The organism is Spiroplasma citri, from assembly GCF_001886855.1.
Taxonomy (GTDB): domain Bacteria; phylum Bacillota_I; class Bacilli_A; order Mycoplasmatales; family Mycoplasmataceae; genus Spiroplasma; species Spiroplasma citri.
Window position 1 is genome coordinate 634387 of record NZ_CP013197.1, and the last position, 115343, is coordinate 749729.

The following is a 115343-nucleotide window of genomic DNA, read 5'->3' on the forward strand; positions in this document are numbered from 1 at the left end:
TAGGGGTTTGTTGAGATACTTGTCATATGCATGATGCTGGTTATCGCTTGACAGAAGCGTTAGATGATATTATTATAGAGTTTGAGCAATTAATTGGTTTAAACCGGTTATTATGTTTACATATTAATGACAGTAAAAATCCTTTAAATGCCCATAAGGATCGCCACGAAAATATTGGCTATGGTTACTTGGGGTTTGAAACCCTTTTAAAAATAATTTATCATCCTAAATTAGATGGGATGATTAAGATTTTAGAAACACCATATGTTGGAGAAAAGAAGCATGCGGTTGCTCCTTATAAGGATGAAATTGCAATGATTAAGGCAAAAAATTTTACTGATCCATTTCAACAAAAGGGTAAAATAAAAATAGATTTAGGAGAATAAAAATGTCCGCAAAGAAAATTATCGATAATTTGTATCTTGGTGACCGTCATAGTGTTCCACAAGATGCTGCATTAGTAATTAGTTGTGCTGAAGAAATTTATCGTGAACAAATTCAAAAATATAATATTAAAAATGATAATCAAGAATATCTTTGAATTGATGACAAACATGTTTATTTTAATTTTAAGGATTATCCAACATTACAAGAATTAGATACTAATGTTGTGATTCAAGCATTAAAGATTATTGATAATAATATTAAAAATAAAAAAATTTATGTCCATTGTATTTGAGGAATTAACCGCAGTGCATCAATTGTTTTTATGTATTTAGTAGCAAAAGGGTACATTAATGATGATGACTTTGATAGTGCTTTAGAACAATTTGAACGAATTTATCCTTATATAAATCCAAATCCAGGTTGATTTGATTTTTTACTAAATGAATTTCCATATAATCAATTAATTTCAAATTAAAAAAAATAGGTAATTACCTAGGTTTTTAACGTTTATTTTTACAATACTCACATTTTTTATTAACACAATCTGTACAAGAAATACAAATTAAGCAAGAACGACAACCAACCTTTGGCTTACTACAAGTACGACATGAAAAACAATCATGGTTTTTTGCGGGACAACACATATTCATATCATTCACCTCTATTTTCTTTCCACTTTTTATTTTATCATAAAAGGTTTTATTATTGCTGAATGTTTTTTGTTGTCATTCTTGATAATACTCATCAATTAATAGTTTTAATTCTGGAACAAGTTCTTCTTGTTTACATGATTTATAAATTTTACCTTTTTTAAAAATAATTCCACCATTTTTACCACCAGCAATTCCTAAATCAGCTTGTTTAGCTTCTCCAGGACCATTAACAACACAACCTAAAATAGCAATTTTTAATGGAATTTTTAAAGCTTTTGTATATTCTTCTAGTTCTTTTACAACAGGGAAAAGGTCATATTCTAAACGACCACATGTTGGACAAGCAATCACATCAACAATGTTATCATAAAGCCCTAGTGAATTTAACATTCGTTTAGCAACTTCAACTTCGGCTATTGGATCAGTTGATAAACTAATCCGAATCGTATCACCAATGCCATTAAAAAGGAGCGGTGATAAACCACTACATGATTTAATTGTTCCTGTATGATGGCTGCCAGCTTCAGTAATTCCTAAATGAAGGGGATAATTTCATTCTTGGCTAGCTAAGGTATAAGCTTCAATTGCCATTAATGGTTCAGTTGCTTTTAAAGATAAAATAATATCATAAAAACCAAGGTGCTCTAAAATTTCAATATGACGGCGAGCACTTTCAATCATTGCTTTAGGAGTTCAACCATATTTATTAACAAGATCTAATGGTAAACTACCAGAATTAACCCCAATTCGAATTGGAATCTTTTTTTCAAGACATTTTTCAACAACTTTTTTTGTATTTTCTATACTTCCAATGTTACCTGGATTAATTCTAATTTTACTAATACCAGAATCAGCAGCGATTAAAGCAAATTCATAATTAAAATGGATGTCCGCAACTAATGGGCAAGGAGAACGTTCAACAATTGTTTTTAAGACAGCAGCATCATCTTTTCCTAATACAGCAATTCGAATAATTTCACAACCTTCTTGATATAGTTGATTGATTTGTGTTAAAGTAGATTCAACATCGTGTGTTTTCGTATTAGTCATTGATTGAATAACAACTTTATTTTGGCCGCCAATTTGAACATTACCAACCATTACTTTTCGAGTATTATTTCGTTTATTCATTTTTTTGCACGTCCTTATCTTTTTAATATTTTTGTTATGTTACAGTAAATAATGGTGGGGGAAATTCTAAACACCAGGAGGGTAGTTAAAATTTCACTATAAATAATCAATACTTTATTTATTACAAAATTGTTACATGGAGTCCTTAAAATAATTTCAAGATAATCATACGACTAAATACAAAGAAATACAAGACTAAAATTGCTTTTTCATAATTTGTATTGTTTTGTTCTAATTTCATTTCAATTTTGTTTTAAATTGTAAATTGTGTGAATATAAATCCTTAAATTAATGGTTTTAGGGAATCAATCGCTTAAATAACGATTAATTTCTTCAATAGGTTTTTGCGGATGCTTACCTTTATTACAAAAATAAACCTTTAGGATCAATATATGCTTTATTTTGTTTTCATTCTAAAATTTTTTTTACCTTGCTCAGTAGTTATTTCTTTATTATAAAGGAAATTGCAAAAAATTTGTTTAACTTAATAATAATTTATCTTTTTATGCTATAACATTGTGGAATTAACTATTTACTAATAAAAAGATGAAAGGAAAAAAAGAATGAGAAGAATTTTAAACTTATTAATTAGTACAACTATAATTTTTGGAACTATTCCAAATTTATTGGCAAATAGTTCTTATAATGATGACATAAATAACAAAATAAGAAATAAAGCAAATAAACAAATATTTGAAGATAAGGCAAGAAATTTATATGAGGATGGATTAATAACATTTCAATTAGATGGCAATCAAAAATTAGATTATACAAAACCACTTAATGAATCAATAGAACTCGGTGAAATTAAAGAAAATAAACGAGAAGCAATTTTGCAAGCAATAAAACAAAAATATCCAAGAACAGAAATATCTGAAATGTTTCAAACAATACTTTTTGAGCACATCTTAAGGGTAAAAAAACTTCTATAGTTTATCCACAAAATTTATTAAATAAAAAAGTAATTTTTAAAATAAAAGATCATAACATTAAGAAAAGAACTGCTCCTAAGTCATTGTTAGAATTAGCATCAACAGTTAATATTGGTAATATTGAATGTTTTGATATTGATGAAGAACATATTCGGAATCGTTTAGTGACATTAAATCACTCAATTTTTTCTCGCTCAGATTTTCTTAATGCCTTTGTTTTTTATAACATTGGTCAAACTAGTGCGCGAGGACATTTACGAGATAATATCAGAGTTGGAGAAAGGATAACCGATGTTATCCCTGATAATCTTGATTTTATAATTAATTATAATCCCGTTGTTACTTTATCTAGGGTTATTCCAAATCAAAATTTAGGAACTCTTGAAAATAATTTTTCACATACAATTTTAAGCCAATTACAAGAAGATAATCCTTTAATAAAACAATTGCAATTACATTTAAGGATATCAGATATAAATCAAATCACTGCAAGAATTTATATTGTTAATTCTACAGCCCTATATAATGGAAGGGAGTTTAATATTGACAATGCTGAATCACCCATTGAAGTAAATTTCAGGACAGATCAGATAATTTTACTTTATCTTCTTTAACAACAAATACTAATTTAGGAAAATTACCTAATAATAATGCTGAAACAATTAAACTGGCTTTTCTTCGTCATAATTTGCATATCAAAGAAAGTGATATTAATTTTATTGACCAAATTACTGATATTAGTGCTGTTATTGTTGGAAACTTAGATAAAGTTTATCATGCTCCGACGATACATTTTTCTGATGATACATGGCTTCCGATTGCATCAGATGATGCTAGGATTTTAACTGGTGGAACTATTCTTTATAATTTATTTTCTGATAGAATTATTGTTTCTTTTACATTAAAAAAGACATCCCTTCTTAATAAATTTAAAAAATGATTAACAAGAAACGAAAAACCAACTGCTAATGGCAAATGAACAAGTTTAATAAATAATTTACCTAACGATTATAGTAATAATGATTTAGATAATATTTTGGGATATACTGCACTATCAAAAGAGAAAAAACAAGAAATATGAAATAAAATAAATCAACAGTTTGGTTTAACGACAGTTCACATTGGGAATATTGAAATAAATGATAAGGAGCACATTCTTAATAGCGCATATCTTTTAAACCATTCAATTTTTTCTGATCCAAATTTTAAACAAAATTTTATTTTTGATAAAATTACAAAAGATACTGCAACAGGTCATTTATTAAATAATATTTTTGCAAAAGAAGAATTCTTAAATGATTTTATTACTAATAAGACTACTTTTACATTTAAATTCAATACAAATCAAAGAATAATAAATAATATAAATTTAAATTGAAAAGTAATTGGACCAATAACTGATGATACAAAAGTATAAAGAAACACAATAAATTTAATTAAATGATCAGATTATGCTAATACCTGACAGGAATTTAGAAAAAAATATAAACATATTAAAATTAATAATATTAATTCTTCTGCAGGTGGCCAAGAAACAACAATATCTAATACTAGAACAAATATTAAATTTAATACCGAAAACATTAACCAATATTTAAATTCTGATAAAAATAATTTATCTCTATTAGAATATTCCTATTGTATTTTTATGCCTCTTTTTTATGTAGAACAAAAAGCAATGTTATATATTAAAAATTTATGATTTGAAGGAGAATATTTAAAGATACAAATAGTATCATATACTTTTTCTTTCTTAGTTTTGTATCATGTTTGAACAAATTTGAAAATTGATAAAGTTGAAGTGTATTAAAAATAGTATTTAATATGACTATTAAATGTCGCAATTAAAGTAAAGACGATAATTTAATAGTATTAATAACATTATTTTTTCATTAATTTGTTGCCCTTTATATTACAATTTGCAAATTTAACAAAAATTAAAAATTTATTTAAATATTATTGAATTTTTTTTTTTTGAACTATATAATAATAAATGTCTAGGCAAGTATAAGAATTGTACTTTTATTAAATTAATAATAAACAGCACAAGTTTAGCCCTATCAATATGACCATACTTTGTATTATATTATCTTATACTTCATGGATACCCTAAAAAACAATCTCACCCGGGTTGTTTTTTTTTATTTTAATTGCTTTTTGGTAAAAAAGAAGTTATGATATAAGTATAAAAATAAATTATATATCTGTATATACTAGTAATATGGTCTAGTGTTTCTACGTCTTACCATTGGAAGAAGACGCTATAGGTTAATGCTTTTGCTTTTTAAACATTAACCATTCATTTTAATAAAAGAATCAGGTTAATCTTTTTGTTTTTACAAACATTAAGTAAAAAGGAGCAAAAAATATGAAAAGAATTTTACAAAGTTTAATGATGGTAAGTATCATTGGCACTTCAGTGAGCAGTGTTTTTGCTTGCATAAAAAAATATAATTTTGATAATAGTATTTGGGTTATTACTGACGGGGGAACTATAAATGATCTTGCTTTTAATCAAGCAGCATGAGAAGGAGCAAGTAAATATGTTTTTGCACAAAAAAAACAGACAACTCCGCCACAAGATTGAAAAAATTCAAACTGACGAGCAAGTTACTTTGAATCAGTTAGTCAAACTCCTGGTGATTATAAAAATGCTTATATTACATCTTCAATTGCCGGAGCAAAAACGTTAGTTTTGCCTGGTTTCAACCACGGCAATACTCTTGGTTGAGCAGCGGGACTAGTTGATAATATTATTTATATTGATGGAAGTAGTCAAAATGTCCATCTTAATATGGGCCAGAAGGCACCATTAGCAAAAAATATTATTGGAATTACTTATCAAGCTGAAGCTTCAGGTTTTTATGCGAGTTTAGCAACAAGTATTTATTTAAATGCGCACCAAAACGAATATAATGTGCAATTAAAAGTAGGAAGTTATGGCGGGATGGATAATCCAGTTGCTGTTTCAAATTATATGTGAGGTTTTTTAGTTGGAATTGATTTGTTTAATACCATTATTAATTCTTCAATAAATAGTAAATGAAATAATTTAAAACACAATATATTAAAACAAGTACAAAATATTAATCCAAAAATAACAACTTTGCAATCAATTGTTAAAGTTCAAAATGTTTTAAAGCAAAATGAATCATGATTTTCCCAATCATTTCAAGCTGGAGATGGCAAAATTATTAGTGATGAATTATTAGCACGTGGGGCTCGAATTATTTTTCCAGTTGCTGGCGCACAAGTTCAAGATACAATTAATCAAATTAAAGTTAACAAAGCGAATGCTAAAATAGTCGGTGTTGATACCGAACAATCGAAAATTTATGGCGAAGATTATGTTGTAACTAGTGCTTTAAAACAAATTGCTACTTCAACTTTTGATGCGTTAAAAAATATTTATTCATCAGAATGTGGTTATGATGCACAAAATAATATATGAGATAATACGAAACAGACAAATAATTGTTGAATTAATACTGACCAAACTTCCCTTGACCATCCATCATGAACGGGAATTGAAACAACAAAATGAGTTACACAAGATTTAGTTGATTTTTTACATAATACGACTGATAATCATAGTAAGGATACTTTGTTTGATAAGATGGTAAAAATATTACAGTACGCTTATAAAAGTGGAATTAATAATTATCCCCCAATTTCTGCACAAAATTTTACAAATACTTTACAAAATACATATGAAACACAAACAAAATTAAAAGCATATTTATTAGCAGCAATTGAAAAGGTGTTATAATTTTCTTAAGGTTTATTTATCAACTAATAAATTATTGGTAGTATATATTATTTTGAGGTTTTTAATAAAATTAAGTAATTAGAAACAAATTATGTCTCGCTTATGAATAAATGATAACAAAATTTATAAAAAATTCAACTTTTTTAAAAATTATATTTTTAATTAAATAAAATAATTTTATAAAATTATGAATTTTGACACACTAAAAAGTACTTTTTAAAGTTATTACCAATTTTAAAAAGTTTTTTATTTATAAAGATAAAAATTGATTTTGAGATTGATTTATTTTAAAAATATTAAATTCAACTTTTTCTTTATTTTTATTAATTTTAACTTCATTAATTCTGCTATTAAGTCTTAACATTGAAGCAATTAACATATTATTAAATGTTTCTTTACAATATATTTTTGCACCTCGCCCCTTAACAGCCTTAATATAATGTGAAACATCACCTTCAACATTACAACCAATATTATATTCTAATGCTTGATTTTCAATACCATCTTTATTATTTTTAATTAATTCAATAGTTTCTAATAAAAATTTCTTTTTGCTGTCAATAACATAGGGTAAATGACAAATTAAAAAATCTAATAATGTTTCATAATTTCCAGTAAAAAAATATATACTTGCTAATTTATAATTTAATCTATTAATTTTGTTTCTATTTCTATATGAAAATAAGTCTTTAAATCTTTTTACTAAATGAAATTTATCCAAACTATATGATACAGTGTTATTTTTATAGTTTGTTTTTATAGCTTTGTAAATTTTTTTAATTTGTTTTTCGCCATCACTTAATACTAATATTATAGTATTTTCATTAATATCATAAGTATCCATTAGTTTAAAAATTTTGTCAATAAAATTATTAAAACTAGATTTTTTATTTTTAGTAACATTTTTATCCATTATTTGAAAAACACCTTTTTTCTTTTTAATTACTTTTCTTGTTTTAGTTGATTTTTCTTCATCAATACCAATATGCATAGTTGAAAAAAATATTTTCTTTTCAATTCTTTTTTATTTTCTCGCATAGGAACAAAAGCACCATCAATTTGAAGCACCATCAATTTGAATATATAAAACATTATTGGGAATTTTAATTTTATTGTTATTTTTGTTGCTAATATAGTCAACTTTTTCTAAATCAGCTTTTTTAAAAATATTAGATATTATTTTTTCACTGATATTAGCATTTTCTGTTGTGTGCATAATATCTTTATATCGTTTTCCATCACCCATAAAAGAAATAAATTTATCTTTTAAATTTTTTTCAATTCTTTCATATTTTTTTAATCCTAATTCTTCATCTAAAGGATAACAATTTATATATTTTTTATTTTTTTCATTATATTTAACATATCTTCGTCTTTTTATAGGAATATTTCCATATTCTGTTTTGAATGTTTTTGGTAATTTTGATACTACCTAATACCCACGAAGATACTACTTTTGGAGATACAATTAACGTATGTAACTACTTATATGATAAATATGGTATTGATTTAGGACCCGACAATGAAAATGGCATTGTTTGACCTAAAAATGTTAAAGAAGGTGGAGAAATTGTTTTTCCTAGTGGTGTTCGTATTGCTTTTGCTGGTTATGCAAATGGTAATAAAATTATGGGTAAAGTTGGTAAAGGTAGTGGTATTATAACAGCGTGAACTGATGAAATGATACATGCCGAAGAAAAAGAAATCTTAACTGATAAAGAATTAGATAAAAGATATAATAATTTAAGAGTTTCAATGTTTCGTTCTAAAAGTTTAAAAGTATTTTATGAAAAATACACCGATGAAAATAATAATGAACAATATAATTTAGACAATCCTATTCCTATAAAAGAATTATCTTGGACATTTAAAGAATGAGATAATATAACAAAACAATATACAACAATAACAACATATTTTCATAAAACATATTCTAATCAATTTACTTTTAATCCTTTTAATAAATACCACGTATTTTATGAAAAATTTGTAACCCCATATTTACCTTTAAATGAAAGAATTAAAAATATTTTAAAAGAACATAACCAAATATACTCAGAAAATAAACAAGCATTTAACGGTTTAGGTGTTTTTAATTTACGATTAACAATGGGGGCTGTTTGAAGTAAAATACCTAATATCACTAAAAAACTTGTTTTAACCAACAAAGAAGAACGACCAGACTTATTTGAACTTGAATATTACGGATTTGAATATAACGACAATGACCCCAGTATTTATGTTTTACGAAATTATCGTAAATATATTAAAGAATATAATTTAAAAGATTTTTATAATTCTAATACAAAACAGTATCAATTTGATAGTTATTCAATTGGTGTTGATTATGCTAATGGAAGCGAAGACCATACCGTATTTTTATTTAGTGGATATAAAATTAATGAAAATAACGAGTATGATAAATATTTAATTGAAGAAAATGTTATTACACCAAAAAATGCAATGAATTTAAATGAATTAGTAGAGCATTACGGACAATGAATAATTAATACATTTGATAAATTTGATGGTTTTGAATATGCCACATTTCATTATGATATTAATACCCACGACTTTATGCAAAAATTACAAGAAGATATTTACCCTTATTTAGGTTACAAAATTAAAATGTTTAAAGCCAAAAAACATCAAACATCACTTAATAAAGAAGCGGGAATAATTAATCGTGTGACATGAATACGAAAAATGTTTGTTCAAGGCAAGATATATGGCGTATTAGATAATTTCCCATTTTTAGATAAATGTATTAGTGAATTAAGATTTAGCCATACCAAAACAAATATACCAGATAGTAAAATGTACCACGACCCATATGATGCTTTGTTTTATAGTTCTTATCCATATCGCTTTAAAATGGGATTATAGGTAATAGATTTTTGGCCGAGCGGTTGACTTTCTTAAATTATTGTGATAAAATGACCTACAAGTTAAAAAATTTTTGAAGTTCTTTCAAACAAATTTGGGAACCTTTATAAAATTCTTCGCTTAACGCTTAGAATTTTTCCCAAGTACTTTGAAAAGCGCGGCAAAAGTTTTTTAAACTTTAAGTTATTTTTCACAAAATTCTAGAAAGTCTCCGCGAGGCCAGATTGACCCTCTGCATATAATAAATTAAATAACTTCCTTTCAAAAAAATTAAATAACGCTTTGTATATATACAAGTATGTTAAAACAATTATATAAAAAAGTTTAACGAAAGGAATTATTATAATGAAAAAGATATTAAGTATTTTAGGAACAATGACTCTAATTGGAACAAGTGCAACAAGTTTACCTGCTTGTAATACACCACAATATAACGAAGATGAATTACAACAACTAAAACAAGAAAACCAAATAAATACTGCTAACCAAGAAATTAAAAACAATTTAGAATGAATAGCACCCCAAGAAAAACCATTTAATAAGGTTGATAATAAATATTATTTTGTAATATGGTATGATGATATAAATAATAGTTGAAAAATTATTAAATTTTTAAATAATAATATATATAAAAAAATATATGAAGATAATAATTTTGTAATTCGTAAATCTTCAAAAGGTGATATTGGTGCTGGTATTGTTCTTAATAAAATAAAAGGCGGGCAAGAAACAGGATATAAAATTTGACCGGATAATGATTATTTTAAGGGAGTTTATCTTTGAAATAATGATAGTAAACCAAATACACGGTTTATATCACCTAAAACAGGACAAATTACAGATTGAAATTTAAAACAACAAAATAATATTAAAATCATTGATAAAATTAAAGTAACTGCTAAAAACAAAGATATTTCAGAAAATAAAATTTATCAATTAGAAGCAAATTATTTTAATTGATTATCAATAACAAACGAAATAGAAACAAACAATATTCCTTCTTTAATTCCTGCTGAAATTAAATTGTCCGATGGAGAATATGGTAAGTATTTAACTAATTTAATTGTTTCTAATAACAAAATAGAAGATTATTTAAATTATTTTTCGCAATGATATAGATTATTTTATTCTAAGGAGGTTTGAATGAGTATTGTTAAAAAATTAGTTGTAGATAAGATAATATTAAAGTAACTTTTTATAGCCATCAAAAACTATTTAATTTAAATCAAATTGAAATATCTGGTATTTGAGGATATGGAAACTATGATATTACAATTTATACAGAAAAAGAACAAATTAATATTAATAATTTTTAATTATTCATTAACTTTTACATTACCATCAGTATCAATAATTAAATCAGGTTCTTTTGTATCTAAATTTCAACGATAAACTGATTTAAAATAATCATTATCCGGTCAAATTTTATATCCTGTTTCTTGCCCGCCTTTTATTTTATTAAGAACAATACCAGCACCAATATCACCTTTTGAAGATTTACGAATTACAAAATTATTATCTTCATATATTTTTTTATATATATTATTATTTAAAAATTTAATAATTTTTCAACTATTATTTATATCATCATACCATATTACAAAATAATATTTATTATCAACCTTATTAAATGGTTTTTCTTGGGGTGCTATTCATTCTAAATTGTTTTTAATTTCTTGGTTAGCAGTATTTATTTTGTTTTCTTCTTTTATTTTTGTTAATTCTTCTTCGCTATATTGTGGTGTATTACAAGCAGCTAAACTTGTTGCACTTGTTCCAATTAGAGTCATTGTTCCTAAAATACTTAATATCTTTTTCATTATAATAATTCCTTTCGTTAAACTTTTTTATATAATTGTTTTAACATACTTGTATATATATACAAAGCGTTATTTAATTTTTTTGAAAGGAAGTTATTTAATTTATTATATGCAGAGGGTCAATCTGGCCTCGCGGAGACTTTCTAGAATTTTGTGAAAAATAACTTAAAGTTTAAAAAACTTTTGCCGCGCTTTTCAAAGTACTTGGGAAAAATTCTAAGCGTTAAGCGAAGAATTTTATAAAGGTTCCCAAATTTGTTTGAAAGAACTTCAAAAATTTTTTAACTTGTAGGTCATTTTATCACAATAATTTAAGAAAGTCAACCGCTCGGCCAAAAATCTATTACCTATAATCCCATTTTAAAGCGATATGGATAAGAACTATAAAACAAAGCATCATATGGGTCGTGGTACATTTTACTATCTGGTATATTTGTTTTGGTATGGCTAAATCTTAATTCACTAATACATTTATCTAAAAATGGGAAATTATCTAATACGCCATATATCTTGCCTTGAACAAACATTTTTCGTATTCATGTCACACGATTAATTATTCCCGCTTCTTTATTAAGTGATGTTTGATTTTTTTTGGCTTTAAACATTTTAATTTTGTAACCTAAATAAGGGTAAATATCTTCTTGTAATTTTTGCATAAAGTCGTGGGTATTAATATCATAATGAAATGTGGCATATTCAAAACCATCAAATTTATCAAATGTATTAATTATTCATTGTCCGTAATGCTCTACTAATTCATTTAAATTCATTGCATTTTTTGGTGTAATAACATTTTCTTCAATTAAATATTTATCATACTCGTTATTTTCATTAATTTTATATCCACTAAATAAAAATACGGTATGGTCTTCGCTTCCATTAGCATAATCAACACCAATTGAATAACTATCAAATTGATACTGTTTTGTATTAGAATTATAAAAATCTTTTAAATTATATTCTTTAATATATTTACGATAATTTCGTAAAACATAAATACTGGGGTCATTGTCGTTATATTCAAATCCGTAGTATTCAAGTTCAAATAAATCTGGTCGTTCTTCTTTGTTGGTTAAAACAAGTTTTTTATTAATATTAGGTATTTTATTTCAAACAGCCCCCATTGTTAATTGTAAATTAAAAACACCTAAACCATTAAATGCTTGTTTATTTTCTGAGTATATTTGGTTATGTTATTTTAAAATAGTTTTAATTCTTTCATTTAAGGGTAAATACGGTGTTACAAATTTTTCATAAAATACGTGGTATTTATCAAAAGGATTAAAAGTAAATTGATTAGAATATGTTTTATGAAAATATGTTGTTATTGTTGTGTATTGTTTTGTTATACTATTTCATTCTTTAAATGCCCAAGATAATTCTTTTATAGGAATAGGATTGTCTAAATTATATTGTTCATTATTATTTTCATCGGTGTATTTTTCGTAAGACACTTTTAAACTTTTAGAACGAAACATTGAAACTCTTAAATTATTATATCTTTTATCTAATATAATGCCGCTAACTTTACCAACTTTACCCATAATTTTATTACCATTAGCATAACCAGCAAAAGCAATACGAACACCACTAGGAAAAACAATTTCTCCACCTTCTTTAACACTTTTAGGCCAAACAATACCATTATCATTATCTGGTCCTAAATCAATGTTATATTTATCATATAAATAATTACATACGTTAATTGTATCTCCAAAAGTAGTATCTTCGTGGGTATTAGCATATCTTCGTAAAATATTAGATGAAGCATCAGTAAAATTACAAGCATAAAATAATTTTTCTGCCATATGATTTCATGTTTTATTAGTACCACGACCAGCAGAAACAAACTTAAAAAAACTTGGTGAAGTAAAATAACGGGCATAACTATCCCCGACAAAGTCTTTAAATACTTCTCAGTCAAAACCAAAATTATAGTCACTAAAATTTAAGTCATATTTTTTATTTAAATGTTCATAACTAGTAATTCGTTTTTTATTATTAATTTTAGTAAAGTCTTGCATTTTTTAGATATCCTCGCTTTCAAATTATGATAAAATAATAAAACTTATCAAATATCAAATTAAGTATTATTAATATCATATTAAAAATATTTTTTAAAGATAGGGAAATAATAAGATGGAGTTAAAACAAAATTTGTTAGGAAATTATAAAGAAAATAAAACAATCGAGACACAAAATGAAGTTAAAAATTTATTAATTAATAGAGATAATGAGATATTTGAATTATATCAACAAGGACAAATATTACAAGGATATAAGGTAGTATCAAAATTACCAAAAACAATTAAAACAGAATATGGAAATATTCCTATAAAAAGACGAAGATATGTTAAATATGATGAAAAAAATAAAAAATATATAAATCGTTATCCTTTAGATGAAGAATTAGGATTAAAAAAATATGAAAGAATTGAAAAAAATTTAAAAGATAAATATATTTCTTTTATGGGTGATGGAAAGCGATATAAAGATATTATGCACACAACAGAAAATGCTAATATCAGTGAAAAAATAATATCTAATATTTTTAAAAAAGCTGATTTAGAAAAAGTTGACTATATTAGCAACAAAAATAACAATAAAATTAAAATTCCCAATAATGTTTTATATATTCAAATTGATGGTGCTTTTGTTCCTATGCGAGAAAATAAAAAAAGAATTGAAAAGAAAATATTTTTTTTCAACTATGCATATTGGTATTGATGGCGAAAAATCAACTGAAACAAGAAAAGTAATTAAAAAGAAAAAAGGTGTTTTTCAAATAATGGATAAAAATACTAATAAAAATGAAAAATCTAGTTTTAATAATTTTATTGACAAAATTTTTAAACTAATGGATACTTATGATATTAATTAAAATAGTATAATATTAGTATTAAGTGATGGCGAAAAACAAATTAAAAAAATTTACAAAGCTATAAAAACAAAATATAAAAATAATACTGTATCATATAGTTTGGATAAATTTCATTTAGTAAAAAGATTTAAAGGCTTATTTTCATATAGAAATAGAAACAAAATTCATAGATTAAAATATAAATTAGCAAAAATATATTTTTTTACTGGAAATTATGAAGCATTATTAGATTTTTTAATTTGTCATTTACCCTATGTTATTGACAGCAAAAAGAAATTTTTATTAGAAACTATTGAATTAATTAAAAATAATAAAGATGGGATTGAAAACCAAGCATTAGAATATAATATTGGCTGTCATGTTGAAGGTGATGTATCGCATTATATTAAGGCTGTCAAGGGGCGAGGTGCAAAAATATATTGTAAAGAAACATTTAATAATATGTTAATTGCTTCAATGTTAAGACTTAATAGCAGAATTAATGAAGTTAAAATTAATAAAAATAAAGAAAAAATTGAATTTAATATTTTTAAATTAAATCAATCTCAAAAGCAATTTTTATCTTTATAAATAAAAAACTTTTTAAAATTAGTAATAACTTTAAAAAGTACTTTTTAGTGTGTCAAAATTCATAATTTTATAAAATTATTTATTCAATTAAAAATATAATTTTTAAAAAAGTTGAATTTTTTATAAATTTTGTTATCATTTATTCATAAGCGAGACATAATTTGTTTCTAATTACTTAATTTTATTAAAAACCTCAAAATAATATATACTACCTAATAATGTAATAAATGATAAACTCCGACAGTGTTTAAATTGAATAAGTTCAAAAGAAATGTTTTTGCAGAATATATAAACAATAAATATTTAAAAATGTATATTAAATTATAAAATATGTCATTAAAATAATAAAATATGTATTTATTAATTAAAATTAATAAATTATTTTTTAGTTTGTTTAAATATTGATAAAATAATTAATTTTTTTAAATTTATGGTTGATTTTTGTAATTTTTATTATATTATTTAATTAACAAAGATTTGTTGCACTTCATTTTACATAATTCATTTTTATAAAATATGTTATTATTTAATTAATAGATTTGTTGCATTTGCATTTACAATTTACAAAATAATATATTATTATTTGTAATTACACAATACCAAACGTGAAATTCTTGGTAAAGGAGATAAATAGGAATGAAAAAATTGTTCAGTGTCTTTGCTGCAATTAGCATCTTAGCTGCTCCGGTAACATACATAATTGGATGTAATCCAATCCCTGATTTACCTTATATTTCAGATAATCAAATTTCAGAAAATACTAAAAAAACTATTAATAAGCTTGTTTTGGGTGAAAATAGTAAGGTTGCTACATTATTCGATTATAATCTTGATACATGAGTAAAACCAACCTTTTTTCCAAAAGAAAATATTATGAATATTAATATTGAGAACAAAGATATTTTAAAACAAATGCAACGAACTATGTCGCAATTACAAAAAATTCATAGCGAAGAAAATTTATCAAAAGATAGTTTAGAATATATGAAAAAAAGTTTACTATCATCAAAAGATTTAAGAAGTCAGCCTTGACCAACCGTTGTTGAGAAATATAATTGATATTTAGATCAAAAAAGTAAAAATAAAACAGTAACGGATTTAGAAACTTTAGTATCTTATTATGATAATCCAATTTCAGAAAAATCAGATTTATATAACAAAAAACGTTGATTATATGTTGACCAACTTCGCAGCGAAAATGTAAAAGATTGATTTAAAGATGCGCATTCATGAACCTTAAATCCTAATAGTAAGAATTATGATGAGGAGACAAAATTTGATCAAGGAATTTTTTATCATGTTTTACTTAATGCTTACTTACAAAAAGTGCAAACAAATTATGATGTTCAATTAAAAAATATTTGAAAGGAATATAGCACTGAAGATGATAAGGAAAATATTCAAAATATTATTAGTCCTGATATTGCAGGAATTACTTTAACTTTTACGGTCTGAGATCCTGAAAAATGAACTAAACATTTTGTTGATGCACATCCTGTTGTTAATAGTAATGAGAATCTTTTTGAAAATTTACCAATTTTACCAATTGAACAAAAAATTGGAGTTAAATTAGTTGTTGCAAATATTTATGGAACAGTTTCTAGTTATTTAATTGGAAGTTTTGTAATTTCTAATTTATTAGGAATTGAATAAACTAGATTTGTTATTTTTGCTAAAAAGAAATAAAATGTGATAAAATGTAATCGTCCGCAAGGACATTTTTCTATGTTTATTATAACGTTAAGGTGTGTTTGGGGTTATTAACCGCTATATAAATCAGTAACTCTATACCCAAGCACTTAAAGCGGTTCAGGGTTATCTTAAAAATAAATGAAAGGCTAACAGTTGAATGTTAGTTTTTTAATTTGAAAAAAATAAATTATCCGATAAAATTTATAAAGAGATGAGTGAGGTTTTGATGGTAGCGAAAAAAAGTTATTTTAATTGTTGTACCAACAGGAAGTGGTAAAACTGCTTTATCAATTAAAATCGCTCAGCGTTTTAATGGCGAATGTATTAATGCTGATGCAACCTAAATTTTTAATGGGTTAAATCTTGCAACAAATAAAGTAACACCATCTGAACAAGCTGGAATTCCATACCATTTATTATCAACAATTGATTTAAATGATAATTATTCCATTAAGATGTACCAACAGCAGGGACGAAAAATATTAGCCCAATTATGAAGTAAAAATAAAATTCCAATTGTTGTTGTTGGTAGTGGGTTATATATTAATGCACTATTAAAGAATTACCAATTTTCTGATCAGGGTTGTGATTTATTAAAAACAAAGGAATATGAACATGTCTCAAATTATGCTTTATGAGAAAAATTAGCAACAAATTGATTCACAAGAGAGTACTAAAATTCATCCTAATAACCGAAAACGAGTTTGGCGGGCATTAGAATATTATTTACAAACAGGAATATTAAAATCAAGTAATGATCATCACCGAAATGAATGATATATTGAACCATATATTATTGGGTTATTACCAGATAAAGCAGAACTGCATCAATATTTATTTGATCGGGTGTTACGGTTAACAGAGCAAGGTTTATTTGCTGAAGTTGAAGCAGCATATAAATATTGTAATTATGATTTAACAAAGCAAAGTATGAAAATTATTGGTTGTTCAGAAATTATTCGTTATTTAAAAGGTGAGCTTTCATATGAAGCAACATTAGCAGCAATGGTTCAAGCTAATAAAGTTTATGCTAAAAAACAAATCACATGGTTTAAACACCAATTAACAAATGTGCATTGATATTCATTTTCCTATTCACAGTTTGATAATCTTTGCCAGAAAATTATTGTTGAATTAAAAAATAGTAACTATTTAAAATTATAATTTATTTTTAAAAACATTCCTTAAAAAACAATATTAATTGTTTTTTTCTTTTTTAAGGATTAAATAACTCCTAAAATATTTAAATTTTGTTATAATGTAATGTGTCCAAATATAAAAACTATTTAAGAATTAAAGAAAAAAATTTAAAGTAAGTTTCTTTACTTATCAAAATAAATTTATATAACTTAATTAATAAATTTTTTAAATATAAGGAGGATTAGTGCAAAAAATTATTATAAGATACTAAAAGTATCTTCTACTACTAATTTTGAAAAAATAAAAAATACAGAAACTAAATTTTATGAAATTCCATTAGCATATAACATTTTATCAAATCCAACCAAAAGAAAAGAATATGATAAAAATAACTTTTTATCTCCTGTTGATGCTTCACCATTTACTGATTTTACAATTTTTAATAATAAGTTATAAAAAATTAGAGATTATTAAGTTAAGAAACGCAAAGATAACATTTTAGGTTTAAATTATTTTGTTCAAAATGTTAATGAGTTCAGATGGTATGAAATTTCAAAAACAATTGTTCTGTTGGTTTTAACAGTGTTGAACAGGGGAGGGTGTCAAATTAATTCTTAAATAGTTTATTAAGTGCACTGAATGATGATGATACAACGAGAAAAGGGTATATAATGAAATTTATTGATGTCGCAACAATTAAATTATTTGCAGGAAAAGGCGGTGATGGTGCCGTTGCTTTTCATCGTGAGTTATATGTTCCAAAAGGAGGCCCTTCGGGCGGTGATGGTGGTAATGGTGGAAGCATTATTTTTGTTGGCGATGAAGGGATGAATACATTACTTGATTTAAAATATCAAAGAGAAATTAAAGCAGTTGATGGTGAAAATGGAAGCATTAAAAATATGCATGGTAAAAATGCTGCTAATAAGTATATTAAAGTTCCGTTAGGTACTTTAATTTATAATAATAAAACAAATGAAATTATTGGCGATATTACTACTCATCAGCAAGAAATTGTCTTAGTAAAAGGTGGCCAAGGTGGTCGTGGCAACGCTCGTTTTGCTAATTCTAAAAATAAAGCGCCAACTATCTTTGAAGCTGGTGATTTAGGCGAAACATTAGAGATTCGTTGTGAATTAAAAGTTTTAGCTGATGTTGGTTTAGTCGGTTTACCTAATGCTGGTAAATCAACTTTATTAGCAAAAATTTCAAAAGCTAAACCGCAAATAGCTGATTATCCATTTACAACATTAACCCCGCAATTAGGAGTTGTACAAGATCAAAACCATCATAGTTTTGTTGTTGCGGATTTACCAGGATTAATTGCTGGCGCAGCAGCAGGTAAGGGGCTAGGCCATGATTTCTTACGGCATATTGAACGTTGTAAATTGATTGTTCATGTCTTAGATATGTCAGGAAATTATGGAACAGAAGATGTTTATCAAAATTATTTAAATGTTAAAACAGAATTAAAAAAATACAATTATAAATTGGAACTACGACCAGAAATTATTGTAGCAAATAAAATGGATCTTGATATTGCAGCAAAAAATTTAATTAAATTTAAAACCCAAATTCCAACTGCCGAAATTATTGAAGTTAGTGGTTTAATGAATCAAAATTTATCATTGTTAATAAATCACATTGGAACAGTTCTGACAAAAATTAAGGATAATAAAGCATTATGGCAATTAGACGAACCAGTATCAACGGAAGAAGATTATAAAGTATATAAATATACCACGCCAATTGAAGAAGAGGTGGAAGTTGTTAATCTTGGCAATGGTGTTTGAAAAGTATCGGGAGCAGCGATTTATCAAGCTTATCATAAAACACCAATTAAAACTTATGATAATTTATTATTATTTAATAAAAAATTACAAGATTTAAAAGTTTTTGAAAAGTTACGAGCAAAAGGAGCAAAAGCAGGAGATATTGTTCGCATTTTTGATTACGAATTAGAATGGGATGGATAATAATGAAAGAATTAAACCAATATTTAAGTTATTTAGTAAAATGAATTAAATCAGAAGTGACAAAAGTCCACTGCCAAGGGGTTATTGTCGGTTTATCAGGTGGAATTGATTCGGCTGTTGTTAGTTTATTAGCAAAACAAGCTTTTCCTGAGCAACATTTAACAGTTATAATGCCTTGTCATTCTGACTATTTTGATCAAGAATGTGCACAGTTGTTAGTTAATAATCATCAATTAAAAAATAATCTTGTTGATTTAACAGGAACATATGATAATTTAATTGCAACATTAGCTTTGCCACCTCATCAATTAGCATTCGCTAATATAAAGCCACGGTTACGAATGACAACCTTATATGCTTTAGCACAAAGTCACAATTATATGGTTTTAGGAACGGATAATGCTGATGAATGACATGTCGGATATTTTACTAAATATGGTGATGGTGCTGCTGATTTAGTCCCTATTATTCATTTACTAAAATCGGAAGTTCAGCAAGCAGCACAATTATTAGGTGTGCCAACAGCAATTATTTCACGCCCACCAACAGCGGGATTATGAGCTAGTCAAACTGATGAAAAAGAATTAGGGTTTACTTATCAACAATTAGATTATTATTTACAAGGAAAATCAGTTCCAACAGAGATTGCACAACGAATTAAACAATTAAATCAAAGTTCTGAACATAAACGACATTTACCTAAAGCACCACCAAATATTTTTAGTTCGTTAATTTCTGTTAGTAAAGATTAAAATTGTTTTGCAATTAGTTTTGTAAAACTTTTTTAACTAGCATTAATGTGTTTATATTTTTGATATGTGATAAGATCAATTATATATAAAAAAATAAAAAGGAGCAATCTATATGAAAAAATGACTTAGCATAATAATAGTAACAATCGGATTAACCGCAACAAGCACAACAACATTAATCAGTTGTAAAAAAACTTAAAATTAAAACTTAAATCATCATTATTAATATTATTTAACTCTAAACTACCAGAAATAATTAAATTTGCTTCATCAACAGTTAAAATCATCCGATAAATTGCTTTTTTAATATTTTTAACATCCAATTCATCAACCATCTCAAAATCAAAAATTATCCGCTTTGCACCAACCTTATTCGGATTTTCATAATCCGCACTACCACCTTGCTGAACTCTAATATTTTCTTGCAAAACAGAATATAAAGATAAATCAATAAATTCTTTTACGCGAGTTTGTTGATAACTATTTCAGTCAGTAATTTCACCAGTGTTTTTGTCAATAGTTGGTAATTGTGGTTCACCAACGCCATCTCAACGATATAGTGAATTAATATAAACATATCAACGATTATTAATTCTATGTCCTCTATGTTCTCCAACTTTTCAAATTAGCTCATTTGAAAAATTAAATTTTATAATAGAAAAATTATCACTTTGCATTTGTTTAGCAATTAAAATATATCATTTATTATTTTTTTCATTATTTTCTTTTACAAAATTATCTCTATCAATTAATTTTCAATTATCTACTTTTAACTTAACTCTTGGATAATGATTTTCTTTATAGCGGTCAACATTTTCCACAATTTCTTTCGATACATTAAACATCTTATATTTTACAGCAAAGGCATAAATAAAATCAGTTAAATCATCCAAAAAATCCTCCCTTTTAACATCATAAAATTTTTCAACCATATACCTATTTTTTAAACTATGTCATTGTTGATAATAACCCAAAAATACTTCATCTGGTTTATCATAAACAACTCCGGTGGAATAACTATCTTGTAAAAAATCTAAATACCATTTATCATTAAACGATAATTTTTTTGATGTTTTTAAAGTTGGATTAATAAAATAATTTGTTTCCGACCAATTTTCAAAAAAACTACTGCGTAAAAACATAGTATTAATAAAATCAATTTCATTAATACCTTTATTATTACTATATATTCTCTTGTTTAAGCGTATAATTCTCCTCATTTAAGGGTCTAAACGCCGTTAAAGTAATAAATGGAATAACCAAACCCAAAAAAAGTTAAAATAAATATGGCAAATAAAGATAACGATTTTTTCATAAACTCAACTCCTAACTATAAAATGTTTTTGAAACAATAAACCCAATAATATATAAACTTGATATTGTTAACATTAACGGATGACTAAATAAAATTGCCATTCTACCAAATAATCAAATCAACCAATTATCAGAATTATATAAATCCATAATAATATTTTTTGCCGATGTAAATTGATTAATAATAACAGTAATAAAACCAGTTCCAAATATCGCAATCGCCGCCACCAATAAAACTAATTTAATCATTACTTTTTATCTCCTTTAAATTTAGTAATTCTAATATTTTTTGTTTGATATCTAATACTTTGTCGTTTAAGTTCTTTTTTAACTTGCTGCTTATTACTATTCTGATAAACATTTTTACCAACATTAATACCTTTTCGTACAGTTGACGAATATACTTGCGAAACACCATTATTAACTGTCGAACCTAAATTATTATATTGTATTGCTGTCCCGTGAATTGCATAAATAGATAATTTAATAACCATAAAAAAGATTAAAAAATAAGCAATCGATGTATTTGCCATAGGTAATTTTGTATTTCAAATTACATCAAAAACAAAACTAAAAATCTTATCTCAATTACTATTATTATTTTCAACTAATAAATTAATCATCATTACCATTTCCTTTCTCTTTTTTAGGTTTTAAATTTTTTTTCAAAATATCAATATCAAACAATTCTAATCGTTCTTTAACACTTAACTTTGTAATTTCTGACCAATAATATTCTTTTTTATTAACAATTTCGTCATTCTTTAAATCACGCACAAACTTTAACCATTGACTATCATACTTATTAGCGAATTCAAGGGGAATAATTATTTTAAAAAACCAAATTCCTAACCCAACATCTGACTTATGTTTTGCTCTTTTACCTTCTGCTGTTCGTTCTACTGATTTTGTTTTTCAAATTTAATAATTCGTTATATCTTGGAAAATCTCAATTCGCATAATAAAGAAACGATTAAAAAAATTAAATCCTTTTTTATCAACGGGTTTTTTCAATGAAATTGGAATAATAACCCCACTTGCTAACTGGCGAATATTATTTCAAATTATACCCTCACGCTGAGCAGTAAACAATGCACGATTACCAAAATGTCTCGCTAAAACAATTCACGGTATTTTACCACTATGAACTTTTTTCTCATCATGAGGACTAGTTCCATCAATATACAAATAACTTTCATCAAATAAAATAACACTATCATCTGGGGGACCGGTTTTGTTCTATCGGTAAAATCTAAATTTTTAAATGTTAAAACTTTAACTTTATCATCTTCTAACGGATAATTACTATAAATTTCATCTGTCAATAATTTCATAGTTTGCGACAAATAAGTTAAAAGTAATGTTTTACCAGTTCCTAACTTACCAATAATTACCGATAACGGATTATCTCAAACAAAATTTACTAACCGAAAAGCATTTAACTGATAAAAAATATTTTTTCACAATCATCACACAAAATATACACATTGCAAAGCAAATAATATTCAAAATACTAAACCAACACAATGCAAAGAAATTATTCAAAGTAATAAATCAATTAAACTAAACAAAAACATTGAACCAATAATATAACAATAGTTTTTAAAGAAAAATATAAACTTTTTCATTATTTAAAATACCCAACTATTTTAAAAACCATTCACAAGAAAAACCAAGTTAAAAACAAAATCACAATTCAAACACCAACCATCAAAGTTAAATATTCATTTTACGTTAAATTTCACATTGTAATACTTTAAACATTCGTTTTATCTATAAACAAAGATATATGAATAAAAAACTCTTTTAATTTAATTCAATCATTTTGCATTTTTAAAAACTCCACATTTTTTGAATAAGTTTAAAAAACATTCCAAAAAACAAAACAATAAATAACACAAAGGATATAACATATAAAAAATCAGGGGCATTTGAACCAATAATATAACTAACAAATTAAACTAAATAATCATATAAACTCATTTAATTTAAGTCTTTCAAATCATTAATTAATTCTTGTTCTTTTTCAGCACTTCAATTTGTTAAATTATTATTGTTATTATTTGTTTTTACTTTTTTAGTTTCACTTGAAAATAATGCTTCTTTCATTTTAGTAAAATAATTTTGTTTATATTGATTATATAAATTGATTAATTCTGTTCCAGTTAAACTCTTTCAAATATTACGCTTTAAATTTTCATCATATTTTACAATAGGGTAAGAATTATCATAAATCAAACCGATTGCTACTTGTTCCGAATGTTTTTCACTCGGATAAATAAACTTATTACTCAATCAAAAACCAATATGACGATTATGATTAGGTAAATTAATAAAACTTGCTTTATCTGTTGTAAAAGGGATAAATTCCTTACTAATAAAATAATTTTCTATATTCTGATTTTTCTTAACAAAATTACTCAATTTTATCATCTACACTTCTTAGCATTTTACCTTCTCCTAATTTTCCAACTATATTTTCTAACGGTAATAATTGTTTCTTAAATACTGTAACTTTAAATTCCTTAACTTCTGATATATGCTCCATAATTACAAATGGTAAAAGTACAACAAAAAGCATTAAACAGAAAAAATACCCTAAAATACCAATAATATCTCCTACATTTAAAGACCAAATTATAAAAACACTACAAAAACCAAAAAAAATTAATATATCAAAATAAATAGAACCAAAAACAAAGTTTGTAATAATAAAATCTCTCTTTAATTCTTTATATTCCTTAGTTGTTTTAAATTTCATATCCATAATATAGTCTCCTAACTAAATATTTGTTTAATAAACAATGTTATAAATAATTCTAATATATTGTTTATTTAATGTTTAATAAACATTGTTAAATATAAAAATAATAAAAATTGGCACACTGAAAAATACTATTTAATTTTTAACAATAGTTATTAAAATATAAAATCATAAGTTTATAATTAAGTTGATATTATTATGGTTTTCTGTCTGTATAAATTATTTTAAATAGAAAGAAGAAATAAAATATCGAAGAAATAATAAATTCATTTTTCTATTTAATAAATTCATTTTTTACAAATGTGATACCATCTATTTTTTGATTATCATGAATGGTATCACCAATTAAAACAATTATTTCACTAATAATAATTTTAATAATTAATAATTTTAATAATAACTTTTAAATTTATTATTTGAATTTTTAATAAATTAATAAATTTATAAATATTTTTATACAGAGAGAAAACCATAATAATACCTTAAATATAATTAAGTTGATATTTTTACACTACATACTGCCTACAAGTTTTTAAAAAATAAGTGTATTTATAAAAAATATTTATAGAAATTTATTTCCCAAATCTATTACTAGTATGACCCTTAATAGAAATATTCTTATTTTTATTAAATCCTACTAAAAAAATATTTTTCATAACAGACTCAATATTATTAATAATAAACAATATAGATTTATCATTTATATGTATAATAGGGTTTTTCATCTTGTTAACATTATCAATAATAACCAAAATAATTAAATTTATTTAAAAATAAATTTGTAGACAGTGTATAGTGCAAAAATAAACAACAAAATTATTTATTCAATTCACATAAAAACTAGTGTGCCTTAGCTAAGATATATAATCGATTATAATAAATATTTAAGAAAACCATTATCTCAGGTAAAATATTTGTTATACCTTCTTTAATTTTTCATAATGCACTAGATAAACCAGTTCAAATACCAGTTATACCCTCAGTCATAGTTTTAGGTGTAGGTGTTGTTAAAAAATTAAACGCTGTTGTTAAATACATACATAACATTATTTATTACTCTCCTTTCTTTCAATTTCTTTTTTATCTTTTTTCTTTCCTCTAATTTGACGAATTTTTTGGTAAATTAATAAACCAAAATAAAGAAAAATTGCTAATACAATAACAACACTAAATATTGTCGTTAATCAAGTTCGCATATTACATCTCATCTCTAAAAACTAAAAAATTGAAATTTGCAAACTCGCTCCGCTCGTTGTCGCTCCGCTCCATTAAAAACACTATTGAATAAATTATCCGCTAATAAATTACGCGGATAATTTATTCTTTTACTTTGTAATTTCAATATCTTTTGCAATCTTATTAACAGTATTAATAACAATATCTTTCCCATACTTTTTCACTAGGGACCGCAAAATAAAATATTGCTTTGTTTGCATAATTTTAACTCCTCAATTAAAAATATTAAAAAAATTTACTTTCCAAAACTGTAAAAACCAAAAATACAAAATGTATGTGGTTTCTACATTTTTTATTTTAGCCTATCCTAATTAAAGACCCAAAATGTTATAATATATACAAGTAAAAATTAGGGCAAGTATGAGGGGCATATAAATATGAATATTATTAATAAACTTGGTAGTATCAACCCATATCAATTTTTTTCTGACATTAATGAGCAATTAATTAAAGATGGACTTATTGAAATTAAAAATCATCTATTAAAACGTGATGAGGAAATTTTTCTTAGTGATGAAACTAGAAAATTAGGTTTTAAGCCAAAAGGTTTTAAAAAAAAGATGTTTTATTACGTTACTTGGAGATATTCAGATTAAAATTAGGCGTTATAAATTTTGAGATGCAAATGCATATAATATAAAACAAAAAATTATGGAAAATGACGATTTAAATGTCTTTTACTAGAGGATTTAAAATTTGAAAAATATCAAAAAATTACACATGATTTAAAAGAATTAATATTAACTAATGTAGCTGATGGGAAAAGAATTAAAGATATTAATGATATGATTCCAGTTAAAAGTCTTTCATATTCTTCAATAGCTAGATTAATTAATAAATTGAATCTTAATTTAGAAAATGCAAGTAATAATTTTAGCAATAAAACATCATCAAAATATATTTATATTGTTCTAGATGATACTTTTTTATCTTTGAAAGAAAAAAAATAAGAAGAAGAAATTTCGAATTCGAACAGCATTTTTTCATCAAGGTCATATATCAGAAGATGAAAGAGTCGGAAAATCAATTTTATTGAATAAAAAAGCTTATTGTAAATTATTAAGAACTGCTACAAATATTAATACATTAGAATATAGTGAAGAACTTTTCAAAGAAATGTCAAAATATTATAATATTACACCTGATACTCAATTTATTGTATGTGGAGATGGTGCTGATTGGATAAAAAATACTTCTCATTTTTTTAAATGCAAAATATGTTTTAAATAAGTTTCATGCAATTAGAAAAATTGGAACAGTATTTAATTTAAAAAGTAAATATGACAAATTGCAGTTTAAGATTTGTAAAGGTCTTTTTAAAAATGGAGAATATACAAAATTAGTCACTCATTTAGAATACTTTAAAAATAAGTCTAATTTAATTAATAAACAAAATAATTTATTAAATGTAATTAAATACTTGAAAAAACGCAAAGATGGTGTCATTGCGTATAAATATGATTGATGTTTAAGTGCATGTGCGGAAGCATTAATATCGCATACAATAAAAGCACAATTAGGCCATGGGAATAAGATATATTCGTATGATTCATTTAGGAACATTTTAGCTTTACGTGTAGCAAAAATTAATGGATTAAACTTAGTTAAAGAAATGTTTAATGAAGAGCTTGAAAATAAAGATATTTCATTGAAAAATATAAAAATGGCTAAGTGAAATAATAATGCTAATAATTCATTATATGAACCTAAAAAGGGAGGGATTCCTGTAATGAATTATCGTACTACTGGTATTAGTAAAGTATTAAAAGAAATAACAGCAGTAAGATAGTAGTTAAAAAATCAGTAATTTTATTAAAAAAAGAATATTTTTAAAATATTCTCATTTTAGTATTCCCTTTTTTAAAGAAATATGTTTTAATAAATGTGTAAATAAGATACTTTTAAATTAAGCGGTTTAATGATTAACTATTTTTAAAAATAGTCTAAAATTATTGTTGAACTGGTACCTAAAATAATATTCGAACACTAGATTTGTTATTTTTGCTAAAAAGAAATAAAATGTGATAAAATGTAATTGTCCGCAAGGACAGTTTTCTACGTTTATTATAACGTTAAGGTGTGTTTGGGGTTATTAACCGCTATATAAATCAGTAACTCTACACCCAAGCACTTAAAGCGGTTCAGGGTTATCTTAAAAATAAATGAAAGGCTAACAGTTGAATGTTAGTTTTTTAATTTGAAAAAAATAAATTATCCGATAAAATTTATAAAGAGATGAGTGAGGTTTTGATGGTGGCGAAAAAAGTTATTTTAATTGTTGGACCAACAGGAAGTGGTAAAACTGCTTTATCAATTAAAATCGCTCAGCGTTTTAATGGCGAATGTATTAATGCTGATGCAACCCAAATTTTTAATGGGTTAAATCTTGCAACAAATAAAGTAACACCATCTGAACAAGTTGGAATTCCACACCATTTATTATCAACAATTGATTTAAATGATAATTATTCCATTAAGATGTACCAACAGCAGGGACGAAAAATATTAGCCCAATTATGAAATAAAAATAAAATTCCAATTGTTGTTGGTGGTAGTGGGTTATATATTAATGCACTATTAAAGAATTACCAATTTTCTGATCAGGGTCGTGATTTATTAAAAACAAAAGAATATGAACATGTTTCAAATTATGCTTTATGAGAAAAATTAGCAACAATTGATCCACAAGAGAGTACTAAAATTCATCCTAATAACCGAAAACGAGTTTGGCGGGCATTAGAATATTATTTACAAACAGGAATATTAAAATCAAGTAATGATCATCACCGAAATGAATGATATATTGAACCATATATTATTGGGTTATTACCAGATAAAGCAGAACTGCATCAATATTTATTTGATCGGGTGTTACGGTTAACAGAGCAAGGTTTATTTGCTGAAATTGAAGCAGCATATAAATATTGTAATTATGATTTAACAAAGCAAAGTATGAAAATTATTGGTTGTTCAGAAATTATTCGTTATTTAAAAGGTGAGCTTTCATATGAAGCAACATTAGCAGCAATGGTTCAAGCTAATAAATTTTATGCTAAAAAACAAATCACATGGTTTAAACACCAATTAACAAATGTGCATTGATATTCATTTTCCTATTCACAGTTTGATAATCTTTGCCAGAAAATTATTGTTGAATTAAAAAATAGTAACTATTTAAAATTATAATTTATTTTTAAAAACATTCCTTAAAAAACAATATTAATTGTTTTTTTCTTTTTTAAGGATTAGATAACTCCTAAAATATTGGTATCGTACACGATGCCTTAATTTAATATTATTACTAATAAATTGCATTATTTTTAAAAATGATGTTTCTTTTCATATAATATTTCTAAACCATTAATATTTGGAATTTCATTATTATTTTCTTTAATTGCTTTTTTAATTGCTTCTTCATCAATAGTTTTAATAATAAATTTTTCTGGCACTTTTTCAATATCAATAATATTTATTTTTAAATCTCATCTTGTTTTTAAACCTTTAACTTTTATGTCTTCTTTATTCAAAATTTCAGAAATTAAATTATTTTCTTTATTATTATTTAATTCTTTTAATTGATTTTCAGCCGCATTCATTCAATTAATTTGTTTAGTCAATATTTCAATTTGAATAACATCTGTTTCTAATTTTTCAAAAGATTTAATAATATATCTTCATAAACTATCAATTGTTTTAAATTCTGATCGATTATTAACAATTGGAGTTATTATTTTTTTAATTGTAGATTTTAATAATATTTTTAATTCAGTACCATAATCTGCATCACTTTTGTTATTAACTTGAAAATTGTTAATATTTTTAATTAAATTATTCAAATTTTTTAAATCATTATCAATATTTTTTAAAAATAGTAAATTATTTGCCACACACTTTTTTAATGTTGAGATAATAAATTCATCTTTATTTTTAAAATCATCTAAATCTTTATTTGTTTTAATAATTTGATTTATTTGATTTTCGCTTTTTATTACATCCATTATTTTTCCTCCTTACTAGGTAATTTGTCATATTTTGAATTATCTTTTAAAACATATCTTAAAGGTCTTGGAAAACACCCAATTGGAACTGGATCAATAAATCTTTTTTCAAAATCTCCTTTAAACAATTGTGATTGTTGTACTTCTAGAGAATTAAGACAAAATTTTAAAGCTAAATTGCATTATGTATGTGCTAATTGCCTTATTTCATATTGCTAGTGAGGAGGAAAAATAATGAATATAACAGAATAAATTAAAGTTTAACAAACTACAAGAAGAAAATGAAAAACTTAAAAAAGAACTTGCTGAAAAAGATAAAGAAATTAATAAAATATTAATGATTTGTAATAACTATGGTGAAGAATTTGAGCCAAAATGTGAAAATATCGATGAAATTATTAAAAGTCACATTGAGAACTTAGAAGAAATAATTGATTGTCTAAATAACATTATTAATAAAAAAAATAACCAATTACATTCGCTAACAATAAAATTAATTTCTTTTTGTGTATATCTTTCATCTGAAAAAGACCAATAATAACCATCATAAGGAATATTTAATCCGTCTTCTTGACAATCTTTACAATACTTTCTTTTTCCCATTATTTATCCTCCCCAATAACAGTTAATTGGTCTAATTGTTGTCGTGTTATTTTAATATTTTTTAAACCAGCATAACGTAAATCAACATCTTGTAATTTAGAATAACATAAATCAGCACAACCTAAATTAACACATCGTAAATCTAATTTTTCACTTTCTAAATATTTACTGATTTTATTTTGTTCAACATCAATTCCTGTTAAATCTTTAAACATATCTTGTAATGTTTTCATTTTCTAATTCCTCCTTATTTTTAATATTTTTAATTCCTTGATAACTATTAAAGTAATATTTATGATTTCTAATTTTAAATTTATTAATTGTTTCTAATGGTTTATTTTTGATATCATAATCTGAGAAATCAAAATAACCAGCACAATAATTACAATGTGAAATAAACTTACTCATTATTAAATTTCCTCCAAATTCTTTTCTGCAATTAAAGTATCAATATAGTCGTAAGCACTTTCTTCTGAATGACATTCTTCTAATGCTTCATTTAATAAATATTCTTCTGTGTAAACTTTGCCATCTTCATCTTTTCACATATTATTTATTCTCCTTTATTTGTAATTCTTTGTATATTTCGCATTTTAAAAAACTTTCTTTATTAATTTGATTAAAAATTTTTTCTAATTCAGCATAAATCATTTGCTTCATAGTATTTTGCCCATATCCATCAAATTCACCATCATTTATTGAAATTAATAATTTAGCAATGTTTCTTTTTATTTTTTCTATATTATTTACCTTTTTCATTCAATATCTTTTAAATCAATAATTGCCGTTGATAAGCCATAATTATTATTTTCAATTTTTTCTCGTACTTTTGCTTCTTCTAATGTATAAAACGCATGTGTAGTATAATATTCATTTTTAATAATTAATAAGTATTTTTTAGTCATAATTTAATTCCTCCTAATTTTGTTTACCTAATGCTCAATGTTCATCAATAATTTCATCTTGTGAAACCGGATAACTTCTAAGCATTAATTCATTTATTTTGTTGATAATTTTTTTATTTAACTTTTTCATCTTTACCTCCTTAAAAATTTCCTTGGTTAATTTTTTTTATTATTTTGATACTTAATAAATAAAAAGTTGGTAAGCATATTGTGTTTACAATTAAAACTCCGATTATTATTTGTTCTATATTTAAAATTCCAAGATTTAATCAAAAAAGTATAAAATCAATTGGAAAATAAATTATTAAATTTATTAATAATTTATTAATAATAGTAGGATAATTTTTCAGAAATTATGACATTTTATTAAATAAATAATCCTTAATAAAATTGCTAATAAACCAGTTCCTAAATTTCAACATAATGATCCTAGCGTAAAACCCCATAATGATAAATCAACTAATAAATGACCAACAAAACCAATAAATAAACATCAATATCAATTTAAAATAAAAGTACTAATAAAAACTGGAATTAAAAATAATGGAATTGATAATCAATTAAAATAATTTGTATTCTCATTACTTGGGATAATACAACCATCATCGCAATTAAAACTGCTATATAATTTATGTTTTTAATTAATAAAAAATAATTATTGTTTTTTCATTTTTTTATATTTAGCATAACTAAGTCCTATTTTTTTAGCTTGCCGTTTATCTTTTTGTTTTTGTTTATATTCTTCATCAATTAAATTAATGTTGTTTAATAATTCTGTTTTTTGTAAGTCAGACAAACCACAATTAGATAATGCAATTAAATAAAATTTTTGTTTTTCTTGTTCTAATTCTATTTTTTCTAACTTAGCCAAAATTGAAGCAATATTCATTTTTTCTTTCCTTTCTCTTAAAATTCAAATTTAAACTGAATATCTTTTAATCTTTTTTTAATTATTTTGTAATATTCATTATTTATTTCAGAACCCAATCACTTTCGTTTTAATTGTTCACAAGCATAGGCGGTTGTACCACTTCCCATAAAACAATCTAAAATTAAATCATTTTCTTTACTATATTTACTAATTAATCGATTAAATATATATAATGGTTTTTCTGTTGGGTGTCCCGTTATTTTTTTCCGATTGAATAATTAAAAATTGTTTTTTTTACTTTCATAATCATTTTTATAATTCGGAATTCGATGTTTTTTAGAATAAATTATCATACAATATTCTTTATCTTGATAAATATGATTATTAGTTGGCATTGGATTTGTTTTGTTTCAAAGGATAAAATCATAAAGCATATCTTTTTTACGAACTCAATCTAAATAATCTATAATAATTTGTTGTCTATTCATTCAAATTAACATAAATTTAGTTTTTGAAATTCGATAAAACTCATCTAAATAAGTATTTATATAAAATGAATTATGCAAATTATTATCATAAAGAGCATTAATATACTTATTTATACTTTTTGATATTCTATTTTCATTTATTTGTTCGTTTTCTCTTTTTGATAAATTATATAAATAGGGCGGATCAGTTAATATTAAATCAACGCTATCGTTTTCTAATGTCTTTATAAATTCCAAAGCATCTCCATTTATTAATTTTCCTAAATTTGTTTTAAACATTTTTTCACCCTTTTCTCTTTCGCTTCACTTTAAGAGTGATCGCAGGCACTATACTATTGTGTTTTAAAATATACAGTGAGCTTTATATGTTATGTCTATTTAATATATAATCTTAAAACTTTGTATATTATTTAAAACTTTTTTGGGAATATTTTAATTTAAACTTTTTAAGTCTTTAATTAATTGTTCTTTTTTTCAACACTTAAATTTGTGAAATTATTTTTATTTGTTTTTACTTTTTTAGGTTCACTTGAAAATAATGCTTTTTTCATATTAGTAGAGTAATTTTGTTTATATTGATTATATAAATTAATTAATTCCGTTCCAGTTAAACTCTTTCAAATATTACGCTTTAAATTTTCATCATATTTTACAATAGAATAATAATTATCATAAATCAAACCGATTGCTACTTGATTACAATTTTTTTCACTCGGATAAATAAACTTATTACTCAATCAAAAACCAATATGACGATTATGATTAGGTAAATTTATAAATGAAGCTTTATCTGTTCTAAAAACTATAAATTCTCTTCGAATAAAGTGATTTTCTACGTTAATATTCTTCTTATAACTTGGTTTCTGATACATTACTCAAATCAACTCGCTTTCGGTTGCACTGCATTGAACAAACATTTAACTTAAAATACAAACTACCAACAATTTTTTTATTCAAAATAGAATGACAAATTTGACATTTACGTTTAATAAAAAATATTCAAATTCCTAACATAATTAATCACACTCCTTTTTTTAATAAACATTGTTATATTTAATGTTTATATATTGTTTATTTAATGTTTAATAAACATTGTTATTAACATTATTAAAAATATAAAATAGTAAAAATTGGCACACTGAAAAATACTATTAACAAGTTTAATAAAAGAAATATAAAATTAAAATTAATAAATTAAATAACATAACTAGTGTGCCATAGATGATTTATTCATCTTGTTATATTAGAATTATTTAATTTTACTAAAAAAGATTTTTAAATACCCAGTTTTTCAATCAGCATCTATCCTTGAATTTCCCAAATTATTATAAAGTCAAATTTTTTCTTTGTTTATATACTTAATTTGATTTAATAAAACTTTGTGATTTTCACAAGTTCATAAAATTTTATTTGTTTCAAATTCTTCGGTGATAAATGATGATAATTTATAACAATTAATAACATCACATATTTTTTGTTGTTTAATAATTTTCATTTTTATAAATCAAATTTAATATTGACTATAATAAATATCTTCAAATCATTCTGTTTTTCCGCGATGTTTAACTTTATGAACTCGCTTTGGCATTCCGCATTTACTGCATTTAATCATAATATTGATTTTTTCCATTTTTAATTTCTCCAATCTAATATTTAACGATTGATTTATTAATATAACTAAGTGAAACAAAACAAGGACAACACCTTTACTAAGTTAGTATATGAATTATTTATTAATTTCTTAATTTAATATTGTTTTTTTCAGAAAGGAAACAACTTTTTATTATTTTAAAAATTATAAATATATAAAGATGCTGTCCTTGTTTTGAATCAATTAGTTATTTTAGGTTTTTTCAAATAAAAAAACCATTTTAGTAAATGGTTTAATTATTCTTATTTAATTTCTTTATATTTTTATACCCTACTTTTTTTATGCAGTCATTCTGAGCGAATAAAATTTTAATTGCATATAAAAATAATGATTTTGATGAATTATTATTAAAATCAACGTTACCACATAATATTAATTATCAATACAGTAATCATATTTGCAAAAATATTTGTGATTTATATTTTGAATATTGTAATAAGTGTGCTGGTGGTGTTTTATCTTTGTTTTATAATTTAAAAAAAGGAATTCATGGAGAAGAATTAAAAAATAAAGCACCAAAAAATTTAAAAACATTTTTTCGTTGACTTAAAAAAGATGAAAGATGATTAAAAATAAAAAATAAAATTAAAGAAATTAAAAAACAACATCTAAGATATGAAGTTAAAGAAATAGGTTTATTACAGATGGGCGCTAAATATTTTGTACCAAGTAAATTTCCAGTTGATAAAAAGTATTATGTTTATGATTTTATTGATGAAAAAACAAGATTAGCATTAGGATATGTTTATGATAAATTAAGTATTGATAATGCTATTGCTGCTGTTAAAAAAAGCAATTAGTGATTTTAAAAATATATTTGGTGTTAAAATAACACGAATTAGAACTGATAACGGTTCTGAATTTATTAATAATTATCGGAATAATTAATTATCGGAATAATCAAAAAAATACTGTTAAAGAAACTAATTTTACTCAATTTTTAACAGATAAAAATATATAACGAGGATGGCATTAAAAATCAAACATTATGAAATAATATTGGTTGTCATATGGAGGGCGATGTTTCCCGTTATGGTAAGGGGATATTTTCTAAAAAAGGAATTTATAGCGAAAAAACTGTTAAAAATAAATTGAATACTAGTATGCTAAAATTAAGAAATAATATTAAGGATTTTAAACAATCAGAAAAACCACCAGAAAATAATAGTATTTTATATAATAATTTTAATAAAACTAAACAACAAAACTTACATCTTTATTAATTTTATTTTTAAGTTAAATAATTTTAATAAAAATGCATTTTTTGTTGTGATTAAATTTAAAAAATATAAAAATTTGTTGACAATAAAATTAAACATGGTATATTTGAGTTAAGTATGTAGATTATTTATTCCATAATTTCTTAAAATATAGTAAATACCCCAAAATAATTTATACAGACAAAAATGTTATGGTTAAGGAGGTAAAACAATGGCAAAAATGAAATATGCAACAATTAAAATTACTGTGACATTCCAAAAAGTAATGATTTGAATTTCTGGGTTATGATTATTTATCTTAGCAATCTTAAATTCTTTTCCAAGCGTTAATGTTAACATAAAACTTTTTGTTCACAATAATAATGGTGATAATGGTGCAATTATTTTGATTACCGCTTTCTTATTTATTTGTGTTGCAACCTTTATTCGTCATAAAATTGCTAAATTAGTTGCCGGAATTATTTTTATTACTATTGCAATTATTGGAATGATTGGCGCAATTATTACTTCAGCAAAAGAAGTTTCAACATGAGTAATTGTTGTTGGTGAATTAATTGCTCTAATTGGTGCGTTAATATGATTATTAGAAGGAATTAGAGCAATTCGTGTTAATAAAGCAAACGCAGTAAGTACAACAATTAGCAACAAGTAATCATTATAAAAATAAAAAATGTTTAACCAAATTTAGTTAAACATTTTTTATTTATAAGCATTATTCAAGATCAAGGTTTTCCTCTTCTGCATCATTCACTTCACTATAAAATTTCCCTAATGACTGATTTTTATTATGACGGTCTTCTTGTTTTCCTTTAATTTTTCGTAATTGTTCTTCAACTTTATATAAACTTTGATCAACTGCCTTATAAAAATCACTATTGCGAACTTCTGCTTTTAAAAAATTATTTCGCCCTCTAATATCAATTGCAGTATGAATTACAATATTATTTTCTTTCGTAAATTCAATATCAACATGAACAAGGTCATTTTCATTAACTTGTTTATATTTTAATAATTTATTAAAAGTATCAACTAAATGTTGATCCATTGCATCAGTAATAATAATATTTTTACTACGAATTTTGTATTCCATAAATATTCGCCTCATTTCTATATCATTATTATAACAAAACAAAAGATAATTCTATATTTAAACAAAAAAAGAAAAAAAGGTAAAATTAATAAAATTTTTAACCTTTATCATCCAATAAGAAAAAATCAATATACTCATTTGTTACTTCTTCTAATGTTATTTTTTCAATTAAAACTTTGCTAGCATTAATTTGACTAATTTTTTCATTATATTGTTTAACTAGTTCAACTAATGGCGCATTAACTTCTTTTAGTAATTCTTGTAATTCTAACATTTCTTTAGTTGAATAATTTTTTTGTTCTTTAATTGTTAAATATACACTTCGTGCATTTATTTCAACTGGATTAATAATCTTACTATATTTTTCTGATAAATTATATTGTAAAATCATTGTATCAATTCGAAACATAAATCGATTTAAAATTTCATCAATATATTTTTCCAATAAAGCATGTTGAATTAAATTTTTAAAATCATTCCTATTTTTAATTTTACTATAATTATGTTTTGACTTTTCTTGTAAATGCTGTATTGACTGCTTTTTTTGTTTTGCTAATTCATATAAATGACTAATTTCTTGATCAAGCTGAATTTTTAATTTTTTTAAAAGTTCTAAGTTTTCAAGGGTGAACTTTATTAGAAAATCAGTATTATCTTCAATCAGTTTATCATCCATGTTACTTGCTCCTTAAATTATTATTACTATTTCCACTAACTATGATTATACTTTAAAATGCCTTATAAAACAAGTATTACTAAGCTTCACAAAATTAAAAAGATTTAAAGGTGATATTTTAAAATACGACTTTAAATCTTTCCTATAACATTAATAATTAACCTTATAATTGGCTGTATAAATTATTTAAGAGTATTTAATATATTTTAAGAAATTATGGAATAAATAATCCACATACTTAACTTAAATATACCATGTTTAATTTTATTGTCAACAAATTTTTATATTTTTTAAATTTAATCACAACAAAAAATGCATTTTTATTAAAATTATTTAACTTAAAAATAAAATTAATAAAGATGTAAATTTTGTTGTTTAGTTTTATTAAAATTATTATATAAAATACTATTATTTTCTGGTGGTTTTTCTGATTGTTTAAAATCCTTAATATTATTTCTTAGCATAATGGGAAACATCACCCTCCATATGACAACCAATATTGTTTCATAATGTTGTATTTTTAATGCCATCCTCGTTATTTTTAATTAAATTAATTGTTTCTCTTAAAAACTTTTTAGAACTAGGAATAAATAACTTACTTTCTTTTAAACATTGACATTTTTTATATTATAACTTAGTTTTAAAAATATTAATGATAAATTAAATAATTCGTAAAATATCGTTTGGTTTAATATTTAAAAAATTAATCATCCCAGGAGCAAGACAATAGACAAAATAACATTGTGGAAAATAATGACTCATTTTTTGTGGCCCAAAATTTTGAATTGTGTGAATAACTTCAAAGTTTTTATTACAAAAAATGACATCAAGTTGATAAAAAATTCCAAAACTATTAAAACCACGTACTTTACGTAATAAATATCCATTTTTCATTGTAATATCATTTGGTTGAATTAAACTTGTGAATTTTTCCCGAAAAGTTTTAATTACATGAATATTAATGTCTTGTGGAATACTATTAACAATTAATGATTTACGATTTTTTAACAAATAATATTTTTTATTTCGTTTATGTTTTGTTCGATGAAATTTATAAATTACTTTTGAGAAAAATCCCATGCATAACACCTTTTCCTTTTTTTTCTTAACAATTATATAAAATTATATTATAATTACCAAGAGAAAAAGAGGTGTTATTTATGAAATTTGCATTGTTTTTAGCAACAGGCTTTGAAGAAGGTGAAGCAATTATTACAACCGGTGTGTTACGACGAGGAGGCATTAAGTTAGAATTAATTAGTATTACCAAAGCATTAGAAGTTGTCTCATCGCATGATGTTACGATTAAAGCTGATAAATTAATTGAAGATGTTAAATATGAAGATTATGATGGTTTTATTTTACCAGGTGGTCGAATTGGTGTTGATAATCTTGCAAAAAATGAGATGTTAAAAGATTGATTATTAAAAGCTAATAATGCTCAGAAAACAATTGCTGCAGTTTGTGCAGCGCCCCAAATTTTAGGGCATTTAGGAATTTTAGACAATAAAGAAGCAACAAGTTATCCTGGATGTACAGAAGGAATGGACAAGGCAATTTATAATAATGAAATTGCTGCTATTACTGATGGTCATATTATTACTGGTGCTTCAGTTGGTTCAACAATGAATTTTGCTTTAGCAATTGCTGATCGAGTTTTGGGAGCAGAAAAAGTAATGAAGCTTCAAAATGAATTAGTAATTCGTGATTAATTTAGTTCTATTAAACGTTTTCATAATAAATTGTAAAAGAGTAAAATTAATATACCTCAAATGAGCACATTAATTTTGTATAAATTATTTAGCAACTCTTAAAAGTAATTCTGATAAATTTTCTTAATCCTTTGTTCAGATAAAAAAGAGTTTAAAATTTTAGTTGAGGTAGATATGTTCGTTTGTTATATTTAAATAACAATACGGTTTTTTAACTATAATTTAAATGAATATTAAATTTATATTTTATTTTACTCAAAACTGAACTACAATAAGGAGGAAAGAAAATGAAAAAGTTACTAGCCTTTTTAGGAGCTATTTCATTAGTTGGATCAAATGCTGCTTTGATTACAGCATGTACTACTAAAAAAAGAAGATGCAAATCTTGAAAATATTAAGCGAGAGTTGTCACAATATGTTGAAACACCATTTTTTGCTTCATCATCAAATGTAACAAGCGAACAGTTAACAGCAGAGTTAAGTAGTCCTGTTACTTTAGGAAGTTATAAATTAACCGTTACAAATGATACAACATTTGTGCAACCAAAAATTATTGATAATAATCATTCAGATGAAAAAATAGCACAAGTTAATACTTTAAATATTTTACAAGAGCAAGATACTAAAAAAGGTTTAGATGTTGTTAATGGAACTGCTAGTGTTAGTATTTTCAAAAAAAGACAAAGAACAATTCAATGTTAAAATTCAATGAGTTACAAATGAGTTAATTCTTTTAAAAAATACTGTCAATAAAATTGACAATACAAGTGGGAAATTACAAAATATTAATTTACCATTACCACCATTAATACAAGGGGTAAATATAACTTTTGCTGATTTATATACTTTTATTAGTTTGTTACCTTTACCAGAGCATGAAATTATGGACATTGATTTACCTAAAATTAATGAACCAGATTTTCTTAAAAAATTTGATACAGTATTAAATCGTATTGTTGAGAATGTTAAGAATACTCTAAAATTTGATATTAGTGGTTATCTTAATAAAGATATTTCTTTTGACCAAACACTTGTTGGAAAAGGAACAGTTAAAGACCTTTTACATAATATGGCTCCTGATTTAATTGCTTTATTGCAATGATTTATTAGAGAAGGAAAAGAAAAAATTGAATCAACGCATAATACAGTCTTACCATTAATACAATATTTATTCTCACCAGTTAATGAACAATTATAAAGAAAATATTAAAGGTACTTTTGGTGAAACAGAATATTTTTATCAAAATACTAATACAAATTTAGATAGTTTAGCATTTCATGCTTTAACTGGTTATCGAAATCATTACAAAAAAACGGATAGTAAATATCGATTCTCATTAGATGTTCCTTTGTTTGGCGGTGAAATTAACCAAAGCAAAATTAAAACTTTACTTAAGCTAAAACCAACGTTATTAATTGGGAGCATCTTAGATATTTTTGCTTCAAAAGGTGACGAAGGAATTGATGCTGTTAACACAAATCTTGTTCAACCAAGTACATGAGAAAGAATTAATAGTTTACTTGCTGGTTTTCTTCCTAAAATTAATTTTTTCTTAGGTCCACAATTGATGATTTATGCTGGTTCTAATACTTTACGTGATTTTGGAGTAAGTAATACGGAATTAAGAAGTAATGATGTTACAATGAGCGCTGGAATGGTTAAATTACAATTTAAAAAAGATGGTAAGTGAGAAAATTTCAGAGCAATTATTGGGAAAGATAAGACTCCTAACTTAACCCAAATTTTAACTGCTGTAGACTTTAAATTGAGTTTTACTAATGTTAAGTTTAAAGTTACAGCAAAAACTAATGCCAAAATTGTTTATGAAACGAATGGTCAATCTCATTTTGACTTGTGATTCTCAGATGAGCATGAGTAATAATTTGAAAATCTTATAATGAAAAAGTTTTCAATTAAAAATTGAAAACTTTTTTAATTCTTTTTTTTTGTTTATAATTAACTTAGAATAATGTGTAAAAAACAAAAGGAGTTAGATTATTAATGAAAAAAATATTATTAATGTTAACTAGTTTGGGAATTATAATGCCACCTAGTTTTAATTTAATTGCTTGTAATCCGCCACAACAATATGAAAAAAATATTTTACAAACATTTCAAATTAATACTAATCAGACAGGACCTGAAATTCTTAATAATCTTCATACTTTTATGCAAATTCGATATAATCTAAAACAAGATCCAAGCGCAGTTAAAATTGCTAAATATGAAATTTGATATAATAATAAAAATATTAATAATGACAAGACAACAACTGTTACTCGTGATAAAATTATTAATATTATTATTAAATTAGCGCTCCCTGATAAAACAATTCAATTTGATCAACAAAATTTAGTACAAGAAAGTTTTATTTTAGGTGGTACTTACAAAGTTAATATTAAAGTAACCGATGTTAATAAACAGGATATTAAAACAGTAGTTGTTAATGATTTAAAATTAGCAGCACATGAAGAAAAAACATATGCCGCTTTAAACAATGAGGTGGAAATTGTAGAAGCAGTTCGGAATGCTATTAATCAGCGCTTGTCAATTACTGCTTCGAATAATGACTTTATTTTAACAAATGACCAAGTTCCTCAAGATAAACAAGTTCCTAATATGGTTGTTACTTTTACCGTCACTGCTACAGCAAGTAGTAGTTTAATTCAAGGCTCATTTACTTTTAGTAATACTTTATTAGCACGCGAAGATATTTCTAGTGTGGAAATTAACAAAATGTTAATTATTCCAAATCCAAGATTAACATATCAAGCGTTAAACCAAAATCCAGAAATATTAGATGCTATTATTGGCACAATTAATAATAAATTACAAATTACAATTACAACAAACGATTTTGTTGTTACAAATGATCAAGAAGTTGAGAAAAAACAGGCGCCAAGTCAAAAAGTACATTTTACAGTTAAAGCAACAGAAAGTAGTAATTTAATTAAAGGAAGTTCTAATTTTATTGTTGATTTACAAAAATTAGATATAAGTTTAGTTACGATAACAAAAATTGGTTTGATTGCAAATCCGGATGCTAATTATCAAGAATTAAACAAAAATGCTAATTTAATAAGCGAAGTAATAAAAACAATTCAAACAATATTTTCAATTATTGTGAAAAATGATGATTTTAAAATTACTAATAATCATGACAAAAGTACTGATAAACAAAAACCGGGAGAAATTGTTGAATTTACGGTGCTGGCTAATGAAAATAGTCAATTAATTACTAGCAAGTTTACTTTTAAAATAACTTTACTATCAAAAGAAATTTCATATTAAAAATTATTGCAATAGAAGAGGAAACTAAAATGATTGAAAAGTTAAGAAATAATGATTGAAAAATAGTAAGTCGAAAAATTATTAATGATCAATTGCAAGAATATTACCATAATAATATTTCCTTTCAACCTCCAAGGAAACGGTTACAATTAATTATTCGTTGAATGATGTTTTTAGGACCCTTTTTAGTATTATGGGAATTTTTATTGTGATTTTATTTGTAGTAAAAAATATTAAAATAACTTTAATATGAATTCCTATTTTAATGTTCTTAATTGGAATTGTGCTAATTATCATAGTTTGTTATTATATTGTTAAATGAACATGATTATTAAAATTATCCGATAAAATTATGGATAAAATTGATTTAGTAACAATTTATAATTTAGCATTAGGCGAATATTTTACTTCTGAATTAACATTATTAGGGATTACTAAAATATTTAAACCATTACCAACAGACTTAATTAATTTTAATAATAACACTAAAATTGTTTTTTTTAATTTAACTTATTCTAGTGGCAATATTTCTTTTGAAACAATTACTCATAAGGTTCCAACTAAAATTAACAATAAGATTGATAAGGAAGAATTTTATCGTATTCCAATTTTGACAGTCCAGCCACATAACAAATTAACAGCGCAATTTACAATCCAACCGCGAGGGGTAACAACCAAGTTTTTTAATCCATTAAATTATATTAATTTACAAGATAATTTATTTGAAGAAAAATTTTTAGTTGGTGGTACATCTGAACGGGCAATTAAAGCAATTTTAACGCCACAAGTTCGAAAAAATTTATTTATTTTAGCACGAAAAGCACCAACCATTCCAGCAATTGATGCTGATGAAGGGGTTTTAACATTATTATTTCAATCTTATTTAGTTAAAAGTTGAAATGATAAAACAATGGCCTTAACAACAGTAGAATTTTCCGGAAAGTTTGATAATATTATTCAAGATATTCTTTCAAAAATTGAAACTGATATTATTTGATTAAAAGAATGTTTTACATGATTAAATCAATTTGACATTATAACTATTCAGTAAATAATTTTATAATTACTTATTTTGTTAATAATTACCAGAAGAGAGATGAAAATAAATGGGAGAAAAGTTTTTTACAAATCAAAATCAGCAAAAATTATTAGTTGAATTAAATAATGAAATGTGTACTGCTGATGAAGTGTGCTTTGTCTTTCCTTTTATTTCAAAGGCAATCATTAATAAAATTGAAACATCAATTAATCATTGTTGAATGCAAAAAATTCCAATTCGAATTATTACGACAACTTTTGATGATTTAGCAGAATACAATAATTTATTAGAATTGACCCGGTTAGTGACAACTTATGATAATATCCAAATCAAAGTTGAAGATAATCTAGAAAAACGAAGTGAACGAATTCATATTAAAGCTTCGCTTTTTAAGCGATTCCATGGTATTTCAACTGTCATTCTTGGTTCTTCAAATTTAACTTATAAAGGAATGGTTACTGGGCGAGAATGAAACATTAAATTAACAGCAAAAAATAATCCTAATTTAGTTACGGAAATAATTGCTGAATTTGAACATTTATGAAATGAAGTTTTAGTTGATTTTAATGATGAAATAGCACGTAATTATTTATTAGAACGAATTAGTCAAAATCAATCACTGCGAATTACAACAATGTTTAATCATACTGCAAATGAAATTTTAACCATTCGGAAATATTTATATGATTTTCAAAAAGTAATTGTGGCAAAATTACAATATCGTCGGCGCTGTGGCAAGAAAGCACATTTAGTAATTATGGCAACGGGAACTGGAAAAACTGTTGTTGCTGCGTTTGATTATTTACACCAATTACAAGAAAATAATCATCAAACTTTGAAGTTGTTATTTTTGGCTCATCAAAAAGAAATTTTAGACCAAGCATTGCAAACTTTTCGTAATGTCCTAATGGATCAAACTTTTGGGGAAGTAATGTATGAGGGCAAAGTAACACAGAATCAAACGCATGTCTTTGCAACAATTCAAACTATGGCAACTCGCTTGCCACAGTTTGCTGCAGATCATTTTGATGTGGTCATTTTTGATGAAGCACATCATATTGCTGCTGCTACCTTTGACCAAGTTTTTAATTATTTTCAACCACAACAAATACTTGGATTAACAGCAACACCAGAACGAGAAGATGGTAAGTCAATCAAAAAATATTTTCTTGATGAATATGCGGAAGAATTACGACTATGAGATGCAGTTAATCAACGTTTATTATGCCCATTTGATTATTATTGTATTGATGACAATACTGTTGATTTAACTGGGGTTGATTTAAACGCTGATAATGAACTTTTTAAAAAGTTAAATACTAAGGCTCGAAATGAATTATTATTAAAAATGATTGATAAGTATATTGGTTTATATGCAAAACCAGTCGCATTAATTTTTTGTGTTACGACTGAACATGCTAAATTAGTAGCAACATTTTTACGAACAAAACATTTACGTGCAGATTACTTAACTTCTGAAAATCGTGATCACCGAACACGGATTTTACATGAATTTAAAACAGGACGAATTAATTATTTATGTATTGTTAATATGTTTAATGAAGGAATTGATGTTCCTGAAATTAATACTATTATTTTATTACGACCAACAAATTCAAAGACAGTTTATTTACAACAACTTGGGCGAGGTCTTCGTAAAACAGAATTAAAAAGTCGATTAGAAGTTTATGATTTAATTAGTAATATTGATAGTAAATATGATATTACTGTTGGTATTAAAAACTTATATGATCCAAAATTAACGTCAATAAAGGGATTATTAGCTAATGAAGGTTTGCCCTATAATTGTACAATTACTTTAGAACAACGTTCACAAAAAATTATTTTAAATAACTTACGAAAATGATATGATAATCGGGCTCGAATTAAAACCCATATTCGTGAATATTATCAAAAATATCATGAAGCAGGATTAAAACATTTACTATATGATTATGATTTATCCTTATATCAATTTTATAATTATGTTAATGATTTTTATGTTAAAATTGGCCGAAATATCACGCATTATCGTCAAAATGAAAATAATACTAATCGAAATAAAAATATTTTAAAACAATTTTTATTTTTAGATAGTTATCCAATTATTAATTATTTTATTTTACGTTTAAGTCAAACGCTTGCTGCTGATGCTATTAACCTTGAATACGATAATTTATTAATAACATCATTATTATATGAAGTAACAAGTATGAATGTTTTTACGCAATTATTTCCAAATTATTTAACCATTCCTGATTTAGTAACTTATTTTATTGAACAACATCAAGTTATTGTGGCTGAATTATTGTTGCTTTTACAATATAAATTAGAACATGAAACATTAAAAATGTATTCTGCTACCACAACACCATTGTTACAAGGGTCTACTTATACTGTAAAACAAGTCTTATCAGTTATTGGCCGAACTAATTTTTTATTATCACGAGGTGAGTTACGAATTATTGCTTTTCAGGCCGGATATTTAACATTTGATCAAACAAAACAAGTTATTTTAGCGGATGAGGATGGGACTCGTTATGGGAAATTAACAAAATATTTACCTGATCAAGAGATATTTTATTGGTCAATTCCAGGAGTAATGACAATAGCTAGTAAATTAGTGCGAGATCTGCAAAATAGTACAATTACAAAATACTTGTTTTTACAAAATAAAATTAATTTAAAATGACCAAATTTAGGATTAAAATTATATTCCTTTGTTGGTTTTGGGCAGTATAACACAATGCTAACAGACAAATATCTTACTGCAAAATTTTTTGTTCAAGATGAACAAGAATAGGTCTTCATTGAACCCTATTATTATTTATAATTTAATGCTAAAAAATATTAATCCATCTTACTAGTTAGGTAAAAATGTATTATAATTAAAGAATAATATTATTTTTATTAAAGGAGCCTATATAAAATGAAAAGTTTTAGTCTTGAATACATTCGGAGTTTAACGAGGTTAGCAACATTTAATAATGCGGAACAGTTATATCAAACGAAAAAAATAACGTTATTAAAAATTGATGAACAGCAAACTTCCGATGATGAAAAAGAATTAATGATTTATTGTCAAGTAGCAACAAAACATAGTGGGGATTATTATGATGTTAATGTTGTTTTTGCTTTAAGTAATAATTTAACTTTTTTAACACGGCAAAATTGTAGTTGTATTGACTATAATTTTCAACATCAAATTTGTCAGCATATTATTGCTGTTTTGCTTTTTGCTTTTTATGAATCAAACAATAATTTACTTACATGACGATTATTTTTTACAGCAACTGATCAACTATTAACAACATTTATTAATAAAAATAAACAAACCTATGCCTTAAAAGAACGAATTATTACTTGTGAATGTAATTTAATTATTGATTCTACTTTGCAACAACCACCAGCCGTACAACTAAAGTTAGGATATGAAGGTGAGCAATTATTTGTTATTAAAAATATTTATCATTTTTTGATTTTTTTAACAAAACATGCCCTTGACTCAGATTATATAAAAGGTTACAAAATTTCACAAAAATTTATTTTTTATCCCAATAAAAGTACGCTTTCACCATTTGCTGAAAAAGTAATTAAGTTTTTGCAACAAGAGTTTATTAATGTTAGTAGTTTTTTACAAACACAGAAAATGGATTTTTATGGGGTATCAATTACAAAAAGTTTTGGGTTTTCATCATCACAAACTGATCAATTTTTAAGTCACATTAAAGGTGAAACAATTAAGCTAATAATTGATGGTGAAGAATATTCTGATGTTAAAATTAGTGTTGAGCAATATCAACCATCTTTATCTATTCAACAAAAAGATAATATTATTCAAATTATTAATAAAAAAGAAAATCCAATTATTTTAACATCATCTCAACAAAGTCTATTTGATGCTAAGCAAATTTTTTTATTAAATCATAAAGATACTTTTTTATTAGGTCCAATTTATCAAACAATGGTACTAACAAAACACAATAAAATTATATTTACTCCCCAACAAACTAATGATGTTATTAAAGAAATTGTTGCATTATTAGATTATCCAGATAATACGATTCAAATTGACCCTATAATTTTAAACTCATTAGAAAAAACACCATTAGTTATTGAAAGCTATTTTGATTTTAAAAACAAAGAAATTATGTTACGCCCTCTTTTTCGCTATGGAGCAATAACATTTGATTTACTAAATAAATCAAATAATGACAATAAAATTGTTTTACGAAATGTTTATCATGAGCAAGAATATTTAACATTTTGTAAGCAACTTGGTTTTGTTCAAAAAGGGCATTATTTTATACTAAATGAATTAGAACATGTTTTAAAATTATTATCAAAAGATATTTTAACATTAGAAAAACTTTCACAAATTTTTTATACTGATAATTTTAAAAATGTTCGTTTAATTGATTTTAAAGTAACAAGTAGTACAATTAATGTTAATCAAAATAACGACTGGTTAGAATTTGATTTTAAACTTTCAAAACTTGATTATTCGGATTTAGGTGAAATTTTAAATGCGATTAATCATAATCAAAAATATTATCAGTTAACAAATGGTAGCATTATTGATTTGCAAGAACAAACATTGCAAAAATTTGCAACCTTAATTAATCAGTTTAATTTTAAGCAAGAACAATTTGCACAAGGAAAATTGCAAGTTTCAAAATATCATGCATTAACAGTTTACAATAACTTAGATTTATGAGCTGAGTTCAATTGTCATTTTAACCTTGATTTTGATCATTTAATTACAAAAATTAAACATTTAGAACAAAATGAATTTAGTGTTCCAACACCTTTAACATCAATGATGTTCGATTTTCAAAAAAAAGGTTATTTTTGATTAAAAACTTTAGCTTCGTTAGGCTTTGGTGGTATTTTAGCAGATGAAATGGGATTAGGAAAAACATTACAAACAATTAGTTTTATCTTAAAAGAATATGAATTAAATCAGCAAATGGCACCAGTTTTAATTATTGTTCCAGCAGCATTAATTTATAATTGAAAAACGGAAATTGACCGGTTTGCACCTATGTTACAAACACTAGTTATTGCTGGTGAACGAAAAACGCGTGAAATGTTATTTACCAAAATTACGCAAGGGCAAGTGGTGATTACCTCTTATCCATTATTACGACGTGATATTCATTATTATCAACAAATTTTCTTTCAATATTGTTTTTTAGATGAAGCACAACATATTAAAAACCCACATTCAATTAATGCAAAACTAGTTAATACTTTAAAAACAGGAATTCGGTTTGCTTTGACAGGTACACCAATTGAAAATAATCTAACTGAATTATGATCAATTTTTAATTTTATTTTACCTGGTTTTTTATTACAACATCAACAATTCCAAAAGCGATATGAAATTCCAATTATTCGTGAACAAAATGAAGCAGTTAAAAAAGAATTATTACAAAAAATTGCACCGTTTATTTTGCGTCGTTTAAAACAAGGGGTAATGAGTGAATTACCACCAAAGATTGAAAATAAAATTTTAGTGGAAATGACAGTACGGCAAAAGAAAATTTATGCTGCATATGCTAATGCTGCGCGAGAAGAAATTAATAAAATTTTAACGGCAGGGCAATACCAACAAAATCGTTTAAAAATTTTTGCTACCTTAACTAAATTACGTCAAATTTGTTGTGACCCGAGTATTTTAGATAAAAAATATCAAAATGAAAGTGCTAAATTAGATGCATTACGAGATATTTTTGATGATCTTGCTGGTAGTGGTCATAAAATATTAATTTTTTCACAATTTACTACTGTTTTAAAACGAATTAAAGCAATTGTGGAAGAAATAGGTTTACAATACTTTTATTTAGACGGAAAAACTCGCTCGGAAAGTCGAGTGCTAATGACAGAAAAGTTTAATGAAGATAAAATAATTAATGTTTTTTTAATTTCATTAAAAGCTGGTGGAGTTGGTTTAAATTTAACAGCAGCAGATGTTGTTATTCATTTTGATCCATGATGAAATCCTTCGGTAGAGAATCAAGCAACAGACCGTGCTCATCGTTTTGGACAACAAAATACTGTTCAGGTAATAAAGTTGATTGCAAAAGGGACCATTGAAGAAAAAATTTTAACAATTCAAAATAATAAGCAAGAGGTAATCAATGCCGTTTTAAATAATAATTCGGAAAGTGCTAATTTTACAAAATTCTCAGAAGCAGAATTACGAAATATTCTTGAATTATAAAAAACAAAGAGAATGACAAAAAATATAATAATTTTTAAAAATATTTTTATATAGCAAATAATTTGTTAAAGGTACAGAGGTACTTTTTTTAATAAGTATAATTAAAAGTGCCTTACAAAAGGAAGGTGGCAATTAGATGAAACGGTTATTAACACTTTTTAGTGTTTTTGTTTTAGGTTTTGGTAGTAGCTTAGGTGTTGTTAGTTGTACAGTGCGAGCAAAACATGAGCGTGATGACAACGATGAGTTAGATCGCAATCAAGATCTTGAAATTTTAAATCAAATAAAAAAGGAAGCAAAGCAAACTTTGTCATCATGATGGCAAACAAAAACAATGATTGACATTATTAAGGATTATCCAGATCAAATATCATTATTTGAAGAACTAGTCGCACAGTTGAAAACAAAAAATGATGGTTCATTAACTTTAACAAGCACAGCAATTAGTAAATATCGTTTTTTACATCAGTTGCTTGTTGGTTTTAAAGCAGAGTTTAATAATTTGAATCAACATTTACAAAATCGATATTCAAATTATTATCTTGATACAATGCCATTATTTTTAGGAGAAAATGACATTTCATTTGATTTATATAATATTAATTTTAATAAGATAGCAAAGTTAGTACAAGATACTCCCCAAGCAGTATTAGGAATTACAGTCCAGGTTAATATTCCTTATGAAGTGCACTTTAAAGGAATGCCATCGCAGGATATAACATTCAAGTTTTAATAACTACAACAAATGATTCCGAAGTTTTAAATAATATTCAAGATAAAGTTGAAAACTATTTTGTTAATTTTCTTGATACTATTTTTTGACATTATTATTATCAATTAGAAACATATAATAATGGTAATCTTGTTTTTAAGATAGACCAAGACGTATTTAATACCCTATTGTCATATGATAAAAAAGAAAATTACTGATTTAATAATGATATTTGACTTTCTTTTTAATCGTTATCAAAGGTCATTACAAAATCCAATACCTTAATATGTTTATAAGGTTTATGGTTCCATAGGTTACAATGCTAATTGGATTAAAAATCAAAAATCTTTGATATTAGAAATAAAAAATATTAAAGAGTTAAGTACGAATATTTGGAACTTTGGTTATTATGGTTTAGCATATAGTTTCTGAATTACTAGTCCCCAAGTTAATAAAGAGAATAGTCGTTATGACAATAACGGTAGATGATTTTTATTACGAAAAATAGAGTTTAAAGTTATTTAAATATTTAAAGAATTATACATAGTCTAATCATTAGCTTTTTAGGAACTTTAAAATAATGAGACCTTAGTAAAAAAACACTCTCCTTATTTCACTTTTCTAAGATAACAAATAAAGAATGTTTAAAAATGTGATATAATAGATAATTTATAACATAATACAATATGATTGGGCTAAAGGAAGTATAAAGAATGCAAAATGATATGCGTGCTATATATGAAGAAATGTGTGATACTTGTAAAAAAACCTTTAAAAAAATTATTTTAGCAATTCGCAATGACCGCACAAAAGATGTTAATAATTTACTTCTTTTTGTTTGTGAAATTAATCCGATATCTACTCTTAAAGATGATGCAAGAATAATGCCAATTGCATTAATTAATTGTAAGGATAATAAGTATACCTTTTTTTGAAAAACTAATTTTTTAGATGCATCAGGTAATCCAAAAGTTCCTGTTGTTAACCAAACAATTCAATTATCGCAAGAAACAATTGATAAAATCCCAACTCATTGTCGTTCGTTACCAGTTAATAAACCGATCGAAAGAGTTCCAGTGGTTCAGCAAAAAGAAAATGAAGTATTAGAATCAGTTCATGAGTCAACAAGTAAATTGGAATTTGATTTACCAAGTAAAAAAGAAATATCAGTTAATGATGAAAGTAAAGATAATAATGATACTAAAGAAAAACCTATTGATTTACCAAGTGAATTAGTGGCAACATCACCGTTAATTGAAGATGAAACTATTGCTTTAACTCAAAAAATGGAACAAAATTCTATGACGTCAATGCGTAAAGTTTTACATACTATTAACCGCAAAATGCAATTAAAAATTTGAAGTTTAGTTGTTATTTTAGTAGTGTCAATTGTTTGTTTTGGAATTGGTGGTTGACAATTATATCGTTACTTTTCAAACACTGTACATGATGAAAGCGGAGGAGGGGGTGTTAGTGAAGGCACTAACATTACTTTACCAGGTGGAGATTTAGGTAAACAAGTTATTGAAATTGAAGATGCGAATAATTGATTGGATTTATATAGTGCATTATTAACATTAGAAGTTGGTTCCAAAAATGAGGGTAAATTAGAGCCGCAACTATTAGAAACAATTAAAGATCCAGGTACTACTTTAACTTTTAGTAGTGAAAATTTTCACGAAGATAAAATAGCATATATATGCAGCTACAATTATTATTAATGCAGATAAGGCAACTAATTTTTATGGTATTACTAATATTGCAATACAAGCGAAATCAAAACGAATTAATATTATTAATTTGGTAACAAATTTAACAGATAATTCTGTTGATATTAAAAGTGATATCCCAAATGATATTTTAGAAGCTGTTTTAGCAAATTCAGCAATTCAAGGTAAGTTATCACCAAATCAATTAGCCTTGTTAGAAGCGGTTAACACTGATAGAAATTTAATTTTAAGAATCAATGGTAGTGTTAATAAAACACCAGGTGAAACCTCTAATCTACAATTAGTTATTTTAGCGGATAAATCAAGCCTTTATAAAGGAACAACCCAATTTTCTTTAAAAGTAAAATGAACAGTATAACAACACTTAATTTTTAAACTCATTATTATTTATGAGTTTTTTTATTTTTAAAAAGGATTTACTGCAATTTGCAAGTTAATTTAAGATAGGAGGAAGGTAAGATGTATGCTTCAATTTGTGGAACAGTTCAGGATATTAATGCAAATTTAAGCAGATTAAATTATATACTTTTTTAATAGTATAAGATTATTTTAAATAGTTATGGTTTTTTAGATTTAGCAACAAAAAAATTTTTTGTGATTTATTAGCAATACCAACAATTGGAGTTAAAACTGCTGTTAAATTATTACAACAAATTAGTGTAGAAGATTTGTTAACTTTAGTGCAACAAAATAATTTGCATAAAATTGAGCAATTATGGGGATTAAAAGTTCATAGTGGTCGAATTTTATTTAATGCATTACAAAAAATTTATTTCACAAAAAAATATAATAATTTACAAAACAAAGTTATTAATTGTTGCAAAACATTAGGTTATTCTTTAACAACTATTTATCAAACAATTAATGCAATTAAGCAACCACCAACGCAACTTGACCAATATTTAAAAATAGTTTTAACAGCAATAAGGAAAAATGCAGTCACTTAATTTTCGCGCCGATAATTTTGAAAAATATATTGGTCAAGAAAGCATTAAAATAAATTTAAAAATTATGATAGCAGCTAGTCAAAAACAACAATTACCTTTAAAACATATGCTCTTTATTGGCTGCAGTGGAATGGGGAAAACTTGTTTAATGCAAATTAAAACTTTTGATTTAGTTTTTATTGATGAAATTCATGCAATTAGTCAAGAAGTGAGTGAAGCTTTATATCCAGTTCTAGAAGATAATTGTTTAAACTTAATTTTAGGAAAAGTATATATCATCTTTTTCAACAAAAACCATTTAGTTTAGGGACATTAGGTCAAATTTTAAACGAACCTCTTTTAACAATTACTAATAATTTGGGACCATTTTTATTAAAAAAAGGTTATTTATTGAAAACTCCACGAGGGCGGATGTTGACGTCTAAAGCAATTCAATTTTTAAAAAATTTAACATAAATTGCTTAATTTTTTAAATAACTTAGTTATAATAATAGTTAGAACTAAGGTAAGGTGTAAATCTAATGCAAAATTATCAAAAAGAACAACAGCAAATTGCTAATTATGTTTTAAAAATGATTAGTTTAAAAACAGTTGATTTAAAGTTATTAAATCGGAATATTACTGAACAGGATGTTATTAATTATTTATTAAAAATAATTTTAGTTGATAAAAAAATTATTGATGTTAGTGATGCTGCTTATTATATTTTTAATATTAAACTTAACCGGATAATTGAATATATGAATAATCAAAAAATTACTGATCCAGATTTATCATTAGATGATTTTAAAGATATGTTTATTAAATAATAGTAATATTAGATAATAAATAGTGTACAATATATAAAGAAAAGTTGAAAAGTAGAATAGTGGTGTCAAGCGTGGGAAAGAAAGAACAAGTTAAAATAATTAAAGAGCCAAAAAATAAAAAAGCAATAAGTCGGTTAATTATTCGAATAGGAACATTAATTGTTTTGATTATTGCTATGATTGTTGGTGCGTTTTTTTCCGCGGATAGTTTTCGTTATTCATATCGAACAGGAATTGTTTATTCAGGAGGATACCAAGCTCAAATTGATGTTTTTGACAAAAGAGACCCTAATTATTCACCTGATACCCCAAATGGAGATAGCAAAAAAGGTTTAGAATTATTACGAAATAAATTAGATCCTTTATCAAACCAAAATTTATATTTACAAACATTAGGGCGTAATTCGGTTGATGTAATTGTTGGAAAAGATATGTTTAAATCTTATAGTGAATTAAGTAAAACAATTCAACGATTAGGAGCACTTTACTTAACTGATAGTAAGGGAAAAGATTTATTAATTAGTGATAATAATGGCACAAAAGAACGAACACCATTAAGCGATGTTATTTCTGGTTCAGTAACAGGAGTTGACCAAGCACGTCGACCAATTATTACATTAGAAATTAAAAATCAACAAAAGTGAGATAGCATTATTAATAGTCTAAAGCCATCAGAAGGTGGAAGGCAAGCACAACCACTATATATTTGAACTGATATTGGTCAAATGATTGATGATTTACGACATGATACTGATAATCTGCAAGCAATTGCAACTTTGTTTAGTGTTGATATTCGTAGTAAAGTTTCTTCAACTGATTGAACAAATATTTATCATATTTTTGATATGGAATATTATGACAATGGTACAGCACAAATTCAACCTGGGAATTTGTTAGACTTAGCATTAAGGTATCCAATTTCGCAAGTTAAAGAATGAATGGAAGATAGTCGTTTTCGGTTTACAACATTGCCGACAAATCGCTTATTAATTGATCCAAACGATAAAGCTGCAACAACAAATGCGTATATTGATCCATTACGACCATATTTACAAACAATTATTGAATATAATAGTGCTTTGACAGAAGCATATAAAAAATATGTTATTAATTGAAATTCAATTAAAATTGGAACTGGTGCTGTCGAAAATTCAAATCAAATTACAACATCAACAGAGACTGAAGCTCGTCAAATTAGTAACTTGATTAATGGGGGATTAAGTGGTTTAGAATTTACTATTCGTGGTTATCGTGAAATCCCACCTGTTGTTTCAGCAAATGTGTTTAAAATCTCAATGATTATTTTAGGTGTTCTAGTTTTAGCCATTTTTATTGTATTATTAGTTTATTATCGTTTATTTGGTTTAATTGCCATATTAACCTTATTGTTTACAATTATTTCAACCTTGTATTTTTCATCTTTATTAAAGGTTGAAATTTCACCAGAAAGTATTGCAGCATTAATTATTGCTTTTGGATTATCGTTAGAAGGAAACTTGCTTTTCTTTTCACGGTACAAACGTGAGCGGTATGAAAATAATATCCCATTTGAGCCAGCAATGAAGATTGCCAATAAACAAACAATTGCTGTTTTTGTGGATGCTTTAGTTGTTTTAATCATATTAGGGTTATCACTATTTTGAACAGGAACTAATAATATTAAATCATTTGCCACAATTTTATTAGTTGGTTTAATTATTGCAATTATTATGGTTTTTGCCGTAGCGCGGTTAATGTATTGAATTGTCATTAAGTTACATTGACAAGAAAAATATCATTGATTAGATGTTTCACGATTTTCATTATGAACTTGATTGGTTAAAAAACAATCAAGAACCCTAGCTATGGATGTTAAGAAGGTGGATTCTTCAGCGACTGATCCTCCACCTAAGACCGAATTAAACGTTACTGCTAATGGTGAAACAGAATTAGCTGCTTCAACCCAAGCAGAAAATAAAAAACCTAAACAAATAAAACATGGAAAATGAACCTTTTATAATATTACAAAATGAACCCCAATTGTAGGAATAATTTTATTAATAATTGCTTTAGCAATCGGTTTTGCTGGAAAAGCAAATATTGCTAATTCAATTAAACCGGGAATTAATATTACAATTAATGAAGATTTATGAGGAACAGATGGGTCTAAGCAAGTTCCAGATGAAGTTGCAATTGCCAAGTTAAAAAATCAAATTGAAGAGTATCAACAAATAACACATCATAATTTTAGTTTCAATATTTATGTTATTAAACGACAAGATAGTGGAAACAGTAATCGTATTTTAGTTGTTAGTACGAATATTACCAAGGGAACTTTTGAACGTGATTTGTTATCAAGCATTGCTTCATTCTATGGTGCTAGCCCTAGTGATGCATCATTATCATTACAACAAACTGACCCAGTTATGGAAGGCTATATCTTAAAAATTGCGGCCATTAGCCTTGCAATTGCTTTAGCATGTATTTTTGTTTATACATTATTCCGATTAGATTGAGGACAGTTTGTTGGAATGGTGTTAGCTGCGATCTTTACGTTGGTTGTTACTATTGCTATTGCAATTATTACGCAGTTGTTAATTACCTTTGAAATGTCAATTGCTTTCTTAACAATTTTTGGTTTTGCAATTGCCTTTGAAACAATGGTGATGGTGCGAGCAAAACAAAATAAAAAAACAATTAATATCCGTGAGTATGAAACATTCTTTGCCTATATGTCAGAACATCGTGCTCAAATTAAACGTTTACGTCGTGCACATAAGGTTTATTATCAAGAGGAATTAAAAAAATTAGCAATAAAAAATCCAGATTTAAAATTAAAAGCGCTGAAAAAACAATACCGGGAACAATTACATCGGGTACAATTAGCAGCAAAAGATATTAAAAGTAAAAATCATAAAATAATTCGAGAAATTCGAAAAGAGTTTCGAGTTTATAATTATGAACATAACTTTTTACAAAAAGTTGCTAATGTTACGATTAAACAAATGTTACAACATTGTTTAACATTAGGAATTATGTTTACAATTTTATTAATTACTTTGGCAGCTTTTTCAGGAACATGATTTGGCTTTAATGTTGTTATTTTAATTGGTTTAATTATTGGTATGTTTGTGACATTATTTGTTGCAATCCCAATTTGAGTAGCATTAGAAAAATATCGTGCCTTAAATAAAATCCGTGTTAAAAATTACTTAGATTCACAACGTGTTGAAGTTGACGAACAAGTTGTTGTTGGGATTAATGATTAATTAATCAAGAAAGGGATTTTTAAAAATGGATCTAAAAAAATTTATTGTTGATATTCCTAATTATCCAGAGAGAGGTGTTATTTTTCGTGATATTACTCCGTTGTTAAATAATGCCTTAGCTTTTACAACAGTGATTAATCAATTAGCAGCTTATGCTGTTGCCCAAAAAGCAACCGTAATTATTGCTCCTGAAGCACGTGGCTTTTTGTTTGGGCCAGCTGTTAGTTATTCTACCAATTTACGATTTATTCCTGTGCGAAAAGTAGGAAAATTACCACGACCAGTTATTAATGTAAAGTATAGTTACGAATATGCGGAAAATCAATTAGAAATTCATGCTGGAGATTTACAGCCAAGTGATCGTGTGTTAATTGTTGATGATGTTTTAGCATCGGGAGGAACAGCTCGGGCAATGTGTCAATTAGTTAACCAAGAGCAAGCAACAGTTGCTGGATTGGCATTTGTGATTGATTTAACATATTTAAATGGTAAAAAAGATTTAGATTCATATCCAATTAAAACCCTGATTGAATATTAATTCTAAACGCGATATAATTATAATCATTATAAGAAAAAGGGGTTGTTTATAATGGATCGAGATATTAAATACGAAGAAGTCTTAGCCCAAATTAAGTTGTATATTAAAGATGAAGCAACATTAAAAGAAATTCAAAAAGCATACGAGTATGCTGAAGAAAAACACCATGGGCAAGTTCGCAATAGCGGCGCAGCGTATATTATTCATCCATTATGAACAACCTTTTTTTTGGCACAGTGACGAATGGGACCAAAAACTTTAATTGCTGGGTTATTACATGATGTTTTAGAGGATACTCCAGCCACATTTGAAGAATTGCAAGAATTGTTTGGGATTGAAATTGCTAATTTAGTTGAAGGGGTAACCAAAGTTAGTTATTTTGCGAAAGAAAATCGGACACAAATAAAAGCACAATACTTACGAAAGTTATATTTATCAATGGCGAAAGATATTCGGGTAATTATTGTCAAATTAGCTGATCGTTTACATAATTTAAAAACAATTGGTTATTTAAAACCAGAACGTCAACAAATTATTGCGCTAGAAAGTTTAGAAATTTATTCAGCAATTGCTCATCGTTTAGGAATGAAAGCTGTTAAACAAGAAATTGAAGATATTAGTTTTAAAATTATTAACCCCGTGCAATATAATAAAATTGTTTCATTATTAGAATCAAGTAATAAAGAACGAGAAAATACTATTAATCAAAAAATTGAAGAATTAAAAAAAATTTTAATTACTGAAAAAAAGATGTCAGTAAAAGTGTATGGACGGAGTAAATCAATTTATTCAATTTATCGTAAAATGAATCAGTTTGGGAAAAACTTTGATGATATTCATGATATTTTAGCTGTCCGCATTATTACAAATAGTGTTGATGATTGTTACAAGGTATTAGGTTTTGTCCATCAGCATTATACTCCATTAAATAATCGTTTTAAAGATTATATTGCTACACCAAAACATAATTTATATCAATCTTTACATACGACAATTGTGGCTGATGATGGTCTTATTTTTGAAGTTCAAATTCGAACTGAAGAAATGGATGAATTAGCAGAACAAGGGGTGGCTGCTCATTGACGTTATAAAGAGGGCGAAAATTATGATATTGCGAAAAAACAAAAAGATATTGATGAGCGGTTAGATATTTTTAAACGTATTTTAGATTTAGAAAATATTTCAGTACAAGAACGAGATGAAATTCAACAAGAAGTTTATAAACCGGATCATTTAATGGAACAAATTATTCAAAATGATATTTTTTCTTCTTTAATTTATGTTTTAACGCCAAATGGGAAGGTTGTAACATTACCTTTTGGTTCGACTGTTCTTGACTTTGCTTATAAAATTCATTCTGAAATTGGTGAAAAAACAATTGGGGCAAAAATTAATGGTTTATTTTCACCAATTTCAACTGTTTTAAAATCAGGTGATGTGGTTGATATTAAAACAGCAGCAACCCAAAAGCCAAATCACTCATGACTAGTTGTGGCAAAAACATCATCTGCTTTACAAAAAATTAAGAAATATTTGAAAAAAGAATTAGTTGAAGTGACTAGTGATGCAAAATCAGTTAATTTAGAAAAAATTAAACAAACTAAGTCACAAATTGAAGAATATATTGCAAAAAAAGATTTAAAATGAAAGTTAGTTAATTCAGAAACACAATTAGAACGATTGCATGCGATTAATTTTAATAATATTGAAGATTTTTTGTTAGATGTTGCTAATGATGAATATACTTTAGAAGAAGCAATTAATTTAGTTTATTTAGATCATGAAACAAGTCAAAATGAAAAAATTTTAAAAAAATTACAAGATAAACAATATAAAAAAGCACAATTAAAAGATGATATTATTGTCCAAGGAATTTCAAATATCAAAGTTGTTATTTCCCAATGTTGTTTGCCAATTCCATATGAAGACATTACCGGTTATGTTTCTAAAGCCGAAGGAATTAAAGTTCATTTAAAAACATGTCGTAATATTCAAAGTGGTGATAAGCAAGACCGACAAGTTGAAGTTAGTTGAAATGAAGCAGTTTGTAAAAATAAGCAATATGATTGTGCCATTCGGATTGAGGCAATTGACCGACCAGCCTTGCTAGTTGATGTAACAAAAGTATTAAGTCATTTAAATGCATCGGTTCAAATGATGAGCGCCAATGTTTCTGGTGATTTAATGAATTTAACAATTAAAACAATTATTAAGGTTAGTAATGCTGATCGCTTGCAACAAATTCGGTCATCATTATTGACAATTCCGGACATTAAAGTGGTAGAACGAGTTATGATGTAATGTCTTAATCCCTTCAGAACAAATAAAAAATATCATCTTCCTTGTTTTTTTGGTATAATGTATTTATAATTATTTAGAAACGTGGAGGAGACTATGACATTAAAGTCTTGACTAAAATTTAGTACTATATGATTTTTAGCAGTGATTGTAATTATTATTGCTGGGGCAGTTGTTCCAACATTAAATCAACAAGTAACAGCATTAAAACAAGAAATTATTAATTCATTAAGTGTTAAAGGATTAAACCCTAATCCATTAGAAACTTTACAGGGAGATAGTGCTTATAATATTTTAAATTTTTTATTATCATATGGTTCTTTTCAAGCAATTTTTAGTTTAAATGGATTTGCGCTTTTTAAATTTTGAGTAATTGATTTATATATTTTTGTTCCTATTTTTACATTAATTGCAGTTGGAACAGCAATTTTTGTAATTGTTTTATTAACAAATATAACAGCGGCACATTGAAAATGAAATGTTCGTTTATTAGTTGGGAAATGAATGACAAGAATTGGTAGTTTGACCTTGTATCTATCTTTATTTTTAGGATTATTTTTCATTGCCATTGCTGATGGTTTCGCTTTTGTCCTGCGTGAAAAAATTTGCTGATATAATTTAACTAATGGTCAAGGATTGGTAACTTGAATAAACAATGGACAATATCAACCAAATGTTTTTTCGATTTTCGGTTTAATAATTAATCAAGATGGCTTAGGAGCGTTTTTTGCTCAAGCACCAATGATTATGCAAGCAGGAGCCGTATTAATTATTTTTATGATGCCTCTTGCTGTTGCTAGTGTTGTGATTGGATTATCAATTCGTATTGCAATTGAATTATTATTACCATCATCAGCAGGTCATCGTGGTGGGTTTGTGACTACTTTTATGCAATGATTAGGATACATTAATATTTCTTCGCGCCGTGAACTTTGCCAACGCTTAGGAAGCAATATTGGCATGATTTTATTAATGATTGGTTTTATTGTTATTATGATTTTCCCTGCTTTCACATCAACAACCGGATATGTGACAGCTAACTGAATTATTTTACTAGTTGCAATAGTATTAATGATAATTAGTTTTATTCCACTTTATTTTATGTTATTTTGTTTAGCACGTTTACAAGAATTTTCATATAATTTATTAATGTTTGTTCAAATGCTAACATGGTTGGTAATTGGTTTACTTTGACAAACTTTAATGTGAACAATATTTAGACAATATTTTCAATATCCAGCCGTTGTGCCTGTAATTACGACTTTCTTTTTTGTTAATATTTTGTTAGTTTCGTTTTATTTATTGGTTCGAGGATATCGAAAATAGGTTTTTGGTAAGAACTTCTTTGAAATAAAAAAGTTTTTTTCATTTGGTATGCTATAATCCTATTAATTAATTATGAAAGAGAAGGGAATATTAAAATGACAAAATTTACAGCAAATGCAATTCGCAAAATGTGGTTAGATTTTTTTCGTAGTAAGGATCATTATGAATTACCTTCAGTATCATTGATTCCCGTTGATGATCCGTCATTATTATGAATTAATTCTGGAGTGGCAACATTAAAACCATATTTTGATGGGCGAAAAACGCCACCATCACCACGCTTAACAAATTCACAAAAATCAATTCGAACTAATGATATTGAAAATGTTGGTTATACAGCACGTCATCATACTTTATTTGAAATGCTTGGTAATTTTTCAATTGGTGATTACTTTAAAAAAGAAGCAATTATGTATGCTTGAGAATTTTTAACTGATAAAAAATGAATTGGATTTGATCCTGCCAAATTATATGTCACAATTTATAAAGATGACCAAGAAGCTTATGAAATTTGACGCAATGTAATTGGTTTAAGTGATGAACGAATTATTAAAGGTGATAAAGATACTAATTTTTGAGAAATTGGAGCAGGGCCATGTGGACCTAATACCGAAATTTTTTATGACCGTGGGGAAAAATATGATCCTGAGCAGATAGGTTTAAAGTTATTACAAGATGATTTAGAAAATGACCGTTATTTGGAAGTTTGAAATATTGTTTTTTCACAGTATAATAATAATGGCAATGGTACATATACTGACTTACCACGAAAAAACATTGATACTGGTGCTGGATTAGAGCGAATTGCTTCAATTATTCAAGAAACACCAACTAATTTTGAAACTGATTTATTTATGCCAATTATTAAAGCTGTTGAAAAATTAGTAAATGTAAAATATCATTATGATGAAACGGCATTGTTTAGCAATAATTCAGAACAATTAAAAATTAATACTGCATTTAAAGTGATTGCTGATCATATTCGGGCAGTTACTTTTGCAATTGTTGATGGAGCTTTTCCCGGGAATAAAGATCGTGGTTATGTTATTCGACGTTTAATTCGTCGTGCTAGTTTATACGGGAAAAAAATTGATTTAACAGAACCATTTTTATTCAAATTAGTGGGAACAGTAGTTAAAATTATGCAAGAATATTATTCTTATTTAGTTGAAAAACAACCAATTGTTGAACAAGCTGTGTTAGATGAAGAAAAAAAATTTTTAAAAACATTAGAACAGGGAAGTAAACTTTTCAATGAAGTTAAAACAAAATATGGAACGATTTCAAAAGAACATGCTTTTCGTTTATTTGAAAGTTATGGTTTTCCAATTGAATTAATTGAAGAAGAAGCACATGAAGTAGGAATTAATGTTGATCGTGCTGGTTTTGATGAATTATTAGAAAATGCAAAAACAATTTCACGTACTAATCGAAAAGATATTAAAGCAATTCATTTACAAAGCGAACTTTTTACAAAATTGGATGTTGCTAGTCAATTTGTTGGTTATGAATATGAACAAGTTAATAATACAGAAATTGTCTTTATGTTTGCTGATGATAAGCCAGTCACAAAATTAACTAATACAACAGGATATATAATTTTAAAAGAAACGCCATTTTATGCTGAAAAAGGTGGGCAAGCAGCTGATCACGGTTTAATTTTAAAAGATAACACGACAGCTTATGTTCTAGATGTGCAACAAGGACCAAATAAACAACATTTACATTTTGTTAAAGTTGAAGGGACACTTGCGATTGGTGATTTGGTCAATGCTTCAATTGATAGTGATCGTCGTTTTTATACTCGGAAAAATCATTCAGGGACACATTTAATTCATGCTGCTTTACGAGAAGTGTTGGGAAACCATGTTATGCAAACTGGTTCTTATAACGATGCTGAACGTTTACGTATTGATATTACTCATAATCAAGCAATTACACCAGCAGAAATTACAGCTGTGGAAGGTTCTGTTGCAAAGGCAATTAAGACAGCAATCCCTTGCGAAATAATTTATACTGATATGCAAACAGCATTAGATGTTCATCATGCGCTAGCTTTTTTTACAGAAAAATATGATGCTGAAGTTCGAATTGTTAAATTTGGCACTTATTCTTGTGAACTTTGTGGAGGAACCCATGTTGCTAATTCACAAGATGTTGAAGACTTACTAGTAACTGGTCTTGAATCAAAAGGAGCTGGAACATTTCGAATTCATGCGATTACTTCAAATAAAACAATTGCTAGTTATTTAAATGAGCAATTTTTAAAAGAAAAAACTGAGGCAATTAATTATTTTGATAAATATAATCAAGGCAAGGCTGCATTACTTGATCAAAGTTTAGATCAAACCTGAGAACAAATTAGTAATCTAACTGTTTCAAAACCAAATTGAAAACAGTTAAAAGAATTAGTAGCACAATTTAAAGAAGATTTTAAACGTTGACAAAAACAATATGATAATATTTTAATTCAACAATTTGTGAAACAATATAACACCTTTTTACCACAAGATAAAAATGGAATTAATTTTTTAACTCATCAATTTACAACAAAAGTTGATATTAATGCTTTAAAAGTGTTAATTGATGATTATAAAGCTCGATATAGAAACTTACTAATTTTCTTAGTTGATGTTAGTGATGAAACGCAAGCGACATTAATTGTTGGTGTTAGTGACGATTTACATGATCGTTATCAAGCTGGTAAAATTATTCAACAATTAAATCCACTACTGAATGGTAAAGGTGGCGGCAATAACAGTGTTGCTCAAAGTGGTTTTAACAATAAAGATAAGACTGTTCTTGTTAAATTATTAACTAACCCTCTGGAATTTTTAAAACATCATGGCTAAGTATTATTTAGCAGTTGATGTTGGTAGTAAAACACTAGGCTTAGCGACAAGCCAGGGTTTGATTGCAACTGGTTATGGTGTTTATCGCTTTCCAGAAAATGATTTTTTACAAGCAGCACAATATTTGGCGGGGTTAATTACAACTGAACAATTTAGTGATATTATTGTTGGCTATCCAAAAAATATGAATAATACAATTGGACCCCGTGCTTTAATGGTTAGTGATTTTGTTAATTTATTAAAACAATTATTAGATCCAACGATAACAATTCACTTGGTTGATGAACGATTAACAACACATCAAGCTCATCAAATAATGTTAGAAGCAAATCTTTCCCGCCAGAAACGAAAACAAAAAAAAGATAGTTTAGCCGCACAATTAATTTTAGAAACATATTTACATCAAAAATAAAAGAGCTCTCTGCTTTTATCTTTTTAATGCTTAATTATACAAGTATTAATATCAAAAACAAAAAAAAAAAAAAATAATATAATTTTAAAGAAAGAATTTATTGACGATTATAATTTAAAATTTGAGGTAAAATGATGGCTAGTAAGAAATTAAATGAAACAAAACAATTACAAGAAGTTAATAATAATTTAAAAATAAATGTTAATGAAACAATGCTTGTTAAAATGCTAACTAAGTCTTGAAAAAAAATCAGAACCATATTTAAAGTTAATGGAAGAATATCAAAATTTAAATTCAAATAGTTCAATTGATTGAAATCAACGTTATGAAAAAGAATATGAAAAATTTGTTAAATTATTATTAGGAGAAAATGCACAATTTAAAAAAATCCCAGGTAAGAAGTCATCATTATTTAAAAAAGAATTGACAAAAAATGCAAGCAGTAACAAGAAAACTATGGGATTAAATCCTAGTCAGTTAAAATTATTGGCAAAACGAAAATTATCGCGAGTTGAAGATTTATTTCCATCGCGAGTTGTCCGTGGTTATCAAGCATCACAAGCAACAATTGAATCAGAGTTAAAGGAACCACGTCAAACTTTTTTAAATAATAATGAATCTGTCTTAGCAAATTTGACAACTGAGCACAAGTTGTTAAGAATGAAAAACTAGCATTAGATGAAAATATAAATCCTGTGAAAGTGTCTTCTTCATCAGAAAAATATGAAAATATTATTAGTAAGTTAAATCCAAATCAACAGCGATTAATTCGACAACGGAACGAACATTATGGCCGATTTCAAAGTCAAACGCAAGGTTCAAAAAATAATAGTTTAAACGAAGAAACTATTGAATCAAAAAGGATTTAATGTACAAGCTAAGGAACATGCAAATAATTGAGGATTAAATAAAAATCAATTACAGTTGTTATCACGTCGAGATAATACTAAGTATGATGTCCATCCATATCTGAACCGAGCACGCGAAGGGGCTATTATTATCCAGAAGAAGATTATTCTTTATCACGGGATCTTAAACCACGGTCATTAGATGAAATTAAAGACCAAATGAATTTAAGCAAAAATCAATTAGAATTATTATCACGCCGGAATTTACATCCTTCAGAGTGAAAACAGTATATGCATCAAATAACACACAAAAAAGAGAAAGATGAAACAACGATTGAGATTAATCCGGAACATGTTATTAAAAAACGTGATCAAATGGTCAAAGAATCATTATCCCGTAGTTTAGGAAAAACTAATAAACAAATTGGTGGCAAATATATTCGTAATTTTATAAAAGAAGAACCAAAACGAAAACCAATTTTTAAAACTGATCTTTATTTAGATACTGATATTATTAGACAGAAAATATAATCAGTAGCAAGCAAGAACAACCACTCTTGAATTGAGCTAGTCAAAATAGTGTGCCAACTAAAATAACAGTTGTCAAAAATAATAATAAATCATTAACTGAACAAAAGCGAAAAATTAACAATGAATATATTTCAACTGTTGATCCTAAAAAGCGTCCTAATTTAAAAAAGTTAAAATATGGTAATGATTATGAAAAGAATAATACTAACGTTTCTAATTTGAAAACGGTAAAAAAACAATCTAATTTGGTATCAGAAAGAAATGATCAAACATTTATTTCTAGTAAAAGAAAAGAACCAAACTTAACTTTGTATACACGGAAAGAATTAAAAGATTATCAAATTAATTACGCTGGTCCGCCAAAAAAAATTAACGACTGTATAAATTATTTAAGGGTATTTAATATATTTTAAGAAATTATGGAATAAATAATCCATCTACTTAATTTAAAGATACCATATTTAATTTTATTGTCAACAAATTTTTATATTTTTTTAAATTTAATCACAACAAAAAATGCATTTTTATTAAAATTATTTAATTTAAAAATAAAATTAATAAAGATGTAAGTTTTGTTGTTCGGTTTTATTAAAATTATTATATAAAATACTATTATTTTCTGGTGGTTTTTCTGGTTGTTTAAAATCCTTAATATTATTTCTTAATTTTAGCATACTAGTATTCAATTTATTTCTAACAGTTTTTTCGCTATAAATTCCTTTTTTAGAAAATGCGCCCTTACCATAATGGGAAACATCGCCCTCCATATGACACCCAATATTATTTCATAATGTTTGATTTTTAATACCCTCTTCGTTATTTTTAATTAAGTTAATTGTTTCTCTTAAAAACTTTTTAGAACTAGGAATAAATGACTTACTTTCTTTTAAACATTGTAATAATTCATAATATTTTCCATTATAAAAATAATCAACAACTTGTTTAAAAGTTTCTTTATTTTCTTTAATTATTCTTCGGTGGGGTAATAAATCCTTAAATCTTTTTACTAAATGAAATTTGTCTATTGTATAATGAACTTTGTTATTAGGAAAACGATTTGCAATATCTTTTTTAACCCCTTTAATTCAATTTGCTCCATCACCTAAAATCATAATTTCAGTATCATCTTGAATATTATAATTACTTATTATCAAAAGTATTAATTTAACAACAAAACGGGTTAATTTTGTTTTTTTAGAAATATAAATTGGAATATTATCTATTTCGTAAACACCTAACTTATTTGCAATTACATGTCTTTTTTCGGTTGATTTTTCTTGATCATAACCAGTATGAACAGTAGATAATAAGGTGTGTTTTTTAACCCTTTTTCTATCGTATTCTATTTTAAGAAAAGTTCCATCCACTTGAATATATAAAGTATGTGGAACATTTATTTTGATATTGGTATTATTAATATAATATTTGTCGTTTGTTGTTGTGTTTTTTATTGTATTTGAAATTGTCATTAAACTAATTTTTGCTTGTTCTAAGGCATCTAAAATATCACGGTATTTTTTATCATCACTTAAAAACAATAAAATTCTTTCTTTGACGTCATTCCCCAGTCTTTGTCATTTTTTAATTCCTAAAAATTTATCTAAAATAAAAATATATTCTTCTTTCTCTGTTATTGGATTAATTTTATAATATCGTCGTCTGCGAAATGTTATTTTACCTTTTAAAGTAATTAATGTTTTTGTTCTTATTTCTTTTACTCGATAATGTTTAAATTTATCATCATTTTTATAATTTTGAAAAATAAAATCATCTATATTTTCTAACCTATATGCAATTTCTCCAACAGCATATCTATTCAAATCTTCATATGTTTTATTAAAAAAGTTTTCCCCATTAATAATATTATTAATATTCATTTTAAAGTTGTTTCCTTTCTTGATTTAAAAATAAATCATCACACACATTAAAATAAACACCTAAAAAAGCAAGTTATTTTTAACTTGTTTTTCCAATATTTAATTTTTTTAATATTATTTAATACAATTTTGATACTTTTTTGATAGCAAAAATATTATATCTTAATTTAAAATAAAAAAAACAAGATTTTTTAACCTTGCTTATAATAATTTTCGTTAAAATTAAATTTTTAAATAATATTTAAAATCAGAATCATCATCACTAAAACAAAAAAGGCATTTTTTACAATTGTAATAATTTTTATAACAAATGTAGCAACATGGACTATTACATACAATACATTCATATCTTTTTTTGCTTTTCTATAACACAATCCTCTTGCACCAGTAAATTGACATTTTTCATCGTTAACATGTTTATTATATTTTTCTCAAAATATTTCTTTAAAAAATTAATTTTCTTTTTTTATTTGTTCTTCACTTTTTGGATTATATTTTAAAAAATATTCAAAAGAAGATCTTATTTCTGCTGCAATTTTTTCAAATTCAGTTTCAAATTCAATTTTAGATTCTTTTTCCACTTTTTCCTCCACTTTTTCTTTTTTTCTTTTGATAACATATTATCAAAAAAATAAATTTTTATCATTATTCTTTGTATATATTTATATTCATTATATAATTTTTATATAAATAAAATATTAAGAAAGGACTGACTTTTTATGAAAAAAAGATTAAGTTTTTTAGGAGCAATTACATTATTAGGAACAAGCACAACAAGTTTAGTTGCTTGTAATAATATACCACAATATAACGAAGATGAATTACAACAACTAAAACAAGAAAACCAAATATGTACAAATTGCAAAGAAATAAAAGAAAACTTAGAATGAATTTGTCCACAAGAAAAACCATTTAATCAAGTTGATAATAAGTATTATTATGTAGTGTGACAAGGCAATAAAAATCTTGAATGAAAAATTTGTAAATTTAAAAATACTGAAAAAATAAGATTAAAAGGGGGGAACAAATTAGTTCTTGATTATTATGGCAGAGTTGATGATCCTAATAAAATAAATTTAGTTTTTGATGCTAAAATTATTAATTTAAGAGCAAACGATCAAATTTGAACAGATAATAGCATTAATTTTAAAGCAGTTTATCGTTGAAACGGTGAAGAACAAAAATTACCTGATTTAATTGTTGATAATAATGGTAATGTAAAAGTTAATGGTGAATAAAAAAACAATTTAGTAAAAATTGCTTTTTTTAATTTATTTAATTTTCTTTTTCATCATCTTTTTTAATTATTTTGTTGATATTGTCTTCTTTATTTTTATCTAACAAAATAGATTCATTATTAATTTTTTCTTTTAATTTTAGCATTAGTTTATTAATTTCAGTGAATAAAATTGGCAATCCCAATGTTAAACCGTGAACTATTCAATATGCTAATCGTAGAAAAAATAACTTAGTCTTTTTCTTTTTCATTTTTATTACCATCCTTGTTTTTTTGTCTGATATTTATTTTATTGTTATTAGCAAGTTTGTTATTTATGATTGTAATAACATCTAATTTTGTATTAATATTATTAATTTCAATTTTAATATCTTTTATTTTTTCTTTTAATTCTTTATTTTGATCTCTAATTTTTTGTTGTTTTTTACTCAAAATAGTTGCTGTTATGCCAGTTGTCCCACCAGTAAAAAGTGATATAACCAAAACAATAATTTCTAAAATAGTTTCACTCATTTTTTATTCTCCTTATTATCAAATTAATGGTTTTCAACTTCCAAATGCTATTAAACCAATAGCGGCCGTTGTCACAATACCACGCTGTGCTTTATCTCATGTTTTAAAATCTTTTCATACTCAAAATTTAATCATCCCACCATCATATTTTAATATCGGTGATCATTCTTCGCCACCATTTCAACGGTAAACTGCTTTAAAATTAATGCTATTATCTGTTCAAATTTGATCGTTTGCTCTTAAATTAATAATTTTAGCATCAAAAACTAAATTTATTTTATTAGGATCATCAACTCTGCCATAATAATCAAGAACTAATTTGCCCCCCTTTTAATCTTATTTTTTCAGTATTTTTAAATTTACAAATTTTTCATTCAAGATTTTTATTGCCTTGTCACACTACATAATAATACTTATTATCAACTTGATTAAAAGGTTGTTCGTCTGGTGTCATTTCTTTTAATCTGCTTTTGACATATTTGGCGCTGCTTTCTATTTTGTAGGGCATTTCTATAATTCTTTTGTCTAGTTGTGCTATTTTTTGATCCATTTTTTCCATTTCTTTGGTTCATTTTCTATTGAATTCTTCCTTTTTTTCTCCGGCATATTCGCAAAAATTAATAAAATTGTTGGGGTCTTTGATTGATTGATAACGAATGGGAGCTCGTGCGGTATATTCTCAATTAAAGGATTTTATTTTTTCGCCTTTTAGGGGTAAATTAAAACTAAGAATAGGGAATTCATAAATTCCGTCTTTATGTCTTGTGTTTAAGTTATCTTGGATTAATCTTCCTTTGTCTGTTCATACAAAATATTCGCTAGCACATTTATTTTGATAAATTGCTCGGTATTTAAAATCATTTACTTGATTAATGTTATCGATTATGGCGGTTGCTATTGTTTTTGAATTATCGGTTCAAGTCATGGCACTTTTAATATTTTTTCATGGTTTGTTTTCTTCTAAACTTTCAATAAAATTTTTATTAATATATTGGTAGTTTTCATCTGGGTTGTCTATATCGGGGATTGGATATACTAATGGTGCTTTTGACATATCTATTTTAATTGTTAAAAATATTGTTGTTGTTGTTTCTGCTTGGTTTTTTGCATACGGTATTAAGTCGTTGATATCGTTTGTGGTATTGTTTTCTACTTTAATCATTCTTCCGCAAATGCTTAAATAAAAAAATGGTATTTCTTTGTTTCCTTTTTTTGTTTTTATTTTTACTTGAATTCCGTTGTCTTCATATTTGAATTCTGCTTATAAGTTTTCTTGTTCGCCAAATCCGTAAAATAAAAAACCAGTTGAATTGTTATCACATAGTTTTAACATTTCTTCGTTATAATTATCGCTATTGCCTAATAAGTTTATAGCGTTTTTATTGCTTAATTCTTTATTAGCATAGTAGGGGATTGTTTGGTTTCTTAACAAAAAATCATAGTATATTGCTTGGTCGCGGTCTGTTAAATAATCTTCTGTATTGTCAAATGTTATAAATCTAAATGCCATTTTTTTACCTCTCTTTTATAAATATTTTTTTTCTAATTTGTTAGATGTTTTATCTCATTCACTATGTAATGCGTTATTAGCAATCATGTTTTTATTCATTGTTTCTTCAAAGTTGTTAAAATTATTGTTTAGATCGTTGTTTAGTTTTGTGTGTGGTTTTAAGTCTTCTCAATATTTTTGATTTTCTTTTATATTGTAAATTGTGTTATTTTGTAATTGATAAGTAAATAATTCAATATCATAGCTTCATTCTTCATTTTTAATATCTTCTCATGATAAATTACTTTCATTTAATAATTCGTTTGTTAGTATTTTAATTTCGTTCTTTTTTGTTCTTAAATTAATATTAAAAATAATTTTTTTAATTGAATTTCTATTGGTTGCTTGTAATTCATATTCTGTATCTTCTTCAATTTCAATAATTCGCCCATAAATTAATATATATGTATGATTAAAAACAACTTTATTTCCAAGGTGTCTTTTTATTAACTCTTTTTCTTCGTTTAAAAAAATAATATTTTTATCTTTAACAAAAAAACTAACAAAAAAATCTTGAATAATTCCATCATCACACGCTTCTACATTACAATTAGGAAATGTTTTTAAAACTATTGCCATAATTTAACCACCTTATTATTTTCATTATTATCTAACATAAAAAATCACCAGCCTTAACAATAATAATTAACCCCATCATTTATTGTCGTCGTGATGATACCGTCATTAAAATTATTTGTCAAATAAAAAAAGACAATTTATATTGTCTTTAAAATAGTTTATGTTATAATACATACAAATTTGTATTTATTCAGTCGTAGCAAATTCCTTAAATATTATGTGAATAATCTTCTTGTCTGCTTGTTTGTGGTAGTCAATTGGAACTCGGTTATGAGTTAAATTCATTCAAGTAGTTCAACATTATTTATTTACTATAATACGACTGAATAAATACAAATTTTTTTAATTTTAATAATTATAATTACTATTGTTTTATTTTCAATAAGTAATAATCATTACTTATTATCGTGATGATACCGTCATTAAAAATATTTGTCAAATATATAATAAATGAAAATTTGTGTACATAATACCATATTTTTTTATTTTTCCTTTAATTTTATAAAAACATGCTACAATTAAATAGCAAGTGATGTTGCGAGTTATTCTAGGTTCTACTTGCAAGTTTAAATAAAGAAAAGAAACCTTGCCAGTCAATAGTCTGTGCGATACTATAAATAAAAAAGAGATTTAATATCTCTTTTTTTATTATTTTTATTATTTATTTGCTAATTCTTTTAAAGCTTCCATTAATTCTTTATGATTATAAATATCTTGTTCTCATTCATCAAATTTAGATTCCAATAATTCATAATCTTTTTTAGTCATTTTCTTTGCCATTTTTATTTATAAAACCTCATTTATAGTAAATCATCTTAATATTTACCTATATTCTTTCTATTTTTTCTCATTAATTATATAAAAAATAATTGCTTGTAAATACCTTTATTACTTGTTTTAAGGGGCATATTAATTAATAAGTGTTAAAACTTACTTTTCATATAACCTTACTTGGCCGAATATTAGGGTAATTGTGTTTTTATTGCTTTCTAAAATTATCCCAGATAAAATGCTGTTATATTCTTTTTTGTTAAATAATAGGGTAAATTTATCTCTTAGTTGTAAATTGTTTAAATTTAAAATATTGTTATCTTTTGTGATATCAAATTTTATGAGGTGTGAGTATTCACTTAACTTAAATTCTTGATTGCTAATAGTTATAATATTTTCTAAGGTAAAGTCTTTTTCTTCTAATTCATAAATTTTATTTTTAATTAAATTATTTTGTAAATTATTGTTTTTTTCATCAAAAGAGATTTCATTATTTTTTAATAAAATTGCTCTTTTATATTTGTTTGAGTTATTTTTTTGGTAAAAATCAATTCTGTTGATACTTTTTTGGTTTAATTCTTCAATTTCTATATTTGTAATACATTTAATATTATATTTTACTTTATAATTATTTAATTTGATATCTTCTTGTCCATCTTTGCAAATGTCACAATTTAAAATAAAATTTTTTAAATCAATATTAAATTTTAAAAATATATTTGTTATTTTAAATATTTTGTTAATAAATTGATAAAAATTAAATTCTTTTTCTTCATTTTCTTCAAAAAATTTAGGATTATTATTATTTTCATCATTAATTTTTTTATTAAGTTTAATAAAGGGAAGGTTGTTATAAATAATATTTATTAAAGTAAGAAAAATATATCAACTTTTATTTTTATATATGTTGTAAATTTTAAAATCAAAAATAGATTCAATATTTTTAGTAGTAAATGTATATAAATTTTCATCTTTGTTTTTTTCAATATGAGTAATAATTCCAATATATAATTGATTTTCGTTATTCAAAATACAAACAATGTCTTCAATTTCAACATTAAGATTATAATAATTATAAGCATTAAAAGTTGATAGTTGCGGGGTATAAATATCTAAAAATATCTTATAATTTTCAACAATACAATTATCTTTATAAAATAAAGATCCTTTTTCAAAATTAACTCCTAATATAATTAATTTAGTTCTATTACCTTGATAAATATTTTTATCTTTTTTAATTTCTAATTTTAATAATTCTTCTTTTGCTTCTTGTCTTGCTTTTTCTTCTGCTTCTTGTTGTGCTTTATTAATTTCAAGCACAATATTAGATAATTCATCAAGATAATCAATCATTAATTTATAATCAGGCGTTTGTAAGATTTGTGAAATAACTTCAGGATAATTTTTTACAAGTTCATCAAAAGGATTTTTTTGAACATTAATTTCTTTTGTTAATTCTGATATTTCTTCTTTTAATTCTTGGATTTGTTTTAAAATTTCTGAATTTAAAGTATTGTTTTTTAACTTATTAATAATTTCTTTTTATCTTCTCTAATTGCAATTATTTCGTCATTTCAGTGGCTTTTTGTTGAACTTCCTACACCCATTTAATTTCTCCTTTTTTCTAAATTAAAATATATTCTTCAAATTTTTTAATATTAATATTTCCAACTTGTTTGTCTTTTGAAAGGTTAGAAGAATATAAAATATGATAGTTTCCTGGTGGAATTTGAATAAAATTAGTATATTTAAAATCTTGATATTGATATATGTTGTATGATTTTTCGGTTTTTAAATCAACTTTTATAATGCTTTGAGTTTTTAATCTACTATCTATTATTATTTTTTCATTTTCATTTATTTCAGCATTAATTTTAAGTTCACTTATTACTTTACCATTAATATTTTCTAATTTTAAATATGGGTCTTTTGTGGGACCATTGATTGTTATTAGAGTATCTGATGCTAAATAACTATTATTACTAATTTTAATTTTTTCATTATATTGATTGGTATATTTAATGCGATTTAACTTAAAATAATATTTGTTATTATGCTCATTGTATATTTTTCCGCTTGTTTTATTTGGTTTAATTTCAAATAATTTATCTTCTTCTTTTTTTCAGTTAGTTAATTGTTCTAAAATAAAATCAACCTCTAAATCATTATTATTATTTAATTCTGTTTTAATGATACTTTTAATAATTACTTCACAATAATATTCCAATTTTGTTTTTTCATTTATTCAAAAACTATAAAATAATAAAAAGGGGGAAGATTTATTATCTAAATTAATATTTAATTTATTAATAAAATCATTAAATTTACCATAGGGATTTGGGCCTATAAATAATAATTTAAAATTTATTTGATTTAAAGAATGCTTACAATTATTTAAAATAAAATTATTATCGATGTTTAAATAATTATTATCAAAATTAATATTTAATCCATTAAATGATAAAATAATGATATTATCTAAATCACATAAATTAATTAAATTATCTTTACTATTACTAATTTTAAAAGTTCTAAATGGTAAATTATACATATTTTCTCCCTATACTCTATTATTTCATTGCCCTATATATTCGAGTATTTTTTCAGCTCGTTCTTTATCATTTTCTCCTTCAATAATAATTGTTGGTTTAAATTCATTTTTATTTTCAATTTTATTATAGTTATTAGTTTGGTTTTCTTGGTTAATGTTTTGTGGTGGTTTATTAAATTTATTATATAATCATACCCCGCCAGCAGCTAAGGCAGACAAACTAACTAAAACACCATAAAGAATTGGGTGCTTTGCCATTCCTAATAAAAGTGTTTTTAATGAACTAATAACATTTATTATTTTTCCAATTGTGTAAACAACAGCTCCCAAACTTGCTGATATTCCTAAAATAATAAAAATAGTTTTTTTGGTTGTATCATTAAACATATTAAAAAAATTTGTTATTCCTTTAATAATTGGTATTAAACTGACTTCTAAAAAAGAAACCAAAGACTCAAACACGGGTAATAGGGCGGATGCTAAATTCATTTTTGTAATATTAACAACATGTTTAAATTCATTTCATTTTTTGTTTAATAGTGTTGTTTTCTCAACATTTTCATTTGAAACAATGCCTAAATCTTTAATGTTGCTTGTCATTTTTTTAATTTCTTCATCTGATAAGGCAAGCATTGGAATAAGGTTTTTTCCTAACTTAGAACCAAAAACATCCATTATTAAATTATTTTTTTCAGTTTCATCACTTATTTGTTCTAATGATTTTTTTAATTCTAAAAAAATAGTTCCCGTATCTTTTAAAGAACCCTCATTATTTTTAATATTAATTCCTAATTTATTAAAAGCTTCTGTTGTTTCATTTGATATTCCATAAGAAATAGCACTAATACCTTGTCGTAATTTTTTAAAACTCTTTTCTAATTCTTCGCTAGTAATTCCAGTTCTTTTTGCAATATAACGAAATATTTGTAAGTTTTCTGCTGTGATACCGATTTCTTTTGATGTTTTTTTAAGCTCACCAGCATATTTGGCGGTATCAACAGTTATTTTTGTTAAAATTCCTTTGATTGCTAAAATGGGTATTGTAATATGTGTGCTTAATTTTTTTCCGATTTCTTGACACTTTGTTCCAAATTCTTCAAATTTTTTAAAGGGAATATTTTTTATTTCTTGGGCGGTATTTTTTAATTTTTCATTAAAGTTGTTTAAACTGCGATTAGATGCATCAATATTTATTTTTGTATATTCATATTCTTTATTTAATTTATTTTGTTTTTGTATTAATTTTTCTCTTTCGGCAGTATCGTTTGTTTTTGATAATGCTTCTTGTGTTTCTAAAATGGTTTTATTTAATTGATTATATTTTTCAATTAAAAGTTCTTTTTTTTCTGAAATATTATCAATGATATTTTTATATTCATTAAATTTTTCATTTAAAATATCAATTTCATCACCGTTTTTAAATTTTAAATTATTATCAAAATTTTTTAATTTAGATCCTGATAGTTTTATGTTATCGGCTATTTTTTTAAAATTGTTATTTAATTCTAAAACATTACTATCAAGAGTTATGCTCATTCCTTTAATTTCTTTTGCCATAATTAACTATTCCTTTAAAAAAATTTATTAATATCTTGTTGTGTTGCTAATCTTTTGTTTTGATTGTTATAAATTTCTATAATTTCTATTAATGTTTTTAATTTAATATATTTGCTGTCTATAATTGAAAACCCTAAATGACTAAGTCATAGTAATAAGTTAGGAGTAAATTTATTAAATTTATAATCTACTTTTTTGTTAATTCGCCGTATTCCTGTAAATTTTCGTCATTAACACTAGCACCTACAAATTCCATTATTAAGTTATTAATTTCATTAACATTTTCGGTAATTTCTTTAAATGTAATTTTTTGACAAAATTCCTTAAAATCTTTAAATTGATTTTCATCAGCTGCTTTTGTAAAAGAAAATAATAATTTTAAAATAAATGAAAATTCATATTTGTCTTTTTCTAATTTATTTAACAATTCTCCGTATGAACCAAATAAATCCTCATAAATAATTAATGCATAAGTGCTTATATTAACTTTTAATTTTAAACTTTCTAAATATCTATTCATTTTCGTTTTTTTCTTCTTTTTCTAATTTTGGAACTTGAGAAAAGTAGTTATTATAATTATTTTCATTAGCTTTTTTTGTTGTTTTAATTTTAATAACATTATCTTCAATTCGTGGTAAGGCGTTTAATTCAAAAGTATAAGTATCTGGGTTTACATTTTCGGTTTGAGTATTATGAGTTTGGTTGGGGCGTTTTAAATTAACTCTTAAAAGCCAAATTCTTTTTTCTTCTAAATCACCCTTGATTTCAAACCCCAAAGCAATTTCACTCTTTAAACTAGTTGATTTTTCAATATAATTTCCATTTTTATCTTTTTCAATTCCTAAAATTTCTTGTTCAAAATCATCAGATGGTTTTGCTATTGTTAAACTACCACTATAGCCTTGAAAAGAATGTGAAATATAGTATGGTTTATTATCAGCATAAAAGGTATTAGTGTTTTCACTAACATTTAAACTTAAATTTACTGCTCCTAATATTTTTTGTGGGATTGCATATTCTGTTTTGTTTGTTGTTTGATTGTATTTTAATTTTGCATAATGAACATTTTCTAGTCCAAATTCAATAATGTTTTTATTCATTTGTATTTTCTCCTTTTATCTTTTTAGCAACAAAAATATTTCATAAATTACAATATATAAATTTTGTTCGTATAAATAAAACTCTTGTGCTAATTGATAATTTATTTTTTTATTTATTAATTCATTTTCTAGTTTTTCAATTTCATTAAAATTAATTTCATTTTTAAAATTAAAGCAAATTTGGAATGTTTGTCTTATAAAATTATTAATATTATCTGATGAAAAAAAGGTATTATCATTAATTCTATAAAAAGTTATATTATTTTCAATGTTATTGAAATTATCTTCATTAAAATTAAAAAATGTATATTTAATCTTTTTAGTTGGATAAAGTTTTTTTAATAATTCAATAATTAAATTAATATTTTGCTCTCTTTTATTATTAATAATCATCTTAACTAATATTTTAAAATAGTTTCTATTTTTTTAATATATTCATCAATATACTTATTATAAGCATTTCGTAAAAATGGGCGAGGATTAATTTTTTCATTATTTCAATGATTAATATATCCATATTCTAATAAGTGGATTATTTGATATTGTTTAGTGGCATAAATTACACCAATTATTTTATCTTTGGTTAATTTTATTTTAAAAACAAAATAATCTTTTAAATGTCTTCTTTTTGTTAAATGTTTATTGCTAATAGGGCAAGTAATTTTAATTTCTGCCAATATTTTTTCACCTACATTTTTAATTTCTGCTTTTATTTGTTCTTGGATATCATAAGTATATTGTTGGATTGAGTCTGCAACAAAATCAAATATATCAACTACTGAATTACTTTTTTTCATTTTTAACACCTTATCTTAAACTTAAAAATAGTTCTAAAAATCCATCTTGTCTGTCATAAGTTCTAATAATTTCATATTCTTGTCAATTATTTTGATATTTATAATCAATTAAAATAAATTTTTCATTATCATACATATATTTATCTATAAGTAATTTTATTTCTAATTTTATGCCCGCCATTCTAGCGGTGTAAAAATCATTAGCATAAATTGATTTAATATCACAAAATACTTGTTTTTTATTTTTAGTTATTTTTTTTTATGACTTAATGGATTTTCGTCATCTTCTTTATCAATTAGAAAAGCATAATCATTTAATAAAATTAAATTATCTTTCAATTTTATTTTTTTCTAGTTTTTTAATATCTTTTAATTTCTTTTTTAATTCTGTGAGTTCTTTTTCTAATTGATATATCGTTGTTTGCGGATAATTAGCATATTTATACATTAATTGTTGAATATTATAGTTAAGAATAGTATAAAATTTTTCTCCAATTAATTCACGCCCTAAATTTTCCTTAACATAAATAGAAATAATATTTTTTATTTGTTCATCATTTGCTTCCTCAATAATTTTAAAAGGAAGACCTGAATTTATTAAAATATTTTTTGATGATTGAATTAAAGTTACTCGGATAAATAAACTTATTACTCAATCAAAAACCAATATGACGATTATGATTAGGTAAATTTATAAATGAAGCTTTATCTGTTCTAAAAACTATAAATTCTCTTCGAATAAAGCAATTTTCTACGTTAATATTCTTCTTATAACTTGGTTTCTGATACATTACTCAAATCAACTCGCTTTCGGTTACACTGCATTGAACAAACATTTAACTTAAAATACAAACTACCAACAATTTTTTTATTCAAAATAGAATGACAAATTTGACATTTACGTTTTAAAAAAAATATTCAAATTCCTAACATAATTAATCACACTCCTTTTTTTAATAAACATTGTTATATTTAATGTTTATCTATTGTTTATTTAATGTTTATATATTGTTTATCTATAGTTTATTTATTGCTTAATAAACATTGTTATATTTAATGTTTATCTATTGTTTATTTAATGTTTATATATTGTTTATCTATAGTTTATTTATTGCTTAATAAACATTGTTATATTTAATGTTTATCTATTGTTTATTTAATGTTTATATATTGTTTATCTATAGTTTATTTATTGCTTAATAAACATTGTTATATTTAATGTTTATCTATTGTTTATTTAATGTTTAATAAACATTGTTAATAAACATTGTAAGCATTATTAAAAATATAAAATAGTAAAAATTGGCACACTGAAAATAACTATTAACAAGTTTAATAAAAGAAATATAAAATTAAAATTAATAAATCAAATAACATAACTAGTGTGCCATAGATGAGTTATCCATCTTGTTATATTAGAATTATTTAATTTTACTAAAAAAGATTTTTAAATACCCAGTTTTTCAATCAACATCTATCCTTGAATTTTCCAAATTATTATAAAGTCAAATTTTTTCTTTGTTTATATACTTAATTTGATTTAATAAAACTTTGTGATTTTCACAAGTTCATAAAATTTTATTTGTTTCAAATTCTTCGGTGATAAATGATGATAATTTATAACAATTAATAACATCACATATTTTTTGTTGTTTAATAATTTTCATTTTTATAAATCAAATTTAATATTGACTATAATAAATATCTTCAAATCATTCTGTTTTTTCGCGATGTTTAACTTTATGAATTCGCTTTGGCATTCCGCACTTACTGCATCTAATCATAATATTGATTTTTTCCATTTTTAGTTTTTCCAATCTAATATTTAACGATTGATTTATTAATATAACTAATTGATTCAAAACAAGGACAACACCTTTACTAAGTAGATATATGGATTATTTAATAATTTCTTAATTTAATATGGTTTTTTTCAGAAAGGAAACAACTTTTTTATTATTTTAAAAATTATAAATATTTAAAGATGCTGTCCTTGTTTTGAATCAATTAGTTATTTTAGGTTTTTTCAAATAAAAAAACCATTTTAGTAAATGGTTTAATTATTCTTATTTAATTTCTTTATATTTTTATACCCTACTTTTTTTATACTACCAAAAAGCGGAAAGAACGACGTTACCAAAAAAACTTAATAATAAAAAAGTAAAACCCAAACCATTACCACAAATTTTAATTGAAAAATATCGTACTGAAGGAAAAAGGTTGTTGACGGCTTTTTAGTTGAAAGAACTAATAATGAAGAGAATGAAACAACAAATAGTAACGATAAAGTGGTGAGGAATTAACAATGGGTAATAAAAAAATATCAACCAACAGCCGACTTAATTCGTAAATATTTTGAAACAAGCACAACGTCAACAAGAGTTAGCACTTCGTGATTTACAACAAATTAGATTAAATGAATTAAAAAAACGAGAAGAATATTTAGCAACATTATCAAAACCAGTTAAATTACCAAAGATAAATAAAAAAATATTAAATAGTGAGGTTGTTGGGTTAGAATTACAAGTAAAACCAATTTTTAAAAATAGAAATGACATTAATAATATTTCATCAACAGAAGATAACTACGGTACTATTTTTATGCGAGAAATTGGTCAAGCATTGTTATATGAATATAATATGTATCATCAACCACCAGAACAAGAATCTTCGCCGCTATCAACCGAAAAATCAATAAAAAGTAAAAGACAGCGTGATTTTCATAAAAAAGGCCCAAAATCACGCTGATAATCCTTAAATTAAATAAAAAAGAAATATGATTATAAATAATTTATTATAAAAAGAAAAGTTTTTAGCAAAAAAAATTAAAAAAGTGCAAAAATTTTATATAATATAGATAGGTATCAAAAAACGAGAAAATAGATAAAAGAGGAATAGAAAATGGCAAAAGAAAAAGACTCAGAATCTGTCGTAACTTCTCGTGTCAATTATGGAAACATTATTGATTCTGATCGAGATACAACAGAACTAATGGATAAAAAATTAACGCCAGCAACAATTAAGGTTTTATTAGGGCAATTAGATGAAAATAGTGCCGAATACCAAATGTTAAAACAAAAATATGTTAATGAAGTTGTTGGAACCAAAAAAACAGGTGTCATTCGTTTAAAGGATAAAAAAAGAAATACTTGAGAAGAGCAAAGAGCTAAAAGTAAATTTATTGATTATAGTTATCGAGTTGAAAAAGAAATTCCTGTTTTGCAAAGATTAAAAAATCATAAAGCAAAACAAGCAGCTAGTAAGAAAGTAGGGGCAAAATCAAAATCTTTCTTACCACAACCTTCACCAATAATGTCATTATCAGAAGAAATAACAACTATTACTAAGCAAACAAGTATGCCAAAGAAAATGTCTGTTAAAAATTCCAATTCTAAAATAGAAAATTTAATGAAACCACCATCAAAAGATAGTGAGCACATTAATGACCAGTTTACTACTTTCTCAACCTGAAATCATTTTGATGCTAATCAGGTTAAAAATAAATTAGAATTATCAAATTCTTTCGAAGATGAACCAAAAACAATTATTCGTCGAAAAGAAACAGAAGAAGTAACAACAATTCGTCGTGATTTACGACCAATCTTGGCGCAACAAATTTCTCAAATTAAACGAAATGGTTTATCAATTGTTGATTTTGTTGTTGACCCAAATGATAAAATTGAAATTGAAAAAGGAGATGAAGAAATTCTTGTTCGTTTAATTAAACAATCACCAGTTGAAATTAGTTTAAATGAATTTGCTGAAAGAGATATTGCTCCACCAAAACCAAAACCAGTTAAAATAATTCGAACAGCAGAAGATCCATTATCAATTGAAGAACGATTAATTTTACGGTTAGAAAATAAAAGTCGCTTTCATAATAAATTAACTGATGCCGAGCAAACCCAATTAGAACAGTTAAAAACAACTTTTGCAGCAAAACTAAACTATAAACAAATAAAAAAAGATCGGCAAACTGCAAAAGCAAAGAAAGCTATTAATAATCAGTCAAACCAAGTAACCATTGATGAGCAAGAATTTTTGTTTGATGAAGATCTTTATAAAAAAACAAATTATAATCATCGTTATGATGAAACAAAACGACCAAATATTGAAGAACGATTAGTTTATGAGCAAAAAATGACGGAATATTTATTTGAAGTTCGCCGCCAATATGAACAAGGATATAACCGGCAAATTTCTCAAGAATTAGCTGATTTTAATCGGGCTATTAATTTATCACGAGCAATTAAAGCTAATGATGAAGAATTAAACGATGCAATTTTAAAAAACCGTAGTGAATCAATTTCTCTTTTACGCAAGCATGTTATGCTATTAAACCAAAAGCAATATGCTGAAATTAAATTGCTAAATAAACAAGTTATTAAATATAAAAATACGAAAGGAAACCTTGAAGAGTTTATTAAACGACAAAAGGAATTCCGACGGTTATTAAGAATTCGTGATGAAGTTAAAAAAAATCGACAAGCTTTAATTGAATTATTACGAGTGCAAGCAAAACTAATGCAAGACGCACGTAGTAGAAAATAGTGTATTAATTATTAATTATCACCTCGTTAAATATCAACCAAATATTTATAAACCTTAAGGAGATAGGAAGTAGCGAGAAATAATAAGAGATATAAAAACAGGACATCTTTATTTTTTCTAATGAAATGTTTTTTGCAGGTAATCCACAAGATAAGAATCATTTTCTTAGCTATAATGTTTATACTGAAGATAATGTTACAGAAGCATGTAATAAAAAGGAATATATTTTATTAAGAAATGCTAAATTACATGGAAAATTGCTTTATTTACATGCAAAAGAAATTAGATTTTTGAAGTTGGCAGAAATTAAAGCCCAATTAAGAAATTAAAGCCCAATTATTAGTAGATGGGATTCATGTTCGGGTACAAGAAAAAATCTTTGATTATCAAGAAGCTTTAGCACGTCGATATAATGAAGAATTAGTTGAAAAATTAACAGCAGAAGATGAAATTCAATATCGATATGCGCATCAAAAACGAACTAATCATTTTTGACATCGTAAGAAACCCTAGGTTTCTTTTTTACTTACTTAATTAAAGAAAGGAAAAATAAAATGTTAACATTTAAAAAGCGACGTTATTTAACTAAAATTCGGTATGAACTTGGTTTGCCACCATTGCATTGAAAACAAGAGTTACGTCCTGAACAATATCAGTTATTTGATAAAATTATTGAACGATATGTCCGTACCGTTAATTATATGTGATATTTTAAAAATGTTGCTTTTTATGATGATTTTAGTCGCATTACATATTATTTTCCGCGCTTAATTTTAACGCGAAAAAATCTTTACTTTTTAAAAATCAGAACATTATCTGAACCAGTAACAACAACATTAACAACTCCCGTTTGGGAACAAAGTAAAGGTTTAATTACTTCGCCAATTGTAACGCAACAATTTATGATTAATCGAATGATTAAATTACTTGATGCAAAACAATTTTTACGTACTGCCATAATTAATTTAGTTATTATTAATAGCAAAGAACCATTTAGTGTTACTGATTTAGTGCCTTATAATAATATTCAAATAATTAGCCAACAAGAAATGCATTGAAGTGATATAATAAAACATATTGAAAAAAACGATGATTTAACTGTTGATCTTTTTGCCGATGAAGCAATTTTAATGTTACATCATTTATTAAGTGACCATAGTCATCGTCATAATTACCGGCTACAAAAGAGTAGTTTATTTTGTTTATATCATTATATTTAAAGGAGTATGTCACGTGTCAAAACGCCAAGAACGCATTAATATTATTAATTTGTTATATCGTCACTTTGTTTTACAGAATGATGTTTTAACAACAAAACAAGAAGCATATGATTTTTCACAAATGGTAACAACTTCTGTGGAAACAAATCAAGTTGAGGAAATATTAGCAAATCTGTCAGATATTATTGCAAAGATTAATCAACATTTAAAACCAGGATGAGACTTTGTTCGCTTAAGCAATTATCATAAAGCCGTTTTAGTATATGGAGTTTATGAAATTTGTTATCAGCACTTAGCAAAAGCAATTGTCATTAATGAAAGTTTAGAAATTTTAAAATTATATGGCGAAGATGTTGATTTTAGTTATATTAATTCAGTTTTAGATCAAGTTTAATTGCTGAAATGCAAGGATTAATATATAATTTTTTTTATTTTCCTTTTGGTAAAATATTCTAAGCGTATTTATTAATTAAAACTGAATAAATATAGTTAGAAAAGGGGTAATCTATGAAACAAGTAGTTATAAAGGAACGCAAAGCAATTGATGCAACGAAATCATTAGTGGGAGTAGTTGATATTACAAAAAAATATAAAAATAAAATTGCTTTGAATAACGTTAATTTAGTGATTAATCCAGGTGATCGGATTGGAGTAATTGGAGCCAACGGAAGTGGTAAATCAACGTTAAGTGAAATTATTTGTGGAATTCGACAACCAACAACTGGTAAAGTTTATCGGCAAGAAAATTTAACAATAGGGTTACAGTTCCAAGAATAAAAATATCCAATTGGGATTTCAGTAATGGATATGATTAAATACTATTTAAATACATTTAATATTCCAATGAAAGATGGGCATTTGCGGGAATTGTTACGAACATATCAATTAATTGGAGTGGAAAATAAATTTGTTGAAGGTCTTTCTGGTGGCCAACAACAACGATTAAATATTTTATTATCAGTAATCCATGACCCAGACTTATTTATTTTAGATGAAATTTCGACTGGATTAGATATTGAAGTCCGATCAGAAATTTTTCATTTTTTACAAGAAAACATTGTTGATAAAGTGAAAGCGATGTTTTTAGTAACCCATATGATGAGTGAAGTTGAAGAGTTTTGTGAAAAATATATTTATGTTCACAATGGTCAATTTAACAAATAACTATTAAAATTAAAATAAAAGAGAAAGGAAATTGATTAATTTTTCTCTTTCTATCAAAAAGTAGCAAAAAATTATATTAATAAATTAACAAAAAAATTAAAATATTTAATTATAACAAGTGAAAATAATGAAGAAATTATTACTAAAATTAAATCAAATGTTGAGGCAATTAATAATTTTACAAAATATAATAGCATTATTTTAAAAAATAGGAATTTAAAAGATTATCTGTTTCTTTTAAAATACATTTTCTTTTTGATTTTAATTCATATGCTTTTTTAACTAGTTCAGTTATTTTTAAAATAAAATCTGAAGAAAAAATAGGAATTTCAATATCTTTCATTTTTTCTTCTCTTAAATGAGGAATTATTGTAGCAATAACAGTACGCCTTTTAGAAGCATATTGACCTATCTCTGTAATTAGTAACGCTATAAATAGATACTCCGGTGTAAGACCAATATTAATACCATTAGAATTTAATCTTAATCTTTCAACTCCTGATGAAATAAATATATTATCGGCATCTGTGATTAGTCCTACTGCGCCAATTTTACAATCTTTAGTAAAAATTTTAAATCATTGACTTTTATATCTTGCTTAATCAATTTATTATATTCAGAAGAAAGATAATAATCAGGATAAAAATCTGCTTCATGATTAACTATATCAGAAGTTCTTATAAAAGATAGTGAATCATTTTTTTATCAATATAATTAATATAATTATCGCTTCCAGGTTCAATACCACTTATCATATCAACTATTTCTCCTAAATCTTTAATATTATGATTTTTTTTAATTCTTTCATGGTATATACGTATACTGGATTATAAAAACTAGCATTTCATATATCTGAGTTTTTTAGTTCATCATATGTTATTGAAAAATTCTTTTTTTAGAAATAGCTAAAAAATCAATATTTAGTTCTTTATAAAATAATTCAATTGCCTTTTTAATTTCATTTTGTGCAAATATATCATTCATAAAAGCTGTTAATTCATTATTAGTTACTGTTTTAAAATAGTTTTATTTGGTATTGGAATTTCATAATTTTTGAGATTTTTTAAAGATAAAAGTTGTTGTATATTTCCTGTTGTCAAACTATACAATTGATGCTTAGCTAGTTTAGTGCGAAAATACGCTACTAAATATTCAGGACTAATAGGAGCAAAAGTATTTAATAATGTGATTGTACCAATATGCCTAGGAATTCCTATAATACCTAAGTACTCTTTTTTATAAATTGCAGAATTTCCTATTATTCCTAAAATAGAAATCAAAACATCATTATCAATAAGATGTGTTCTTTTAAAATTAGTATAGTCTTCTAAAGAAATATATGAATAATCTGAAATAGAATCAAAATTAATAGTTCCTTTAATAGTTCCTTGTTTAATATTTCTTCCATATAAATATCTTACTCCAGATTTATTGTTTCTTTTAATATGAGAATGTTCTCCATCAGATATTTTTTTACTTATTTCTTGTAAAGTTATATATTTTATACCTTTTTTAATATTTCTAACTTTTATGATTTTTAAAAAATAATAAAACATTGGGAGTAATCTATAACCAAATTCTAAATCATTTAATTTAACTGTAAAAATCTTCATTAGTTTTTTTCACTTTCCATAATCTTTAATTCCCATTCTTTATATTCTTTAGAAATATTTTTTATATAATCTTCACTAATTTAATTTCCTCGTCTATCATGACCACAAGTTTCAGCAATTGCCATAAATATTTCATAATTTTCTGGGATTTTTTCTTTTGAAAGTTTTTGGAAAATTAATACACTTGTTTTTGTAGAAGTATTAGGTTGGAAAGTTTCTATTGGTAAATCAATAATTCCCAAAATCCTCCCTTGGTTTTTAATTCAATTTCTTATAAAAGCAAAAGTATCATTACCAAAAATACCATCTGGTAGTACAATAGCCATATTGCCACCTTCTTTTAATAATTGAATATTTCTTTCTATAAATAAAACCTGAGGTGCTTCTTTTTCATTTAATTTACCTTTGCTTCAAATTCCACTTTTTTTATCCTTTTTTCATTTATATGCTAATTCATATTGTTTTAATTTTTCTTCACCTCTAACAGGAATTTTACTTCCAAAAGGTGGATTCGTTAATAAAATACTAAATTTTCCCTTATCTATCTTAATACGTGTTTTATAATCTCACGTATTAATATTTTCTAAGGTATCCTCACAAAAAATACCACTTTTCCCATCTCCTAAAATTGCCATATAAGCCTTTGCAACTCTTGTCAAAAAGTAATCTTTATCTATTTCTCTAATTTTATTTAATGCAACTTCCATTTTCTCTTCTTTTAAATTTTCAGCATTTCAATCAAGTCTTTTTCCTTCAATATCTAATTTATTTCATATATATCGTAAAGATTCAATTAAAAAACCATCGCTACCACAACTAGGATCTATTATTAAGTCTTCATCATTTGGTTCTAATATTTCAACCATCATTTTTACTACATTTCTTGGTGTAAAAAATTGTCCTTGACCACCTTTTAAAGCATGCCCTATAAAAATTTCAAATGCATCAGCAATGATATCCCTTTCTGCTTCAATTAGGCATCAATTTTGAAGTTCGCCAACAATATATATCATGGACTTTGCATCTAAAGAAATGTTATCACTAGAATCTATGTTTTCTTTATATTTGCGTTTTACCTTTTCAAATATATTTAATATTCTCTTTTTAACATCATTTTCATTTTCATTAATACCTGCTCTAAGCTCAATTATTGATTCAGGTTTGGTAAAACGTTCATCATAAATTTTGCAAAAAATAACATTAATTAATTGTTGTGCTAATACCTCATCTCTTGTAGCACCAAGTGTATTTGCAAACAAATGATTACGAATAGCTTTAAATGTTCCTTTCAGATTATGTGTAGGTTTCAGATCTTTTCTTTTAAACATACCAATATCTTCTAATCTTTGCCCATATATTGGTATATTTGGAATCTCAGAAAAATAGACTTTTCCTTCTTTTTCATATTTCTTAATGAAAACTCTCTCATCTCCATTAAATCATACTCCAAGTTGTGCATTACAAAATCTTAGATAATCTTGTAATTGAGATTTGCCGTCATTTCTATTTTTCTTAAAAAAACTCCAATATCAATTGGGTAACTTTTATTTTCATCAGATGGGCGAACTTTAACTCTAAATTGAGGATGTGTTTGAATATTTTCCTTAGGATATCCATAATCTTCAACCAAAATTTTAGAAAAAACTTGAACTGCCTCAATTTCTTCAGAAGTACTCTTTACGGATGTTCCAGAAATATAATCTATAATAGTTTCATTTTTCATTTTTGTAATCTCCCTAAAATTCTCTATTAATTATTCAATAAATGTTACCATAAATCTTATTTCATTATACATAATTAATTTTAATTAAATACAATAAATTTCTTTAATTTTTTAAAAAAGAGTTGCATTTATTTTAAATGATGTTATTAACAAATTAAAAAGAGACAGAATTTGCTGATTGAATATACTTGATGAATTTTTATAAAGAATTTTGTTAAATTTTTGCTTTTTTTAGTAAAAAAAATAAAAAAGGAGAAAAAAATGTTAAAAACAAATTTAGGAAAATTAATAAATGATGATGCTTTATCTTTCATAATAATCACAAAAATAATACCTATAAAAGCATATACAGACATAATAATTAAATGGAAAATCTTTATCATTTCAACTCAATATTGAAAAATAAATAAAAGAACTTAAAAAAACAAAAACCAACAATATACCAAAAAAAACAATTAAACTTAATAAAAAAATATCTTTAATAAAATCTCTCTTTATTTTTTTATATTCCTTAGTTGTTTTAAATTTCATACCCATAATATAGTCTCCTAACTAAATATTTGTTTAATAAACAATGTTATAAATAATGTTTATATAATATTTATTTATTGCAATAAACACTCATTATTAAAAATGTTATAAATAATGCTAATATATTGTTTATTTAATGTTTAATAAACATTGTTAAATATAAAAATAATAAAAATTGGCACACTGAAAAATACTATTTAATTTTTAACAATAGTTATTAAAATATAAAATCATAAGTTTATAATTAAGTTGATATTATTATGGCTCTCTCTCTGTATAAATTATTTTAAATAGAAAGGAGAAATAAAATATCGAAGAAATAATAAATTCATTTTTCTATTTAATAAATTCATTTTTTACAAATGTGATACCATCTATTTTTTGATTATCATGAATGGTATCACCAATTAAAACAATTATTTCACTAATAATAATTTTAATAATAACTTTTAAATTTATTATTTGAATTTTTAATAAATTAACAAATTTATAAATATTTTTATACAGAGAGAAAACCATATTAACAAATTTATAAATATTTTTATACAGAGAGAAAACCATAATAATACCTTAAATATAATTAAATTGATATTTTTACACTATATCACTAGACATTATAGTTTGAGAAGTTTATAATAAAAAAATTGAAAAAAGAATGTTATCTGAGTATATTTCAACTAAATATTAGAGATGATGAAGATGAAATGAATCGTTAAAATAAGATTATCAAAAAGTACTTTATATTGTTCTAAAAATACTTGCATTTTTTAATAAAATTTGTTAAATATATTATTGGCAGTTACATATGCCATTTGCTAATAGTCATATTAATAAGGAGGAATGTTATATGATTAAACCACTAGGAAAAAATATTGTCTTAGAAAAAGAAGAAAAAAAAGAAACATTTATTAATGGAATTTATTTACCAGAAGATGAAAAAAGCAAAAGTCATATTGGAAAAATAATTGCAATTAGTACCGAAGTTAGTAAAGATGAGGCCTTTGAAGCAAAAATAAATAATAAAGTTCTTTATCGCGAATATGCTGGAACTGAAATTGAATTTAATAATAAAAAATTAGTTTTAATTTCGAATGAAGATATCTTAGGTGTAATTGAAGAATAAAATTAAAGGGGGAATAGAAATTATGTCAAAATCAATTAAATTTGCTGAAGAAGCAAGAATGAAGTTACTTAATGGAATTAATAAATTAACTGATGCAGTAAAAGTTACTTTAGGACCAAAAGGAAAATATGTTTTATTAGAAAAAAATTATGGTTCACCATTAATTACTAATGATGGTGTTACAATTTCAAAGGAAATTGAATTAAGTAATCATTTTGAAAATATGGGAGCAAAATTAGTTGCTGAAGTTGCTAATAAAACAAATGATGTTGCTGGTGATGGAACAACAACTGCAATTGTTTTAACTCAGGCAATTGTTAAAGAGGGATTAAAAAATATTACCGCTGGTGCAAATGCTGTAGCTATTCGTAATGGAATTGAAAAAACAGTTAAAGCGATTGTGGATTTACTAAAACAATCAGCAAAGGAAATTAAGTCAAAAGAAGAAATTGCACAAGTTGCAAGTGTCAGTTCAAAAGACCTTGAAATTGGTGCTTTAATTGCTGAAATTATGGCCAAAGTTGGTAATGATGGTGTTATTACGATTGAAGAATCAAAAACAATTAATACTGAAACAAGTGTTACTGAAGGATTACAATTTGATAAAGGATATTTATCACAATACATGGTCACTGATAGTGAAAAAATGTTAACAGAATTTGAAAATCCATATATTTTAATTACGGATAAAAAAATTAGTAATATGAAAGAAATTCTACCAATTTTAGAAAAAATTGTTGAAGAAGGACGTCCATTATTAATTATTGCTGATGATGTTGATGGTGATGTTTTACCAACATTATTATTGAACAAAATGCGTGGTGCTTTTAATATTTGTGTTGTTAAAGCGCCTGAATTTGGAAACAACCGTAAGGATTTATTAGAAGATATTGCTATGTTAGTAAAAGGTAAATTTGTTAATGGTGATTTAGGAATGGATTTAAAAACCTTAACTTTAGATGATTTAGGAACTGCAAAAAAAGTAATTGTTTCAAAAGATACAACAACAATTATTGAAGGAAAAGCGACACGTGCAGAAATTGAAGCTCGCAAAGATTTTATTCGTCATCAAATTGAAAATGAAAAATCAACATTTGAACAAGATAAATTGAAAAAAAGATTAGCTAAACTTGCTAATGGTGTTGGAATTATTAAAGTTGGTGCACCAACTGAAACAGAAATGAAAGAGAAGAAATTACGAATTGAAGATGCCTTAAATTCAACTAAAGCTGCTGTTGAAGAAGGTATTGTTGCTGGTGGTGGAACAGCATTAGTACAAGTGGGAAAAAAATTAGGAAATTTAAAATTAAATGATGAAGAAAGATTAGGATTAAATATTGTATTACGAGCAATTGAAGAACCAGTTCGTCAAATTGCTGCTAATGCTGGTGTTGATGGTTCAATTATTGTTAATAATTTAAAAGAACAAAGTGAAAATATTGGTTATAATGCTGCAACAAATACATGAGAAAATATGATTGAGGCAGGAATTGTTGACCCAGTTAAAGTAACTCGTTATGCTTTACAACATGCTGGTAGTGTCAGTGCCTTGTTATTAACAACTGAAGCTGTTGTAGTAAATAATGATGAAGACAAACAGCCAAAAGCATCAAGTTATCCTGACTTAGGAATTTAATTAACGAAAAATAATACTCAAAAGACTGATTTAAAATCAGTCTTTTTATATATTTATTTTTACTTTATGTAAACTGTAATGAATTAACTTTACTATCTTTTAAATTAACCGTTTTTAATGCACTACCATTGTTATCTTTAAAAACATCATAGGTAAAATCAGCAACTTTTGCATAGCCGCTTTAATAATTCCTTGCACAGTTCTTAAAATCGGATCTAATACTATTTACATTATTAGATTTATAATGTTTTTATCTTATCAATTTTAATATATTCTGAGACAATTCCTAAGATATTGTCTTTAAAATATCAAATTGCAATACAAATTAGAGCAATAATGATTAATAAAATAATTGTATAAATAATTCGTTTAATTTTAAGATATTTAATAATTAAGCATAATAAAATAATCACGATAACCGCAATTGTTGATGGCATTCCAATTGAAATAATTTTATTTCAAATTTCTTGTGATTTTGTTATATTTGTTAAAAATAACATAGTTTTTTCTATCCTTCCTAAGTTATAAAATTTATTATTTATTAATTGCCTTAACAGATAAATTATATCAATTTTATTTATTTATTGTATTAATAAAACAAACTGCTATAATCAAATTGTAAAACCTTTGACTCAGGTTAATAAAATAAACACGATTTGCAAGAAAACGAGGAGTATTTATGTTATTAACCTTTTATTTTATTGAACTCTTATATTTTAAAAGAACAATAATCTTAACTAATTTTTTACTTACAATTTGAATTTCTTTATTTGTAAAAGAATTCAAACCACCTGATGTTTTAAATTTATGTTAAAAAAATAAAAAACAAAAATTTAAAATATTAAAGGGAAAACTAACTATGAAAAAATTATTAGCTTATTTGGGAACAGTAGCTATAGTTGGAAGTGGGATTCCAAGTGTCGTTGCTGTAGTTCATATCATAAAAACATTAATGTAAAATCAATTAAAAATAATATTCAAAATTTTGGGATTGTTACAGCAGGAGAAGCAAGATTTAGAGAAAATCGATGATTTGATCATTCTGAATTAAAACCAACGGGCTATTTTTTGCGAGCAGGTTTTAGTTATAAAATTACTGTAAATACTAATAACATTCCAGTCGCTTTTGTAATTGGGCAATGAGGAACATATGCTGATTTAGGGATTAATGATGAATATTCGCAATTTACCAAATATGGCATTACTGGCAAGATAACTTTAATTACTCCTCATAAATCAGGAATGCTTTATATTGCTGATAATAATCAAACTTCTTTAAAAATATTAAATATAACATCTAATAATCCATGAGGTATTATTAAAGTTCCAACTTTTAAAATAAACGAAACAAATGAAAATGAATTTATTCGTTTAGTTCAAACAACTGATTCACCTTTTGTTGAATTTTGTAGAAACCACACACATTTTGTATTTTTGGTTTTTACAGTTTTGGAAAGTAAATTTTTTTAATATTTTTAATTGAGGAGTTGAAATTATGCAAACAAAGCAATATTTTATTTTGCGGTCCCAAAATATTTGTCAAATAAAAAAAGACAATTTATATTGTCTTTAAAATAATTTATGTTATAATATATACAAATTTGTACTTATTCAGTCGTAACAAATTCCTTAAATATTATGTGAATAATCTTCTTGTCTGCTTGTTTGTGGTTGTCAATGGGAACTCGGTTATGAGTTAAATTCATTCAAGTAGTTCAACATTATTTATTTACTATAATACGACTGAATAAATACAAATTTTTTTAATTTTAATAATTATAATTACTATTGTTTTATTTTCAATAAGTAATAATCATTACTTATTATCGTGATGATACCGTCATTAAAATTATTTGTCAAATATATAATAAATGAAAATTTGCATATATAATACCATATTTTTTTATTTTTTCTTTAATTTTATAAAAACATGCTATAATTAAATAGCAAGTGATGTTGCGAGTTATTCTAGGTTCTACTTGCAAGTTTAAATAAAGAAAAGAAACCTTGCCAGTCAATAGTCTGTGCGATACTATAAATAAAAAAGAGATTTAATATCTCTTTTTTTATTATTTTTATTATTTATTTGCTAATGCTTTTAAAGCTTCCATTAATTCTTTATGATTATAAATATCTTGTTCTCATTCATCAAATTTAGATTCCAATAATTCATAATCTTTTTTAGTCATTTTCTTTGCCATTTTTATTTATAAAACCTCATTTATAGTAAATCATCTTAATATTTACCTATATTCTTTCTATTTTTTCTCATTAATTATATAAAATATAATTGCTTGTAAATACCTTTATTACTTGTTTTAAGGGACATATTAGTTAATAAGTTGTATAATGTACGATGAAGCTCTCCAAAAAAGCAACTCTTGTTAAAGGGTTGCTTTTTTATTTAAAAACCCAAAATAACTAATTGATTCAAAACAAGGACAGCATCTTTAAATATTTATAATTTTTAAAATAATAAAAAAGTTGTTTCCTTTCAGAAAAAACCATATTAAATTAAGAAATTAGTAAATAATTCATATATCTACTTAGTAAAGGTGTTGTCCTTGTTTTGTTTCACTTAGTTATATTAATAAATCAATCGTTAAATATTAGATTGGAAAAACTAAAAATGGAAAAAATCAATATTATGATTAAATGCAGTAAATGCGGAATGCCAAAGCGAATTCATAAAGTTAAACATCGCGGAAAAACAGAATGATTTGAAGATATTTATTATGGTTAATATTAAATTTGATTTATAAAAATGAAAATTATTAAACAACAAAAAATATGTGATGTTATTAATTGTTATAAATTATCATCATTTATAACCGAAGAATTTGAAACAAATAAAATTTTATGAACTTGTGAAAATCACAAAGTTTTATTAAATCAAATTAAGTATATAAACAAAGAAAAAATTTGACTTTATAATAATTTGGAAAATTCAAGGATAGATGTTGATTGAAAAACTGGGTATTTAAAAATCTTTTTTAGTAAAATTAAATAATTCTAATATAACAAGATGGATAACTCATCTATGGCACACTAGTTATGTTATTTGATTTATTAATTTTAATTTTATATTTCTTTTATTAAACTTGTTAATAGTTATTTTCAGTGTGCCAATTTTTACTATTTTATATTTTTAATAATGCTTACAATGTTTATTAACAATGTTTATTAAACATTAAATAAACAATAGATAAACATTAAATATAACAATGTTTATTAAACAAAGGAGTGTGATTAATTATGTTAGGAATTTGAATATTTTTTTTAAAACGTAAATGTCAAATTTGTCATTCTATTTTGAATAAAAAAATTGTTGGTAGTTTGTATTTTAAGTTAAATGTTTGTTCAATGCAGTGTAACCGAAAGCGAGTTGATTTGAGTAATGTATCAGAAACCAAGTTATAAGAAGAATATTAACGTAGAAAATTGCTTTATTCGAAGAGAATTTATAGTTTTTAGAACAGATAAAGCTTCATTTATAAATTTACCTAATCATAATCGTCATATTGGTTTTTGATTGAGTAATAAGTTTATTTATCCGAGTGAAAAAAATTGTAATCAAGTAGCAATCGGTTTGATTTATGATAATTATTATTCTATTGTAAAATATGATGAAAATTTAAAGCGTAATATTTGAAAGAGTTTAACTGGAACGGAATTAATTAATTTATATAATCAATATAAACAAAATTACTCTACTAATATGAAAAAAGCATTATTTTCAAGTGAACCTAAAAAAGTAAAAACAAATAAAAATAATTTCACAAATTTAAGTGTTGAAAAAAAAGAACAATTAATTAAAGACTTAAAAAGTTTAAATTAAAATATTCCCAAAAAAGTTTTAAATAATATACAAAGTTTTAAGATTATATATTAAATAGACATAACATAGAAAGCTCACTGCATATTTTAAAACACAATAGTATAGTGCCTGCGATCACCTTTAAAGTGAAGCGAAAGGCAAAGGGTGAAAAAATGTTTAAAACAAATTTAGGAAAATTAATAAATGGAGATGCTTTGGAATTTATAAAGACATTAGAAAACGATAGTGTTGATTTAATACTAACTGATCCGCCCTATTTATATAATTTATCAAAAAGAGAAAACGAACAAAAAAATGAAAAAAGCAATATAACCAAAAGCATAAATAAATATATTAATGCTATCTATGATAATAATTTACATAATTCATTTGATATAAATACTTATTTAGATGAGTTTTATCGAATTTCAAAAAATAAATTTATTTTAATTTGAATGAATAGACAACAAATTATAGATTATTTAGATTGAGTTCGTAAAAAAGATATGCTTTATGATTTTATCCTTTGAAACAAAACAAATCCAATGCCAACTAATAATCATATTTATCAAGATAAAGAATATTGTATGATAATTTATTCTAAAAAACATCGAATTCCGAATTATAAAAATGATTATGAAAGTAAAAAAACAATTTTTAATTATTCAATCGGAAAAAAATTAACAAGACACCCAACAGAAAAACCATTATATATATTTAATCGATTAATTAGTAAATATAGTAAAGAAAATGATTTAATTTTAGATTGTTTTTTAGGAAGTGGTACAACCGCGTATGCTTGTGAACAGTTAAAACGAAAGTGATTGGGTTGTGAAATAAATAATGAATATTACAAAATAATTAAAAAAAGATTAAAAGATATTCAGTTTAAATTTGAATTTTAAGAGAAAGGAAAGAAAAAATGAATATTGCTTCAATTTTGGCTAAGTTAGAAAAAATAGAATTAGAACAAGAAAAACAAAAACTTTATTTAATTGCATTATCTAATTGTGGTTTGTCTGACTTACAAAAAACAGAATTATTAAACAACATTAATTTAATTGATGAAGAATATAAACAAAAACAAAAAGATAAACGACAAGCTAAAAAATTAGGCCTTAGTTATGCTAAATATAAAAAAATGCAAAAACAATAATTATTTTTTATTAATTAAAAACATAAATTATATAGCAGTTTTAATTGCGATGATGGTTGTATTATCCCAAGTAATGCGAATACAAATTATTTTAAGAACATCAATTCCATTATTTTTAATTCCATTTTTTATTAGTACTTTTATTTTAAATTGATATTGATGTTTATTTATTGGTTTTGTTGGTCATTTATTAGTTGATTTATCATTATGGGGTTTTACGCTAGGATCATTATGTTGAAATTTAGGAACTGGTTTATTAGCAATTTTATTAAGGATTATTTATTTAATAAAATATCATAATTTCTGAAAAATTATCCTACTATTATTAATAAATTTATTAATTTATTTTCCAATTGATTTTATACTTTTTTGATTAAATCTTGGAATTTTAAATATAGAACAAATAATAATCGGAGTTTTAATTGTAAACACAATATGCTTACCAACTTTTTATTTATTAAGTATCAAAATAATAAAAAAAATTAACCAAGGAAATTTTTAAGGAGGTAAAGATGAAAAAGCTAAATAAAAAAACTATTAACAAAATAAATGAATTAATGCTTAGAAGTTATCTAGTTTCAAAAGATGAAATTACTGATGAACATTGAGCATTAGGTAAACAAAATTAAGAGAAATTAAATTATGACTAAAAAATACTTATTAATTATTAAAAATGAATATTTAACTACTTATGCTTATTACACACTAGAAGAAGCAAAAGTGCGAGAAAAAATTGAAAATAATAATTATGGCTTATCAACGGCAATTATTGATTTAAAAGATATTGAATGAAAAGGAAATAAATAATATGAAAGAAATTAGAAATGTACAATTATCAGAATTTCAAAAAGAAATTATTAATAAATTAGATGATAAATACTGCTATAAAATTTCCCGTGGAACTGGAATATATAGTGGATATAATGCAATTAAGATTTTTAATAAAAAAATGGAACACTTATTCACAATAGATGAAAGAGATAATACTGTATCAATAAATAATTACATTAAAAATAGAAAAAAGGAACTGGAATTCTTGGAACTTATATTAAAGGAAAATAAATAATATGTGAAAAGATGAAGATGGCAAAGTTTATACAGAAGAAGATTTATTTAATGAAGCATTAGAAGAATGTCATTCAGAAGAAAGTGCTTATGACTATATTGATACTTTAATTGCAGAAAAGAATTAGGAGGAATTATAAAATGAAAACATTACAAGATTTAATTAAAGATTTAACAGACATTATTGTTGAAGAACAAAAAATAAATGATTATTTAGAATATGAAATATTAGATTTACAAGGTGCTGATTTACGAGGTGTTAATTTATCTTTTGCTGATTTATGTTATTCTAAATTACAAGATGTTGATTTACGTTATGCTGGTTTAAAAAATATTAAAATAACACGACAACAATTAGACCAATTAACTGTTATTGGGGAGGATAAATAATGGGAAAAAGAAAATATTGTGAAGATTGTCAAGAAGACGGATTAAATATTCCTTATGATGGTTATTATTGGTCTTTTTCAGATGAAAGATATACACAAAAAGAAATTGATTTTATTGTTGGCGAATGTTCTGCTAGAGAATTAAGACAAAATTTCAAAGCTAAATTGCATTATGTATGTGCTAGTTGCCTTATTGGAATTTTGCGATGATAATAATTTATTTAAAGTAGTTAATGAATTTGAACATGATGAAAATTGTTCAGAAAAGTTGTTTTTCAAATAAAAAAACAACCCTTTAACAAGAGTTGTTTTGTCCTATTTCATCCTTTATTCTACAAATTTTTAAATTTACGATTTAATATTTTTGGTGATACACCAGCAGAAATTATTCAACGTTTTTTAATAAAGTTTGAGATTAAATTTCCGGTTTGTGTTAAAACACTGTATAAATGAATTCATTTAGGTCTTTTGGGTTTGTTAAAGAAAAATTTATTAAATGGTGGTAGAAAAAATAGAACAAAGAAAAGACCTGATAATCGTGGAAAATTAGATGAAAGATTTAGGTTAATTTGAGATATTGAAAATAAATTTTCTAATGTTGGTTAATTAGAAATGGATACTGTTGTTGGTAAAGGCCATAAATCTGCTATTTTAGTTTTAGTAGAACAATCAAGTAAAAAATACTTTGCTATGAAATTAGAAAATAATACTGCTAATGAAGTTTTAGAAAAACTTGAAGAATTAGTTAGAATTAATGGTTTAGTTGGAAAAATTAAAGGAATAATAACAGATCGCGGAAAAGAATTTAGTAAATTTGAAGAGATGGAAAAGATTACTGGTTCTAATGTTTATTACAATAACTATTACTGAGAAAATTCCTGTTGCTGCTTGATATTTGTATGATAAAAACGATTATCGACAAATATATGGCATTAAAAAATTTGTTATTTGAAATAATAACCTAGTTGAATTATTTTAAAATAAATATAAAAATACTGGTTATTAATTATTTTAAACCTAAATATAATCTAGGTTTTTATTTTTTATGATAAAATAATAAAGTACTATTTGTAGAGAAATAAGATGTGAAAAAGAGGAGAAAAAATGAGTGACGAAATTAAAAAAAGAAGAAAAAGTAGATAATTCAGATAGTTATAGTAATGAGGATAGTTTTGTAAATATTTATAAGTATGCGTTAAAAAAAGGAAATAGTCCATTTTATAAAACATTTTTAATGGGTTTAGCTGCTGGTTTATTTATTGGGTTTGGTTATATTGCTGCAATTACGGCAACAAAGGGAAACTGAGATAATATCCCAATTGGATTAAAATGTTTAGTTTTTGGCCTAGTCTTTACTGTTGCTATTACAATGATTGTTTTTCTTGGTGGAGAGATGTTTACGTCGAATTCTTTAGCATTAATTGTTGTTTTTAAAAAACAATTAAATGTGGGAAGATTTGTTAGTAATTTATTTATTGTTTTAAGTGGTAATTTCCTTGGTTGTTTAGTAATGGCTGGTTTAACGGCGTGAGGCGGTTTTTTAAATCATACGTCTGATTCTGTAACTGATTTTTATAATAATGTTGTAATTTTCATTGATGGAAAATTAGAGCACACATGATGAGAAAACTTTGGGAGCGGGATTTTATGTAACTTTTTAGTTGCTGGATCTATTTATGCTGCACATACGACTAAATCAGCAATTGCCAAATTTTTTGTTGTAAATTTAATTATTATGGCTTTTGCAATTTCTGGATTTTCGCATGTAGTTGCTAATTCATATTTATGATTTTTACAACCATTTTTAAAAATATTTGGTACAAGTGGTGATTGAGCAGATTTTGGGAAATTTGCTTACAATGTTCAATTGCCAACTTTATTTGGGAATTTCTTAAGTGGAGGAATTTTCTTACCATTTTTATTTTATTTTATTTATCGAAAAAATGTAAAAGAGCAATTAGTACTTTAATTTATTTTTTTTAAAAAGAAGAAATGTTATTCCTTTAATAACATTTCTTTTTTAATTATTTTATTGTTTCAATGATATTATTAATTGGAAGATATTGATAATGGAGGGGGCAAATGAGTAAAAATATTTATACGGTTAGTGAAATTAATTATTATTTAAAAACAATTATTGAACAAGAACCAAATTTAATTAATATTTCTTTACAAGGAGAAATTTCTAATATTACAAATCATTCATCAGGACATGTTTATTTTACAATTAAAGATGAAAAAGCACAAATTCGGGCAATTATGTTTGCATTTAATGCAAAAAACTTGCAATTTAAATTAAAAGAAGGCTTAAAAATTATTGCGACAGGTTCTATTAAGGTATATGAACCGCAAGGAACATATAGTTTACAAGTAGTTGCTTTATCTTTACAAGGGGTTGGTACTTTATTTTTAAAATATGAAGCATTAAAGCAAGAATTAAGTAAAAAAGGTTGGTTTGGTCAATCTTTAAAAAAACCAATTCCACGTTTTCCAAATAATATTGGGGTAATAACAGCTCCAACTGGTGCTGCAATTCGTGATATTATTTCTACCATTCATCGCCGTTTTCCACAAGCAAACATTTATTTATTTCCAAGTTTAGTGCAAGGAAGTGAAGCAAAACATGATATTCGAGCAAAAATTAAGGCAGCACAATCCTTTACTCCACACCTTGATACATTAATTGTTGGCCGTGGTGGTGGTAGTATTGAAGATTTATGAGCTTTTAATGAACTGGAAGTTGTTGAGGCAATTTATCAAACAACTATCCCAGTTATTTCAGCTGTTGGGCATGAAATTGATTTTACCTTAGCTGATTTTGTTAGTGATTTACGAGCACCAACACCAACGGCGGCGGCTGAATTAGCAACACCTGATCAAAAAGAATTAATTAATTATTTGCAACAACAACGACGTAATTTAATTAATTTTGTTAAAGGCAGAATTGACAAGATAGGAGATAAACTAAGCGAATTAAAAAATAGTTATGTTCTAACAAGACCACAAGCATTATATACACAATATGAGCATTCTTATCAATTATTATTAAAGCAGTTTAATGTTTTACAAGAAACATTCTTTATAGCAAATAAAAATATGATTCAAAATTATTATCAAACATTGGTAAGAACAATTAAACAACAAATTTTAGCAATTGAACATGAAAAAAATAATTTAGTAAGCAAATTAGACTTGTTAAGTCCTTTAAAAACATTAACTCGTGGTTATAGTATTACTTATAATGATAATAAAAATGTAATATCAACAACACATGATATTAAGAATAATGATATAATAATAACACGTGTGCAAGATGGATTCATTCATTCAATCGTACAAGCAATTAATAAGGATGGTGAAAAAAATGACAAATAATAAATCATTTGAACAAATTTTAGAACAATTAAAGCAAATTGTTAATGATTTAGAAAATAATCAATTGCCATTAGATCAAGCAATTGATGCTTTTGAAACTGGCATTAAATTAACAAAATTAGCAGAAACTAAATTACAAGATATTAAAGATAAAGTCACTAAAATTGTTAAGGATAATAATCCAACTGATTTTAAAGTTAATGAAGAATAATTTATGGCAGGACAAATTTTTGAACGTAGTGGCTGAGTTAAAAAAAATAATATTAAAATTTGAAAAAAATTGCATGAATTAAAATTAAGTCGTGTAATTTTAAAAGATTTTAAAACTTTTGATGAAAAAGATATTTTAATTAAAAATTTTATTTATTTATTACGATTAAATAATTTAGATGAACAAAAATATTTTGATAGTATTATTTTAATTAAATTAGTTTTAATTTATTATCATATGCAATATATTCGTCATAGTGGGGTAAAACGTGAACAAGAACAAATTTTAAAAGTAATTAAGGAATTAAAAAATAAAATTTTTGTTAATTACCTTGGTAATAATTATGAGAAAGCAATTTTTGCAGATATTGATATTACTAATTCAAAAATTAAGATTTATTATAATTTTAATTTACTTTATAACTTTATTGCTAATGTTTTTTATCAACCTTTTATTAACCTGGCAAATCATGAATTATATTTTAATTATGGTTACTATCTTGTGTTTTTAATTAATTTAACAGTAATGAGAAAGTTATTAAAGGATAGCAGTAATGTGGAAATTTATAAAATAAAATTAGATGTAACAGCCCAATGCCATTATTTGATTGGAAAAATTACACCATTATATTTCAATAATTTTGTTCAACAAATTAATTATTTTTTACAAAAATATTAAGTGGGGTTAAAAAATGAAATTACAAGATTATCAGAATCATACTGATTTAAAAAAATTAAAAACAAAAGCTTTAATTGAATTAGCAGCGGATGTTCGTTGTCTTATTATTGAAACAGTTACTAAAAATGGGGGGCATTTAGCTAGCAATTTAGGAACAGTTGAATTAACAATTAGTTTATTAAAAACTTTTGACATTGACAATAATGATTTGATTATTTTTGATACTGGTCATCAAACTTATGCTTATAAAATTTTAACTGATCGTAAAACACATTTTTCAACAATTCGCTTAGCAGATGGTTTAACTGCTTTTCAGCATATTAACGAAAGTAAATATGATCATCTTTCTAACGGTCATGCGGGAACGGGGTTATCAACCGCAATTGCTTATAGTTATAATCAAAAATATAATAATATTATTTGTGTCATTGGTGATGCAGCATTTACTAATGGTTTAACTTTAGAGGCTTTAACTTATTTAGGAACAATTTCTAATAAAATTATTGTTATTTTAAATGATAATGGCATGAGTATTTCCAAAAATGTTAATGTTTTACATACAACAGTTAGTAAAGTTCGAACTGGATGACTATATCGTAGTGCTAGTAAAGTTGCAAAAGTTTTACGATATATTCCACCATTAACATTATTATGGTTGGGGCATTTATTAATTGAGAAAATTATTCGTAGTTTTGCAATTCCAGGGTTATTTGCTGGTTTTAATTTAGATTATATTGGGGCAGTTGATGGTCATAATTTTCGTAAATTAGCAAAAAGTCTTCGCCAAGCAAAAAAACGAAATGCAAGTGTAGTTCTTCATCTTAAAACAAAAAAAGGCTATGGTTATGGATTAAGCCAAGCAGAACAAGAGAAATATCATTCGTATAGTTTAACTGATAATAAACATAATGAATGAAGTTATTATGTTGCAAAAACTATTGAAAAAATATTTCAAACAGCAACAGAAAAATTTTATTTTATTTCTGCTGCAATGCAAGCATCAGTTCATTTAGAAGAATTTATGTTGCAAAATCCGCAATATTTTTTTGATGTTGGGTTAGCGGAAGAACATGCTGTTACATTAGCTGCTGGGTTTGCCTTAGACCATCAAAAAGTAATTGTGAATATGTATGCTAGTTTTTTACAGCGAACTTATGATCAAATTTTACATGATGTTGTTCGTAACCATTTACCAGTTGTTTTTTTAATTGACCGAGCTAGTTTAGCACTTGCGGATGGCGATAGTCACCATGGAATTTATGATATTGGTTTTTTAAATAGTATGGGTGATTTACCAATTATTAGCCAACCCGCAACTAGTAGTGAGTTTGATCAGTTATTAAAGTTAGCTTTAATAAATAAAAAAAATCCCTTCTTTATTCGGTATCCAAAAGGTGGAATTACTCAACAAGTTTTGTCAGTACCGTTTTCAGTTGGACAGTGAGAATATGTTATTAAAAATCCTAAAGCACGAATTTTATTAATAACATATGGCAATAATGTAATTAAAACAAAAACAGTTATTACAAAATTAGATACAAAAAAAATTAATGTTATTAATGCTCGTTTTATTAATCCAGTTGATAAAGAAATGTTAAAACAAATTAACACAGAAAAATACCAACAAATTATTATTTTTGAAGAAGTTATTAAAGAAACTGGTTTATATGCAAAGATTATTGATTTTTTAATTAATCATAATGCAACAATTTCACATTATGGTTATGAAAATGGTTTAATTAAAAAAGATGTAAATAATCTTGAAGAAATTTTAAGAAACTTAATTAATTAAGAAATATCCTTGTATTATCAAATAATAAGAGTTAAATTTATATAGAGGAAAAGGAGAATAATACTAATGGAATATGTTAAAGTAAAATTAGATAAAAAAGTAAAATTAGAGCAGTATTTAGAAAAATATCAAGTTGATGGAATTTTATTTCATTCAACCGTTAATCGGTTTTGATTATCTGAATTTGCTTCTTCTGAAGGATATTTGTTATTTACAAAAACTGAATCAATCTTGTATTTAGATGGACGTTATATTACTGCTGGTAAAAAGCAAGCAAGAAATGTTACACGTGTCGTTGAAATGGCAACGAATCATCCGGGTGGTTTTTTTGGAATGTTACAAAGTGATTTTCTTAAAAACAATGTCAAAATTTTAGCTTTTGAAAGTGATTACTTAACATATTTGACTTATCAAACTTTAACAACGAATATATCATCAGTCGCTTTAAAACCAGTTGATTTTTCAGAATTACGAGCAATTAAAACAAATGCTGAAATTGAGGCTTTAAAACAAGCGTGTGCAATTGGTGATATTGCCATTAATAATGTTATTAAAAAAATTAAAGTTGGAATGACAGAACGTCAAGTTGAACAAATTATTATTAATAGTTTTATTGAGGCTGGGGCTGATAAACCTAGTTTTGATACAATTATTGCTTCTGGGTGACGAGGAGCATTACCACACGGACGTGCAACTGATAAAATAATTGCGAATAATGAATTAATTACAATTGACTTTGGTTGTATTTATAATGGGTATTGTTCTGATACAACACGAACAATTGGGTTAGGAACGCCATCATCTAAAATGTTAGAAATTTATGATATTGTTTATGAAGCACAAAGTTTAGGAATGCAAGCAATTAAACCAGGCGTTACGACAGCAATGATTGATAAAATTTGTCGTGATTATATTATAAGTAAAGGTTATGGCGAATATTTCACACATTCAACAGGCCATGGAGTTGGCATTGAAATACATGAATTTCCTCGCGTGTCACCATTTTGTGATGTTTTATTAGAACCAGGAATGGTTATTACTGTTGAACCAGGGATTTATATTCCTGATTTAGGCGGTGTTCGAATTGAAGATGATATTTTAGTCACCGAAAATGGGTTTCATCTTTTAACAGAAGCAAAACGTGAATTAATTTTAATTTAAGCTAATGAAAACAAAATTAACAAAAACACAAATTTTTATTCTTATCTTTTTTATTTTCATGCTTTTGTTTCTATTCTTATCATTATTACTAATTATTATTGCTGGTAAAGAAATTTATTATATTCTTTCTAATAATCATCAATTAGGCTTAGTTGGTAATAGTGGTTTTGGTGTTGAGAAAGGTGTTCAAAATTTTCCATATGTTTTTTTTATCATAGAATATGGCTTTAATTTTATTTTTACAATGCAAATTAAAAATTCTGCTGGTGAAGTTTTTGCCTCAAATGTTATTCTTTTATATCAAATTGGTTATTTTTTCTTAGTAATAATGATTCCAATTTGTGCCTTAGGTTTTTTTATTACTATTTTAGTTTTTTTATTAAAACAAAAAAAACCAACATTAAAATCAGAAAATTCATCAGATAATAATGATGAACAGTTATTGGGTGATTTAAAAACAAATATGAATCAAATTCAAGAATATTTAATTAAATTGCATAAAGATGTTAAAACATTAAAAAAAATTACTGGAATAATTACTTCAAAATCAGTTATACCAAATTCAACTCAAGTTAATGATAACCCAGTTGATTATCAAAGCCAAGATTTGGATCTTATTCAAGCAAAGCAAACATCACGGCAACAAAATTCAAAAATTATTAATCAAGATGAATTAGAACAAACAATTAGTGGAATTGAACGCCCGAAAAGTTTAGTTAATCCAACAAAATATATTATGCCAAAACGTGATGAAAATTTTGTTAATAATTTTCCAACGCAACAATTTTTATCAACAGAAATGTTATCTGAGTCAAAAAATGAAAAGAAACTTTCATTAAGTGCAATTTTTGATCGAAAAAAAATTCAAACCGAATTAGAACAAGATAAAATTGAAGTTGAAGAGCAAATTAATAATGAAGAAATTAATACTTTTTCGTTACAATTTAATGATCCAACGATAATAGAAAATCAAACATTTCATGAAAAGGTTGGATTTAATTTAAATAATTTTGATTATACAGCTGATGAACACAATAATTCTATTGAAATTAAGTCTATTTATCAAGTTGGCGATCGAATTATTGATAATGCAATTGAGTATGAAATTATCTTAGTTGTTCCTCATCAACAAAATGATACTGTAATGTATGAATTAACTTTAAAATCAACAGAAGATGGAACAATTAAATCTCTTATGAGAGAATAATTTAAAAATATTTTTTACTAAGCAATTAAGATGTTAAAAACAAACAATATTTAACAATTATTTACGATTCGATAAAATAAATTAAAAACAATTCATCTCGAATTGTTTTTAATAAATTAGATTATATGTTACTATTTTTATTAAATGTTAAACTTGTAATTGTACAGTTGGTCTCATTTTTAATTTGTGTCAAATTATTAAATTTTATACAATGAATTATGTAAAATGAAGTGCAACAAATCTTTATTAATTAAATAATATAATAAAAATTACAAAAATCAACCATAAATTTAAAAAAATTAAAAATACTTTAATTTTTCTTTTATTTTACACACATTTAAACACACTAAAAAACAATTTATTAAATTTTAATTAATAAATTTATTTAATATTCTGTAAAAATACTTCTTTTGCACTTATTCAAGTTAAACACGGTCGGAGTTTATCATTTATAACATTAACTACTCAATCTATTTGTTTTTGACTAACTTTATTAAAATCAGTTCCCTTAGGAAATCAATGTCTTAATTCACTATTCATATATTCAATTAAAGGTTTTTGTTGTGGTGAACCAGAATCACAAAAATATACTTGTGTTTCAGCAAATATTTCCATTTCTCTTCATTTACTAAATTCTTTCCCTCTATCTGTTATTATTCCTTTTATTTTTCCAATTAAATTATTTTTTATAATAATATCTTTAAACTTTTTCTCAACTTCCCTAGCAGTATGATTTTCTAATTTTATTGCAAAATATTTTTTACTTAATTGTTCTACTAAAACTAAAATAGCAGATTTATGGTCTTTACCAACCACTGTATCCATTTCAAGTCATCCAACATTAGAAACTTTATTATCAATATCTCAAATTGACTTAAAATCAGTTAATTTACCACGATTATCAGATTTTCCTTTTCTTTTGTATTTTTTACCATGGTGTCGTAAATTCTGTTTTAAAAAACCATAAAAACCTAAACGAATTCATTTATACAATGTTTTAACACAAACGGGAAATTTAACTTTAAATTTTAAAAAATAACAATAAATAAGTTCTGATGGTGAATCATGATAAACATTAAATCTCAGATGAATAAAATTTAATTGTTCTTCTGTAAACTTAAATCTTTTATTATTCTTTTTTCTTTTCTCATAATACATTTTATCTTACTTATAAGCACTATATTCATCAATAGTTTTAAATCTCTTAATTTCTCGTAAAATAGTACTACGATGTCTATTCAAAAATTTAGCGATTGCAGAAATATTCTGTTTACCATTCTTTTTTAAAAACATTCTTGATAATAATAATTGTTCTAATTTAACTTTATCTATAAAACTCAAATGACTATACATAACACTTATATACCTTTCATTAACTTATAAAATTAATATTTAATACAAAATAATTGATATATAATTGATATATGAAATAATATTAATTATATATAAAACAATAAAAGGAGACAATCTAAATGAAAAAATGACTTAGCATAATAGGAGCAATCGGATTAACCGCAACAAGCACAACAACACTAATAAGTTGTAAAAAATAAAATAATAATAAAAACGAAGAAGATAATAAACCAGAACTACCAGATAATCAACAACAACATAATCCACAAAAACCACCAAAAGGTAGTAATTGAAAATTAATTAATGGTTTTGTTAATGAAAAAAATAATGATAATAAAAATTATATTGGAATTATTAAAATTGAAAATGGTTTTATAATTATAAAATGAATTGGAAAATATATAGATTATAAATATCAATATATTAACATTTATCGTTGAGATGGCGTTGGTGAACCAACATTACCTCAAATAGATAAAAATACCGGTGAAATTAATGACTGAAAAGAACAAAAAGGAACTGAATAACAGTTCCTTTTTTATATTATTAATCGCACAAATTTCATAAAAATAATTAATAAAAAGATATTTGTTATTGCACTATACAACGCTGGATTAAATTTTCATACCTCAAATATTTGACTAAAAAAACTATATACTGTTTCAAAAACCTTACCAACACCACTCGCTAATTCATTAACTTGTTTAACTACCGGAATAGTATTAACAATTCAAATCACCGCACTTCTAATATGAGCACCAAAATCTCATCAACCATCTGGCATTACATATTGCACTTGTCATCATTGTTTATCAGGAAACAACCCACCATTATTAATTTCTTGTCAATTATAAATCCCAAAATTAAAATCATAATATCGGTACATATCATTCTCTTTTTGTGCTTGCAATTCAAAAACATTATAACCGATTTTTTGTTTTTCAATTTTTTTATAATTTAAACCATATTTATCTTTTAAAGCATCTTCAAAAACATAACCCGAATTTGAATTAATATTATAATTATTAGCAACCGAAAAATCATAATTAAAAACACTACCATAATTATTAATCGTATAAAACCGATTTTTAAATGCTGAATATAATTTAATATCTAATTGCTTATATTTATCAGAAAAATAAAAATATCGTGGGTAAATTTTAAAACCATTATTTACTAACAAACCATATTTTTTATTATAACCTTGAACATAAGTATTATTTTCTAAATCAAAAATCGTACGTAAATAATTAGTATAAAATTTCTGTGAAATCTTAAACATACTATTTAATAATTTATCAAATTGTAATTTATCGTTAATATTTTCACTCAACAAAATATTATTAAAATTTTGTAATTTCAACGCAAAAAAGTTAACTAAAACAGTATCATATTGTAAATTATCAATATATCCATTTTCAATAAACGAACTACGATTTTGAAACACTGGCACCAATGCACTTGCAAAAAACGACTGTAAAAACTTAGATAAATCAAACTGACCGCTAAACTGTTGATAATACTTTAAATCTTTACTATTTAATGATGAATAAATTGAACCATTAAAATTAAAAACTTCACCCATTCCCATTCGCATAAAACTAAAATTAAAACTTAAATCATCATTATTAATATTATTTAACTCTAAACTACCAGAAATAATTAAATTTGCTTCATCAACAGTCAAAATCATCCGATAAATTGCTTTTTTAATATTTTTAACATCCAATTCATCAACCGTCTCAAAATCAAAAATTATCCGCTTTGTACCAACCTTATTCGGATTTTCATAATCCGCACTACCACCTTGCTGAACCCTAGTATTTTCTAGCAAAACAGAATATAAAGATAAACTAATAAATTCTTTTACGCGAGTTTGTTGATAACTATTCTTCGGCAATATAACTTCACCAGTATTTTCATTTATTGTTGGTGTTTGTGGTTGACCCTTACCATCTTAACGATAAACTTTATCATAATAATATGAATAAAATTCTTTGTTACCATTTCATTTTATAATATTTCATTTATTATTTTTTTTTGAAAATACCTATATATCATTTTTTAGTATTTCCTTCTCCTAAAACACTTAAAACTTCTTTTCAATAATTTTCGTTTAACTTAACTCTTGGATAATGATTTTCCTTATAGCGGTCAACATTGTCAACAATTTTTTTAGATACATCATACATCTTATATTTAACTGCAAAAGCATAAATAAAATCAGTTAAATCATCCAAAAAATTCTCCTTTTTAACATCATAAAATTTTTCAACCATATACTGATTTTTTAAACTATGTCATTGTTGATAATAATTTAAAAATGTTTCACTAGGTTTATCATAAACAACTCCCGTAGAATAACTATCTTGTAAAAAATCCAAATACCATTTATCATTAAATTATAATTTTTTTGATGTTTTTAAAGTTGGATTAATAAAATAATTTGTCTCCGACCAATTTTCAAAAAAACTACTGCGTAAAAACATTGTATTAATAAAATCAGTTTCATTAATACCTTTACCAGTAATTATTCTCTTGTTTAAGCGTATAATGCTCCTCATTTAAGGGTCTAAACGCCGTTAAAGTAATAAATGGAATAACCAAACCCAAAAAACTTAAAATAAATATGGCAAATAAAGATAACGATTTTTTCATAAACTTAACTCCTAACTATACAATGTTTTTGAAACAATAAACCCAACAATATATAAACTTGATATCGTTAACATTAACGGATGACTAAACAAAACTGCCATTCTGCCAAATAATCAAATCAACCAAGTATCAGAATTATATAAATCCATAATAATATTTTTTGCTGATGTAAATTGATTAATAATAACAGTAATAAAACCAGTTCCAAATATCGCAATTGCCGCCACCAATAAAACTAATTTAATCATTACTTAACACCTCTTTTAAATTTTGCTTGTTGTCTAACATTTTGACGCTTAATTTCTCGTTTAACTTGCTGCTTATTACTATTTTGATAAACATTTTTACCAACATTAATACCTTTTCGTACAGTTGACGAATATACTTGCGAAACACCATTATTAACTGTCGAACCTAAATTATTATATTGTGTTGATGTGCCGTGAATTGCATAAATCGATAACTTAATAACCATAAAAAAGATTAAAAAATAAGCAATTGACGTATTTGTCATCGGTAATTTTGTATTTCAAATTACATCAAAAATAAACAAAAATATATCAAAAACAAAACTAAAAATCTTGTCTCAATTACTATTATTATTTTCAACTAATAAATTAATCATCTTTACTATTTCCTTTCTCTTTTTTAGGTTTTAAATTCTTTTTCAAAATATCAATATCAAATAACTCCAATCGTTCTTTAACGCTTAATTTTGTGATTTCTGACCAATAATATTCTTTTTTATTAACAATTTCATCATTCTTTAAATCACGCACAAACTTTAACCATTGACTATCATACTTATTAGCGAATTCAAGGGGAATTATTATTTTAAAAAACCGAATTCCTAACCCAATATCCGACTTATGTTTTACTCTTTTACCTTCTGCTGTTCGTTCTACTGATTTTGTTTTTCAAATTTCATAATCCGTTATATCTTGAAAAATACCAATTCGCATAATAAAGAAACGATTAAAAAAATTAAACCCTTTCTTAATAACTGGTTTTTTCAATGAAATTGGAATAATAATTCCACTTGCTAACTGGCGAATATTATTTCAAATCATACCCTCACGCTGAGCAGTAAACAACGCACGATGTCCAAAATGTCTCGCTAAAACAATTCACGGTATTTTACCACTATGAACTTTTTTTTCATCGTGAGGACTAGTTCCGTCAATATATAAATAACTTTCATCAAATAAAATAACACTATCATCTAGGGGAACGGGTTTTGTTCTATCAGTAAAATCTAAATTTTTAAATGTTAAAACTTTAACCTTATCATCTTTTAACGGATAATTACTATAAATTTCATCTGTCAATAATTTCATAGTTTGCGACAAATAAGTTAAAAGTAATGTTTTACCAGTTCCTAACTTACCAATAATTACCGATAACGGATTATCTCAAACAAAATTTACTAACCCAAAAGAATTTAACTGATAAAAAATATTTTTTCACAATCATCACACAAAATAAACACACTGCAAAGCAAATAATATTCAAAATACTAAACCAACACAATACAAAGAAATTATCCAAAGTAATAAATCAATTAAACTAAACAAAAGCATTGAACCACTAATATAACAATAGTTTTTAAAGAAAAATATAAATTTTTTCATTTTACCTCCAATAGTTATTTATAATTAAACTAGTATTATTATGGTTTTCTCTCCACACAAATCAAAAAGAAATATTTTTTACAACATTATTTATATTAATAAATACTGCATTCGTAATGAAAATATATATTATATTCAAAAAAAATTTTAAAATTTTGTGGGCAGAGAAAACCATAATAATAACAAAATTTAATTATTTAAAATAACTAACTATTTTAAAAACCATTCACAAGAAAAACCAAGTTAAAAACAAAATCACAACTCAAACACCAACCATCAAAGTTAAATATTCATTTTGCGTTAAATTCCACATTGTAATACTTTCAACATTCGTTTTATCGATAAACAAAAATATATGAATAAAAAACTCTTTTAATTTAATTAAATCATTTTGCATTTTTAAAAACTCCATATTTTTTGAATAAGTTTAAAAAACATTCCAAAAAATAAAACAACAAATAACACAAAAGATATAACATATAAAAACTCAGGGGCATTTGCACCAATAATATAACTAACAAATTGAACTCAATAATCATATAAACTCATTTAATTTAAGTCTTTCAAATCATTAATTAATTCTTGTTCTTTTTCAACACTTCAATTTGTTAAATTATTATTGTTATTATTTGTTTTTACTTTTTTAGGTTCACTTGAAAATAAAGCTTTTTTCATTTTAGTAAAATAATTTTGTTTATATTGATTATATAAATTGATTAATTCTGTTCCAGTTAAATATTTTCAAATATTTCGCTTTAAATTTTCATCATATTTTACAATAGGGTAAGAATTATCATAAATCAAACCGATTGCTACTTGTTCCAAATGTTTTTCACTCGGATAAATAAACTTATTACTCAATCAAAAACCAATATGACGATTATGATTAGGTAAATTAATAAAACTTGCTTTTTCTGTTGTAAAAGGGATAAATTCCTTACTAATAAAATAATTTTCTACATTCTGATTTTTCTTAACAAAATTACTCAATTTTATCATCTCCTCGTCTTACTGGTCTTAACATTGTGCCTTTTCCTAATCCTCCAATTTTATTTTCTAACGGTAACATTTTTTTCTTTAACAACATAACTTTATATTCTTTAATTTCGCATATATGACATTGAATTATAAAAAATAAAAGAATAAATATTAAAAATAAAAATAAAGAAAAAAGTAAAATACCAACAATTATTTCTCTATTTGAAAACAAAACAAGACCTACAATAATTTCAATAAGAACAATGAAAAATTGAAAATAAACAAAACCAAAAACAAAATTCCTAATAATAAAATCTCTCTTTAATTTTTTACATTCCTTAGTTGTTTTAAATTTTATATCCATAAGATAATCTCCTAACTAAATATTTGTTTAATAAACAATGTTATAAATAATGTTTATATAATGTTTTTTAATTGTAATAAACACTGATTATTAACAATGTTATACATAATGCTAATATATTGTTTATTTAATGTTTAATAAACAATGTTAATAAACAATGTTAAATATAAAAATAATAAAAATTGGCACACTGAAAATAACTATTAAGAACTTTAATAGTAAATATAATAAGTTCATTTTTCTATTTAATAAATTCATTTTTTACAAATGTGATAGCATCTATTTTTTGATTATCATGAATGGTATCACCAATTCAAAAAATTATTTCACTAAAAATTCCTAGTGTGCCTTAACTAAGATATATAATCGATTATAATAAATATTAAAATCCTTTAACCATAACACGGAAAAAGTTTAAAATTTTAATAATACAAAATATAGCAAATGGAATTAATATAATTCACGCTTCACCTAAGAAAATCATTATCTCAGGTAAAATATTTGTTATACATTCTTTAACTTTTCATAATGCACTAGTCAAACCCGTTCAAATACCAGTCATACCCTCAGACATAGTTTTAGGTGTAGGTGCTGTTAAAAAATTAAACGCTGTTGTTAAATACATACCTAACATTATTTATTACTCTCCTTTCTTTCAATTTCTTTTTTATCTTTTTTTCTTTCCTCGAATTTGTTTAATTTTTTGGTAAATTAATAAACCAAAATAAAGAAAAATTGCTAATACAATAACAACACTAAATATTGTCGTTAATCAAGTTGGCATAATACATCTCCTCTCTAAAAATATTGCGACACGCTTCGCGTGTTCGCTACGCTCAAAATAAACTATATTGAATAAATTACCGCTAATAAATTACGCGGATAATTTATTCATTTTCTTTTACATTATTAATTACTATCTTATTTACAGTATTAATAACAATATCTTTTCCATACTTAGTTACTAAGGACCGCAAAATAAAATAATGTTTCTTTTCAATAAAAAATCAACTCCTTTCAGAATTGATTTGTTGCACTTCGATTACACGATGCCTTTCTGCATCTTCATCTAAAATTAATAAAGTATATTGTCTTTCAGTTGATTGTTGAGTAAATACTTGTTCAAATTTGGCTTCACCAAATTGAATTGAACTTCTATCATCAATCATATAAGCATCTCAATATTTACCAACTTTAACTTCTTTTGTATAAAAATTATCTGCTTTATTATCATTATTTATAAAATAACTTAATTTATATTGTTTTAAGTATTCTAACATTTTATTAATATCATAAATATTTTCACCATCAATTAATTTTCAATAGTTATTTTCATTTTCATCTTTTAATTTTATTGCAAAAGGTGTTTCATTATTGGCTCATATCGTTGAATTAATAGGTTGATTTTTAAAATCATCAATAGTTAAGATATTAATTTCTTCACCTTTATATTTTTGTACTATTTTTAAACTACCTTGTCATTGAGCAATT

General features: G+C 24.8%; 142 protein-coding genes, 10 pseudogenes and 1 riboswitch (2 of these 153 only partly in view). Of the genes and pseudogenes, 82 read left to right on the plus strand and 70 right to left on the minus strand.

Annotation, left to right across the window (positions count from 1 at the left end):
• Together SCITRI_RS03410 and SCITRI_RS03415 are read left to right on the plus strand one after the other, a co-directional pair.
• Window positions 1-386, plus strand: partial view of a deoxyribonuclease IV gene (locus tag SCITRI_RS03410; RefSeq protein WP_071937225.1) — the final stretch only. It extends 541 nt beyond the left edge of the window; only the last 386 of its 927 coding nucleotides appear in the window; its start codon lies beyond the left edge, outside the window; its stop codon occupies window positions 384-386.
• 2 nt (window positions 387-388) lie between these two features.
• Window positions 389-862 (plus strand): dual specificity protein phosphatase family protein, encoded by a 474-nt coding sequence (locus tag SCITRI_RS03415; RefSeq protein ID WP_071937226.1) that lies wholly within the window; start codon window positions 389-391, stop codon window positions 860-862.
• A 244-nt stretch (window positions 863-1106) separates the two neighbouring features.
• On the opposite strand, the pseudogene ispG reads toward SCITRI_RS03415, so the two are convergent.
• Window positions 1107-2171: pseudogene (gene ispG / locus SCITRI_RS03420) on the minus strand (flavodoxin-dependent (E)-4-hydroxy-3-methylbut-2-enyl-diphosphate synthase); the annotation flags it as partial.
• 563 nt (window positions 2172-2734) lie between these two features.
• Here ispG and SCITRI_RS11315 point away from each other — a divergent pair.
• The 4 genes from SCITRI_RS11315 (at window position 2735) to SCITRI_RS03430 (ending at window position 6872) form a co-directional block, all read left to right on the plus strand.
• The gene (locus SCITRI_RS11315; protein ID WP_237238073.1) at window positions 2735-3103 is read left to right on the plus strand and encodes a hypothetical protein; all 369 of its coding nucleotides are present in this window, start codon (window positions 2735-2737) and stop codon (window positions 3101-3103) included.
• A gap of 83 nt (window positions 3104-3186) precedes the next feature.
• The gene (locus SCITRI_RS11320; RefSeq protein WP_237238075.1) at window positions 3187-3717 is read left to right on the plus strand and encodes a hypothetical protein; all 531 of its coding nucleotides are present in this window, start codon (window positions 3187-3189) and stop codon (window positions 3715-3717) included.
• Between the two features lie 74 nt (window positions 3718-3791).
• Entirely contained in the window at window positions 3792-4520 is a 729-nt protein-coding gene (locus SCITRI_RS11325; protein ID WP_237238076.1) for a hypothetical protein, read from the plus strand.
• A gap of 767 nt (window positions 4521-5287) precedes the next feature.
• Window positions 5288-5387: riboswitch (purine riboswitch) on the plus strand.
• An 84-nt stretch (window positions 5388-5471) separates the two neighbouring features.
• The gene (locus SCITRI_RS03430; RefSeq protein WP_071937227.1) at window positions 5472-6872 is read left to right on the plus strand and encodes a BMP family ABC transporter substrate-binding protein; all 1401 of its coding nucleotides are present in this window, start codon (window positions 5472-5474) and stop codon (window positions 6870-6872) included.
• A 250-nt stretch (window positions 6873-7122) separates the two neighbouring features.
• On the opposite strand, the gene SCITRI_RS03435 is transcribed toward SCITRI_RS03430, so the two are convergent.
• Window positions 7123-7863, minus strand: a complete 741-nt coding sequence (locus SCITRI_RS03435; protein ID WP_071937228.1) for a hypothetical protein — start codon at window positions 7861-7863, stop codon at window positions 7123-7125.
• 33 nt (window positions 7864-7896) lie between these two features.
• Window positions 7897-8292, minus strand: a complete 396-nt coding sequence (locus tag SCITRI_RS09885) for a UPF0236 family transposase-like protein (protein ID WP_157092850.1) — start codon at window positions 8290-8292, stop codon at window positions 7897-7899.
• Window positions 8293-8294: 2 nt separating this feature from the next.
• Here SCITRI_RS09885 and SCITRI_RS03445 point away from each other — a divergent pair, with 2 nt between their 5' ends.
• Together SCITRI_RS03445 and SCITRI_RS03450 are read left to right on the plus strand one after the other, a co-directional pair.
• Complete coding sequence (locus tag SCITRI_RS03445; RefSeq protein ID WP_164023981.1) at window positions 8295-9758, plus strand: hypothetical protein; 1464 nt, start codon at window positions 8295-8297, stop codon at window positions 9756-9758.
• 345 nt (window positions 9759-10103) lie between these two features.
• The gene (locus SCITRI_RS03450) at window positions 10104-10949 is read left to right on the plus strand and encodes a lipoprotein (RefSeq protein WP_071937231.1); all 846 of its coding nucleotides are present in this window, start codon (window positions 10104-10106) and stop codon (window positions 10947-10949) included.
• Window positions 10950-11074: 125 nt separating this feature from the next.
• Here the strand turns inward: SCITRI_RS03450 and SCITRI_RS03455 are convergent, their stop codons facing one another.
• The 3 genes from SCITRI_RS03455 to SCITRI_RS03465 form a co-directional block, all read right to left on the minus strand.
• On the minus strand, window positions 11075-11578 hold the full coding sequence (locus tag SCITRI_RS03455) for a lipoprotein (protein ID WP_071937232.1): 504 nt from the start codon (window positions 11576-11578) through the stop codon (window positions 11075-11077).
• Between the two features lie 347 nt (window positions 11579-11925).
• Window positions 11926-12702, minus strand: coding sequence for a hypothetical protein (locus SCITRI_RS03460; RefSeq protein WP_071937233.1), 777 nt, complete (start codon window positions 12700-12702; stop codon window positions 11926-11928).
• A gap of 69 nt (window positions 12703-12771) precedes the next feature.
• Window positions 12772-13602, minus strand: coding sequence for a hypothetical protein (locus SCITRI_RS03465; RefSeq protein ID WP_071937234.1), 831 nt, complete (start codon window positions 13600-13602; stop codon window positions 12772-12774).
• A gap of 115 nt (window positions 13603-13717) precedes the next feature.
• Here SCITRI_RS03465 and SCITRI_RS03470 point away from each other — a divergent pair, with 115 nt between their 5' ends.
• From SCITRI_RS03470 to nadE, 8 genes are all read left to right on the plus strand, one after another.
• Complete coding sequence (locus tag SCITRI_RS03470) at window positions 13718-14341, plus strand: UPF0236 family transposase-like protein (RefSeq protein WP_071937235.1); 624 nt, start codon at window positions 13718-13720, stop codon at window positions 14339-14341.
• Between the two features lie 217 nt (window positions 14342-14558).
• Window positions 14559-15029, plus strand: a complete 471-nt coding sequence (locus tag SCITRI_RS03475; protein WP_071937236.1) for a hypothetical protein — start codon at window positions 14559-14561, stop codon at window positions 15027-15029.
• Window positions 15030-15665: 636 nt separating this feature from the next.
• The gene (locus SCITRI_RS03480) at window positions 15666-16682 is read left to right on the plus strand and encodes a hypothetical protein (protein ID WP_071937237.1); all 1017 of its coding nucleotides are present in this window, start codon (window positions 15666-15668) and stop codon (window positions 16680-16682) included.
• A 290-nt stretch (window positions 16683-16972) separates the two neighbouring features.
• A complete protein-coding gene (locus tag SCITRI_RS12275; RefSeq protein WP_334199017.1) occupies window positions 16973-17065 on the plus strand; it encodes a hypothetical protein in 93 nt (30 codons plus the stop codon).
• A gap of 57 nt (window positions 17066-17122) precedes the next feature.
• Complete coding sequence (locus tag SCITRI_RS12060) at window positions 17123-17398, plus strand: tRNA dimethylallyltransferase (protein ID WP_250638257.1); 276 nt, start codon at window positions 17123-17125, stop codon at window positions 17396-17398.
• A 1-nt stretch (window position 17399) separates the two neighbouring features.
• Window positions 17400-17885, plus strand: coding sequence for a tRNA dimethylallyltransferase (locus SCITRI_RS12065; protein WP_250638258.1), 486 nt, complete (start codon window positions 17400-17402; stop codon window positions 17883-17885).
• Between the two features lie 647 nt (window positions 17886-18532).
• Window positions 18533-19837, plus strand: a complete 1305-nt coding sequence (gene obgE, locus SCITRI_RS03490) for a GTPase ObgE (RefSeq protein ID WP_071937238.1) — start codon at window positions 18533-18535, stop codon at window positions 19835-19837.
• 2 nt (window positions 19838-19839) lie between these two features.
• Window positions 19840-20589, plus strand: coding sequence for an NAD(+) synthase (nadE, locus tag SCITRI_RS03495; protein WP_071937239.1), 750 nt, complete (start codon window positions 19840-19842; stop codon window positions 20587-20589).
• Between the two features lie 191 nt (window positions 20590-20780).
• On the opposite strand, the pseudogene SCITRI_RS03500 reads toward nadE, so the two are convergent.
• The 9 genes and pseudogenes from SCITRI_RS03500 to SCITRI_RS03540 form a co-directional block, all read right to left on the minus strand.
• Window positions 20781-21904 (minus strand): annotated as a pseudogene (locus SCITRI_RS03500) (spiroplasma phage ORF1-like family protein); the annotation flags it as partial.
• A gap of 11 nt (window positions 21905-21915) precedes the next feature.
• Window positions 21916-22152 (minus strand): hypothetical protein, encoded by a 237-nt coding sequence (locus SCITRI_RS03505; RefSeq protein ID WP_071937240.1) that lies wholly within the window; start codon window positions 22150-22152, stop codon window positions 21916-21918.
• The gene (locus SCITRI_RS03510) at window positions 22152-22526 is read right to left on the minus strand and encodes a hypothetical protein (RefSeq protein ID WP_071937241.1); all 375 of its coding nucleotides are present in this window, start codon (window positions 22524-22526) and stop codon (window positions 22152-22154) included. Before SCITRI_RS03510 ends, SCITRI_RS03505 begins: the two co-directional genes overlap by 1 nt.
• Window positions 22519-23531, minus strand: a pseudogene (locus SCITRI_RS12280) (hypothetical protein). The gene SCITRI_RS03510 and the pseudogene SCITRI_RS12280 overlap by 8 nt, the downstream one beginning before the upstream one ends.
• Window positions 23531-23734 (minus strand): annotated as a pseudogene (locus tag SCITRI_RS12285) (DUF2649 family protein). Before SCITRI_RS12285 ends, SCITRI_RS12280 begins: the two co-directional pseudogenes overlap by 1 nt.
• A 152-nt stretch (window positions 23735-23886) precedes the next feature.
• A complete protein-coding gene (locus tag SCITRI_RS03520; protein WP_071937242.1) occupies window positions 23887-24336 on the minus strand; it encodes a DUF3627 domain-containing protein in 450 nt (149 codons plus the stop codon).
• On the minus strand, window positions 24320-24670 hold the full coding sequence (locus tag SCITRI_RS03525; protein ID WP_071937243.1) for a hypothetical protein: 351 nt from the start codon (window positions 24668-24670) through the stop codon (window positions 24320-24322). The genes SCITRI_RS03520 and SCITRI_RS03525 overlap by 17 nt, the downstream gene beginning before the upstream one ends.
• 837 nt (window positions 24671-25507) lie before the next feature.
• Complete coding sequence (locus tag SCITRI_RS03535; RefSeq protein WP_071937244.1) at window positions 25508-25714, minus strand: hypothetical protein; 207 nt, start codon at window positions 25712-25714, stop codon at window positions 25508-25510.
• A complete protein-coding gene (locus SCITRI_RS03540; protein WP_071937245.1) occupies window positions 25714-25863 on the minus strand; it encodes a hypothetical protein in 150 nt (49 codons plus the stop codon). Before SCITRI_RS03540 ends, SCITRI_RS03535 begins: the two co-directional genes overlap by 1 nt.
• 417 nt (window positions 25864-26280) lie before the next feature.
• Here SCITRI_RS03540 and SCITRI_RS03550 point away from each other — a divergent pair, with 417 nt between their 5' ends.
• From SCITRI_RS03550 to miaA, 5 genes are all read left to right on the plus strand, one after another.
• Window positions 26281-26499: a hypothetical protein gene (locus SCITRI_RS03550; RefSeq protein ID WP_071937247.1), complete on the plus strand. Its 219-nt coding sequence runs from the start codon at window positions 26281-26283 to the stop codon at window positions 26497-26499.
• A 189-nt stretch (window positions 26500-26688) separates the two neighbouring features.
• On the plus strand, window positions 26689-26853 hold the full coding sequence (locus tag SCITRI_RS10515; RefSeq protein WP_162302549.1) for a hypothetical protein: 165 nt from the start codon (window positions 26689-26691) through the stop codon (window positions 26851-26853).
• Window positions 26819-27133 (plus strand): hypothetical protein, encoded by a 315-nt coding sequence (locus SCITRI_RS03555; RefSeq protein WP_071937248.1) that lies wholly within the window; start codon window positions 26819-26821, stop codon window positions 27131-27133. Before SCITRI_RS10515 ends, SCITRI_RS03555 begins: the two co-directional genes overlap by 35 nt.
• 58 nt (window positions 27134-27191) lie before the next feature.
• Entirely contained in the window at window positions 27192-27692 is a 501-nt protein-coding gene (locus SCITRI_RS03560; RefSeq protein WP_071937249.1) for a hypothetical protein, read from the plus strand.
• Window positions 27693-28153: 461 nt separating this feature from the next.
• Entirely contained in the window at window positions 28154-29089 is a 936-nt protein-coding gene (miaA, locus tag SCITRI_RS03565; RefSeq protein ID WP_071937250.1) for a tRNA (adenosine(37)-N6)-dimethylallyltransferase MiaA, read from the plus strand.
• Between the two features lie 134 nt (window positions 29090-29223).
• On the opposite strand, the gene SCITRI_RS03570 is transcribed toward miaA, so the two are convergent.
• The 14 genes and pseudogenes from SCITRI_RS03570 to SCITRI_RS03615 form a co-directional block, all read right to left on the minus strand.
• On the minus strand, window positions 29224-29901 hold the full coding sequence (locus SCITRI_RS03570; protein ID WP_071937251.1) for a hypothetical protein: 678 nt from the start codon (window positions 29899-29901) through the stop codon (window positions 29224-29226).
• The gene (locus SCITRI_RS12125) at window positions 29901-30029 is read right to left on the minus strand and encodes a hypothetical protein (protein ID WP_257785687.1); all 129 of its coding nucleotides are present in this window, start codon (window positions 30027-30029) and stop codon (window positions 29901-29903) included. Before SCITRI_RS12125 ends, SCITRI_RS03570 begins: the two co-directional genes overlap by 1 nt.
• A 223-nt stretch (window positions 30030-30252) precedes the next feature.
• Entirely contained in the window at window positions 30253-30504 is a 252-nt protein-coding gene (locus tag SCITRI_RS03575) for a hypothetical protein (RefSeq protein ID WP_071937252.1), read from the minus strand.
• Window positions 30504-30737 carry a hypothetical protein gene (locus SCITRI_RS03580; protein WP_071937253.1) on the minus strand — a complete coding sequence of 78 codons (234 nt, stop codon included), beginning with the start codon at window positions 30735-30737 and terminating at the stop codon, window positions 30504-30506. The genes SCITRI_RS03575 and SCITRI_RS03580 overlap by 1 nt, the downstream gene beginning before the upstream one ends.
• Window positions 30712-30912 (minus strand): hypothetical protein, encoded by a 201-nt coding sequence (locus SCITRI_RS03585; RefSeq protein ID WP_071937254.1) that lies wholly within the window; start codon window positions 30910-30912, stop codon window positions 30712-30714. The genes SCITRI_RS03580 and SCITRI_RS03585 overlap by 26 nt, the downstream gene beginning before the upstream one ends.
• Window positions 30913-30914: 2 nt before the next feature.
• Complete coding sequence (locus tag SCITRI_RS09900) at window positions 30915-31052, minus strand: hypothetical protein (protein WP_155522087.1); 138 nt, start codon at window positions 31050-31052, stop codon at window positions 30915-30917.
• 1 nt (window position 31053) lies between these two features.
• The gene (locus SCITRI_RS03590) at window positions 31054-31263 is read right to left on the minus strand and encodes a hypothetical protein (RefSeq protein ID WP_071937255.1); all 210 of its coding nucleotides are present in this window, start codon (window positions 31261-31263) and stop codon (window positions 31054-31056) included.
• Entirely contained in the window at window positions 31251-31409 is a 159-nt protein-coding gene (locus SCITRI_RS09905) for a hypothetical protein (RefSeq protein ID WP_155522088.1), read from the minus strand. The genes SCITRI_RS03590 and SCITRI_RS09905 overlap by 13 nt, the downstream gene beginning before the upstream one ends.
• Before the next feature lie 655 nt (window positions 31410-32064).
• Window positions 32065-32298: a hypothetical protein gene (locus SCITRI_RS03595; protein ID WP_071937256.1), complete on the minus strand. Its 234-nt coding sequence runs from the start codon at window positions 32296-32298 to the stop codon at window positions 32065-32067.
• Between the two features lie 17 nt (window positions 32299-32315).
• The gene (locus SCITRI_RS03600) at window positions 32316-32558 is read right to left on the minus strand and encodes a site-specific DNA-methyltransferase (protein WP_071937257.1); all 243 of its coding nucleotides are present in this window, start codon (window positions 32556-32558) and stop codon (window positions 32316-32318) included.
• Entirely contained in the window at window positions 32559-33047 is a 489-nt protein-coding gene (locus SCITRI_RS03605) for a DNA methyltransferase (RefSeq protein WP_071937258.1), read from the minus strand.
• Window positions 33048-33200: 153 nt separating this feature from the next.
• A pseudogene (locus SCITRI_RS03610) lies at window positions 33201-33640 on the minus strand (DUF3627 domain-containing protein).
• Window positions 33618-33782 (minus strand): hypothetical protein, encoded by a 165-nt coding sequence (locus tag SCITRI_RS10520; protein ID WP_167693719.1) that lies wholly within the window; start codon window positions 33780-33782, stop codon window positions 33618-33620. Before SCITRI_RS10520 ends, SCITRI_RS03610 begins: the two are co-directional and overlap by 23 nt.
• A 235-nt stretch (window positions 33783-34017) precedes the next feature.
• On the minus strand, window positions 34018-34263 hold the full coding sequence (locus SCITRI_RS03615; protein WP_071937259.1) for a hypothetical protein: 246 nt from the start codon (window positions 34261-34263) through the stop codon (window positions 34018-34020).
• 437 nt (window positions 34264-34700) lie between these two features.
• Between SCITRI_RS03615 and SCITRI_RS03620 the strand changes: the two genes are divergently transcribed.
• The 3 genes from SCITRI_RS03620 to SCITRI_RS03630 all read left to right on the plus strand — a co-directional run bounded on the left by SCITRI_RS03620 (window position 34701) and on the right by SCITRI_RS03630 (window position 36291).
• Window positions 34701-35219 (plus strand): hypothetical protein, encoded by a 519-nt coding sequence (locus SCITRI_RS03620; RefSeq protein WP_197735384.1) that lies wholly within the window; start codon window positions 34701-34703, stop codon window positions 35217-35219.
• Window positions 35220-35429: 210 nt separating this feature from the next.
• A complete protein-coding gene (locus SCITRI_RS03625; protein ID WP_071937260.1) occupies window positions 35430-35642 on the plus strand; it encodes a hypothetical protein in 213 nt (70 codons plus the stop codon).
• A gap of 208 nt (window positions 35643-35850) precedes the next feature.
• Window positions 35851-36291: a hypothetical protein gene (locus tag SCITRI_RS03630; RefSeq protein ID WP_071937261.1), complete on the plus strand. Its 441-nt coding sequence runs from the start codon at window positions 35851-35853 to the stop codon at window positions 36289-36291.
• A gap of 60 nt (window positions 36292-36351) precedes the next feature.
• Here the strand turns inward: SCITRI_RS03630 and hpf are convergent, their stop codons facing one another.
• The 3 genes from hpf to SCITRI_RS03645 all read right to left on the minus strand — a co-directional run bounded on the left by hpf (window position 36352) and on the right by SCITRI_RS03645 (window position 38485).
• Window positions 36352-36729 carry a ribosome hibernation-promoting factor, HPF/YfiA family gene (hpf, locus tag SCITRI_RS03635; protein WP_071937262.1) on the minus strand — a complete coding sequence of 126 codons (378 nt, stop codon included), beginning with the start codon at window positions 36727-36729 and terminating at the stop codon, window positions 36352-36354.
• Between the two features lie 97 nt (window positions 36730-36826).
• Window positions 36827-37405, minus strand: coding sequence for a hypothetical protein (locus SCITRI_RS03640; RefSeq protein WP_004028993.1), 579 nt, complete (start codon window positions 37403-37405; stop codon window positions 36827-36829).
• A gap of 660 nt (window positions 37406-38065) precedes the next feature.
• The gene (locus tag SCITRI_RS03645) at window positions 38066-38485 is read right to left on the minus strand and encodes a DUF192 domain-containing protein (RefSeq protein ID WP_071937263.1); all 420 of its coding nucleotides are present in this window, start codon (window positions 38483-38485) and stop codon (window positions 38066-38068) included.
• Window positions 38486-38565: 80 nt separating this feature from the next.
• On the opposite strand from SCITRI_RS03645, the gene SCITRI_RS03650 reads away from it, so the two are divergent.
• The 28 genes from SCITRI_RS03650 (at window position 38566) to SCITRI_RS03775 (ending at window position 66338) form a co-directional block, all read left to right on the plus strand.
• The gene (locus SCITRI_RS03650; RefSeq protein ID WP_071937264.1) at window positions 38566-39117 is read left to right on the plus strand and encodes a DJ-1 family glyoxalase III; all 552 of its coding nucleotides are present in this window, start codon (window positions 38566-38568) and stop codon (window positions 39115-39117) included.
• 287 nt (window positions 39118-39404) lie between these two features.
• Complete coding sequence (locus tag SCITRI_RS10525) at window positions 39405-39515, plus strand: lipoprotein (protein ID WP_162302551.1); 111 nt, start codon at window positions 39405-39407, stop codon at window positions 39513-39515.
• Between the two features lie 248 nt (window positions 39516-39763).
• On the plus strand, window positions 39764-40315 hold the full coding sequence (locus SCITRI_RS03660; protein WP_164023983.1) for a hypothetical protein: 552 nt from the start codon (window positions 39764-39766) through the stop codon (window positions 40313-40315).
• Window positions 40302-40997 (plus strand): hypothetical protein, encoded by a 696-nt coding sequence (locus SCITRI_RS03665; protein WP_071937267.1) that lies wholly within the window; start codon window positions 40302-40304, stop codon window positions 40995-40997. Before SCITRI_RS03660 ends, SCITRI_RS03665 begins: the two co-directional genes overlap by 14 nt.
• A 122-nt stretch (window positions 40998-41119) precedes the next feature.
• On the plus strand, window positions 41120-42409 hold the full coding sequence (locus SCITRI_RS03670; RefSeq protein ID WP_071937268.1) for a spiralin repeat-containing protein: 1290 nt from the start codon (window positions 41120-41122) through the stop codon (window positions 42407-42409).
• 29 nt (window positions 42410-42438) lie between these two features.
• Complete coding sequence (locus tag SCITRI_RS03675) at window positions 42439-42633, plus strand: hypothetical protein (protein WP_071937269.1); 195 nt, start codon at window positions 42439-42441, stop codon at window positions 42631-42633.
• Entirely contained in the window at window positions 42603-43460 is an 858-nt protein-coding gene (locus SCITRI_RS03680) for a hypothetical protein (protein ID WP_071937270.1), read from the plus strand. The genes SCITRI_RS03675 and SCITRI_RS03680 overlap by 31 nt, the downstream gene beginning before the upstream one ends.
• A 55-nt stretch (window positions 43461-43515) precedes the next feature.
• Window positions 43516-46251: a DEAD/DEAH box helicase family protein gene (locus SCITRI_RS03685; protein ID WP_071937271.1), complete on the plus strand. Its 2736-nt coding sequence runs from the start codon at window positions 43516-43518 to the stop codon at window positions 46249-46251.
• Window positions 46252-46377: 126 nt separating this feature from the next.
• Window positions 46378-49674: a DEAD/DEAH box helicase gene (locus SCITRI_RS03690; protein ID WP_071937272.1), complete on the plus strand. Its 3297-nt coding sequence runs from the start codon at window positions 46378-46380 to the stop codon at window positions 49672-49674.
• Window positions 49675-49810: 136 nt separating this feature from the next.
• A complete protein-coding gene (locus SCITRI_RS11350; RefSeq protein ID WP_237238100.1) occupies window positions 49811-50407 on the plus strand; it encodes a hypothetical protein in 597 nt (198 codons plus the stop codon).
• A 327-nt stretch (window positions 50408-50734) separates the two neighbouring features.
• Window positions 50735-50911, plus strand: a complete 177-nt coding sequence (locus SCITRI_RS11355; RefSeq protein ID WP_237238102.1) for a hypothetical protein — start codon at window positions 50735-50737, stop codon at window positions 50909-50911.
• A gap of 188 nt (window positions 50912-51099) precedes the next feature.
• Window positions 51100-52107 (plus strand): hypothetical protein, encoded by a 1008-nt coding sequence (locus tag SCITRI_RS03700; protein WP_071937273.1) that lies wholly within the window; start codon window positions 51100-51102, stop codon window positions 52105-52107.
• A gap of 79 nt (window positions 52108-52186) precedes the next feature.
• Window positions 52187-52474: a hypothetical protein gene (locus SCITRI_RS03705; RefSeq protein WP_071937274.1), complete on the plus strand. Its 288-nt coding sequence runs from the start codon at window positions 52187-52189 to the stop codon at window positions 52472-52474.
• A gap of 322 nt (window positions 52475-52796) precedes the next feature.
• A complete protein-coding gene (locus tag SCITRI_RS03710) occupies window positions 52797-53063 on the plus strand; it encodes a hypothetical protein (protein ID WP_071937275.1) in 267 nt (88 codons plus the stop codon).
• Entirely contained in the window at window positions 53050-53370 is a 321-nt protein-coding gene (locus SCITRI_RS03715; protein WP_071937276.1) for a hypothetical protein, read from the plus strand. Before SCITRI_RS03710 ends, SCITRI_RS03715 begins: the two co-directional genes overlap by 14 nt.
• Complete coding sequence (locus SCITRI_RS11360) at window positions 53307-53519, plus strand: Holliday junction DNA helicase RuvB C-terminal domain-containing protein (RefSeq protein ID WP_071937277.1); 213 nt, start codon at window positions 53307-53309, stop codon at window positions 53517-53519. Before SCITRI_RS03715 ends, SCITRI_RS11360 begins: the two co-directional genes overlap by 64 nt.
• Before the next feature lie 65 nt (window positions 53520-53584).
• A complete protein-coding gene (locus tag SCITRI_RS03725) occupies window positions 53585-53872 on the plus strand; it encodes a hypothetical protein (protein WP_071937278.1) in 288 nt (95 codons plus the stop codon).
• A 71-nt stretch (window positions 53873-53943) separates the two neighbouring features.
• Entirely contained in the window at window positions 53944-57120 is a 3177-nt protein-coding gene (locus SCITRI_RS03730) for a protein translocase SecDF, variant type (protein ID WP_237238105.1), read from the plus strand.
• A 25-nt stretch (window positions 57121-57145) separates the two neighbouring features.
• Window positions 57146-57658 carry an adenine phosphoribosyltransferase gene (locus tag SCITRI_RS03735; RefSeq protein WP_071937280.1) on the plus strand — a complete coding sequence of 171 codons (513 nt, stop codon included), beginning with the start codon at window positions 57146-57148 and terminating at the stop codon, window positions 57656-57658.
• 51 nt (window positions 57659-57709) lie between these two features.
• The gene (locus tag SCITRI_RS03740) at window positions 57710-59959 is read left to right on the plus strand and encodes a RelA/SpoT family protein (protein ID WP_071937281.1); all 2250 of its coding nucleotides are present in this window, start codon (window positions 57710-57712) and stop codon (window positions 59957-59959) included.
• A gap of 93 nt (window positions 59960-60052) precedes the next feature.
• Window positions 60053-61282: a motility-associated protein Scm1 gene (scm1, locus tag SCITRI_RS03745; RefSeq protein WP_071937282.1), complete on the plus strand. Its 1230-nt coding sequence runs from the start codon at window positions 60053-60055 to the stop codon at window positions 61280-61282.
• Between the two features lie 95 nt (window positions 61283-61377).
• Window positions 61378-64134 (plus strand): alanine--tRNA ligase, encoded by a 2757-nt coding sequence (gene alaS, locus SCITRI_RS03750; protein WP_071937283.1) that lies wholly within the window; start codon window positions 61378-61380, stop codon window positions 64132-64134.
• On the plus strand, window positions 64127-64546 hold the full coding sequence (ruvX, locus tag SCITRI_RS03755) for a Holliday junction resolvase RuvX (protein ID WP_071937284.1): 420 nt from the start codon (window positions 64127-64129) through the stop codon (window positions 64544-64546). The genes alaS and ruvX overlap by 8 nt, the downstream gene beginning before the upstream one ends.
• Window positions 64547-64680: 134 nt before the next feature.
• Window positions 64681-64848, plus strand: coding sequence for a hypothetical protein (locus SCITRI_RS09910; protein WP_157092853.1), 168 nt, complete (start codon window positions 64681-64683; stop codon window positions 64846-64848).
• The gene (locus SCITRI_RS03760) at window positions 64817-65218 is read left to right on the plus strand and encodes a hypothetical protein (RefSeq protein ID WP_071937285.1); all 402 of its coding nucleotides are present in this window, start codon (window positions 64817-64819) and stop codon (window positions 65216-65218) included. The genes SCITRI_RS09910 and SCITRI_RS03760 overlap by 32 nt, the downstream gene beginning before the upstream one ends.
• A gap of 23 nt (window positions 65219-65241) precedes the next feature.
• Window positions 65242-65415 carry a hypothetical protein gene (locus tag SCITRI_RS09915; RefSeq protein WP_155522090.1) on the plus strand — a complete coding sequence of 58 codons (174 nt, stop codon included), beginning with the start codon at window positions 65242-65244 and terminating at the stop codon, window positions 65413-65415.
• A 198-nt stretch (window positions 65416-65613) separates the two neighbouring features.
• A complete protein-coding gene (locus tag SCITRI_RS03770) occupies window positions 65614-65925 on the plus strand; it encodes a hypothetical protein (protein ID WP_071937287.1) in 312 nt (103 codons plus the stop codon).
• 26 nt (window positions 65926-65951) lie between these two features.
• On the plus strand, window positions 65952-66338 hold the full coding sequence (locus tag SCITRI_RS03775) for a hypothetical protein (RefSeq protein ID WP_071937288.1): 387 nt from the start codon (window positions 65952-65954) through the stop codon (window positions 66336-66338).
• 141 nt (window positions 66339-66479) lie between these two features.
• Here the strand turns inward: SCITRI_RS03775 and SCITRI_RS03780 are convergent, their stop codons facing one another.
• Window positions 66480-67802: an Mbov_0401 family ICE element transposase-like protein gene (locus SCITRI_RS03780; protein ID WP_071937289.1), complete on the minus strand. Its 1323-nt coding sequence runs from the start codon at window positions 67800-67802 to the stop codon at window positions 66480-66482.
• A gap of 452 nt (window positions 67803-68254) precedes the next feature.
• A complete protein-coding gene (locus SCITRI_RS10530; protein WP_164028148.1) occupies window positions 68255-68395 on the minus strand; it encodes a hypothetical protein in 141 nt (46 codons plus the stop codon).
• A 126-nt stretch (window positions 68396-68521) separates the two neighbouring features.
• Here SCITRI_RS10530 and SCITRI_RS03785 point away from each other — a divergent pair, with 126 nt between their 5' ends.
• On the plus strand, window positions 68522-69040 hold the full coding sequence (locus SCITRI_RS03785) for a lipoprotein (protein ID WP_071937290.1): 519 nt from the start codon (window positions 68522-68524) through the stop codon (window positions 69038-69040).
• A gap of 37 nt (window positions 69041-69077) precedes the next feature.
• Here SCITRI_RS03785 and SCITRI_RS03790 read toward each other — a convergent pair whose 3' ends face one another.
• The 18 genes and pseudogenes from SCITRI_RS03790 to SCITRI_RS03855 all read right to left on the minus strand — a co-directional run bounded on the left by SCITRI_RS03790 (window position 69078) and on the right by SCITRI_RS03855 (window position 80123).
• Window positions 69078-69290, minus strand: a complete 213-nt coding sequence (locus SCITRI_RS03790; protein WP_071937291.1) for a hypothetical protein — start codon at window positions 69288-69290, stop codon at window positions 69078-69080.
• Window positions 69271-69552, minus strand: a complete 282-nt coding sequence (locus tag SCITRI_RS03795) for a hypothetical protein (protein WP_071937292.1) — start codon at window positions 69550-69552, stop codon at window positions 69271-69273. The genes SCITRI_RS03790 and SCITRI_RS03795 overlap by 20 nt, the downstream gene beginning before the upstream one ends.
• Before the next feature lie 280 nt (window positions 69553-69832).
• Entirely contained in the window at window positions 69833-70714 is an 882-nt protein-coding gene (locus tag SCITRI_RS03800; protein ID WP_071937293.1) for a hypothetical protein, read from the minus strand.
• 99 nt (window positions 70715-70813) lie between these two features.
• A complete protein-coding gene (locus SCITRI_RS03805) occupies window positions 70814-71062 on the minus strand; it encodes a hypothetical protein (RefSeq protein ID WP_071937294.1) in 249 nt (82 codons plus the stop codon).
• Between the two features lie 15 nt (window positions 71063-71077).
• Window positions 71078-71680, minus strand: coding sequence for a hypothetical protein (locus SCITRI_RS03810; RefSeq protein ID WP_071937295.1), 603 nt, complete (start codon window positions 71678-71680; stop codon window positions 71078-71080).
• 657 nt (window positions 71681-72337) lie between these two features.
• The gene (locus SCITRI_RS12130) at window positions 72338-72460 is read right to left on the minus strand and encodes a hypothetical protein (protein WP_257785688.1); all 123 of its coding nucleotides are present in this window, start codon (window positions 72458-72460) and stop codon (window positions 72338-72340) included.
• 150 nt (window positions 72461-72610) lie between these two features.
• Window positions 72611-73804, minus strand: a complete 1194-nt coding sequence (locus tag SCITRI_RS03815; RefSeq protein WP_071937296.1) for a hypothetical protein — start codon at window positions 73802-73804, stop codon at window positions 72611-72613.
• Window positions 73805-74075: 271 nt separating this feature from the next.
• Complete coding sequence (locus SCITRI_RS03820) at window positions 74076-75002, minus strand: phage distal tail protein domain-containing protein (protein ID WP_071937297.1); 927 nt, start codon at window positions 75000-75002, stop codon at window positions 74076-74078.
• A 9-nt stretch (window positions 75003-75011) separates the two neighbouring features.
• Window positions 75012-76559, minus strand: coding sequence for a phage tail tape measure protein (locus SCITRI_RS03825; protein WP_071937184.1), 1548 nt, complete (start codon window positions 76557-76559; stop codon window positions 75012-75014).
• A 187-nt stretch (window positions 76560-76746) separates the two neighbouring features.
• Entirely contained in the window at window positions 76747-77079 is a 333-nt protein-coding gene (locus SCITRI_RS03830) for a hypothetical protein (RefSeq protein ID WP_071937298.1), read from the minus strand.
• Window positions 77072-77659: a major tail protein gene (locus SCITRI_RS03835; protein WP_071937299.1), complete on the minus strand. Its 588-nt coding sequence runs from the start codon at window positions 77657-77659 to the stop codon at window positions 77072-77074. The genes SCITRI_RS03830 and SCITRI_RS03835 overlap by 8 nt, the downstream gene beginning before the upstream one ends.
• A gap of 15 nt (window positions 77660-77674) precedes the next feature.
• On the minus strand, window positions 77675-78052 hold the full coding sequence (locus tag SCITRI_RS03840; protein ID WP_071937187.1) for a hypothetical protein: 378 nt from the start codon (window positions 78050-78052) through the stop codon (window positions 77675-77677).
• A gap of 5 nt (window positions 78053-78057) precedes the next feature.
• The gene (locus tag SCITRI_RS03845; RefSeq protein WP_071937188.1) at window positions 78058-78456 is read right to left on the minus strand and encodes an HK97 gp10 family phage protein; all 399 of its coding nucleotides are present in this window, start codon (window positions 78454-78456) and stop codon (window positions 78058-78060) included.
• Between the two features lie 10 nt (window positions 78457-78466).
• Entirely contained in the window at window positions 78467-78637 is a 171-nt protein-coding gene (locus tag SCITRI_RS09920; RefSeq protein WP_155522092.1) for a hypothetical protein, read from the minus strand.
• A 147-nt stretch (window positions 78638-78784) separates the two neighbouring features.
• Window positions 78785-79123, minus strand: a complete 339-nt coding sequence (locus SCITRI_RS03850) for a hypothetical protein (protein WP_071937300.1) — start codon at window positions 79121-79123, stop codon at window positions 78785-78787.
• Window positions 79074-79247, minus strand: a pseudogene (locus SCITRI_RS12580) (DUF3627 domain-containing protein); the annotation flags it as partial. The pseudogene SCITRI_RS12580 and the gene SCITRI_RS03850, both read right to left, overlap by 50 nt.
• Window positions 79225-79389 (minus strand): hypothetical protein, encoded by a 165-nt coding sequence (locus SCITRI_RS10535; RefSeq protein WP_167693716.1) that lies wholly within the window; start codon window positions 79387-79389, stop codon window positions 79225-79227. The pseudogene SCITRI_RS12580 and the gene SCITRI_RS10535, both read right to left, overlap by 23 nt.
• Before the next feature lie 488 nt (window positions 79390-79877).
• Window positions 79878-80123: a hypothetical protein gene (locus SCITRI_RS03855; RefSeq protein ID WP_071891715.1), complete on the minus strand. Its 246-nt coding sequence runs from the start codon at window positions 80121-80123 to the stop codon at window positions 79878-79880.
• Between the two features lie 688 nt (window positions 80124-80811).
• Here SCITRI_RS03855 and SCITRI_RS03865 point away from each other — a divergent pair.
• The 6 genes and pseudogenes from SCITRI_RS03865 to SCITRI_RS12290 all read left to right on the plus strand — a co-directional run bounded on the left by SCITRI_RS03865 (window position 80812) and on the right by SCITRI_RS12290 (window position 85391).
• Window positions 80812-81207, plus strand: coding sequence for a hypothetical protein (locus SCITRI_RS03865; protein WP_071937302.1), 396 nt, complete (start codon window positions 80812-80814; stop codon window positions 81205-81207).
• 150 nt (window positions 81208-81357) lie between these two features.
• Window positions 81358-83007 (plus strand): hypothetical protein, encoded by a 1650-nt coding sequence (locus SCITRI_RS03870; protein WP_071937303.1) that lies wholly within the window; start codon window positions 81358-81360, stop codon window positions 83005-83007.
• A gap of 125 nt (window positions 83008-83132) precedes the next feature.
• Window positions 83133-83336 carry a hypothetical protein gene (locus SCITRI_RS03875; RefSeq protein ID WP_071937304.1) on the plus strand — a complete coding sequence of 68 codons (204 nt, stop codon included), beginning with the start codon at window positions 83133-83135 and terminating at the stop codon, window positions 83334-83336.
• 225 nt (window positions 83337-83561) lie between these two features.
• Window positions 83562-84227: a hypothetical protein gene (locus tag SCITRI_RS03880; protein WP_071937305.1), complete on the plus strand. Its 666-nt coding sequence runs from the start codon at window positions 83562-83564 to the stop codon at window positions 84225-84227.
• 13 nt (window positions 84228-84240) lie between these two features.
• Complete coding sequence (locus SCITRI_RS03885; RefSeq protein WP_071937306.1) at window positions 84241-84621, plus strand: transcription antitermination factor NusB; 381 nt, start codon at window positions 84241-84243, stop codon at window positions 84619-84621.
• A 113-nt stretch (window positions 84622-84734) separates the two neighbouring features.
• Window positions 84735-85391 (plus strand): annotated as a pseudogene (locus SCITRI_RS12290) (ATP-binding cassette domain-containing protein).
• A gap of 196 nt (window positions 85392-85587) precedes the next feature.
• Here the strand turns inward: SCITRI_RS12290 and SCITRI_RS09925 are convergent.
• The 5 genes from SCITRI_RS09925 to SCITRI_RS03915 all read right to left on the minus strand — a co-directional run bounded on the left by SCITRI_RS09925 (window position 85588) and on the right by SCITRI_RS03915 (window position 89819).
• Window positions 85588-85734 (minus strand): hypothetical protein, encoded by a 147-nt coding sequence (locus SCITRI_RS09925; protein WP_155522095.1) that lies wholly within the window; start codon window positions 85732-85734, stop codon window positions 85588-85590.
• A gap of 664 nt (window positions 85735-86398) precedes the next feature.
• The gene (locus SCITRI_RS03895) at window positions 86399-87040 is read right to left on the minus strand and encodes a restriction endonuclease subunit S domain-containing protein (protein WP_071937307.1); all 642 of its coding nucleotides are present in this window, start codon (window positions 87038-87040) and stop codon (window positions 86399-86401) included.
• A 44-nt stretch (window positions 87041-87084) separates the two neighbouring features.
• Entirely contained in the window at window positions 87085-88332 is a 1248-nt protein-coding gene (locus SCITRI_RS03900) for an HsdM family class I SAM-dependent methyltransferase (RefSeq protein ID WP_071937308.1), read from the minus strand.
• 140 nt (window positions 88333-88472) lie between these two features.
• Entirely contained in the window at window positions 88473-88727 is a 255-nt protein-coding gene (locus SCITRI_RS09930) for a hypothetical protein (RefSeq protein WP_071937309.1), read from the minus strand.
• Between the two features lie 867 nt (window positions 88728-89594).
• Complete coding sequence (locus tag SCITRI_RS03915) at window positions 89595-89819, minus strand: hypothetical protein (protein ID WP_237238107.1); 225 nt, start codon at window positions 89817-89819, stop codon at window positions 89595-89597.
• Between the two features lie 286 nt (window positions 89820-90105).
• Between SCITRI_RS03915 and SCITRI_RS03920 the strand changes: the two genes are divergently transcribed.
• Together SCITRI_RS03920 and groL are read left to right on the plus strand one after the other, a co-directional pair.
• Entirely contained in the window at window positions 90106-90381 is a 276-nt protein-coding gene (locus SCITRI_RS03920; protein WP_071937311.1) for a hypothetical protein, read from the plus strand.
• Between the two features lie 22 nt (window positions 90382-90403).
• Window positions 90404-92017 carry a chaperonin GroEL gene (gene groL / locus SCITRI_RS03925; RefSeq protein WP_071937312.1) on the plus strand — a complete coding sequence of 538 codons (1614 nt, stop codon included), beginning with the start codon at window positions 90404-90406 and terminating at the stop codon, window positions 92015-92017.
• A 239-nt stretch (window positions 92018-92256) separates the two neighbouring features.
• On the opposite strand, the gene SCITRI_RS03935 is transcribed toward groL, so the two are convergent.
• Complete coding sequence (locus SCITRI_RS03935; RefSeq protein WP_004029024.1) at window positions 92257-92517, minus strand: hypothetical protein; 261 nt, start codon at window positions 92515-92517, stop codon at window positions 92257-92259.
• Between the two features lie 568 nt (window positions 92518-93085).
• Between SCITRI_RS03935 and SCITRI_RS03940 the strand changes: the two genes are divergently transcribed.
• Window positions 93086-93487, plus strand: a complete 402-nt coding sequence (locus SCITRI_RS03940) for a hypothetical protein (protein WP_071937313.1) — start codon at window positions 93086-93088, stop codon at window positions 93485-93487.
• A 608-nt stretch (window positions 93488-94095) separates the two neighbouring features.
• On the opposite strand, the gene SCITRI_RS12135 is transcribed toward SCITRI_RS03940, so the two are convergent.
• Window positions 94096-94218, minus strand: a complete 123-nt coding sequence (locus SCITRI_RS12135) for a hypothetical protein (RefSeq protein ID WP_257785689.1) — start codon at window positions 94216-94218, stop codon at window positions 94096-94098.
• Window positions 94219-94781: 563 nt separating this feature from the next.
• Between SCITRI_RS12135 and SCITRI_RS03945 the strand changes: the two genes are divergently transcribed.
• The 19 genes and pseudogenes from SCITRI_RS03945 (at window position 94782) to SCITRI_RS04025 (ending at window position 106868) form a co-directional block, all read left to right on the plus strand.
• A complete protein-coding gene (locus SCITRI_RS03945) occupies window positions 94782-95027 on the plus strand; it encodes a hypothetical protein (protein ID WP_071891715.1) in 246 nt (81 codons plus the stop codon).
• Window positions 95028-95272: 245 nt separating this feature from the next.
• A complete protein-coding gene (locus SCITRI_RS10540) occupies window positions 95273-95437 on the plus strand; it encodes a hypothetical protein (protein WP_167693716.1) in 165 nt (54 codons plus the stop codon).
• A complete protein-coding gene (locus SCITRI_RS03950) occupies window positions 95415-95855 on the plus strand; it encodes a DUF3627 domain-containing protein (RefSeq protein WP_053391433.1) in 441 nt (146 codons plus the stop codon). The genes SCITRI_RS10540 and SCITRI_RS03950 overlap by 23 nt, the downstream gene beginning before the upstream one ends.
• A 152-nt stretch (window positions 95856-96007) precedes the next feature.
• Window positions 96008-96739: a DNA-methyltransferase gene (locus tag SCITRI_RS03955; RefSeq protein ID WP_071937314.1), complete on the plus strand. Its 732-nt coding sequence runs from the start codon at window positions 96008-96010 to the stop codon at window positions 96737-96739.
• Between the two features lie 17 nt (window positions 96740-96756).
• Entirely contained in the window at window positions 96757-96990 is a 234-nt protein-coding gene (locus SCITRI_RS03960) for a hypothetical protein (RefSeq protein ID WP_053391431.1), read from the plus strand.
• 49 nt (window positions 96991-97039) lie between these two features.
• On the plus strand, window positions 97040-97492 hold the full coding sequence (locus tag SCITRI_RS03965) for a hypothetical protein (RefSeq protein ID WP_147077189.1): 453 nt from the start codon (window positions 97040-97042) through the stop codon (window positions 97490-97492).
• Between the two features lie 140 nt (window positions 97493-97632).
• Window positions 97633-97797 (plus strand): hypothetical protein, encoded by a 165-nt coding sequence (locus SCITRI_RS09935; protein WP_155522072.1) that lies wholly within the window; start codon window positions 97633-97635, stop codon window positions 97795-97797.
• Between the two features lies 1 nt (window position 97798).
• Complete coding sequence (locus SCITRI_RS03970) at window positions 97799-98056, plus strand: hypothetical protein (RefSeq protein ID WP_053391429.1); 258 nt, start codon at window positions 97799-97801, stop codon at window positions 98054-98056.
• A 1-nt stretch (window position 98057) separates the two neighbouring features.
• Window positions 98058-98183: a hypothetical protein gene (locus SCITRI_RS12140; RefSeq protein ID WP_257785690.1), complete on the plus strand. Its 126-nt coding sequence runs from the start codon at window positions 98058-98060 to the stop codon at window positions 98181-98183.
• A gap of 13 nt (window positions 98184-98196) precedes the next feature.
• Window positions 98197-98445, plus strand: a complete 249-nt coding sequence (locus tag SCITRI_RS03975) for a pentapeptide repeat-containing protein (protein WP_071937316.1) — start codon at window positions 98197-98199, stop codon at window positions 98443-98445.
• Entirely contained in the window at window positions 98445-98657 is a 213-nt protein-coding gene (locus tag SCITRI_RS03980) for a hypothetical protein (RefSeq protein WP_071937317.1), read from the plus strand. Before SCITRI_RS03975 ends, SCITRI_RS03980 begins: the two co-directional genes overlap by 1 nt.
• Before the next feature lie 126 nt (window positions 98658-98783).
• A pseudogene (locus tag SCITRI_RS11365) lies at window positions 98784-99299 on the plus strand (IS30 family transposase); the annotation flags it as partial.
• 253 nt (window positions 99300-99552) lie between these two features.
• A complete protein-coding gene (locus SCITRI_RS03995) occupies window positions 99553-100413 on the plus strand; it encodes a formate/nitrite transporter family protein (RefSeq protein ID WP_071937320.1) in 861 nt (286 codons plus the stop codon).
• A gap of 113 nt (window positions 100414-100526) precedes the next feature.
• Window positions 100527-101819, plus strand: coding sequence for an exodeoxyribonuclease VII large subunit (xseA, locus tag SCITRI_RS04000; protein WP_071937321.1), 1293 nt, complete (start codon window positions 100527-100529; stop codon window positions 101817-101819).
• Window positions 101809-102030 (plus strand): exodeoxyribonuclease VII small subunit, encoded by a 222-nt coding sequence (xseB, locus tag SCITRI_RS04005; RefSeq protein WP_004029028.1) that lies wholly within the window; start codon window positions 101809-101811, stop codon window positions 102028-102030. Before xseA ends, xseB begins: the two co-directional genes overlap by 11 nt.
• 3 nt (window positions 102031-102033) lie before the next feature.
• Window positions 102034-102708 (plus strand): hypothetical protein, encoded by a 675-nt coding sequence (locus SCITRI_RS04010; protein ID WP_071937323.1) that lies wholly within the window; start codon window positions 102034-102036, stop codon window positions 102706-102708.
• Window positions 102709-102721: 13 nt separating this feature from the next.
• Window positions 102722-104500, plus strand: a complete 1779-nt coding sequence (locus tag SCITRI_RS04015) for a 1-deoxy-D-xylulose-5-phosphate synthase (protein ID WP_071937324.1) — start codon at window positions 102722-102724, stop codon at window positions 104498-104500.
• A gap of 66 nt (window positions 104501-104566) precedes the next feature.
• A complete protein-coding gene (locus tag SCITRI_RS04020; protein WP_071937325.1) occupies window positions 104567-105661 on the plus strand; it encodes an aminopeptidase P family protein in 1095 nt (364 codons plus the stop codon).
• A gap of 4 nt (window positions 105662-105665) precedes the next feature.
• Window positions 105666-106868 (plus strand): hypothetical protein, encoded by a 1203-nt coding sequence (locus SCITRI_RS04025; RefSeq protein WP_071937326.1) that lies wholly within the window; start codon window positions 105666-105668, stop codon window positions 106866-106868.
• Window positions 106869-107249: 381 nt separating this feature from the next.
• Here SCITRI_RS04025 and SCITRI_RS04030 read toward each other — a convergent pair.
• Window positions 107250-108221, minus strand: a pseudogene (locus tag SCITRI_RS04030) (IS30 family transposase).
• A 119-nt stretch (window positions 108222-108340) separates the two neighbouring features.
• Here SCITRI_RS04030 and SCITRI_RS10545 point away from each other — a divergent pair.
• Entirely contained in the window at window positions 108341-108421 is an 81-nt protein-coding gene (locus SCITRI_RS10545) for a lipoprotein (protein WP_164024079.1), read from the plus strand.
• Window positions 108422-108759: 338 nt separating this feature from the next.
• Here SCITRI_RS10545 and SCITRI_RS12440 read toward each other — a convergent pair.
• The 10 genes and pseudogenes from SCITRI_RS12440 to SCITRI_RS04080 form a co-directional block, all read right to left on the minus strand.
• A pseudogene (locus SCITRI_RS12440) lies at window positions 108760-110879 on the minus strand (spiroplasma phage ORF1-like family protein).
• An 11-nt stretch (window positions 110880-110890) separates the two neighbouring features.
• Window positions 110891-111127 (minus strand): hypothetical protein, encoded by a 237-nt coding sequence (locus tag SCITRI_RS04040; RefSeq protein ID WP_015967964.1) that lies wholly within the window; start codon window positions 111125-111127, stop codon window positions 110891-110893.
• On the minus strand, window positions 111127-111504 hold the full coding sequence (locus SCITRI_RS04045; RefSeq protein WP_071937327.1) for a hypothetical protein: 378 nt from the start codon (window positions 111502-111504) through the stop codon (window positions 111127-111129). Before SCITRI_RS04045 ends, SCITRI_RS04040 begins: the two co-directional genes overlap by 1 nt.
• The gene (locus tag SCITRI_RS04050; RefSeq protein ID WP_071937328.1) at window positions 111497-112510 is read right to left on the minus strand and encodes a hypothetical protein; all 1014 of its coding nucleotides are present in this window, start codon (window positions 112508-112510) and stop codon (window positions 111497-111499) included. The genes SCITRI_RS04045 and SCITRI_RS04050 overlap by 8 nt, the downstream gene beginning before the upstream one ends.
• A 193-nt stretch (window positions 112511-112703) precedes the next feature.
• The gene (locus SCITRI_RS04055) at window positions 112704-112907 is read right to left on the minus strand and encodes a DUF2649 family protein (protein WP_071937329.1); all 204 of its coding nucleotides are present in this window, start codon (window positions 112905-112907) and stop codon (window positions 112704-112706) included.
• 152 nt (window positions 112908-113059) lie between these two features.
• Window positions 113060-113509: a DUF3627 domain-containing protein gene (locus tag SCITRI_RS04060; protein WP_071937330.1), complete on the minus strand. Its 450-nt coding sequence runs from the start codon at window positions 113507-113509 to the stop codon at window positions 113060-113062.
• Window positions 113493-113852, minus strand: coding sequence for a hypothetical protein (locus SCITRI_RS04065; protein ID WP_071937331.1), 360 nt, complete (start codon window positions 113850-113852; stop codon window positions 113493-113495). Before SCITRI_RS04065 ends, SCITRI_RS04060 begins: the two co-directional genes overlap by 17 nt.
• A gap of 382 nt (window positions 113853-114234) precedes the next feature.
• Window positions 114235-114486, minus strand: coding sequence for a hypothetical protein (locus SCITRI_RS04070; protein WP_071937332.1), 252 nt, complete (start codon window positions 114484-114486; stop codon window positions 114235-114237).
• Between the two features lie 33 nt (window positions 114487-114519).
• The gene (locus tag SCITRI_RS12445) at window positions 114520-114636 is read right to left on the minus strand and encodes a hypothetical protein (protein WP_237238263.1); all 117 of its coding nucleotides are present in this window, start codon (window positions 114634-114636) and stop codon (window positions 114520-114522) included.
• A gap of 103 nt (window positions 114637-114739) precedes the next feature.
• Window positions 114740-115343, minus strand: the 3' portion of a protein-coding gene (locus SCITRI_RS04080; RefSeq protein ID WP_071937333.1) for a hypothetical protein. It continues 224 nt past the right edge of the window; only the last 604 of its 828 coding nucleotides appear in the window; its start codon lies beyond the right edge, outside the window — the gene reads right to left on this strand; its stop codon occupies window positions 114740-114742.